The following is a 115343-nucleotide window of genomic DNA, read 5'->3' as shown; positions in this document are numbered from 1 at the left end:
GAACTGTTGGACTTGTAGCGGTCACACCAGCTGTGTCTGATTATATAATGCTCACCCCTCAGGTTACATACTACCGAGTTAATCCAGATGGCAGGTTACTTGCGAAATTTTTAGAGGTTTATTTCCGTAGTCGAAGCTTTCAAAGGGTATTGAAGTCGCTTTCCGCGCAATCCACTCGAGCGTATATAGGAATAACAGCTCAAAAGAAGCTACCCGTACCCCTACTAAGTGTAAGTAAACAAACAGAAATCATCGATATTTGGAGTCAATTTCAAAATCAAGTGACGCTTCTAAATGACGCAAAGTCAAAGTCAACTCGGCTGGCAACATGCATAATTAATGGGGCATAAGATGTTCAACGAACACACCGTCACGGAAAATGGAATTATTGACTGCTTAAAAGGTTTAAGCGGGGTAAATTGGACTTACTGCCATGGTGAAAACCTGCCAAAACAAACGCAGGATATCTTTGTTGAAGAGTGGCTAAAAGAAGCGCTTTGTTCGTTAAACCCTGATATTGCTAAACAACCGGACCTAGCGGACGAAGTTATTCACAAGCTACGCGGGGTTGTTTTTGAAGCTAAATTCACTGGCCTGGTAAAGGCTAACGAGAACTTTCAAGAATGGTTGCTGGCTGAAAAAAGTTTGCCTTTTGGCGAGAATGGCGACCATATCACCATCAATCTGATTGATTTTGATAACCTCGAAAATAACCACTTTGTGGTGTCGCAGCAGGTCCACTACATCGCTGCAACCGAAGTGTATTTTGATATTGTGCTGTACGTAAACGGCATTCCTTTGGTCGTTGGCGAAGTGAAAACTGCCACTCGCCCAAGCGTAAGCTGGCAAGACGGCGCAGCCGATTTTATCGGCGGTAAAAAGCATTATTGGCAGAATGTTGCGCCGTTTTTTGTGCCTAATCTTTTGTGCTTTGCCAGTGAAGGCAAAACCTTTGCGTATGGCGCAATCAATGCAGGCCCGAAAGATTGGGGCCCTTGGCACAATACAGAACTTCGCGAGGAGATATTACCGGGGTTACAGTCGGTGCTAAATAGTGCAGAAGGCCTGCTGAATCCGGTTACCTTGTTACAGCTGCTTGAATCCTTTGCCCTTTTCTCAACCGTGAAAACCGGCAAAAACACCCCACCGAAGCGCATCAAAATTTTGCCTCGTTACCCGCAGTTTGAAGCGGCTAAACAAATCGTTGAACGGGTGCGTCGTGGTTACCCCAAAAAAGGCCTGATTTGGCACTTCCAAGGCTCCGGTAAATCGTTGTTGATGCTTTACGCGGCCAAGATGCTGCGTGCTGATAATGAGCTGAAGAACCCAACTGTGTTAGTCGTGGTTGATAGGCGCGACTTGGATAGTCAAATCAGTGAAACTTTCGGTGGCGCTGATGTGAAGAACCTGATTAAAGTGCAAAGCTGCAAAAAGCTTGGTCAGTATATAGAGCAAGATAGCCGTGGCATTCTGATAACCACGATCTTCAAATTCAAAGATGTCGAAATCGATGACACCAATAAAGACGGCTTAAATAACCGCAGCAACATTATTGTGCTGGTCGATGAAGCCCATCGCACCCAAGAAGGTGGCCTCGGTGACAAAATGCGTTGGGCGCTGCCAAATGCACATTTCTATGGCTTAACTGGTACACCTATTTCAGGCATAGACCGCAATACTTTTAAGTTGTTTGGCGCTGAAGACGACCCAGGTCGTTACATGAACCGCTACAGCTATAAGCAATCTATTCGCGACGGCGCAACAAACCCTGTCAAGTTCGAACCCAGGCTGGCGGAGTTGCGAGTAGACCGCGCTGCGATTGACGAAGAGTTTAACGAGCTTGTTAAAGCCAACAACTTAGATGATGAGGAAAAAGCCGAGCTATCTAAGCGGGCAGGCAAACTGGCCATTATGCTAAAAGCGCCAAAGCGCATGGCTGCCGTGAGCGAAGATATTGCCAACCATTTTACTAGCCACGTAAAGCCAAAAAAGATGAAAGGCATGGTGGTTGTCTATGACCGTGATGCCTGTGTGCAGATGTATTACTTGCTGGGTGAACAACTAGGTTTTGATGCCGTTGAAGTGGTGATGAATATCGACCAAGCGCCTATCCGCGCTGAAGACGGTGATAAAAAAGGCAAGATCAACAAAGACTGGCGCAAATGGCATGATGACCTTGAACTTCCAGTCAAAGACGCGGATTTCGAGCGCTGGCAAGTAGTTGATAGCGACGAGCAGAAACAAAAAGATCTGATTGAAACATACAAAGATCCTAAACAACCTCTGCAATTGTTGATTGTAACGGCAAAGCTATTGACGGGTTTCGATGCCCCGATTTGTTATTGCATGTATCTGGATAAGCCACTTCGCGACCATACGTTATTGCAGGCGATGTGCCGCACTAACCGCTTATATCAAACAGACGAAACCCGCAAAGACATGGGCTTGATCATTGATTACCTTGGCGTATTCGAAAACCTGCGCACAGCCTTAGCTTACAACCCGGACGAAATCGAAGGGGTGATTGAAGGGATAGAAGCCTTCAAAGCATTACTGCCCATTCAACTGGAAAAGTGTTTAGCATTCTTCCCGAATGTCGATCGCAGCCTAGAAGGGTTCGAAGGCATCATGGCAGCCCAAGAATGTTTGCCAACCAATGCGAAACGCGATGAATTTGCCGCTGCTTTTGGCGTGCTGGCAAAGCTTTGGTCCGCAATTAATCCGGACCCGTTCCTACACACATATCGCAAAGATTACAAATGGCTGGCCCAGATCTACGAATCGGTGAAGCCTGTTGGCCAAACGGGTGCTTTAGTTTGGGCCGCATTGGGTGCCGAAACCATTCAGCTAATTCATCAACACACCGACATTAATCGTATTCGTGATGATATCGACGAACTCATCATGGATGAGCATGCGATTTTCACACTGACCGACAAAGAACAAGAGCAACGCGCCCGCAAGATTGAAATTGACCTGATGGGCCGTTTGCGTGGCCATGATGACCCTAAGTTTGTGGCCCTAGGTGAGCGTTTAGAGAAGCTACGGCAAGACTACGAAGCTGGTGTTATCAAAGCCATAGACTGGCTGAAAGGCCTGTTAGACGCAGCGAAAGACACTGTGCAGGCCGAGCGGGAAAGTGGGGATAAAGTGGTTACTCAGGCTGATAATAGACAAGCCCTGACCAAACTCTTCTTAGAAACCCGCCCAGAGACCACACCCAAGCTTATTGGTGATGTCGTTGAACAAATCGACAAAATAGTTAAAGCCACCCGCTTCGACGGCTGGCAAAACTCCAACAGCGGCCCACGCGAAATCCAAAAAGCGCTGTTATTAACACTGGCACAGTTTGGCCTAGGCAAAGACAAAGAGTTGTTTGCCAAGGCTTATGCTTATATTGAAGAGCATTATTGATGCAGTATGTTGGTGATGAGCTGGAGCGGTTGGCTCTTGGTCAAGGTGACGAAACGAATTCAGATTTGTTAGGCCGGAGCGCATTCAATCGTTACTACTATGCGTCATTTCTGATTACGCGTGAGACCATTAAAAGCATGCAGATCAGTCCAAAATTCGTAAAGCATGCTGAGATCCCAATCATCCTCCAAGAAGGTTTGAAAAAAAAAGCCAAACCTAGGTTGGATAAGTTAGTAAGAGAAGGATTGATGGACAAGGGAACATATAGTCGACTATTGACTGACCTTAACGTTGTTGGGAATGAGCTAGCTGAGCTTCTTCAACATGCGAACGATGCTAGGGTTCTTGCAGACTATGAACCTGAAATAAAAACCGAACGCGATGGAAGCGTAATCAAACTAAAAGATTACAAATTGACTACTGCGAAAGTGTGGCCTTCAAAAGCACGTCAATTATGTGGAAGGCTGTTAAGAATTTGGAGGGACATCGGCCTTGCATGAACTAAAAGATATCGCTGAGCTAGAAGAGCTAAAAAGAGACTATTTCATTTCAGAACTTAGTGTAAGAGCTTCTGACGGAACGATTGTGCTTTATATTCCTGTTGAGCACGTTAGCGAAATTGCTAAAACAGGGTATGTTTCTAGGCGACAACTAGATAATTTGTCTTGCAAGCTAGCAGAGAAATACGGAGTACCAATTGCTGTTCTAGTTACATTCTCTCCTAAATTTGAAAAAATAGCCCAAGCAGCTGAGTTATTACTTAAAGCAAAGTTTAGTGACATTCTCGAAGAAGCTAATTTTTCATTTTTATCATCTGAGAAAGTTAACGCTTGGATTAAACTTAACCAACTAACAGACGACAATACTTTTCAAATTGAATCATACTTGCAATCAATTTTGATTGAATCGGGAGTTAATTTCTTATCTTGCCAGTGGGTTGACGAAAATGCCCCTCTTCCAACGCCAATTAATGTTTTAATAGCATTAAAACGTCTTCAACCAGTCAACATTGAGCGTCTTATTGGATACTTTATCACCGACTACAGAGATGTTAATGGAAAGTGGCTAAATCGCCAACTGGACAAAATGATAAAAAAGCAGCTGATTATCCGAGATAAAATTTCTGGAAATTATGCACTTACGGGAAACGGGCTAGGTCTGATTCCAGCGATTCGAAGTAAAAACAATACAGATATACTAAGAGCACTTGAATTAGGGAAAAGAAAGTGGTGATATACACAACGGGAGCGGCGATGAATTATCGCGAGGGTATGCATCATGCCCGTTTGCGAAGGCTAGACACAGAATCACCGATGGACAAGCGTCCATTAGTGCATTCGCCCGAATGGACGCTTGTCCATCGTCGAAACAAATTTATGAGAATTGTGTCATGAATGCCGCGCCGCTCCTAGTTTCCTTCGATTCTATTGAAAAATATATTGAAGCACTTCCAGAAAAACAAAAGACCGAATATTCCGATATAATTTCTAAATTGCATAGTGAAGGATTGCCTCCAGTAGTCTCAGAGTATTGTTTGGCAGTTTTGTTCGGTTATTCTATGGATTTCATTTTCGCGTTATCCAAACACCCCCACAAATTTTATCGAACTTTTGATATTCGTAATGGTAGCAAGACCCGAAAAATCAACGCGCCAAGAGTTGCCTTAAAGGTCATTCAAAAATGGCTGGGATTCCATTTAGCTAATGCTTCACTGTTCCCGCCACATGTCTTTGGATTTATTAAAGGCAAATCTTTTGTTGATGCGGCTAAGGCCCATATCGATGCTGATTGGGTATATTCTGTTGATATCGAAAACTTCTTCCCGTCGATAACTCACGAACGTGTCGCTACGTCGCTAATTACTAAAGGATATAGTGAGCATGGTGCGAGCCTTATTGCCGATCTTTGTTGCTTAAATGGTGCTCTGGCGCAAGGTTCTCCCACAAGCCCTGTATTGTCCAATCTGGTTATGCAAGAAGCTGATAGCAAGCTTATTGAAATTGCTGACCGTTACAATTTAAACGTTACTCGTTATGCTGATGACATTACTTTCTCGGGAAAAGGAGCGAAAAATCCGGAGTTCGAGCAGGAATTGAATACTTTGTTTCATGAACAAGGGCTAGTACTCAACGACCAAAAGCGCTTTTATGCTGAAAAATCCAAGGGGCAAAGGCTCAAAGTACATGGTTTGTTGGTCAAAGAAGATACTGTTAAGTTAACCAAAGGCTATCGTAATAAAATTAGAGCCTTTAAGCACTTGTTGAATAATGGGAAAGTCCTTGAGGACGATATCGCAAGACTGACAGGTCATGTAAAGTTTTCAGAATTTGTTAATGATGCTGGTAAAGATTAAATGCACGTTCAATAACCTAATTCAATGTCAGAAAATGAGTGATGTCTATGTCACCTACTTTACTTTTCACCAGCCAGAAACCATAGGAAATAATTAACTATGCGTTTGTCCAAATCATTGTGCGCAGTTGTAGGTGAAGTTTTGTCAGGTTCACACAACGCACTGGAAGCGTTATTCATATCTTCTGGAGCTCCGGGTGATCCTCCTCCCCTCGCACACCACACCAAATGGAAAGAATGGCTGTTTCGGGCAGGAACTGATCCCAGTACTGATAGTTTGGCCGTATTGGGAGGTGTTCTCGAAGAGTTCATGGATCTCCCTCCACAGCAAGGAAGTTCAGAGTTTGATACTTGGAAAGAGCGAAAAGCACGAGTAGAAAGTGTTTTAGAAGAGAATGGACTTCGATATTATCGATTTGGTCGTGTACTACCCCAAGGCGAAAATCCTCAGACAGCAACCACTGCAGGGGGTCAAGATTACACGTCAGCCCCATCTAAACCAGCAAGGGTTGAGGAGTTACTCGAAATAGTCTTGCGAGGTCTGCGACGGTCTATGCACCCGCTAACGCATCGTAGAAAAGGGGCCCAATCACTTTCGTTCACTAGTGAATACGATGTACAAGATCTTCTTCATGCGCTGTTAAGACCTTGGATAAGTGATATTCGTCCAGAAGAGTTCACTCCAAGTTATGCTGGTTCCAGTACAAGAATGGATTTTCTACTTCCTGCACATTCTTTGGTTATCGAGACCAAGCTAGTTCGCGATAGAGTCCATGCAAAAAAAGTTGGCGATGAACTAATAATCGATATTGAACACTACCGGAAACATCCAGAGTGTAAATCGCTCTGGTGCGTGATTTATGATCCTGAATGCCTGATAACGAACGCTTCTGGTGTGAAGTCTGATTTAGAGGGTATTAGGAAGTCGAAAGATGGCGAGGTTATGGTTCGCGTATTTATTTTGTGACTTCGAACGAAGTGAAAATTGAAGCGGACTTTACTGTTCAAATAACAACCATGTGTATTTTATGTGTAGCCAAAAACGCTGTTTTGCGCATTTACGGCCCAAAATGACAAATTAATCGCCCTAGCCGCTAGGGCGAAAAAAAGTCGAAAATGTAAACGCCAAAGAGCGATTAACTGATTCAAAATCCGCCGTTGGAAACAACGTGTCGGTTCGAGTCCGACCCTAGGCACCAAATTTAAAGAAACCGCCTTTATCGGCGGTTTTTTGTTTTAAGCGCTTCGCTTTAAATCTTTTTTACAGAAAGCAAAAAGCCCCGATAAATCAGGGCTTTTTCTATTATTAAGTTAGCTTAAGCCACGTTTTGGGCTTTCAATAGCTCATTTTGCAGTTGGCTACTGCTATTGCCGATACTGATTTTACGCGGCTTTAACGCTTCGGGTACTTCGCGTACTAGCTCGATATGCAGCAGGCCATGTGCCATGTGGGCGCCGGTTACCTTAATGTAATCGGATAATTGAAATTTACGCTCAAAGTTACGCTCGGCGATGCCTTGATGCACAAAGCGACGGCCCTCTTCTTTACCGGCTTTTTGCCCTTTAACCAGTAACGTATTATGTTCGGTTTCAATACTCATTTCTTGCTCGTCGAAGCCTGCTACTGCCATCGTGATGCGGTACTGATCTTCGCCGGTAATTTCAATATTGTAAGGTGGGTAGGCAGGCTGCTTTTCATTGCGCGCTGCGGCATCCATTAAATTCGCTAAGTGATCAAAGCCAATAAATGAACGGTAAAATGGTGCTAAGTCGATGTTTGTCATAACCAATTCCTCTTCAGCAAACAGGTAGTTTTTTTGCCCTTCAATTGAACGGGCGTTAGGGTTAACAGCACAGCGGCTGTCGGTTTCATTCAAGGTGCCGTATCCGGCCACCCTGCAAAATAAATATGGTCACGGCTGGTTTTTTCAAGCTTATAGTTAAACATTTTTTGTTGGCGGTGCTTATGACAGCGGTTTCGTAACGTGCTGCTGTAGTATTAAAACCGGATGATTAAGTCGCAGGGTAAAATGTCGTTTAAAGTTATTTCTTAGCTAGGGGTTTAGTGAAACTGCTGCTAGCCTTAACCAAGCTGCTTAACCTTGAGGATCAACCATGCTGCTTCGAATGCTACTTTTAGCCTTGTTAACGCCGGCGGTTTTGGCACAAACGACACCACTGCCCCAAAGGCCTGTGTTGATGCTACAACCACAATTGGCTGAGATTATTGCTGAAGATGCCACTTTAGAAATATTGGCCGAAGGCTTTAGCTGGTCAGAAGGGCCGATTGCCGAGCCGGGTAGTGGCGATATTGTGTTTTCTGATGTGCCTGAAAATAAAGTGTACCGTTGGAATGAACACGCCGGCTTAACATTGTTTTTGCAGCCATCGGGTTATACCGGGTTGCATCCAGAGAATAACCGGCAGCAGGGGGCTAATGGTCTGATTTTTAATGCTGATAAGCAGCTTGTTATCGCGCAGCATGGTGATCGCCGTATAGCGCTCTTTACTGGGATGCAAGAGGGCGTGCCGCAATATCAAACACTGGCGATGCGTTACAACGATAAGTTATTTAGCAGCCCGAATGATGTCGTACAACACAGAAGCGGAGCCTACTATTTTACTGACCCGCCATACGGTTTAGCCGGTGGTGACGCTTCGCCAGACAAACAGCAACCTGTAAATGGTGTTTATCGGTTGGCACCCGATGGCACAGTGACGTTATTGGTTACGCAATTAACTCGGCCGAATGGCTTAGCGTTTTCCGCAGATGGTAAATGGTTGTACGTAGCCAACTCTGATCGCGCCGCCGCACAGTGGTGGCGTTATCCGTTACAAGTCGATGGCAGTGTGGCTGAAGGTGAGCTATTCCTGGATGCCACCGCACAGGCACAGCAACAGCGCGGCTTACCCGATGGTTTGAAAGTATTACCATCAGGTGTGCTCTTGGCCACGGGGCCGGGGGGTGTTTGGGTGATTTCACCTGATGGCGCACATTTAGGTACTATTCAAACCGGTGTCGCCTCTGCCAATGTGGCATTAAGTGCCGATAACCGCTGGTTATACATTACTGCCACCCATTATTTACTGCGTATAGCGCTAAAACCGCAGTAGCTAAACACAGAAATTGATTTTGGTTAAGGTTACTCCCCCACAAACATTGATTGTTAGCTAAACTGAATAACGTAGTGAGGCTCTGGAGTTCAACATGACATTTATCAACGACTTGTTTAACGGTAGCTTTATGCCGCACGGTCATTGTTTGCTATGGCGTACAGATTTATTGATTTTGCATGTCGGCGGCGATGTGATGACCTTTGTAGCCTATATGCTGATCCCTTTGGCATTGCTTCGGTTGGTTAAAATGCGTGATGACTTAAATTTTAGTTGGATCGTGTTGATGTTTTCTTGTTTTATATTTTTTTGCGGTGCGACTCATTTTTTGGGCGTCGTTAATGTTTGGCATGGTTACTACTATATTCACGGCATTATGAAAACATTAACGGGCATGATCTCAATTGCAACGGCCATTATGCTGTGGCATTTATTGCCTTATGCGATAGCGATGCCGAGTAAGCGCAATCTCGAAGAAAAAATTATTGCTTTAACCCTTGCCGAAAAAAAATTAGCACAGGCCAATCAGCATTTAGAGTCAGAGGTAGCTAAGCGTACCGCACAATTAGAAAAGCTGGCTACCACGGATGAGCTAACCGAGTTAGCGAATCGTCGAGAAATCATGCGTATCCTTGATGTTGAGTTATTACGTTGTCGGCGGCAAAAGTCATCGCTATGTGTCATGATGCTCGATCTTGATCATTTTAAAGCTATAAATGATGAGCATGGCCATCAAACGGGTGATCAAACACTGAAATTCGCGGCTGAATGCTTTAAACAGCAGATCAGAAAAATAGATTTTATTGGCCGAATTGGTGGTGAGGAGTTTTTGATTATTCTGCCCGACACGGCCATTGAACCTGCGGTTGAACTGGCTGAACGGATCCGGTTGGCACTTAATCAGCAATCGACAAAACAGGCTTTGCCTAATTGTACTGTTAGCATTGGTGTCACTGACTGCCAAATCACGGATACGCCGCAAAGTTTATTACAACGTGCTGACGACATGATGTATCAAGCTAAAACAAATGGTCGTGATCAAGTTTGTTTTAGTTAAGCAGCCTTGGGGTTAGCATCGCATAAAGTGTTATGTCGCGATGATTGTTTTAAGGCCATTGTTTCAGCAGTTGTTGATACTTGTCCGACGCCATCAATTTGGCAAGTTCTAGATCAAATTGCAGCTGTAACTGTTTGTCTTTAATAATCGCACCATACGATTTTGCTGCAAAGATAGGATGGATCGAGAATTGCTCTTGCGGGTAATATTGCTTGAAGATGTGTGTTAATAAACGGCGCTCGCCAATCACTACATCTGTGCGGTTATTTACCAGTAATCTTAATTGTAATTCCCGATCAGCGACCTCTAAATAATTGATGTCTTGAATAACATGACTTAATTGATCCGCCAGCACCGCATGAGCAAACTGGTAAGTAACGATTCTTTTTCCTTTTAAATCATTAATGGCGTTAATGTTGTGCTGCTCAGTTTTCCGTGATATGGCGACATCTTGATAAGGTAAATAAGGTTTTGTCAAAAAACCATGCTGAGATTCAAAAGCAGCTGGGCTGGCCACATCAAATTTACCTTCATTAAAGTCTTTAATCAGCCTGCTGTAGCCTAATAAGTGAAATTCTGTGGCGTAGCCCATTTGCTGGAATACTTGCCGTAAGATCTCAACATCAATGCCGGTGACTTCTTGCCCTGCAGGCTGAAAGGCCCATGGTGGGCCAATATTGATGGCCACTTTCAGTGTTTTCTGAGCCGAAAAGCAAGGCCAAGCTAACAGTAAAAAGCAGATCAAGACGATGCGCATATTGTGTACCGGTAAGTTACTGATGGTCATTTACACCATCTTATTGTTTTTTTGCATTGGAGTGTAGTTGATAAATGCTGTTATACCAGCAGGGAGCGTTATAAAACGGTGCTCCTTGGTGCGTAGAATAGGGCGAAAATTGCATAACTTCAGTCAGTCATATCATCAATTATGTTTCTGATTTTCCTTTTTAATCATATACAAGACGGCGTAAAAACCTTTATGGTAGAGGCTTGAATGATTGAAAGGATGGCGTTGATGGAAAAGTTTTTTGCAGCTTGTGGGCTGGTCTTTTTATTATTGCTCAGTGGTTGTCAGCCAGCCACTGAGCAGCAGAGTTTAGCCGATTATAGTCAGCGGCTTGATGCTGAACCGGGTTTGTTTACGCTTTATCGTGATAATGAGGCGGGTAAGGTTTATTTGCAGGTGCCGGCGAGTGATCAGCAATATCTTTATTATTCCAGCTTGCCACAGGGATTAGGTTCAAATGATATCGGTTTAGATCGCGGGCAATTGATGGAGTTAGGCGCACGCTTGGTCAGTTTTGAAGATGCTGGCGACAAAATGTTATTACGCCAGCACAATACGCAATTTCGTGCCGAATCGAACAATCCTTTAGAGCAACGTTCAGTCGATGAGGCTTTTGCCAGTGCCATTATTGGCAGTTTTAGCGTAGTGGCGCGTGATGCTACAAGCGTATTGATTGATGCGACTGATTTTGTGGTCAGTGATAGCCATGGCGTAGCACGTATTTTGAAAGCGCGCGGGCAAGGCGATTTTACGTTAACGCCGAGCCATTCGGCGTTGTATTGGCCAAGGACGAAAAGCTTTGAAAGAAATACTGAGCTTGAAGCCACCTTAACCTTTACCAGCGATAATCCGGGTAATTTTGTGCGCCAAGTGGCGCCTGATCCTTACCAAATTAGTGTGCGCGTACATCACAGTTTTGTTGCGCTGCCTGAACCTGGTTTTGTCCCTCGTACCTTTCATCCACAAAGCGGCTTTTGGTCTTTTGACTATGAAGATTACGCTGCCCCTATTGATCAACCTATTACCCAGCGTGTGATCCCACGCCACCGTTTAGCGAAAAAAGATCCCACGGCTGCGCTTAGCGAAGCTGTGGAGCCGATTGTGTATTATCTGGATGCAGGTACACCAGAGCCGATTCGTTCGGCGCTATTAGATGGTGCGCGTTGGTGGAATGATGCCTTTACCGCGGCCGGATATAAAGATGCGTTTGTGGTAAAAATGATGCCTGAAGGCGCTGATGCCATGGATGTGCGTTATAACATGATCCAATGGGTGCATCGGGCGACGCGTGGTTGGTCTTATGGTAGCAGTGTGATTGATCCACGTACCGGCGAGATTATTAAAGGGCATGTCACTTTAGGTTCGCTGCGGGTACGGCAAGATTATTTGTTGGCGCAAGGTATGACGTCACCTTTTACGGAGCCCGACATCATGGCGTCTGAACTCACCGAGATGGCGTTAGCGCGTATTCGGCAATTATCGGCACACGAAATTGGTCACACGCTAGGTATTGCGCATAACTTTGCTGCCAGTAATCAAGACCGTGCCTCGGTGATGGATTACCCGCATCCGAAATTTACTTTAACGCCTGAGCAAAGCATCAGTTTAAACGATGCTTATGCCACGGGTATTGGGGCTTGGGATAAACGGGTTGTGCAATACGGTTATGGTGATTTTGCGGATGACGCAGCTCGCTTAGCCTTTATTGCAGAGTCTAATAATGCCGGTTTTGTGTTTATGTCTGATGCCGACAGTAATGGCATTAGCAAAGCACATGCATTTTCGAGTTTATGGGACGGTGGCGCCGATGCGGTTACCGAGTTAGAGCGTATTTTAGCGGTACGCCAGCAAGGTTTGGCAAATTTTAGCCCCGCGACCCTAGCGTTTGAGCGCCCCTATTCTGATTTAGCGGAAATTCTAGTACCGCTGTATTTTTCGCATCGCTACCAAACTGAAGCCGTCGGGAAATGGCTCGGCGGTTATCAATATAGCTATCAGGTTAAAACGGCGAATGTGGCGCCAGATTATCAACCGTTGTCGGGTGCTGAACAGCAACGCGCGTTAGCGGCATTATTGAAAACCTTAGAGCCAGCACAATTGGCGTTAAGTGCGCAGATCCAGGCATTAATTCCCCCTAAAGCCTATGGTTATCGCAGTAGTCGCGAGAGCCCACAAGGTTATACGGGGTTGATTTTTGATCCCCTATCTTTAGCCGAAGCGGCCGCCAATCAAAGCTTCGCCATTTTATTGGATGAGCAGCGTTTAGCAAGGCTGCAGTGGCAACATCAGTTTGATAACAAGGTGCCCAGTGTCAGTGCTGTTTTAGCGGCTACCTGGCAACAAATTCAGCAGCCGGTTGCAACCCAACCTTTGCTCAGTCGACGCATGCAAATCAGTTACTTGCAGCAGTTACTAGCGCTGGCTAAGTCAGCAGAATTAGCCCCCGAGTTGCGCGCAGAGTTATTGTTTCATCTGCAAGGGCTCAGCGAAAAGTTCGCTTTGGGTAATGATGCGCACCATTTGTTATTATTGAAAATGGCGGGACAAGTGAGTAATGCGGCAGCGGATCTCAATAAGGTTAAAACCTTACAAGCGCCGCCAGGCTCGCCAATTTAACGGTTATAACAGCAAGCCGGCAATCGTCAGATTGTCGGCGGTTAGGTTAACTGCTGGCTTTTTGGTGGGCATATTTATTAATGTTAGCGAACGCCATCAAGATATCTTTGGCGTAACTGATCCGCGGATGTTTTAGTGCGCCCTTGCGCCAAACTAAATAGATAAAATTCTCAGGCCCCTCTGGTCCTAGCTGCATCAACTCCCCTGCTGTTATCGCCTCTTTACACAAATAATCGGGTAAAACGCTATAACCAATACCGGCTTTTATAATGCCAGCTATGGCACGAATATCGGGGCAAATAGCGGCGATCGGTGACAAACAGCTGTCATTAAACACGGTTTTAAAATACGGCCGGATCAATGGCAGTGTCTCGTCGTAACTGACCACGGGATACAGTCTTAGCTGTTCGCTACTTAAGGTTTGCTGGGCTAATTGTTGGCCATTAAAGCGGTTGGTCACTAAAATTAAACGCTCGCTATCAATAATTTGATAATCATACAAGGCAGGATCGGGAGTAGAAGCGGTGATCGCCAATTCCGCGGTACCTTCAGCTAATAACTGATAAATACGATCTTTATTACCCACATGTACCACTAAATTCACTTCACCCGCTTGCAGTAAATTAGCAAACTGTGCACCAGCAATATAGCTAATATATTCAGCCGGCCCGGCAATATTCAAGGTGCCATAAACGGCACTATTACGATTACGCACTGACGCTAGCTTTTGCTCGACGGCATCAAAGTGTCGTGCCACTTGCAGTGCTAAATCATGGGCCGCTACCGTGGGTTCGACACCGCGAGCTTTACGCTCAAACAACGCAAAGCCCACCCAAGATTCGATACTTTGAATATGCGCAGTGGCTGCCGGTTGTGATAAGCCTAAATTGGCGGCGGCCTTGGTAATGGTGCCGCAGCGATACACTTCAACAAAGGTGCGTAACTGCACAAAATACGACATATGCTATTAGCCATCAGAAATATGATGGCTGATAGTAAAAGAGCTGAGTTCTAACCACAAGTAAAACCCTTTAAGCTTTACTCACTAAAAACACAGCCGCGGTCACGTCGGCCTGTTAAACCAAAGGAGTCACTATGTTCAAGCAAAGCTTAATTGCCGTAGCACTCGTTAGCGTATTTAGCCAAGGCGTTATGGCATCAGACAGTAAAGGTCAGATCTTGGTGTTGTTATCAAGCGAAAGCGAAATGCAGCTGCAAGAGGGTAAAACCATTAGCACCGGTTATTACTTAAATGAGTTTGGCGTACCGGCTGATGCTTTTATTCAAGCCGGCTATGAGTTGGTGCTAGCTACGCCAAAAGGTAATGCACCGGTGGTCGATCAAAAATCAGTCACCACTGACTATTTTGGTGGCAGTGCTGCTGAAATGCAGCGTATCAAAGAGGTTATTGCTGCGATCCCTGGCATCGACGATACCTTGTCGTTGCGTGAAATTTTAGACGGTGGTTTAGCGCAGTACAAAGCGGTGTTTATTCCAGGTGGTCATGCGCCTTTAATTGATTTAGCTAACAATCCTGAAGTCGGCAAAATACTCACGCATTTTAATGCTAACGCTAAGCCTACTGCGGCCATTTGTCATGGGCCGATAGCGTTATTGTCACCCCAACAAAACCCAATGGCTTTTCAGCAAGGTTTAATTGAGCAAACTAACCCTAAAGCCAGTGACTGGATTTATGCCGGCTACAAAATGACCATTTTCTCGAACAGTGAAGAAGCGGTATTTGAAGGTTCACTTGACGGTAAAAAGCTGCAGTATTATCCAGGTCAGGCCATGCAGCAGGCTGGTGGCAATATGCGGTATGCCGCAGATTGGACCTCGAATGTGGTGGTAGACCGCGAGCTGATTACTGGGCAAAACCCTTTTTCAGATAAAGCCCTTGCAGCCGAAGTATTAAAGCAATTAGCCGCTAAGTAATGTTAAGTGCTGGCGAGTCAGCAGTATTCCCCTTATTTTGGAGTGATGATGTTAAATTTTAATTTTAAAAATCAAACAGAAATCTTATTTGGTAAAGGCCAAATTAAAGAAGCGAAAAGTCGTTTACCGCAAGATGCTAAGGTGCTGTTTTTATATGGCGGTGGCTCGATTAAACGCAACGGCGTTTATGATGACGTGATAGCGTTACTCGATGGCGTAAATTTTCACGAATTTGCAGGGGTTGAACCTAACCCGACCCTAGAAACCTTAATGCAGGCTGTCGAGTTAGTGCGAGCTAAAAACATTAACTTTATTTTAGCTGTGGGTGGCGGCAGTGTGATTGACGGTGCTAAATTTATTGCTGCAGCAGCCCATTTCAAGGGGGAGCCGTGGGATATTCTGGCCAAAGGCGCGGCCTTTGCACACGCCTTACCCATTGGTGCCGTATTAACCTTACCCGCAACGGGCTCTGAGAGTAACGGTAACTCGGTTGTGACCAACAAAGCCACTGCGCAAAAACGTGCCTTTGCCTCTGATCTCGTGCAGCCAACCTTTGCGGTGTTAGATCCGGTGTATACGCTGTCGCTACCGGTTAAGCAGGTGAGTAATGGCGTGGTGGATGCCTTTGTGCATGTGATTGAACAGTATCTTACTTATCCAGTAAATGCGCCGCTGCAAGATCGTTTCGCCGAGGGTATTTTACAAACCTTAATTAGCGAAGGGCCAAAAGCCTTAGCCACACCCGATGACTACGATGTGCGTGCTAACGTGATGTGGTCGGCGACTATGGCGTTAAACGGTTTAATTGGTAAAGGCGTGCCGCAAGATTGGGCAACGCATATGATTGGTCACGAATTAACGGCGTTATTCGGGCTGGATCATGCACAAACCTTGGCGGTAGTGTTGCCGACACTGATGTATGTGCAGCGCGAAAAGAAACGCCAAAAGCTGCTGCAGTTTGGTCGGCGCGTATTTAACATCAACACTAGCTCAGAAGATGAAGTGATTGATTTAACCATCAAAGCGACGCAAGACTTCTTTGAAAACATGGGGGTTAAAACACGTTTAAGCGATTACAACTTAGCCGAAGCGGATATTGATAAATTAGTTGCTAACCTCGAGCGTAATGGCATGACGGCGTTAGGCGAGCATGGCGATATCGATTTAGCTAAAGCACGGCAGATCCTTACGCTGGCGCTTTGATACGGCTAAGTTAACTTACCCAATAAAAACAGCGGTTTAAGCCGCTGTTTTTTTATTTATAAGTATCTTGCTTACCTCACGAAAGGTAAATTTTCAACGGTTTGCGGGCGGCTTTTTTTCTGATAAGTGCTAAGGCTGTTGAAATCGCGCTAAGCGCGAGTGGACATAAGAGCGACATAACGCCGCTTCTGCATAATCCACAGGGATCGTTGCCGCTTCTTGTTCGCGATGATATTCAACAAAGCCTGCTCGCTGATAAGTCGCTAAGGCTGCAGGATGATCGTCCGAGCAGGTATGCACCCAGATATTCGGCGTTTCTGTATTTTGCTGCGCTTGTAACCACTGCTGCGCTAAGGCAATAGCGGCTTGGCTTAATTTAGGGCCTAAGCCTTGGCCGGTGAATGCGGGTAATAAACCAAAAAACTTTAATTCGACACTGCATTGCTTGGCCTCTGTTGAGCCAGCCACCGCACTGGGTGTACTTGGGTGTAAGTTCAGCTCGACAAAACCTGCAATACTGCCATTTTGATACAGCACCCAGGTGCGAACATGTTCATTTGCAACATGATCCAGCCATTGCTGATAATCCCAGCTTAAGCGGCTAAACCAGTGCCAAGGCGTACCTACGGCGTGAAATAAAAATTGGCTGAGCTCTGGGCTCGGTCGACGGGCTTCCATCAGCAAACAGTCGGTTGGCCAGTCGGGTAGTGACAGGGTAGGGCCTTGATACTGTAAATACCAAGTGGTGATAAGTTTGCTAGCCATAAGACCATTATTTCAGTGAATAAAGTGTGCCTTATGCTAGCAAAGCTAACTGAGCAGGTAAATGTGGCAATGCCTTAATACGAGGTGTGGCAGTATTAATGCCGCGAAAGTTAAGGTAATTGCAAATGACGGCCGCCATCCAGTGCTAAGCAACGCCCCGTAATGTAACGGCTATTCAGCAGGTAAAGCACGCTTTGTAATACTTCATCTGGGCCAGGGGCAATGCCCATTAAGGATTTTTTCAGTGCTTTTTCGCGATAAGCCGCATCATCGTGCTCGTTAAACATCAATAGCGCTGGGGCAATCGAATTCACTTTCACCTTCGGCGCTAACTTACGTGATAGTGATAGCGTTAAGTTTTCCAATGCAGCCTTAGAGGCAGCATAGGCTTGATGTTTGCTGCTACCAACACTGGCAACAAAGTCGGTTAAATGAATAATATCGGCAGTCTCTGTACTGGCGAGTAATTGGGGCAACAAGGCTCGATTTAACAAATAAGCGGCACGCGCATGAATATGCTGCATCGCATCAAAAACCTCTGCATCCTGCTGTAACTGGCTCAGTATATCTTGCGGCTGAGCTGTTGCGGCTTGCGGGCGATCTGCTTGCCAGCTCGAAGCATTATGAATCAGCGCTCGGATCGCAGGATAGGGCGCCAGTGCTGCAATAAGCGCGGCCATACTGGTTAAGTCATTTAAATCGGTAGCAATACACTGCGCGCCCGCTTGTTGCATTTCACGGATGCCCGTTGTCATTTTGCGGTAAGTCACCACCAGTTGATAGCCATGTTCAAGCAATGCCTTGGCACAATATAACCCGACACGTTGGCCGGCACCGGTAATAACAATGATGCCTTTATCTGAGGAAGCCTGAGAAACGGTGCTGCTTTGCATATAAAAAAACCTATGAAAACGCTAAAAAAGCCTTATACGCGATAAAGTGTTGTTGGGTTTTACTGTTAAGACAACCGCGAAGTTGACGAAGTGCGAAGAAGTGAGCTGCATAACCGTAGCAGAGAAGCGCCTGCTACGGTTTCATCAATCTAAGCCGCCTAAAAAATACCTTGTGCTGCACGGCTGAGTTGATGGTGAATCATTAACGATAGAAGGCTTCAACTGTGCCTTTTAGGGTCATTAATAGGGGTTGGCCACGACGGTCTAATGCCTTGCCTGCCGCCACTTTTACCCAACCTTCGCTGATACAATATTCTTCTACATCAAAGCGCTCTTTACCATTTAATCGAATACCGATGTCGTGTTCAAAAATAGCTTCAACATAGAAACGGCTGCGAGGATTAACAGAAAGGTGGTCCGGTAAGTCTGGGCGTGCGGTCGTATCGTTCATAGCAGTGCTCTGTCTGAAATTAGTTGGGCGCCATTGTATGCAAAGCGGCGATCTCGCTCAAGTGTGTTGGTAAGAAACACGTTACACATTACCAAAAGTGGGGAATAAAAAAAGAGGACGCAAAGTCTGTGTTATGGTTGTGATAACGGATGTTAAATGATTGACTTCACTACTGATGCTTCCAAGAACATCCTTTTTCGTATGACAGTCGATTAAATGAAAGAATCTGTCATAGTGATGTAAACAAAGGCCTGATGGTGGATGATAAGTATGCGGCTTTTAATGAGGTTAGTGGGGGCTTTGTGTCTGATACTGGTTATCGGCATCGTGATATACATGGCATTACATCGTGAACCTGATCGTTCCGTCGAACAACTTCGAGTGCGCTGGGCGCCAGCACCTTCTCAATTTGTTGATGTGGCTGGCATGCAGCTGCATCTGCGGGATGAGGGCCCTCGCGGCGATCCTACCCCTATTGTACTGATACATGGAACCAGTTCTTCGCTGCACACTTGGGATGGCTGGGTGAATGCGTTAAAAGACGAGCGTCGTGTCATTCGATTTGATTTACCTGGTTTTGGTTTAACTGGCCCTTCAGCTGATAACAACTATAGTATTGAAAACTATGCACGAATTGTTATAGCCCTACTCGATGAGTTGCAACTAGAGCAAGTGGTGATCGCGGGCAACTCTTTAGGGGGTAATGTGGCCTGGGCGACGGCGGTGCTGTATCCACAACGTATAAAAAAACTGGTGCTGGTTGATGCCAGTGGTTATCCAAATCAAGCGCAATCTGTACCTATTGACTTTACGATTGCCCGTATTCCTCTATTAAACAAACTGATGGAGCAGGTTTTACCGCGTAGCGTTATAGAAAGTAGCGTGAAGAATGTTTATGGTGATCCTGCTTTAGTCACGGCTGAACTGATTGATCGTTATTTCGAGCTTACTACCCGAGCGGGTAATCGTCAGGCTTTAAGTCAGCGTTTGCGGCAAACTCAAACCGAGTCGTTAGTGAACCGAATTAAGGATCTGAAATTGCCAACACTGATTATTTGGGGAGACCGTGATCGTCTTATTCCACCTGCTATGGCTGTTCGCTTTCATCAGGATATTGTTGGGAGTCAATTGGTGCGTTTTAATAGGTTGGGTCATGTGCCACAGGAAGAAGATCCCAGCAGTACGGTGACTGTTTTTAAGCAGTTTTTGGCCGATGCAAACCAGACCGAAACACGACAATCTGCTAAGATCGACTGAGCATTTTTGATAGTTAATTAAAGCCGCAGCAAATTAAGCCAGATGATATGCAAAAGGAGCGCTACTTTTGAACGGTAAACATTGTCCCATTTGCAATAAGGATATTGGCGTTTTAGCCATTATGAAAGCGGCACTCCCTACACGGATAGCCTGTCCGCACTGTAAAAGTGGCTTAGTTTATAAGCCTTTTCCGTGGTTGTTGGCCAGCATGTGTCTCGTTATTTACTTGGCGTTATTGCTCTTGATTATCTTGCTGTATCAACCAGTCTTTTTTATTGATCATCCTTTAGCATTATTGATTCAAATAGGCTTTGCTTTGCTGCTATGGATACCGTTTGAGCTGTTTTTAGCAAAAGTACTCAGAAGTCAATCTGCCTTATCGGCAAAATAAAAATACAACGTTGGCTGAAATAAGCCGGCTTTAAGGTGTGAATGATGAATCAAATTAATCCGAATAAATTGCTTAAGAGCAAATGGACAGCAATAAAACCGATAAACAAAGAAAAGCATTTTATGGTTAATGAAGTCGAGTTTGATGAAGAGGGGAATGTGCTTGCTTGCACGATAGAAGCGGTGATGTCGAAGCGTTCAATGCCTATTCAATGGCAGGAGTTAAAAGATATTCGGATTTGGCAACAAGGCTGGAAGTAGCCGCTTTCATTTGCTGACGATGCTGGTAATTAAGCCAACCTTTGCCATACTTGTTTAATTAATAAGCGACCATGAGTTGTCGTTTATTTAGTTAACAGTGATGGTAGTGGATAATCAGGATAAATTATTAATAACAACTAACCCGCCCGATGTCGAGCTTACCGCTCAGACGTTACAGGCGGGTTTTTGTTTAAGTGATATCACCGTTCTGCCCGAGAAAGGGTTTGTGGTGGTCAATGGCGAGTACCGACATTTATCCGCTAAAGCATTTGAAGTGTTGTTACAGTTAGCGCTGCATGCTGAAGAAATCGTACCGCAACAACAGATATTGTTGGCAGTTTGGGCTGATGCCGATGCACCTAAGGCAAATTTAACCCATGCGATTAGTGAGATCCGGCATGTATTAGGGGATCATAAAGAATGCCCGGTGTTTATTCAAACCTTACCTCGGCGTGGGTATCGCTTGCTTACGCCACTGCAATCTCAACCTACTCCCAGCGCAGCCAATGCGCCACCACTGATAGAGCGGCGAAGCCAAACCGTCGTGGTGAATCGGCATTGGTCGTGGTTGATGTCGCTATTTCGCGGCAGTCGGCTGTTTAGTGTAAGCGTGGCGTTTCTAGTCAGTGTTTGGTTATTTATTCAGGTTATGGCCATCACCTTTCCGCTAATGAATATCTCGGCGACAGGCATGAAGCTGACTTTACTGGTCTTGCTGGTGGGTTTTCCGGTGGTGTTGTTGATTACCTGGGTGGGTGACTTACGCGAGCGCAAAAGACGGATGGCTTTGTCAAATAATCCAAAGCAACGGCAGTTTTGGCGGCGGCAATTAGCCGTCGATTTAGGTTTTTTATTGTTGTCGTTTACGGCAGTGTGGTTGTTAGGTCGCTCAATAAAGCTGGCCATTGATGATGATGTGCAGCAAGCCCCGGCTATTGTGCAGCAAACCGTTGCTTTGGGGCCTATCGCAAACTCCTTAGCTATTTTGCCGTTTCAGCTGCAGCATGGCAGCAAATTAGCCGATTATCTGCTGTCGGGGATCCGTGATGAGTTAGTGTATTCCTTAACGCAATTAAATCAATTTCCGGTGCTGGCCGATCGAGCAATGCAAAATATCAGTACGGATCTGAGCTATCAACAATTAGCGGATCAATTGCGGGTGGAGTATGTGCTAGAGGGGCGTATGCAGATTGTGGATGAACAGTTTCAGCTGGTGATTTCATTGGTTGAAACCGCCACTGGCATGCAGCGCTGGTCGACACGTTTAGCTCAGCCAGAGCAAGCCTTACCGACATTACAACGCGATTTACATCGACAGGTGCAAAATGCATTGGTGCTAGTGATGCCGCAAGTGTCCGTTAGTTTAACCGGGCGTGATTATCAAATAACCAATAACTTCAAAGCGTTTGATGCCTACATGCAAGCCCAGCAACAGCTAAAAAAATATGATGATTTGGCCAGTTTAGATACGGCTGAACAGCTGTTATTACAGGCCTTAAAGGAAGATGCTGATTTTGCATTGGCTTCAGCTAGCTTGTGTAAGGTGCATTTAGATAAATATGCCCTGACTCGACATATCGAAGAGTTCGATTTAGCCAATACCGCTTGCCAACATGCCGCGGGTTTAGCGGTTAACCAAGCAGAAGTGTATTCTGCTTTAGGCGAGCTGTACCGGTTGCGTGGTCAATACCCAGAAGCTATCGCGCAATATGAGCAAGCGCTTGCCGTTAATAGCCGCTGGGTTGATGCTATTACCGGTAAGGCCAGAGTGTTAAGTGCTAAAGAGCAGTCACAAGAAGCGGAGTTGCTGTTTAATCAAGCCATCGAATTAGAGCCAGGATATTGGCAAAACTATATGCATTACGGCCGGTTTTTATATGACAATGCCAATTTTGCTGCCGCTGCGCGTCGTTTTGAGCAAGCGTCGCGCTTAAAACCAGGCAGTACCGATGTGCTAAATAGCCTTGCGGCGGCATGGTTTTTGAGCGGGCAATTTCAGCAGGCGATAACAGTTTGGCAGCAAGTGGTGGAGTTATCGCCCGTCTCGTTATCGTTTTCTAACCTTGGCACGGCGTTATATTTTGCGGGCGATTATTTGCAAGCCGAGCAGTTCTATCGACAAGCGTTAGCCGTGAGCCCAGCGGATTACACCATTTGGACTAATCTAGCCGATGTGCTTGATGTGCAGGCGGATAGGCAACAAGAAGCGTTGGGTCTGTATCAGCGGGCGCTTAGCTTAGCGCAGGGTAATTTGGTGATTAATGCTCAAGCTCAGCCGCTATTATCGCAAATTAGCCGATTACAGGCAGAGCTACAGCAATGCGAGCAAGCTTTTGATACTGAACAGCAATTATTAGTGAGTAACCTGACTGACTTTTACGTTTTTTATGATTTAGCCATCGCCAACTTTACCTGCCAGCGTGCTTTACAGGGCATAACGTATTTACAGCAAGCGATCGACTTCGGTTATCCGGCCTCTTTGGTGGCGGCTGATCCAAAAATTCCCCATGAGATCTCCTCTCGCCGTTCTGGAAATGCAGTATCGATTAATCAACATGAAGGAATATATAGATGAAAACCTTACTGATGTTCATGATTTTAACCGGCAGCTACTCGTTGTTTGCGGCGGATAAAGATCAGGTGTTACAAATTGAAGCGACGCCAGTTGCAGGCAGTTACTGTATTGTCGGCATTGAACCTGTCGGTGAAGATAATTGTAAAGAAAATAATGGTCAGCGCGGTCAATGTGAAGGTATCGCCAACTGTGTTTGCATAAAACCTGATAAGCATATTGAATGGCAAAGTGCCGACATAAAAGACTATCAAATTTATTTTTATGGAGATTCCCCCTTTAAACCAAATTGTAATTTAGAGTCGAATACTCAGGGTAAATTAAAATGTCGCATCAAAAATGACGCTGTGCAGCATTACGATTACGGTGTCAAAGTCGCAGGCTGTGAAGACTTTGACCCTAGGATCATTATTAAGTAAGCTGTTTTGGCATCATTATAATGCTTTATGCTGCAGCCCAGTTGCTGCAGCAAATTGTATTATGGCCTAATGTCTTATTCTGGGAGGCGATATTGAACAATGCACTTGAAGGATTGTTATTAGCGCTGTCGATGGATCCGCTGTTAGATAGCGATCATCGCTCGCAAGCCGAAAGCGTGTTGTTGCAAACGTGTTTACAGGGTATCAAGGTGTCGCGGGCCAGTATTTGGCTTTATAGCGATGAGAACAGTGCTATAGCGTGTAAGTTGTTGTGCACTCAACACGGCATAAGCACACACGATCTGCCCACATTAAACCGGACAGACTATCCCAGTTATTTTGCTGCACTTGATAAAAAGCGCGTGATCACCGCGCCAGATGCGCGCAGCGATCCGGCTACCTGTGAATTCAACTTGGTTTATCTTGAGCCTTGCAACATCTATTCGCTGTTAGATGTGCCGCTACGCTACAAAGGCGAGGTCATTGGCATTATCTGTTGTGAACAAACACAGCAGCCACGTTTGTGGTCGGATAGCGATGCGGCTTTTGTGGGGGCCTTATCAGACTTGTATGGCCGTATTGTCGCCGCGGCCCAGCGTCATCGTTATCAGGTTCAGCTGGAGACAGCGAATGCCCGTTTAGAAAGCCAAGTGCAAGAGCGTACACAGCACTTACAGGCGGCATTAGATCAGTTAAAACAAACTCAGCATCATCTTATTGAATCAGAGAAAATGGCATCATTAGGTAGTTTAGTGGTGGGCGTAGCGCACGAAATTAATACACCGATTGGCGTTGGGCTTACGGCGAATAGCCATAGCCAATATGTGTTGGAAAAAGTACAGCGTACCGTTGAAACCGGTGGCATCACCAAGCAATCTTTGAAAAGTGCTGTCACCGATTTATTGCAATCGTGCAATATCGTAGAGCGCAACTTAGAGCGTGCAGCTGGGCTGATCCAACAATTTAAACAAACGGCCTTAGATCAAGCGCATTTTGAATTGCACGCGATCGACATTGACGATTATATCTCAGCGCTGAGTAGTACCTTGCAACCATTTTGTCGGCAACATCAGGTTGAGTTACAGTTACAGCTGAGTAGCGGCTTGTCTTTAAACACTTTTCCGGGAGCCTTAGCGCAAGTCATCACCAATTTAGTCACGAATGCTTGCTTACATGCGTTCGAGCAAGCGACGCAGCCCGCGTTAGTTAACATTACTACTCGGGTATCTGCCGATCAACAGCTGTGCATTGTGGTCAGTGATAATGGTTGCGGCATTCCGCGCAGCCATCAACAAAAAATCTTTGACCCTTTTTTTACCACTAAGCGTGGGCGAGGTGGCACGGGCTTAGGTTTATCGATTGTCTACAATATTGTTAAACAGCACTTAAAAGGTGAGCTAAGCCTGCACTCTGAGCCTGCTCAAGGCTGTCGTTTTAGCCTAACCATTCCTAATTTGCATTAAAGTGCGATTGGCCATCCCACGGCGCAATGTTCTTGCTAAAGAGCTGTGAAAGCGGCTTGCAGTTGTGTTTAAGGCAAAGTCCACAATAAGCGCGCGCCTGCCAAGAATAGCAAGCTGTAGATCAGCGGAATAATAATGCGTTCAGGCAGGCGTTTTTTTAAATAGACGCCCAATTTAATCGCGATAAAGCTCAAAGGTAACAGCGGTAACACTTGATAGAGGTGTTGCAGGGTTAATTGTCCTTGCCAAATATACGCCGGTACTTTTAGCCAATTGGTTAAGGCAAAAAATACCGCTGCCGTGCCCAGGTATGTTGTGTAAGGCAGCTGTCGCGCCAGTAAGTAAATTTTTATTGGCGGTCCACCGGCATGCAATAACGTTGAGCTCAGTCCGGCGACAAAGCCTAAAATACCTCCTCCTAAGCTATTAGCTAACCAGGTTGCCGCTTTACCCCGTTGTAAAAAGTAATTTAGCGCAAATAGCACACTGGCGGCCCCCACTAAGCCTTGTAGAAAAGCCGTATTTAATTTGCCAAGTAACAAGGCGCCAACCAAGATACCGCCTAGCGCAGCCGGTAATAGCCGTTTTAAGTCAACCATACTCCATTGCCGCCAGTATTGATGCAAGGTTAAGGCATCAGCGGCAATTAACAGCGGTAAGAGTAGAGAGAGTGCTGTTGGGGCTTCAAAGCTCAGTAATAGCAGCGGTAAAGCCAGTAAGCCAAGGCTACCTGCAAAGGCGGCTTTGGAGATGCCAATCAGTAACACAGCAATGATCAGTACTGCCCATTGTTCGATTAGCATAGCGTAGCAATACCGAGCTTAAGCCGGTAAATCAAACCAAATGGCATTGACAGGTCCTTGTAACACGTTGCCTTGAAGTGACGCGATCGCGGCAAGCTTGATACCATCACCGGGAGCAAGCGTTTGCTCTGCCAGCGACACTGTGCCACTGATCAGATGCAGATAATACGCTCTGCCAGCAACAACTGGCAACTCAAATGCGTCACCTTCGGTTAAACGAAGCTGTGCCACCTGGGCGTCTTGTCGTATCTGCAAAGTGCCATTGCGGCCATCTGGCGTAATCACCCATGTTAAGCCAAGTGCTTGGCCAAAGTCTTTTTGTTGATAGCGTGGTTCACCCTCTTGTTGATTGGGTTCAATCCAAATCTGCAAAAACGTTAATGGCGCGGTTTTACTGGCATTATATTCGCTGTGTTGAATGCCTTTTCCCGCACTCATCAGTTGGAACTCGCCGGCTGGTAAAATTTTTTCATTACCCGCAGAATCTTTATGCGCGATATGACCGTCGAGTACATAGCTGATAATTTCCATATTGCGATGACCATGCGTACTAAAGCCTGCCCCTGCGATCACCCTGTCATCGTTGATCACGCGTAAGGCTGAAAACCCCATTTGTTTAGGGTTATAGTAATGGCCAAATGAAAAGCTATGTTTGCTGGTTAGCCAGCCAAATTGTGCTTGTCCGCGGTCTGCTGAACGAATAATCTCTAACATGTTAATCTCCGCTAATCAGTTTGCAGGGCCCTATGGTTTACGTTGGCCTTGCATCGTATGTTGCTAGTTTAAGCGGCGGCCTTAAACAAATAAATTGTAATAAATATGATGAATCTTACGGTTAATTAGATGGTAACAGCGAATATGCTTACTTTGCGGGTGTTGTGGTTAACAGTTTTAGCGTTGCTGGCTTTTGCGGGAAATAGTTTATTGAATCGAGCTGCATTTAATCATACTAGTATTGATGCGACGAGTTTTACCTTAGTGCGGATCATATCTGCGGCACTACTGTTATACGTGTTGTTAAGAGTGCGTCGACCGCGGCGGCAGCCTGCGGGCAGTTGGCTCGGTGCGAGCTACTTATTTGCCTATGCGGCGTTATTTTCTTTTGCTTATGTACAGTTGGATACCGCCACCGGAGCGTTATTGTTATTTGGCGCTGTGCAATTAACCATGCTAGCGTTGGGGGTAAAACAGTTAACTCAGGTTAGCGGTTGGCAATGGGCTGGCGCAGGCTTGGCATTAGCAGGGATTGGCTGGCTATTGTTGCCAGGCGCCAGTGCGCCAGAACCCCTGTCAGCCTTCTTCATGTTATGTGCCGGTGCCGCATGGGGATTATATTCCTTACTGGGCCAACGCGCGGGTGATGCTGCGGCAAACACTGCAGGCAATTTTTTAAGAGCGAGCCCACTGGCATTGGTGCTATGTGTAATATTTTGGCCAAACCTGCAATGGGATCCCTATGGTGTGCTGCTGGCGCTGATCAGTGGTGCCATCACTTCTGGTTTAGGTTACTACATTTGGTATCGGGTATTGCCAGCCTTGTCAGCGTTACAAGCTGCATCGGTACAATTGGCAGTCCCTGTTTTGGCTGCCATACTGGGTATAGTGTTGTTAAATGAGCCATTAACGCTACGTTTAGTGACCGCTGCGGCTGTCGTACTTTGTGGTTTAGGCTTGGTCTTATTGAGTAAAAATCGCGCTTAATCCGCTGAAGTATCCGCCTTTTGCGGCACGTTCGCGTGTAAAGCTTGCTCGGGCAAACTGGTGAGCTTGCTGGATTTACGGTATGCTGTAACAGGGTATTGGCCAAGCTAAGTAGTTGCCATGCCAGCAAAAAAGGAATCGATATGCGATCTGTAAATTGGCAAAATGGTTGGCGGCAAACGATAGATTTTGTTCGAGCCTATGCCCAGCGTTGTAAGCAAGATCAGTTGTCTGTGATGGGCGGCTATTTGGCTTATATCTCATTACTGTCTTTGGTGCCTATGGTCACCGTGATGTTTTCTATGCTCAGCGCCTTTCCGATGTTCGCGCAGTTTCGCACGAACTTAGAGCAGTTTATTTATGCGAATGTGATCCCTTCTCGCGGCGAAGAAATTCAAACCTATCTCACGAAATTTATTGGCAATACCGGCAGTATGACCGCTATCGGTATTTTGGCCTTAGTCTGTGTGGCGTTATTGTTGATCCACAATATCGATAAAACCTTGAATAAAATTTGGCGCGTGACGAAACGGCCACGATTAATCATTTCGTTTTCTATTTATTGGATGATTTTAACGCTAGGCCCCATTTTAGTCGGCTTGTCGATCGGGATGACCTCCTACGTGGTCCGACTGAGCAGTTTTGCCGATGATTACACGCCTGGTTTTTCGAGCATCGTCCTTGGATTAGTGCCTTACGCCATGTCGTTAATCGCCTTTTTTATCTTGTATTTGGTAGTGCCGAATATCAAAGTGCGGCTTAAACATGCCTTGCTCGGGGCGTTATTGGCCACTGTACTATTTGAATTATCGAAGCGCGGCTTTGCTATTTATGTGACACACTTTCCAACCTATCAAACGATTTATGGTGCTTTAGCCTTATTACCTATTTTGTTCGTTTGGGTGCATTTATCGTGGATGGTGGTATTGCTTGGTGCAGAATTAACGGCGTTATTGCAACAGCGTGAAGAGGGTGTATGTGAAGAAGGCGATGATTGTGCGGTACCCGATCAGGATGAAGCGCCTCCTAACACTATTGATACCGAGCGCTTAACATGAAAGCATTAATTCAACGCGTGAGTTCGGCTAAAGTTGAGATTGAACACACAACAGTGGGTGCTATTGAGCAAGGTTTACTGGTGCTGCTTGGCGTAGAGGCGACAGATAATGCTGCTGATGTGCAAAAGTTGGCTGAAAAAGTCTGTCGTTATCGAGTGTTTAGCGATGAACAAGGCAAAATGAATTTGAACGTGCAACAGGCCGGCGGAGCCTTGCTGGTTGTTTCGCAATTTACCTTAGCGGCGGATACACGTTCGGGTTTAAGACCGAGTTTTACCCCAGCAGGCAGCCCGCAACTGGCAGAGCAGCATTATCAGGCTTTTTGCCAGGCTTGCCAAACGCTTGGCCTTAAGGTGGCGACAGGGCGTTTTGGCGCGAATATGCAGGTGAGCTTGGTCAATGATGGGCCGGTAACTTTTTTATTGGAGAGTCGTTAAATCGATGAACGCGAACTTACTGAATCAGCGCTGGCAATTGCGCAGCCCAGAGAGCGCCGCCGACTGGCAAGCCTATTATCAATTACGTTGGCAAATTTTACGGGCGCCATGGTTACAAGCTTTAGGTAGTGAGCGCGACGAATTAGAGCAAGACGCTTACCATCTGATGCTCACTAACGCAGCCGGCGAGTTAATTGCGGTGGGGCGGTTACATCAAGTCGATGCCGAAACGGCACAAGTGCGTTATATGGCGGTGGCCTCTGAATGGCAAGGCCAGGGCGCAGGTGCCGCAGTGTTACAAGGCTTGGAGCATTATGCGATAAGCCAAGGGTATAAAAAGCTGCTGCTAAACGCTCGCGATAGCGCCTTACCTTTTTACTTACGTCAGCAATATCATGTGTTGGGCTCGGCTCCCAGCATGTTTGGTATTGTGCATCAACGCATGAGTAAAACGCTTACGCTAGCCGGCACTGACAGCGAGTTCCGCCAGTGGTGTGCAGATTTGCAACAGACATGGCACAGCACTATTCCGTTAAGCCAGTTTATGCAATTGCAGATCACCTCTTTTGATGGTTTTAGTTTGCAATGTCAGGCGCCATTGGCACCGAATATTAATCTGCATCAGACCATGTTTGCTGGCAGTATTTATACCTTAGCAACCTTAACCGGCTGGGGCATGTTGTATCTTCAGTTGCAAAGTTTAGGCCTAGCAGGCGCGCAGGTGTTAGCGGAAGGCAATATTCGTTATTTACAACCGGTGCGTTCAACACCCACTGCGCGTTGTCATTTAGCCGATGTGCGGGGCGATCTTAGTACCTTAGCCAGTGGTCGCAGAGTACGCCAGCAGATCACTGTAGATATTTTCGTCGATGAACAGCATTGTGCGCAGTTTGTGGGTTTATATGCCGTATTACCTGAGCAAAGCGATGACTAACAAGGTCGTCATTATTGGATGTGGTTGGCTAGGGCAGCAATTGGCGAAGCCTTTAGTGCATGCCGGTTATCAAGTATTCGGTAGCCGACAATCGAGTGCCAGTGCGGCAGCATTACCTGAACCTATCCAGGGTTTTACGCTGGCTTTAAATCAACCACTACTTGAGAGCGACAAGTTATTGGCTATGTTGGCGGATGCGTGGGTGATTTGCAGTATTGCACCGGGTCGATCCTCCCCTACGGGGTATGTCAGTGCGCTTCAGCAGTTAGCTAAGCTTTGCCAACAAGCCGGTTTTAGAGGGGGCATCCACTTTAGTTCAACAGGTGTGTATCAGGGAGTCGATGGCCAACTGAATGAACAGACCGCGCTATCTGAAACTCAGCCTCGAGCGGTGTTGCTGGCCGAGGGGGAGCAGGCTTTACAACAGCAAGGTAACTGGCTGACGTTGCGTTTAGGCGGCCTAATGGGGCCAGGGCGTCATCCGGCACGTTTTACCCTAGGTAAACGGCTTGCAGATGCGCAGCAACCGGTGAATATGCTGCACAGTGCTGAGGTGGTGCAGGCTGTTTTAGCCCTGCTACCCGTTTGGCCTTTAAGCCAACCTTGTTATAACTTAAGCTCGCCTGCTCTGGTGAGCAAGCAAGCATTTTATCATGCGGCAACAGCTGCTCTTGGGCTGCCAGACAGTGCTTTTGATACTGAAACGGCAGCACCCTGGCGCAAAGTTGAGAGCCTAGCAATAGAGCGAGATACGCCTTTTCGCTATCGCTATCGTGATGCGCGTAATGCGCTGGCCGATTGTTTGTAAACCCGTCTCAAATTTTAAACTTAGCGGCAGCAAGCTGTAACTGTTCGGCCAACGCTGCCACTTCGGCACTGTGGTTAAGGGTTTCTTCAGCTTGAGCGGCACTGGTTTGCGCCAGCCCGACCATTTCATGCATATTATCGTTAATCGACTGCCCTAAGGCTAATTGACTGGCACTGGCGCTTGTAACTGCTTCGCTTATTTTCAAGGTTTCATGGATCGCTGCCGCCACTTGCTGCAAGGCGTTGACTAATTCAGCCATGGTTTGCACGCAGTTTTCCGCATCGGTTTTTCCTGCAGTGACAGCCGTTACGGCTTGTTTAGTTTGTTGCTGTAAATGTTCAATCATCTGGCGTATTTCACTGGTCGCCTGCTGCGTCCGGCTTGCTAAAGAGCGTACTTCATCGGCCACTACGGCAAAGCCACGGCCTTGATCGCCGGCTCTGGCCGCTTCGATGGCGGCGTTTAACGCTAATAAGTTGGTCTGTTCGGCAATGCTGCTGATGGTTGTTAAGATGCCGCCAATGTTAGTCGACTCCGAACTGACTTTGTTAATTAAGCTGCTGGTATTCACCAATTGCCCAGCCAACTTGCTGATACGTTTGCTGTTTTCATCTGCCAGCGTATTAATTTGTTGGCTTTGTTGCAGCGCCAATTGCATGGCTTGGCCAGTTTCTGCCGCATGCTCTGCGACCGCTTGCGTATTATCGGCTAATTGTTCGGTAATACTGTTAACCGCGCCAATTTGCTGCTGTTGTTGCTGTAACGATTGATTGATATCACTGACGGCATGGGTAGAGCGACTGGCAGTGTTGTTCAGCGCACGGGCATTGTGCTGGATATTATTAATTAAGCCGCTAAGGGCACTGATGAGGCTGTTAACCTTTGCAGAGAGGCTGCCAAATTCATCTTGTTGTTTAATCATCAGTTGCCGAGTGAGATCGCCTTGTGCGATATAGCCTAGTATATGGTTGATACCTTTAAGCGGTTTGATCATGGCATTAATAGTGAAATAGGCGATAGTAAAAGCTAGTACGACTAAAATGACCAAAATAATAGTGGTGCGTTGGCTGCCAGAGTTTAATTCGCTGGAAACTTGCTGTTGTAGCTGCGAAAATTGCTGATCTGCGGCTTGTACCACTTGATCTAAGCTATTAAGCGCTTGCTCAATTTGTTCCTCTGCTTGATTAAGTTGTAAACGTGCCTGCTGTAAGGCCGTGACATGCTGTTTTTTCAGTTGGCTTAAATTCGTTTCTTTGTCGAAAGCCGCATTTAAGTTCTGCCAATTTTCAGCAAACTGCTGCCATAAACCTTGGCTGTTGATGTCCTGCACTAATTGCGCTAAATAATCGACATTGACCTGCATATCACTGACGGCAAATTCGATATTTTGCTCGTTCGGTGCAAATTGTGCGTAGTCACTGTAACCCGCTGTTTCGCGTAGCGTGTTAATTAACCCTACCAGTTGCCCGTCTAAACGCGCAGCCGTGCCGGCAATAATTGCAGCCAGTTGTTTATCGCGTGGCAGTTCTAATTCAGACAATTCAATTAAGCTAGCGCCGGCTTCATCTAACAGGATTTCTAACTCAGCTAATTCACTGTTGAGTTGCTGCTGGTAACTCAGGCTACTTAAACGCGCTTGAAACATTTTTGCGGCGGCATCCGTGTAACCTCTGGCAAACTCAGTCGCTTGTTGCAGGTTTTGTTGCAGCGCACTGTCTACATTAAGCTGGGTAAAGCCCTCTGTTAGCTCAGCAAAAGCACGTTGTGCTTGAAGGAACTGTTGCTGTTGGCGTTCAATGGCATTTTGTTGTTCAGCATTAAACCCTGCAGAGGATAAGCGTGCCAGTTTTAATAATTGAATTTGCGCTAAATTGCTTTGTTGTTGTGCGGGCAGCGCTTGTTCATTGACCTGAGTATTGGCACGGGTGATGCTGCGAAATATACCCAGTGCTGAGATGCTGGCAAACAGTAATAATAAGGTGATAAAGGCAAAACCAATACTCACTTTATGTGCAACTTTTAATTTCATGCTGAGTTACCCTGCTTGAAGAAACTTTTTATCTTTATTATCGTTTCAACTTAGCAGTTTTTAGCACACTGGTCTAGCCAGCAGTGCAGTCTGGCTAGACATAAAATTGTGCAAAAGGTGAACACAGTGCACGAAAATGCACTGGTTAGTGTGAGTTTAAAAGCTACATAACAACCCGCTGGGTAACATGGGGTTAAATACACCCGAACGCACCAAGGCGGCACTTTTTTCTATATCGGGACCAAAGTAACGATCTTGCTGATAAAAGCTGACTTCGTCGCGCAAAGCGGCTTTTGCTTGCTCTAACACCGGGGTGCTTTTCAGTGGCGCCCGAAAATCCAAGCCTTGTGCCGCAGCAAGATATTCCACCGCCAACACGCCGGTAGTGTTCTCGGCCATATCTGCCAAGCGCCGAGCGGCAAAGGTCGCCATGGAAACATGATCTTCCTGATTGGCTGAAGTCGGTAAACTGTCGACCGAAGCAGGATGTGCTAACGATTTATTTTCTGAGGCCAGCGCAGCAGCCGTTACCTGAGCAATCATAAAGCCGCTATTGACCCCACCGTTAGGGACTAAGAATGCGGGTAATTTACTGAGACTGGCATCAATCAGCAACGCCATCCGTCGTTCAGACAGCGCACCGATTTCGGCTATGGCTAAGGCCAAGTTATCGGCGGCCATAGCAACCGGTTCGGCATGGAAGTTACCACCGGATAAAATATCGCCATCCTCTGCAAATACTAAGGGGTTATCTGTAACGCCATTGGCTTCAATTTGTAGCACCTCTGCCGCATGACGGATTTGCGTTAAACAGGCACCCATCACCTGAGGTTGGCAGCGTAACGAGTAGGGATCTTGTACTTTTTCACAGTTTTCATGGGAATGGCCCACTTCAGAGCCGGTTTGCAGCAAGTGCCGATAAATGCTGGCGGTATCAATTTGGCCTTTTTGGCCACGCGCTTGATGGATGCGGGGATCAAAAGGCGCGCGACTGCCAAGTGCCGCTTCCACGCTCATTGCGCCAATAACGCAACCTGCAGCGTACAAATCTTCGGCATGAAACAAGCCTTGTAAGGCCAGGGCGGTAGAGGCTTGTGTGCCATTCAGTAAGGCCAGACCTTCTTTCGCGGCAAGGGTAATCGGCGCTAAACCGACTAATTCGAGTGCTTCTTTAGCATCATAAATTTGCCCTTTGTAGCAAATCTCACCTTCACCGATTAACGGTAATACCATATGAGCAAGTGGCGCGAGATCGCCAGAGGCGCCAACCGAGCCTTTTTCTGGAATACACGGGTATAACTCGGCATTAACCATGGCAATTAGCATGTCAATCACGCTTAAGCGAATACCCGAAAAGCCACGGCTGAGCGAATTGATTTTTAGCACCATCATTAAGCGTACGGTGCTATCTGCCATAAACTGGCCAAAGCCCGCGGCATGCGATAACACGATAGACCGTTGTAACAATTCTAATTCATCGTTTTTAATCCGTGTGCTAGCCAGTAAGCCAAAGCCGGTATTGATGCCATACACCACTTTATTTTGTTTAATAATATCGGCGACACAAGCGGCTGATTTAGCAATAGCAGGGAGCGCACTGGCATCTAGGCTGAGCGTTACTGCGCCTTGTTGCACAGCACGTAATTGTGCCAAACTAAGCTGGCCAGGGATCAAGTTTAAGGCGAAGGTCATGGTTGTTCTCCCGTCATCATTGGTAGATCTAGGCCCTGTTCATGGGCACATTTTTTGGCAATGTCGTAACCTGCATCGGCATGACGCATTACCCCTGTACCCGGATCATTCCACAGCACTCGACCTAAACGGGCTGCCGCTTGCTCCGTGCCATCTGCGACAATCACCACGCCACTGTGTTGGCTGTAACCCATACCCACGCCACCGCCATGATGTAACGACACCCACGTAGCACCGCCAGCGGTATTTAATAAGGCGTTCAGTAATGGCCAATCGGAAACGGCATCTGAGCCGTCTAGCATGGCTTCAGTTTCACGATTAGGGCTGGCAACCGAGCCAGAATCAAGATGATCACGACCAATAACAACAGGGGCATTGAGTTCGCCATTTTTTACCATCTCATTAAATGCTAAAGCGATACGGGCGCGATCTTTTAAGCCAATCCAGCAGATACGAGCGGGTAAACCTTGAAACTGAATGCGCTCGCGTGCCATATCCAACCAATGATGCAAATGGGTATCATCCGGGATCAGCTCTTTGACTTTCGCGTCGGTTTTGTAAATGTCTTCGGGATCGCCAGACAGGGCCACCCACCGAAATGGCCCAATGCCTTGGCAAAACAGAGGCCGAATATAGGCAGGAACAAACCCCGGGAAATCAAAAGCATTGTCTATGCCTTCGTCTTTGGCCATTTGCCGAATATTATTGCCATAGTCGGTAGCGACTGCGCCGCGTTGCTGCAAAGTTAAAATCGCTTGCACTTGAACGGCCATAGAATGTTTCGCGGCTTTAACCACTTTGGCCTCGTCTTGCTGGCGCATTTCTGCTGCAATTTGCAGGGTCCAGTTTTGGGGTAAATAGCCGTTTAAAGGATCATGTGCGGAGGTTTGATCGGTCACCACATCGGGCGTAATGTTTCGCTTAACTAATTCACTGAACACATCGGCGGCATTCGCCAATAAACCAATCGAGGTGGGTTTGCCTGACGCTTTCGCTTGCTCAAGTAATTGCAACGCTTCATCTAAAGCATAGGCTTTTTGGTCGATATAGCCGGTTTTTAGCCGAAAATCGATGCGACTTTCATCCACTTCACAGGCGATCATATGAAAGCCGGCCATGGTTGCGGCCAATGGCTGTGCACCGCCCATGCCACCGAGACCACCGGTTAAGATCCATTTATTGGCGGCGTTACCGTCAAAATGCTGCTTAGCAATCGCCACAAAGGTTTCATAGGTGCCTTGTACGATGCCTTGCGTGCCGATATAGATCCATGAGCCAGCGGTCATTTGGCCGTACATCATTAACCCTTGTCGATCTAATTCATTAAAATGTTGCCAGTTCGCCCACGCCGGTACTAAATTAGAGTTGGCGATTAACACCCGCGGTGCATCAGGGTGGGTTGGAAAAACACCAACGGGTTTACCGCTTTGCACTAACAGTGTTTGGTTATCCTCTAACCGGTCTAACACCTCGACAATCTTATCAAAACAAGCCCAGTTACGAGCCGCGCGGCCAATACCACCATACACCACCAGGGCTTGCGGATGCTCAGCCACCTCAGGATCCAGGTTGTTCATTAGCATGCGCTTAGCGGCTTCAGTTTGCCAACTTTTGGCGGTGATCTGCTTGCCGCGCGCGGCGCGGATCACTCTGCTGTTATCAATACGGTTCGTGTTCATAGCAACCTCTGTTAACGGGGTAATGCAAAATTAAGGTGTCCGCCTAGCCGATAGCGGCTACCAGGCGAGGTGAGATAAGCCAGGCTAACGGCACCATCACGGCTAAAGGTGCGACGGGTCAAGCGCAGGCAGGGTTCAGGTTTTTTCAGTTGTAGATGCTGGCAAGTAAAGTTATCTGGCCAGATCGCTTCAACGATATGTTCAGCTTCGGTAAGTGGCGCAATCATACTCAGATAGTGATGCGGTGTTTGCTCTTGAAAATCTTGCTGGATATACAGTGGCACTTGCAGCGGATTGACATAGCGCGCTTCGAGTTGCAATGGTTGCCCGGCAGACAGGTGCACAATCAGTGAGAAAAACACAGGATCATTGCGTTTTAACCCCAGTGCTGTTGCCACAATGGTCGGGCAAGGTAATTCGGTTAGCTGTACTAAGGTTGCGCTATAGGTATGGCCACGGCCGGCAATTTCATCAGCAATATTATGTATTTGCAATAAAGATGACTGGGATTTAAGTGCCGCAACAAAGCTGCCAACACCTTGCGTTCGATACAAAATGCCTTGCTCGGTTAGCTCTTGCAAAGCGCGCCGGGCGGTCATGCGGCTAACGGAGAATTGCTCGGCCAATTCATTTTCGGATGGCACACGGCTGTGCTCAGGCCAGGCACCGCTTTCAATTTGCCGTAGCATAAACTCTTTTATTTCTGCAAATTTTGCCATGTTATTCTCGTGTTAGTCAGACAGCGGGTCAGAACGGATCCGCTAATTAGCTGCAAATAAAAATAGCGGATCTTGGTTGTATATACAAGTTTTTCGTATAGACTATTTTTAATAGTTTGGGCTTTAGCCCTAGAGGTCGTTGCGCGATTAAGTGTTAGCAGAATTGTGCTCAGGAGGAACAGTGACAGAATTTGATGCCGTGTGGGTGAATGCTCAGATCGCCAGCATGACGGAAAACGGCCAGCCTTATGGTGCTATCGCGCACGGCGCATTGGCCATCAAAGACGGTTTGATTGCTTATGTTGGGCCACAAGCCGATTTGCCGCAATTTGATGCATTAAGTACGCCGCTGTACGATGCAAAAGGCCAATGGATCCTGCCCGGTTTAATTGATTGTCATAACCATTTGCTGTTTGCTGGTAGTCGCGCCAATGAATTTGAGCTACGCCAACAAGGGGCTAGTTATCAAGCCATCGCGGCAGCCGGTGGCGGTATTGCCAGTACCGTAAAAGCCACTCGGGCAGCCAGCCATGAACAATTGTTTGTATTAGGTAAAGATCGCCTCAATAGCTTACTGCACGAAGGCGTGACGACTGTAGAAATTAAATCAGGCTATGGTCTCGACTTAGCCAATGAGCAAAAGCTGCTTGAAGTCGCCGCGTTGTTAGCTGAGCATCATCCGCTGAATATTGTAAAAACCTTTTTAGGTGCGCATGCACTGCCAGCAGAATTTAAAGAGGATGCGGCGGGTTATATCAACGAAGTGTGTCGTATGTTACCGCTGCTTGCTGAGCAACAGTTGGTGGACGCGGTTGATGTGTTTTGTGAAGGTATTGGCTTTAGTGTTGAGCAGTGTCGGCAAGTATTTAACACGGCCAAGGTATTAGGCTTACCGGTTAAAGCGCATGCTGAACAATTATCTAATTTAGGCGGCAGCGCCTTAGTGGCTGAGTTTTCGGGGTTATCCGCGGATCATCTGGAATATTTGGATGAGGCAGCGATTGCCCGTATGGCAAACGCCGGTACCGTTGCGGTGTTATTACCGGGGGCTTATTACTTTTTACGGGAAACCCAATTACCACCGATAGCGCTTTTACGTCGCTACCAGGTGCCAATGGCGATTGCCACCGATCTTAATCCGGGGACCTCGCCATTTTGTTCATTATTGTTAATGTTGAATATGGCCTGCACCTTGTTTCGTTTAACGCCAGAAGAAGCGTTATTAGGCGTGACGCGTCATGCTGCCAAGGCGCTGGGATTGACTGACCGGGGAAGTTTGGCTGTGGGAATGCGTGCCGATTTTGCCTGTTATGCGATTAGCCAACCGGCAGAATTATGTTATCAATTTGGCGTCAGTGCGCTTAAACAAGTGGTCATTGGTGGCACCTTGTGCCGCTTAGCCAAAAATGTGTAGCTGATCACCCTTTAGTCAATGCTTGGCGGCTGTTGTTGCTTTCCCGCTAAAAAGGCTTGTACCAGTTGGCTTAACACTTGGCCGCATTGATTCATCCCTGCAACTTCACCACTTGGATGTTGCGCAGGCGCGGCTTCGGCTAAGTGTAAATAAGCGGTTTGCGGTAATTTGGCGAAGTGAAACACGGCTTGCTCTGCTTCAGCTACGCTAATACCACTGTAGTTAAGCGCGCTGGCCGGCATGCTGGTAATGCAGTCGGTATCCACTTCAAGTGCTAACTTGGTGTTAGCGGATAACACTCTTTGCAAACTCAGTTCGATGGCCTGGCTCCAGTTGTACTGGCCTTCTACAAAGATCTGTTGATAGCTGAGATATTCAAAATTCGCTTGCTGTAAGGCCGTCAAACTGGCGGCATTATTTTTTTGCACATGCAGCCCCAGCACAAAATAATGCTGTAATAACGCTTCAGCTTGCGCATAACTAAACGCATTGCCGCTATGTCGGCCTTCTAAGGCACGAAAATCGGCATGCGGATCCAAATTAATACAATTAACCTGTTGCTGCTGACAATCACTTAACGCCCGCAACAGTGGTAAGGCATTGTTATGACCACCGCCAATCACTATCGGGGTTAAGCCCTGCGCAAAAATAGGTTGAACGGCACTGAATACTCGTTCGTCAAGTTGCGCACAAAGGGCGCGTAATTGGCTTAAATGCTCGGGTTGTTGATGATCTAATGCTGTACTTTGTGCTTGTAAATCGGCACAAGCTACCTCACCGAGGATCAAAATAGATTCACCGGCGAGTAATGCATTAGCTTGCAGATTAAGGAATTTGTTTAAAAACGCTTGAAAGCCTAATTGTGCACCAGCAAAGCCACCGTTCGCTCTAGGGCCCAGATCTTCTGGGATCCCCAGTATGACAAACTTGCCACCGTGAGCGGCATGTAAGGCAAGGTTCTCTGCTAACGATAAAGTAGCTTCAGGAAAGCGTAACTGGGCAGATAATCGTTGCTCGCCGCTGCGCTGCTGACAGCAACGCGCAAGTTGCGCTTGAGTCAAATAGTGCAGGGCGTTCATGCGTTACTCGATGTCGAGTGCATCCGGCGATAAAATGATGCCGGTACTGTCAGCATACAGATGATCACCAGGTAGGAAGGTTACGCCGGCAAAATTAACGGGCACTTCGGTTTCACCAAAGCCTGCATCGTCAGCGCCAATCGGGATCGCATTAACGGCTTGAATACCGATATCGAAATCTTCTAATGCATCAAGATCGCGCACGCTACCGTAGCAGACAATGCCTTCCCAACCGTTGCTTGCCGCTAAAGAGGCCAGATCCGCATCAACTAAAGCACGACGAGCTGAGCCACCACCGTCAATCAGTAACACCTTACCAATGCCGTTGTCAGTCAGCATTTGACGCACCAAACCGTTGTCTTCAAAACATTTTACGGTGTGGATTTTTCCGCCAAAAGAACGGCGACCACCATAGTTAGCAAAAATCGGCTCAACGACATCAACTTGATCCGCGTACAGATCGCAAAGCTCTGAGGTGTTATATTCCATAAGGTGGCTCCAAACTGCAAGAAAAGTATGCAGACAGTATAACCTGCTACCACCTAAGCTCAAGCACAACTTCGAGCACCATTAGGCAAAGTCACTTACGCAATGCGGTTTTCTACTTGAGAGGGAAGTGGTAACCGGCGGATGCTTAACGGCAGTGCACTGGCCCTTACAGCGTTTTAATACTGATCAGCGGTTCACGGCTGGCATTAGCCTGTTTTAACTTGGCCAAATAGTCTTGCCACAAGGTTGTTTCATTTTCAGCCAACTGGCAAAGATAAGCAAAACTGTAAAAGCCGGTAGCATGGCCATCATCAAAAACCAGTTTCACTGCGTAATGACCCACCGTTTGGATCTGCTTGATGGCAACGTCACGTTTATGGCTGACCATCTTAGGTTGGCCATGACCACGCACCTCAGCAGAGGGGGAGTGCACGCGTAAAAACTCGGCACTCAAACTGCTGAGGCTGCCGTCGCTAAACTGTAAGTCGAGCAAACGGCGACGTTGATGGTAATGAAGTCCAACCAACTTTTTGGTCATTACAAAATAAACCGACTGAGATCTTCGTTTTGTACTAAGTTGCCCAGATGTTTTTCAACATACTCAGCATCGATACTGATTTGTTGCCCCGCATGATCGGCGGCATCATAAGAGATTTCCTCTAATAAACGCTCCATCACCGTGTACAAACGACGAGCACCGATGTTTTCTGTGGTTTCATTGACTTGAAAGGCCGCGGCCGCGATATGCTTAATGCCGTCAGCGGTAAAGCTGATGTTCACCCCTTCAGTGGCGAGCATCGCTTGCGCTTGTTCGGTCAGTGACGCTTTAGGTTCGGTTAAGATGCGTTCAAAATCAGCGGCGGTTAACGCTTCCAGTTCAACCCGGATCGGCAAGCGACCTTGTAATTCAGGCACAAGATCGGAGGGTTTACTCATTTGAAAGGCGCCAGACGCAATAAACAGAATATGGTCGGTTTTTACCATACCGTGCTTGGTGTTCACGGTGCAGCCTTCAATCAGCGGCAGTAAGTCACGTTGCACGCCTTCGCGTGAAACATCGGGGCCGCTGGTTTCGCCGCGTTTACAAATTTTATCGATTTCATCTAAAAATACGATACCATTTTGTTCAACCGCTTCTAAGGCTTCTAGCTTAAGCTCTTCAGGATTAACCAAACGTGCCGCTTCTTCTTCAATTAGTTGCTTAAAAGCGTCTTTGATTTTCAGCTTACGTTTTTTCTTTTTGTCATTGCCTAAGCTTTGAAACATGCTTTGCAATTGCGACGTCATTTCTTCCATGCCCGGTGGCGCCATGATTTCGACGCCAATGGGGCCTTGTGACAATTCCAATTCGATTTCTTTATCGTCTAATTGGCCTTCACGCAGCTTTTTACGGAAAATTTGCCGCGTATTCGATTCGCTACTTTTTTCTGTTTCACCCCAGGCGTCTTTGGCGGGTGGCAGTAAAGCATCGAGGATCCGCTCTTCTGCGGCTTCTTCTACTCTAAAACGATTTTTGGCAATCGCTTGTTCACGTAACATTTTAACGGCACTGTCTGCCAGATCACGGATGATGCTTTCTACTTCTTTACCGACATAACCCACTTCGGTGAATTTGGTGGCTTCAACTTTAATAAAGGGCGCGTTAGCCAATTTGGCTAAGCGACGAGCAATTTCAGTTTTACCTACACCCGTTGGGCCAATCATCAGAATATTTTTGGGGGTGACTTCTTGGCGCAAGCTTTCATCAAGCTGCATACGGCGCCAACGGTTACGTAAGGCAATAGCAACGGCACGTTTGGCTTTATTTTGACCGATAATGTGTCGATCCAACTCGTGGACGATTTCTCTAGGCGTCATGTCAGACATAATTGTTCCGCTTATAATTCTTCAATGGTGTGATGGTGATTGGTATAGACACAAATATCACCGGCAATTTTTAGGCTTTTTTCAACGATGTCACGCGCGCCTAGATCAGAATTTTGTAGCAGGGCTGTCGCCGCCGCTTGCGCAAAAGGGCCGCCACTGCCAATGGCGATGAGATCGTGCTCTGGCTGGATCACGTCGCCGTTACCCGTAATGATCAAAGAGGTGTTGGCATCGGCTACGGCCAGTAACGCTTCGAGTTTGCGCAGCATGCGATCGGTACGCCAATCTTTTGCTAACTCAACGGCCGCGCGCATTAAATGGCCTTGGTGCATGTCAAGTTTGGCTTCAAAGCGTTCAAATAAGGTGAAGGCGTCAGCGGTACCGCCGGCAAAACCTGCCAAGACTTTATTATGGTAAAGACGGCGAACTTTACGGGCGTTACCTTTCATTACGGTGTTGCCCAGTGACACCTGGCCATCACCGCCGATGGCGACGTGACCATTGCGTCGAACAGATACGATAGTTGTCATGAATATGCCCTATGGCGAATTAACTTAGGGCATAGATAGGGTTTAGGCGTTAGCTTTTCAAGCCCAGTTACGCACCTGACAGGTATTAATACCCATTTGCCGTAACCGATTCATATCAACGGTGGCAGCACGACGAGACTCATAAGGGCCCAGCACTACCCGAAACCACACGCCATTAGTACCTTCTGTGCGGCGCACATCGGCGGTAATGCCCGCAAAGGCGATTTGCGCTTTCATGGCTTCGGCTTGGGTTTGCTGTCTAAATGAGCCGCATTGCAGTTGCGCCGGACCACTGCGACGCTGCTCTGTCACTTCGACGGTCACTTCTTTATTTTTAAGCTCTTCAATATATTGATAAGGCTCAGCTACGGGCTTGGGAGGCAATTCATCTTTTTTCACGGTAACAGCCGGAGCGGGTGCTTCAGGCGGCGTTACCACCGGAGCTTGTTGGCGTAAAAACCACAAACCGTAAACAAAAGCCAATAAGACACAGAGCACCAAGCCGATTAATATCCAAGGTTTTTGTGAGGCAGCTTGCGCTTTGGCACCGCGTGCTGGGCGGGCTTTGCCTTTGGTCTTGCTGGCCGGTTTCGGGCGACTGGCGCGCACATAATCTTTTTGTGGCATAGTGACTGTTTGATTACCTACTCATTACAACAGCGGCTATTCTACCTTGAATAGTAAAAAATGAAATAGAGCTATCACTCTGGCTTTACGTTTAGCTCAGATCCAGAGCATCCACATCGAGCTGCCATTTTACTTTACGGCTCAGCGGCCAACGTGTGATTTCTGGCAAGATGTGCCCTAAGGCATGATGCAATAGCGGTCTATTTTGGCTGTACAAATGCAACTGCCAGCGATACTTACCCGCTTTGCGCTCTAAAGGCGATAATAACGGCCCTAGCCGCTGTAAACCGTTATAGGCTTGGCAAAGCTCTGCGACCTGTTGTAACCACTGCTGGCATAAGTCACTTTGCAGGGCTTCGGCACGAAATAATGCCAAGTGCTGATAGGGCGGTAAGGTGGTTTGTTGGCGTTCGAGCAGGGCACTGCGTGCAAAAGCCGCATAACCGTTTTGAATAATATCTTGCAGCAGGGCATGTTCAGGATGCTGTGTTTGCAGTAATACCTTACCTTTGTCATTGCCTCGACCTGCGCGGCCAGCGACCTGTGTCAGCAGTTGAGCTAATTGTTCTGGCGCACGAAAGTCTGCGCTGTATAAGGCGCCATCTACATCAACAATTACCACCAAAGTCACAAAAGGAAAGTGGTGGCCTTTCGCCAGCATTTGCGTACCTAAAATTAGGCGTGGCCCAGCTTGATTAATATCCTTGAGCAACTCCCCTAAAGCACCTTTCCGCCTTGTACTATCGCGGTCTAAGCGGGTTACGGGTGTATCTGCAAACAACTGCTGCAAATGTTCTTCTAACTGTTCAGTGCCTTGGCCAACTGGCGCTAATCGAGCACTGCCACAAGAGCCGCATTGTCTAGGAATAGGGCGGCTGGCGCCGCAATGGTGACATAATAATTGGCGACTATGTTTATGATAAGTGGTAAAGGTGCTGCAACGTTTACATTCGGTCAGCCAGCCGCAATCTTGACAGCTAAGCGCGGGGGCAAAACCGCGGCGATTCAAAAATAACATCACTTGCTTACCACGAGCTAACTGGCCGCGGATTTGTTTAATACTGCTATCGGCTAAGCCGAACTGCAATTGTTGCTGTTTTAAATCAATTAACTCAAATGGCGGTAAGCTTTGCCCTGTAGCGCGATGTTGCAGTTCTAAATGCACATAGCGTTTTTGTTGGCAATTATATAAAGATTCTAAACTGGGGGTGGCAGAGCCAAGCAACACAGGGCAGCCTTCTAATGAGCCGCGTTTAATCGCCAGATCACGCGCATGATAGCGAAAGCCATCTTGCTGCTTTAAAGATAAATCATGCTCTTCATCAATAATAATTAAACTGAGTTGTCGAAACGGTAAAAACAGCGCCGAGCGCGTGCCAATGACAATCGCAGCACTGCCACTTGCCGCTTGTAGCCAGCATGACAAACGTTCGCCATCGCTGAGGTTAGAGTGCCAAGCTAAAACGGGCACATTAAAACGCTGTACAAAACGTTGAAGTGTTTGCGGCGTTAAACCAATTTCAGGTAGCAACAATAAGACTTGTTTGCCACGGGCTAATAGAGGCGCAATGCATTGCAAATACACTTCGGTTTTACCCGAGCCGGTGACACCTTCTAACAAGAACGGCTGAAACTTTCCGTAAGCTTGCTGCACCGCACTCACAGCAATAGCCTGGTCAACTGTCAGTTGTAAGGGTGTTTGTGCTAAACCTTGATAGGCGTAAGGTTGACGCTCTAGTGTTTCAGCAACAACCATGCCTTTATCTATCAGTTGTTTCAGTGTGCTGCGATGATGCTGTTGCAGTAGTGTATCTTCAGCTAAAGGGCTGGTTTGCAGCGTTTGCCACAAGGCAAGTTGCTTCGCCGAACGCTTAAAATCACTACTTTGTGCTGCTTCGCCTGCCGCCGTTAATCGATAGCCGGTTAAGGCATAATCGCGCAGTTGTCGGCCTTCACGCAATAACGCAGGAAGGGCTGCGGTCAGCACTTCACCTAACGGATGGTGATAGTATTCCGCTGCAAAGCTTAATAAAAGGCGTAGGGTGCCGGAGATCACCGGAGCGTCTTCTAAAATGTGACTTACTGCTTTGAGTTGGCTGTGTTCAAAAGGACTATCCGGATCAATTTGCCAAACAATCCCAATTAACTGACGTTGACCAAATGGCACTTGTACCCGACACCCCACTGTTACACTGCTGTTTTCAGGCAACAGATAATCAAAATGTTGGCGTAACGGGACGGGCAGAGCCACTCGAATAACGGTCACTATGGTTTCCACAACAAAGCAAAGGGATTGTTAGTTTAAGGATCGATATCCGGCTTGCCAAGTAAAACAAAAATAGTGTTTTTTTGCCGCGGGCAGGTTGCAACTTGTTTGCCTATCAATTAAGCTACGCGCCCTAAATTAACTGTAATTGCGTATGGTGTCTGGCGCCAAAAATTGTGACCAGATAGCGATACGGCCTAACGAGGTAACCCATGAAACCAGGTATCCATCCAGAATACAAAGAAATTACTGCTACTTGTACTTGCGGTAATGCATTCAAAACTCGCTCTGCACTTTGCAAAGACATCCACTTGGACGTATGTTCAGCATGTCACCCGTTTTATACTGGTAAGCAAAAAGTGTTAGACGTAGGTGGTCGTGTAGATCGCTTCAAAAAACGTTTCTCTGTTTTGGGCAATCGTTAATCGATTACCGAACGAAAAAAAACCGGAGCTTAGGCTCCGGTTTTTTTTGCTTCAAAATACCCTGCATGTGCACATTAGCATTAATCTGTTCTGCGCATAGCGGTAGGGTTTTCATGGCGATGGTTGTAGCACAATAAAACAACGCCATGCTCAGCATGCTAGCTAAGGCATAGCGTTAAGTGAGTACAACCTATGGCTAAAGCGATGGTACAGCAAATTCAAACAACCGGTTATTGACCACCTGATAGCACTTGGTTGATTGAAGAGGAAGAGCTGTCTGGTTTAATACTGGCGCAATTGCTGCCGCTTTGCTCACAACTGACTCCGCGAATACGACTACCGACAGAGCGGCTATCATAAAGCCCTGAAGAATTTAACCGTTTGACTAAACCGGCAAGCATGTTGTTCATTTGAATTTGCTGCCCCGTCACGCGGATGACCTCAATGTTTTCAACTTGCTGTAAATCTTTTACTAATTCTGCATGTTCATTGCTTGCTGCTAGTTCAGCGCTGACTTCCGCTAAATAAGGTTTGGCTTGGGTTTGCCCAGTTAACACTAAGCGTTTAAACAACTCCGCCGCAGCAACAAGATCTTTTTCAGTGCCAACACCATGTTGTTTAAGTTGGCCCAGTAACAGCATTGACGTTGCTAACTTTTGTTCTGACGCTTGCTCGAGTAATACCACAGCTTGCTCGATTTGCGTTGGATCTTCAGTTTGCAACAATGTTACTGCTTTTGCATATTGGGCTGGAGCATAATTTAAAGAGATGGCTTGTTCTAATAACCGGTCTGCTTCTGCGATATCTTGCTCAATAACAAAGCCATTTCGTAACCAATCTGACATCAAGTAAACTGACATGGGGTTGCGCTGGCGTACACCTTGGCGAAGATAGCGTAATGCTTGACTGGTATTCTGTTCTAAACCATCGCCTGTCGCATAAGACATGGCAACGATCGCCGCGGCATCGCCGCTACCTGCTCGAGCCAGTCGCATCAATTTACGCAGCTCTTTTGTGCAGTCAGTTTCAGTGCATATTTGCTCATTGTTTCCGGCATTTTGTGCAGTGGCGGGCAGGCTAATACTGATGCTACTTACGAGAATAAGTGCAGAGATCGATAAAAGGCGCATGGCATAACCTCATTAACTAAATATTTACCAGATATTGTAGTGATATTTTAATGACGGTCAAGGGATGTCGCTAAAATTAATAGTGATTTGTTTTATTTATGTTAAATTTTGGTGGTGACTAGTTCAACATATAAATACTCAGCAAGAGATTGGGTTTTAAGTGTATAGGCTTCTTTATGGCTAGCGCATTTCTTGCTATAAGAAGAGAAGAAAATATCAACAAGAAGGTGGTCATACTTGCTTAGGCTGGTAGGTCCAGCAACAAATTGGTGTTTTTCTATTAAAGAGCTCATTAAAATGAGCCTTCATCTGGCTTGCTGTAAAACAATAATAAGCATAATTGCAGCCTGTCGCCGCTTACCTTACTCCAGGACAATTAGAATGACAGATTTCAGAGAACAGGCACTTCGCTACCATGCCGAACCCCGCCCAGGAAAAATTAGTATTGAAATTAGCAAACCGGCTGAAACCGTCCGCGATCTTGCGCTAGCTTACAGCCCAGGTGTGGCGGAGCCCGTTCGTGAAATTGCTGCTGATCCAGACAATGTGTATAAATATACCGCTAAAGGTAACTTAGTCGCTGTGATTTCTAACGGTACTGCGATTTTAGGTTTGGGCAATCTCGGGCATTTAGCATCAAAACCGGTGATGGAAGGTAAAGCCTTGTTGTTTAAACGCTTTGCCAACTTAGATTCGATTGACATTGAAGTGTCACATCGCACGACGGAAGAGTTTATAACGACGGTTGCCAATATTGCCGATACCTTTGGTGGTATTAATTTAGAAGATATTAAAGCGCCAGAATGTTTTGAAATAGAGAAAGAGTTAATCAAACGCTGCAACATCCCGGTGTTTCATGATGATCAGCATGGTACTGCAATAGTCACTGCTGCCGGTATGCTTAATGCGTTAGAAATCCAAGGTAAGGATATTAAACACGCCATTATCGTTTGTATGGGTGCGGGTGCTGCGGCTATTGCTTGCATGGAGTTATTAATTAAATGCGGTGCCATGCGTGAGCATATCTATATGTTGGATACCAAAGGGGTGATCCATGCTCGGCGCGAAGATTTAAACCAATATAAATCGTTATTTGCCAATAATACAGATAAACGGACTTTAGAAGATGCTTTACAAGGGGCGGATGTTTTTGTTGGTGTATCGGGCCCCGATGTGTTGCCAGCAGAAGCTTTAATGTTAATGGCAGATAAGCCTGTTATTTTTGCTTGTTCAAACCCTGATCCGGAAATTAAGCCTGAGCTCGCGCACGCGGCTCGAAAAGATCTGATCATGGCAACAGGTCGCTCTGATTACCCTAATCAAGTGAATAATGTTTTGTGCTTCCCGTTTATTTTCCGTGGTGCTTTAGATGTACGTGCCAGTGAAATCAATGACGCAATGAAACTTGCAGCAGTAGAAGCGATCCGCTCAATTGCTAAAGAGCCGGTGCCAGCCGAAGTTTTGGCGGCGGCTGATGTATCAGCTTTAGAGTTTGGTAAATCTTACATTATTCCAAAACCGATGGATCCGAGATTGTTACCTCGAGTGGCACGTGCTGTGGCGGAAGCCGCGGTAAACTCTGGCGTTGCTCGTTTACCACTGCCTGATAATTACTATAAGTAAGCTGAGCCGCTTATAAAAAAACCGCCTATTGGCGGTTTTTTTATTCTTCGTCGTTTTCTGCTTCAATGATGACTGGGATGGGTTTACCCATGCTGGTCAAAATCTGCCGAACTTCAGCAGGAATTTGATGCGGATTATCTTTACGTAGATCGTCATCAGCCGGTAATGGCTGGCCAGTAAAGGCGTGCAAAAAGGCTTCGCACAATAACTCACTATTTGTCGCATGCCGTAAGTTGTTCACTTGGCGGCGAGTGCGTTCGTCAGTTAGCACTTTTAAAACATTCAGCGGGATCGATACGGTAATCTTTTTAACTTGTTCTGATTTTTTACCGTGTTCCGCGTAAGGGTGAGCATACTCACCATTCCACTTAGCCATAAGGGTCCCTTGTTATTGGTCGAGAGAAATTGCTCGCGCAAGTGCGAAATTCTACTGTTTTCTCTGTTACAGTCAAACACTGTGCAACAAATAAACATTATAGACGGCTAAATGGTTTGACTTCCAGTGTTAACGCATTATACTTTTTAGACATCTAAACATCCAAAAGGGCGTATTATGACCAAGCGTCATCCAGCGACTATCGTTGCTCGAGCGGGTATTGCGGAAGATACCGCCTTTGGTGCAGTGACACCACCGATTTACCTCACTTCAACTTATCAACTTCCGGCATTAGGGCAGCCAGGTCCTTATGATTATTCACGTTCAAATAACCCTACCCGCGATGTATTAGGGGAGGCGTTAGCCGAACTCGAAGGCGGTGCTAAAGCGATTATCACCAATACTGGTATGTCAGCTTGTTTGTTAGCACTGCAATTACTGACACCCTCTGACACCTTAGTGATCCCGCATGATTGTTATGGTGGTAGTTATCGATTATTTACCAATTTGGCGCAAAAGAAGCAGGCTTTTAAATTACACATTATCAATTTTCAAGATGCCGATTGGGCCGAGCAATTACGGTTAAGCCAAGCCAGCATGATTTGGTTAGAAACACCGAGTAACCCATTACTGCAAATTACTGATGTGCGAGCGGTTTGTCAGTTAGCGGCCAGCCTCAAAGCCAAAGTGGTGGTGGATAACACCTTTTTATCGCCAGTATTACAGCAGCCCCTCTCCTTAGGTGCAGATTTAGTCATACACTCGACGACGAAATTTATTAATGGCCACTCTGACATTATCGGCGGTGCCGTGATTGCTAAGGATCTGGCGGTTGGCGAAGAATTAAAATGGTGGGGAAACTGTTTAGGCTTAACCGGTGGAGCATTTGATGCCTATCTTACCTTGCGAGGCTTAAGAACGTTAAACTTGCGCTTAAAGCTGCAACAAGAAAATACGGCTGCAGTGGTCGATTTTTTAGCGGCGCATCCTTTAGTTGCTAAAGTGTATTATCCCGGGCTGACAAGTCATCCTGGGCATCAGATTGCTAAAGAACAGCAATTGGGTTTTGGGGCGATGTGTAGTTTTGAGTTGAACGCTCCTGCGGCATTGTTAAAAGATTTTTTCAATGCTCTAGAGTATTTTACTTTGGCACAGTCACTGGGAGGCACTGAAAGTTTAATCTGTCATCCTGCTTCAATGACGCATGCTTCGATGGATGCGGCGGCGCAGCAACGAGCGGGTATTGCTGCCACCTTAGTGCGTTTATCAATAGGCATTGAAAATGTGGCAGATTTACGTGCTGATTTGCAACAAGCGCTAAACGTGGTAGCTCAGCGTTTAGCTGACTAAAACAACTCCTCTAGCTTAGGCAACAGATGATTTAATGCCTGTTGCCTATTTTTTTTAATATTATGTGAGCTCTCGCTAATATCTGAAATTCATTAACTTAATGATTTCTTTATTTTAGTTCGTGTTTGTTGGTTTCTTTATACCGTAAAATCAAGTTCCGTAAGCAGGTAACACGCTTGGCATTGTTAATTAAATTCGGTTAATCTAAAGTACATTAGTAGCTAAGCGCTAACGCTACAGCCAAGGAATTGGATTTCTGCATGCTTTTATCGGGCCTGTGTCGGCATCGGCGACATGTTTATCATTTTTTCTGCTTTTTGTTGTGTACTGTATTTTTTAATACGGCAGCGGCTTCTGCTGCAAAGCATATTCCTAGCTTAGATAATTATTTTAAAGAAACGCTCAACACTCGATCCGGCTTACCGCACAACACTATTAATGCTATTACTCAAACGCCGGATGGCTATATGTGGTTTGGCACTTGGGAAGGCGTTGCACGGTATAACGGTCGCGAATTTCGCATTTTTGATCGTAACCCCCAAACCGGTTTGCCAGATGTCGGCGTGCGTACTTTTCATTTGGATAAACATAATGTTTTGTGGATAGGTGGTGCACGGGGCGGCTTGGTTAAAGTACAAGATGGGCAATGGCAAGCTTTTCCCCCTTTTGGTGAATTGATTAATCGTTTGTTTATGGATAATCAAGATCGATTATGGGTTGCTACCGAGGGGCAGGGGCTTTACATGCAAGATGCCACCGGTAAACGCACACATTTTACGCTTGACGATGGATTACCCTCTCTCCAAATTCACAGCTTGCAACAAGATGCCAACGGCTTACTGTGGGTTGGCACCGCGAATGGATTGGTTTACTTAGATGCACAATTGCAAATTCAACCGGTTGCTGCAGACGAATTTAATGGCGTACCGATATTTGCTTTGGAATTAAATCATCAAGCAGCGTTACTAGTGGGCACAGAACGTGGCCTTTATCTGGCACAGCCAAGTCAATCTAAGCCATTAACTTTATTAGATAATGTTCCGGTGTCGGCCATATTGCAGGAGAACTCAGACATTTTATGGATTGGCACTATAGATAGAGGCTTATTACGCTTACATAACGGTATTACTGAATCTTTAGATATGCGGCAGGGCTTACCCAATAATCGTATTTTAGCTTTGTTAAAAGACAAAGAAGGTAATTTGTGGGTTGGAACAAATGGCGGCATTTTTCGTTTAAGAGATGCACCTTTTAATACCATGACTACCGAAGTCGGATTAGCCGGAAATTATACCCGTGCTCTGTTATCGCATTCTAATGGCTGTATGTATGTTGGTAGCAGCCGCGGTTTAACTCGTATTTGTAATGGTGCGTTCAGTATTATTGATTTAACGGCAGTCAGTGTCGGGCAGTCGGTGTTAAGTCTAGCGGAAGGACCCGATCAAACGGTGTTAGTGGGCACCTATGCCGATGGTTTAATTGAACTGCAACATGATCAGATCCGACGTCATTATGATACCGGGAACGGTTTACCAGCCAATGAAGTTCGCGCCATCCTGCCTCTGGGCAACGGTCAAATGTGGGTAGGCACGTCTAATGGTGTTAGTCTTATAAAGGATGATGGTATTTTAAGTTTAGGCGTTGCGGATGGTTTACCCAGTTCTTTTGTTGTCTCGCTGTTTCAAACACCCGATCAGCGAATTTTTATTGGCACTGGCAATGGTGTGGCCGTTTATGAAAACGAGCAACTGAGAACACTAAATATAGCGGCATACGATGATGCACACTATGCCTTTGGAATGACCTATGATGCCCCGGTAAACATTTTATGGATAACCACGGATCGAGGCCTGATGGCCTATCATCTAGCCAGCAATGACATACAGATTATTGGCCGAGCGCAAGGCATGCCGTTTGATAAAATATTTGAGTTAGTTCAAGACCAGCAAGGTTCTTTTTGGATCAGCAGTAATAGGGGCATTTTAAGGTTAAATCGCAGCCATGCCCTGGCGCTTTTAGCCGGTAAGCGTAGTTCATTAAGTGTCGAACTTTATGGCGAAAGCGATGGCATGATCAGTTCGCAAGCCAATGGCGGCTCGGCTAAAGCGGGTGCACTTCACCATGATGGCTCGGTGTGGTTTGCCACATCGATGGGAGTCACCCGGGTTCAGCCTGAGCGTTTACAGCAATTTGCTGAAATTGCTCCGCCAGTAGTTATTGAAAAAGTACATGTTGATGGCCAAGCTTTACCCTTAGGTTCTCCAGTTAATCTTGTAGCAGGCAGCAATCGATTGGAAATTAGTTACGCAGGCTTGGGTTTTGTGATGTCAGGGCGAATTCAGTATCGTACTAAATTAGAAGGTTTTGATCGTGATTGGGTGACGCGTGGCACTGCCAATACTGCCGAGTACACTAACTTACCACCAGGCGAATATCGCTTTTTAGTGAGTGCTAGTTATCCCGACGGTGAGTGGAGCAAGCAAGAAGCTGTCTATACCTTTACGCTACTACCTCATCTCTGGCAGCGTTGGTGGTTTAAATTCGCCATTATCTTGTTACTCACCACACTCAGTATTATTGCGGTGCGTTGGCGTATGTCGAGTTTAAGACACACTGAGCAACGTTTGCGTAAATTAGTCGCAGAGCAAACAACCGAATTGCAATTGCTCGCAAGACAAGATGCCTTAACCGGTTTGGCTAATCGCCGAGCTTTTGATGAAGAATTGCAGCATGAGTATCAACGCGCGCAGCGGAATAACACCACTTTATGTCTGGCATTAATAGATGTTGATCATTTTAAGCGGGTTAATGATCAACTGTCGCATGCGGTAGGTGATGAAGTACTGAAACGTTTGGCTGAAGTGTTAAAACAGCAATGCCGGACGGTTGATCTGCTTGCACGTTGGGGCGGCGAGGAGTTTGTGGTGTTGTTACCTGATACCTCATTACAGGATGCTTCAGAGGTGTGTGAACGCCTTCGTCATAAAGTAGAAAAACTTAACTTCACTGATCTAGCTGCTGATTTGCATATCACAATAAGTATTGGTTTAACCACGAATAATAAGTTGGAATTACCCCAGCTATTAGTCAGTGCCGATAAAGCCTTGTATAACGCGAAAAAATTAGGGCGTAATCGCTTAGCCTTAGCGGACAATACGCGTTAAATATTGGGTATTAATTCAAAAAAACAGCATAATAATTCTTGATTGTGCATATCCTTCGTTCTACACTAGGCGCCATATTGTGCTATAACTTGTAGCCTAGTTTTTCTTTTTAAGAGTTTTCCATGTCCGTTGAACAACAAAACATTAAAATTCGCAGTGCCGTACTCGGTGCGGCGGGATACAGTGGTGCTGAGCTATGTGCTTTGCTATGCGCTAACCCCTATTTTGAACTGAGCTATGCTTTTGCATCGGCCGGTCGCAGTAGTGAACCTTTCGCCCAGTTATATCCTCGTTTTCAGCAACAAGTCGATATTTTGGTTGAGCCTTGGACCGATGAGCGCGTAGAGGCGTTAGATGTGCAGGTAGCGTTTTTGGCGTTGCCACATGAAGCCAGTGAAGCTATTGCCCCGCTGTTGTTAGCAAAAGGCATTGCGGTAGTCGATTTATCGGGTGCCTTTCGTTTAAAGCAAGCTGACTTATACCCGAAATACTATGGTTACGCTCATCAACATCCTGAGTTATTGGCCCAAGCGGTGTATTCATTAATGGAATGGCAAACGACTCCATTGGGTGATCTAGTCTCTGTTCCTGGCTGTTATCCTACCGCTTGTACGTTGGCGTTATTACCGCTGCTAAAAGCGGATTTAGTAACTAAAGACTGCATTCCGGTGATCAGTGCCACAAGTGGTGTCTCGGGTGCTGGCCGCAAAGCCAGCTTAAGTACTTCATTTTGTGAAGTCGGTTTAAATGCTTATGGTTTCTTTAAACACCGGCATCGCCCAGAGATTGAACAAAATCTGGGGCGCAAAGTGGTGTTTACCCCTCATCTGGGTAATTTTAAGCGCGGCATTTTAGCAACCTGCGTTGTCACGTTAAAAGCCGGCGTGAGCGCTGAGCAAGTTGCGGCAGCTTTTCAGCATGCTTATGCCAGTAAGCCGTTAATCCGTTTTACTAAGAACTCTCCTAATGTTGCCGATGTGGCGGGTACACCGTTTTGTGATTTGTATTGGCAGCAAGATGGCGAGCAATTAGTCATTATGTCAGCCATTGATAACTTATTAAAAGGCGCTGCCGCGCAAGCGATGCAGGCGGCGAATGTTCGTTTTGGTAAACCTGAGACAGCGGGTTTATTAGCAGGAGCCAGCCTATGAAACCGCTAGTATTAAAAATGGGTGGCCGCTTACTGCAAGACAGGCAAGCGTTAGATGCCTTATTAGCGGTATGTGCCAACATTAAGCAGCAACGGCCGGTCATTTTAGTACACGGTGGTGGCGATCAGGTTGATCAATGGCTGAGCAAGTTTGGTTTTGTCACAGAAAAAATTGATGGGCAACGGGTATCACCAGCAGAACAAATGCCTGTGATAACTGGTGCTTTAGATGGCGCGGTAAATGCTGAAATGGTCAGCCGTGCCATGTTGCAAGGTTTGTTGCCTGTTGGCTTAAATTTATCCGCGGGTAATGCCTGTCAATTCACCGTGAATACGCGCCTTGGTGCGGTAGGTATTGTTAAACCCGCTGATGCGACTTTAATTGAGTTGTTATTAACCCAAGGCTATACCCCCGTATTTAGCTCGATTGGCATTGCCGCCGATGGTCAGTTGTTAAATGTGAATGCCGATTTAGCCGCAGCGGCGATTTGCCAGCTAGTGAAAGGCCAATTGGTGTTATTGACTGACGTTCCGGGAATTCTCGATGCCAATATGCAGTTAATTAACGAACTTTCTGCCGAACAAGCCAGTAACTTAGTGCTTGAGGGTGTGATTAAAGGCGGCATGAAAGTGAAGCTAGATGCTGCTTTAGAAACAGCGGCTGCGTTGCAAAGCAATATTGTGGTCGCGGGCTGGCAAAATCCAGCCGATTTGATGAATTTGATGCAGGATAAGCCTGTCGGCACCTGTATTTTGTATTAATTAGCGGCGCCATTGCTTGGCGCCATTGAGTAAGGATACCGCTTAGCGGATAACGCGTGTGCTATGAGTAAATTAACCCAGCTGCTATGTTTAGCTGAACTGGATCAACAACAATTGTCTGCTCTGCTTGATCTCGCCTTAGATATCAAACAATCACCTAACAATTACCGACATGCTTTGCAGGGGCGCAGTATTGCTTTGCTGTTTGAAAAGCCCTCGTTACGCACCCGCGTAAGCTTTGATGTGGGTATTCACAAATTAGGTGGCCATAGTGTCTATCTTGATTTGCAAAATGGCGCTATGGGTGAGCGTGAATCGGTTGAAGACTTCGGTAGTAACTTAGCATGCTGGACCGATGCTATTGTGGCGCGTGTTTACTCACAGAAAACCTTAGTGCGTTTAGCCTTAAGCAGTAAAAAACCGGTTATCAATGCTCTAAGTGATATTTATCACCCTTGCCAAGCCTTAGCCGATTTATTGACATTAAAAGAGCAATACGGCGATTTATCTCAAGTACACTTAGCCTATGTGGGCGATGGTAATAATGTTTGCCAATCTTTAATGTTAGGTGCTGCGATCATGGGGATGGACTTAACGGTGGTCACACCACAAGGTTTTGGCCCTGATGCGCATGTATTATTAAAAGCGCAAGAAATCGCGCAGCGCAGTGGCGCCAAGTTAACATTGAGCCAGCATGTATCTTCTGCGGCCGGTGCTGATGCGATCTATACCGATACTTGGTTATCAATGGGTACCCGTTCTGATCCTGCGTTAATTACTGAAATTTTTTCACCCTATCAGATCAATACTGCAGTGATGCAGCGTTTAGCGGTAAAACATTTTATGCACTGTTTACCTGCACATCGTGGCCACGAAGTGACCAGTGAAGTGTTAGACAGTGAACATTCTTTGGCATTGCAGCAAGCGGAAAACCGCATGCATGCACAAAATGCCGTTTTAGTCAGTTTATTTAGTTGAGGTTGATGATGAGCGTTGAAAACGTTAAAAAGGTAGTTTTAGCCTATTCAGGTGGTTTAGATACATCGGCTATCGTGCCGTGGTTAAAGGATAATTATAACTGCGAGGTGATTGCCTTTGTTGCTAACGTCGGTCAAGGCGACGAAGAGCTTGCCGGTGTAGAAGAAAAAGCCATTAAATCAGGTGCTAGCAGCTGCTACATCGTTGACTTACGTGAAGAGCTAGTCAATGAAGTGATTTTCCCGACGTTAAAAACCGGTGCGGTGTATGAAGGCCAATATTTATTGGGAACCTCTATGGCACGCCCTGTGATTGCGCGTGCCCAAGTTAATTTAGCCTTAGAATTAGGTGCTGATGCGTTATGTCACGGCTGTACTGGTAAAGGTAATGACCAAGTACGTTTTGAAGGGGCCTTTGCCGCGTTAGCGCCACAATTAAAAGTGATCGCGCCATGGCGTGAATGGGAATTTAACTCTCGTCAGTCACTGCTTAATTACTTGGCTGAGAAAAATATTCCGACTACCGCTTCTGCGACCAAGATTTATAGCCGTGATGCTAACTTATGGCATATTTCACACGAAGGCGGTGAAATTGAGAATCCGTGGAACGAGCCTTCAGATCAAATCTGGATGTGGACGAAATCACCTGAACAAGCTCCTGATCAAGCAGCTTACGTTGAGTTAAGTTTCGAAGCCGGTGAATTAACCACCATCAATGGTCAAGCGATGGGGGGTGTTGCTGCCATTGAGTTACTGAATGATATCGGCTCTGAGCATGGTGTTGGCCGTATCGATATTGTTGAAAACCGTTTGGTTGGCATGAAATCTCGGGGTTGTTATGAAACACCCGGCGGTACAATTTTATTAGCCGCATTAAAAGGTTTAGAAGCCTTAGTGTATGACCGTACTTCACTGAAATACCGTGAAGAAGTGGGTTTAGAGTTTGCGCAGCTGGTTTATGATGGACGTTGGTTCACGCCATTAAAAGACGCCTTACTTGCCGCAGCAACCTCTTTAGCATCACAGCTAACCGGTGATGTTGTGATCAAACTATACAAAGGTAATGTCACGGTAGCGAAGCGTCGCTCACCAAACAGCTTGTACTCAGAAGCATTCGCCACCTTCGAAGGTGATGAAGTGTATAACCAAAAAGACGCTGAAGGCTTCATCAGATTATATAGTCTGGCTAGCCGGATCAGAGCCTTACACGCAAACAAGGGTTAAGTATTATGGCTATGTGGGGAGGGCGCTTTACTGAGGCCACACTGGCAGAATTTCGTGAGTTCAACGATTCCTTGAGCTTTGATTATCAACTTGCATTGCAAGATATTACCGCATCCCGTGCTTGGGCTGCGGGCTTGCTGCAAGCCGGTATTATTAATCAGCAAGAAGCGCAGCAGTTAGATGCCGGCCTGGCCGACTTAGCTGTAGCGATTGAAGCTGATCCTAAGTTACCGTTGCAAACGCAAGAAGAAGATATTCATAGTTGGGTCGAAGCCCAACTAACGGCCAAGCTAGGTAATGTTGCGAAGAAATTACACACGGGGCGCAGCCGTAATGACTTGGTTGCAACTGACTTGCGGCTCTGGACTCGTTTAAATGCGGGTCATGTGCGTCAATCACTACTGGCGGCATTAAAAGCCTTGTTGGTGTTTGCTGAGCGCGCCGAAACCGCAGTGATGCCGGGTTTTACACACTTACAGCGGGCACAGCCGGTATTAGTGGCGCACTGGGCCTTGGCCTATGTAGAAATGTTTAAACGTGACCTGGGCCGATTGGATGATGCTGTCGCACGTTTAGACAGTTGTCCGCTAGGTTGTGGCGCACTTGCCGGAACGGGCGTAGCAATGGATCGGCATACACTGGCACAACGCCTAGATTTTGCCGAACCTGCAGCTAACAGCTTAGATGCGGTTTCCGATCGTGACTATGTGGTTGAGTTATCCGCTGCCGCAACTTTATGCATGACGCATTTATCACGTTTGTCAGAAGATGTTATTTTCTTTTGCTCAGGCGAAGCGGGCTTCTTTAAATTAGGTGACGCGATCAGTAGCGGCTCCTCTTTAATGCCGCAAAAGAAAAACCCCGATGTATTTGAGTTATTGCGTGGTAAAACCGGTCGTGTCTTGGGCCATTTAGTGGCCATTTTGCATGTCATTAAAGGTTTACCTCTGGCATACAACAAAGACATGCAAGAAGATAAGCAAGGCTTTTTCGACTTGATGAGTACTTGGCAGCAATCGTTGTTAGTACTGGCAACCGTATTGCCGCATTTGTCGGTAAACGAAGCGCAATGTCGTTTAGCAGCAGAGCTCGGCTATAGCAATGCCACTGACTTAGCCGATTATCTGGTGGCGAAGGGTATTCCGTTTCGTGATGCGCATGAGTTATCCGGAGAGTTGGTGTTAAAGGCATCAGCGGCGAAGGTTGCGTTAGAAGCACTGCCACTAGCAGAGATGCAGCAGGTATGTGAACTGATCAGTGATGATGTGTTTGCTGCTTTGACCATCGAAGCCGGCTTAGCCAAGCGCAATGCTTATGGTGGCACTTCACCACAACGCGTATTGGCTGCGTTAAAAGCGCGCCAAGCTTGGTTGGATAGTATTTTGGCCTAAGGCCATTTGAAAAAAAACCGGCTTTCGCCTAATACCGATCAGTTTAACGTATAGCATGACGCAGTTTGCTCACATCAACACGCCATGAATCATCCCTGAGGCTCGATTCCGGCCATCCATGGCCTTCAACGGTTGATTTAGAGCAAACAAGTCATGCTTAACTGACTTGCATTGGGCTTTCGCCGGTTTTTTTAGAACAATTCTTCGACTTCTTCAGTTTTTTCAACCGGCTCTTCGCCAAATTGAATTTGCGGTACACTTCCTGAAACGTATTGCGTCGGCTCCGTGCCCAACTTGAAGTATTCAAAGGTACTGCTGTCATCGGTACGACGGCTTAACAGCCCAGTGGCCTGATCAATACGTACTGAAGAAATACCTACGGGAGTTGGTAAAGACTTTTCAGCATAAGCGGGTAATACGACTCGCATGTAGTTTAGCCAAGCTGGCAGAGCAGTACGAGCACCAGACTCTGTGCCTGCACTTTGATTTCTGTCTAAATTGGCATTCCACAAGGCACGGCCTAAGCTACGGTTAGCATCATCAAAACCAACCCAACTTGTTACAACAAGTTGCGGGGTAAAGCCTGAAAACCAAGTATCTTTAGAGTCGTTGGTGGTACCGGTTTTACCCGCAATATCTCGACGTTTTAGGCTTTGTAATTGCCATGCCGTACCATTCCAGCCTGTGCCTTGTCGCCAATCGCCACCGCCCCAAACGCTGCTTTTTAAGGCATCGGCGATTAAGAACGCATTTTGGGCTGAAATAACTTGTGGCGCATATTGTTCTGTTGCCATGGCGTTAAGGTCAGTTAATTCATCTACTGTCGCGTCGGTCAGCTCGGCAGAACTGTCTGGATTTTGCTGTTCGCCACAGGCTTGGCAAGCCAACAACGGTTGATGTTGATAAACCACTTTACCTTCGGCATTGATAACTTTATCAACAACATAAGGCTGAACCAAATGGCCACCATTAGCAAAAACGGCATAGCCAGTAACCACTTCTAATGGGGTTAATGAGGCTGAACCCAGCGCAAGCGTTTCGTTACGTGGCAGGTCGCTTTGTGCAAAGCCAAATTTTTGCAAATGGGCAATACTGGCATCAACCCCGATACCGCGCAATAAGCGGATCGACACGACGTTTTTGGATTTAGCTAAAGCTTCACGGATGCGAATTGGTCCATCATAAACGGCGGGTGAATTCTTCGGCCGCCATGCAATACCCGCGTTATTATCCCATTGATGGATGGGAGCATCATTCATGATGCTGGCTAAAGTATAGTTTTGCTCTAAAGCCGCAGAATAGATAAAAGGTTTTACGTTTGAGCCGACTTGACGCTTGGCTTGTGTTACGCGATTAAATTGGCTTTGTGAGAAGCTGTAGCCACCAACTAATGAGCGGATCGCACCGTTTTGCGGGTCTAATGCCACCAAAGCACTACTGACTAAAGGCACTTGGCTTAAACGCCAGGCATTATCTTGCTGACGTACTAAAATACTCATGCCGGGTGCTAAGATGCTGGCAGCAGATTTTGGTGCTGTACCTTGACGATCATCAGCAATAAAGTTACGCGCCCATTTTAAGCCATCCCATTCCAAAGTGAGAGCTTGGCCGCCTTTTAAAATCACTTCCGCACTTTGTTGCGCCACGCTCAATACTACCGCTGGCACTAAATCTTCGATTCCCTGTTGTTGGTCAAGAAACTGGGTAAGTGCCACGTCATCTAAACGCCCGCTTTCGTTAAACACAGGAGACTCATCATCGTTACTGACAAATTCGGCCTGCCACGCTCTGGCAACAGGGCCGCGATAACCATGGCGTTCATCGTAATCGTAGATATTTTGTTGTAACGCTTGTTTGGCAGCGGCTTGTTGTTGACTATTGATAGTTGTAAAGACTTTAAAGCCATCAGCATAGGCGACTTCTTCACCGAACAAGTCAACCATTTGTTGCCGAACCATTTCAGCAATGTAGGGTGCTGATGCGGTAATTTGTGCACCATGCAAGCGGCTGGTCACAGGTGCAGCAATGGCGTTTTCATAAGTTGCTTGATCGATAGCGCCGGTATCGAGCATCCGACCTAACACCACGTTACGTCTAGCGCGAGCGTTACTGGCAGAACGAACGGGGTTAAGGATGGATGGCGCTTTAGGTAAACCCGCGATAATGGCAATTTCGTCAACCGTAAGTTCAGTGACAGACTTGCCAAAGTACACTTGTGCAGCAGCACCGACACCAAAAGCACGTTGACCTAGTTCAATTTTATTTAAATAAAGCTCTAAAATTTCTTGTTTAGTCAGTAGCTGTTCAATGTGGATCGCTAAAAAGATCTCTTTTACTTTACGAATGATTTTTTTCTCACGCGATAAAAAGAAATTTCGAGCTAATTGTTGGGTGATGGTACTGGCACCTTGGCTTAATTCACCCGACGTCGCTACTACACTGGCGGCACGAATAATACCAATAATATCAATACCAGGATGTTCATAAAAACGAGTATCTTCGGTTGCTAGGAAAGCTTCGAGCAATAAGGGGGGCATTTGCTCTAAGGTTAAAGGTATGCGGCGTTGCTCGCCAAACTGGGAGATCAGTTCGCCATCAGCGGTGAATACTTGCATGGGGGTTTGCAGCCGCACATCTTTTAAAGTGGCAACATCAGGTAGGTCATCTTTTAGAACAACATAGGTAATACCGATAGTGGCGACACCTAAAAATGTCATTAAGACGAACAAAATAAAAAGCTTTTTAACCCACGACACCGTTGGCCCCCAATTTTTAACTCCCAATTTGACAATAACGCTGCTAGTATATATTTATTAGGTTGAGATTAAACGCTTTTTCTTGCCAAAAACCTGTGACTGGACTAAGAATACCTAAACAAAAATCGATAAATAATAATACGGCTGCAAGGCGCTATGATTAAAAGCCTGTTTAGTAAACAATCACCCATAATGGTGGGCATTGACATCGGTTCTCACACCGTGAAAGCAGTGCTATTAAGTATGCACAGTGGCTACTACAGGGTAGAAGCCTTTGCAGTTGAGCCCATGATAAAAGGCGCAATGGCAGATCGTGAGATCCAAGACATTGAAGCTGTTGGTAATGTGCTGGCGAAAATTCGTAAAAAAATTCCACGTAATGTTAAGTTCGCCGCTGCAGCTATTTCTGGTTCTACCGTTATCAGCAAAGTCATTTTCATGGATGTGTCATTAACTGACGCTGAACTTGAAAGCCAAATTGAAGTTGAAGCGGATACTTTAATTCCTTATCCGTTAAATGAAGTTAGTCTTGATTTTGAAAAACTTGATGTTAATGAAGCCGATCCTTCTAAAGTTAACGTGCTTTTAAGTGCTGCTCGAACTGAAAGTTTAGAAGCGCGAGTTGCTGCATTAGCCGATGGCGGTTTTACAGCAAAGGTTGTCGATGTTGAAAGCTATGCGTTAAGTCGTTCAGCAGAGTTATGTTTAAGTCAGTTACCTGCGGATGCCGCCAATAAAGTGGTTGCTATGATAGATATTGGTGCAACCATGACATTACTAAGCATTGTTGAAGGTGGCAAAACACTCTATACCCGTGACCAAGTATTTGGTGGCGAACAATATACTCGCAGTATTTTGTCTTACTACAATAAAAGCTACGATGAAGCTGAAACTGCCAAAGTTTCTGGTGATTTACCCCCTAATTATACTTTCGAAGTGTTAGCACCTTTTCAAACTATGTTACTGCAACAGATCCGGCGCGGTATTCAAATGTACTTAACCAGCAGTGGTAAAGAAACACTGGATTACATCGTAGTGTCGGGTGGTTCAGGTATGATTGAAGGTATCGATAAGTTATTAATTGACGAGTTAGGCATTCATACTGTGATAGCTGATCCCTTTAACAGTATGGAAGTGGCGTCATCAATTGACCGCGATCTTTTAGATAAGCATGCTCCACAATTAATGGTAGCCAGTGGGTTAGCCTTAAGGAGTTTTTCACCATGGCACATATAAACCTACTGCCGTGGCGTGATGCGGCTCGAAAGGAACGTCAAAAAAACTATGTGATGGTATTGGCTTTTACCGCATTAATGAGTTTTTTGGTGTTTTTTTTAATTAATATGATTTACAACGCACGTTTAGAAGGCCAAGCGAAGCGTAATCAGTATCTGCAAAGTGAAATTAGCATCTTAGATCAACGAATTGCCGAGATTAGCCGTTTAAATGAAACCAAACGCAGCTTGCAACAACGTTTAACATTAATTGAGCAACTGCAAAGCAGCCGAAATTTAGGTACGCAAGTGATGTCTGAAATTGCGACCATCATTCCAAACGGTGTTTATTTGACACAATTAGAGAAAAAAGGCTCGATGTTACTGTTAGTGGGGAAAAGTGAGTCAAATAACCGACTGTCTAATATGCTGCGTGAAGCGGAGCAGTCAGAGTTATTAGCAGAGCCTTACCTCGAGTTTATTCAAGCTGCCAAAGAGCGCTCAAGTTTATTAAGTGATTTTCAAATGCACTTGAAAATTGTCGGCTTTGAAGCCCTAGACAACAGCAACGCAGAGACTAAAAACAATGCACAGGGAGGCCGGAAATGAGCCTCAACATGAAGTTATCTGATATTGATGTTAATGATTTAGACTTAGACAATATGGGCTCTTGGCCTGTATTGGTGAAAGTGATTTTTGCTGCTATTTTAGCGGCCTTGGTGTCAGTAATCAGTTATTACTTATTAATCGACAGTAAAATTGACGAGTTGGCGAGCGCGAAACAAAAAGAAACCGAACTGATGCAATTGTATCAAACCCGCTATGCGGTTGCGGTGAACCTAGAAGCGTATCGCGAACAAATGAAAGAAATGCAAGATTCATTAGCTTTCTTATTAAAACAGCTACCGACCACGTCTGAAACGCCTGGTTTGTTGGATGACATTACCTATGTTGGCACAACAAGCGGTTTAGTTTTTTCCAAAATTAACTGGGAACCGGAAGTTGAAAAAGAATTCTACACCGAGCTGCCAATTAAGATTGATGTGACCGGCGATTACCATCAATTTGGTAACTTTGTCAGCGAAGTGGCTAAATTACCGCGTATTGTCAGTTTGCATGACTTTAATATTCAAGCTGAAAAAGACGGTAAACTAAGGTTTAATGTGGTCGCAAAAACCTATCGCTACAAGGAGAACAGCCAATGAGAGCCTTACTGCTAGCCGGTACCTCAGTGCTGCTACTCAGCGGTTGTTTTGACAGCGTCGACCATATTCAAGCTCATATGGATAATGTAAAAGCCAATACACGGCAACGTATTGAACCGTTACCGCAAGTAAAAGAGTTTTCTCATATCAGTTATGCGGCTGCAAATGAACGTAGTCCTTTTGCAGAACCTACGCCAGAAGCAATTCAGGAACGACTCTTGCAACAACAAGATTGTTTGTATCCGGATCCTAATCGGCGCAAAGAACTGCTGGAAAGATTTGCGTTGGAAAACCTGACAATGCGCGGTACTTTAGGTGATGGCGATAAACTCTGGGGCTTGATCGAATCTGCTGACAAGTCTTTATACAGAGTAACAATTGATAATTATTTGGGCTTATTCAGTGGCAAAGTAATCAATGTAGAGCCAACTTATATCGATTTACTGGAATTAATTCCTGATGGTTCTGGCTGCTGGGTGGAACGTGAAACACGGATCCAGATGTACGATGCTGCGACTGCAGGTAACTAGGTGTGCGAGTGAATCATGGATAAATTAATAAAAATTAAAAATGTAGGACGCAAAGTTAGCAGACTTGGTTTGTTATCGTGGTTATTGCTTGCTTTACCTGCTAGTGCAGCGCCCTTGCTCTACGAGGTTCGTTTCAATCCATTACTTAATGGTGAAACCGAGATCGAATTCGTGTTCGATGAACCCTTACTGCAAGAGCCGGACATCAGCCTGTTAAATGAGCCATCACGTTTAAACGTGCGCTTTGCTGAAGCTGAGCTGGAACAGCGTATTGCGGATGTGGCCATTAATAATGCCGGCGTTAGCCGAGTGAAGTCTACCTTGTCTGAAGGTGGCATTAATTCTGTTATCAGCATGGATTCCTTAAAAGTCTATCGCACCAGACTTGATGGTAATGTCTATGCTGTGCATCTCGCAAATTCACCGCAAATTGTCAAAGCAGGTTCGACATCTGAGCTTAATCCAAGCTTTATTAATAAGTTGCAGGCAATTGATTTTCGTCGTGGTGATAAAGGCGAAGGCCGAATTTTAGTATTTTTAAAAGAAAATGCAGCGGCAGTTGATGTGCAAGAGCGTCTTGGCAAATTAGAAATTGAATTCTATAACACCGATATTCCCGATGAGTTACTTTATCAGCTTGATGTCGGCGATTTTGCGACAGTAGTGAAAGGTATTGAAACTTTTAAAACTAAAACCTCTACGCGTTTAGTGATTGATGCCACAGATCAGTTCACTTTTAACTATCAGCAAATCGACAATATTTTTACGGTTACTATGCAACGTGATTTGACCAGCCGGAGTATTTTAGGCGGTGGTCGTGATTATAAAGGCCGTGCTATTTCTTTGAACTTCCAAGATATTCCGGTAAGAACCGTACTACAAATTATCGCCGATTATAACGGCTTTAACTTAGTCACCAGTGATTCTGTTGTTGGTAATATTACTTTGCGCTTAGATGGTACTCCGTGGGATCAGGCCTTAGATATCGTGATGCGTGTTAAAGGTTTAGATAAGCGTATGGAAGGTAACATTCTGTTGGTGGCGCCAACTGAAGAGTTAGCCGCGCGAGAAGCGAAAGAATTAGAAGTATTACAGCGGGTTGAAGAGTTAGAGCCTTTGTATTCAGATTTCTTACAAATTAATTATGCAAAAGCCGTTGATTTAGCGCTGTTGCTGTCCAATAAAGATGCAACATTACTTTCTCCTCGCGGCAGTGTTGTCGTGGATGAACGCACCAATACCATCTTAATCAAAGATACAGCTCGTAACATTGAAAATGTCCGCAGATTAATTGAACGTTTAGATATTCCTGTACGCCAAGTTTTAATCGAATCGCGTATTGTCACGGTAAATGACAGCGTAACGGATGAGCTTGGTATTCGTTGGGGTTTTAGTGATCAACAAAGTACCAGTGGCGGTGATCGCGGTGTCTCAGGTAATGCCACCGGCGCTAATGGTATTTCAACGGGCGGTTTCCCAGCGTTAGATGATCGTTGGAATGTAAATCTGCCCGTTTCTAGTCCTGCTGGCAGTATTGCTTTTCACGTTGCGCGGTTAGCTGACGGGACTTTGTTAGATCTTGAATTATCGGCGTTAGAGCAAGAGAACAAAGGTGAAGTGATTGCCAGTCCACGCATCACAACTTCTAACCAAAAAGAAGCGAGTATTGAGCAGGGTGTTGAAATCCCTTACGTGCAAGCAGCTTCCAGTGGTGCGACAACGGTAGAATTCAAGAAAGCCGTGTTGAGCTTAACGGTGACACCGCAAATCACCCCAGACAACAAGATTATTTTAGACTTAGTCATTACCCAAAATACCCGTGGTGAGACAGTACAAACGCCTACAGGCCCAGCTACAGCTATTGATACACAGCAAATTAAAACGCAAGTGTTAGCCGACAACGGCGAAACTATTGTGTTAGGCGGTATCTACCAGCAGCAAGTGGTATCAACGGTTACTAAAGTACCGTTACTGGGTGATCTGCCTTACATGGGTGTGTTATTCCGCAACAAAAGCGAATTAAACGAGAAAAGCGAGCTGTTAATTTTCGTTACACCACGTATTTTGACTGAAGGCCAGCCTTAATTCAGGCACAAGCGATGGTCGCTGACCATCGCTTGTGCGGATGACGCTGTCAGAATTAACTTGCCAATCAAAGGGCATTCCTGACATAATTCAGCGCTTCAAATTTTCGTGGGAGCCTAGTGGTCCTTGAATTCAACTTTTCTTTGAGTTAGCTGATTTAGCAATACGACATATGGCAGAAAAACGTAATATCTTCCTTGTGGGGCCAATGGGTGCAGGTAAAAGCACAATCGGCCGCCATTTAGCAGACATGCTGCATCTTGATTTTTATGATTCTGATCAGGAAATTGAACGACGCACTGGTGCCGATATCGCCTGGGTTTTTGACCTTGAAGGCGAGGAGGGTTTTCGGGTGCGTGAGGAAAATGTCATTCAGGATCTAACTGAATTACAAGGAATAGTATTAGCGACCGGTGGTGGCTCAGTTATCAGTAAAGAAACGCGCAATAGGTTATCTGCCCGCGGTATCGTGGTCTATTTAGAAACGCCTATTGAAAAGCAAGTGGCCAGAACACAACGTGATAAAAAGCGGCCATTATTGCAAACAGAAGAAGAGCCAAAAGAAGTTTTAGAACGTCTAGCAGCTGAACGCAACCCGCTATATACGGAGATTGCTGACTTTACTGTTCGTACCGATGAACAAAGCGCCCGCAATGTAGCTAACCAGATTATTGAGCAACTGGGTTTTTAATCGTTAAAGGAGAACTGCATATGCAAGAAGTTGCTGTACAACTTGGCGAGCGCAGTTATCCCATCATCATCTCCGATACGTTTCCTGCATTACTCCCTGAGCTAGCGAAAGCGGCTCAGGTAGTGATTGTTTCAAATCCTACTGTTGCTGAACCATATCTGGCCGCTGTCAGGGCGTTATTCCAGCAACCGGTAAAACATTTCCTTTTACCAGATGGCGAAGCCCATAAAACGCTGGCATCGTTTGAGCAAGTGCTATCCTTTTTGTTAGAGCAAAAAGTGTCACGGGATGCGGTGCTTGTCGCATTAGGTGGCGGCGTAATTGGTGATATGACCGGTTTTGTTGCAGCGTGTTTCCAACGTGGTGTGCGCTTTGTACAAATTCCGACCACCTTATTGGCGCAAGTTGATTCATCCGTCGGTGGTAAAACCGCAGTTAATCATCCGTTGGGTAAGAATATGATCGGTGCGTTTAAACAGCCCGAGCAAGTGTTAATCAATACCAGTGTGCTAAGCACCTTACCTGATCGCGAATTTGCTGCAGGCATGGCAGAGGTGGTGAAATACGGTTTATTAGGCGATGCAGCTTTTATTCAGTGGTTGTTAGCTAATGCGCCGGCTATTCAACGTAAAGAGCCGCTAGTATTAGCGCAAATGATTAAACATTGCTGCAAAATGAAAGCCGATATTGTTAGTCGTGACGAAACCGAGCAAGGCGACCGTGCCTTATTAAACCTTGGTCATACTTTTGGTCACGCTATTGAAGCCTTTTTGGGCTACGGCGAATGGCTGCATGGTGAAGCGGTTGCCGTTGGTATGGTGATGGCTGCTAAACTTGCGCAGAGTCGAGGTTGGTTAAGCGATAACGACCTCACTCAAACCATCGCATTATTACAGGCTTTTAACTTACCTATTGTTGCACCTGCTCAGATGAGCATTGCAGACTTTCTGCCGTATATGAAAACAGATAAAAAAGTGAAAGAGGGCAAGATGCGTTTTATTCTGCCAACGGCGTTAGGTGCCAGTAAAGTGGTTGCGGATGTAACCGAGCACGAACTTAGCCAAGTTTTTGCCTGATGAAAGTACGCGGCCTCCAACAACAGCTGGCCAATTCTGGATATTTGCTGCCCTCGCAACGTGATGTGTTATCGCGCTTATTATTTCAATTAGCCTTTAATGATTTTTCCCGCCTCGCTATTATTGGTGCTTCAGGCAGTGGTAAATCGACATTGGCTCTCGCCTTAGCTGAATTATTTTCTGAAGCTGAAGAAATCTCGGTCAATGTTGCAATGCTTCAAGCACCGATCGCTGAGGCATTATTAGCATCGCAGCTTGGCAAACAATGGTTCGCGACCAGTGATTTAACCGAGCAAAATCTATTGCAGCGTTTGCAAAACGTTGACGCCGATACCCGTTATATTTTAATTACCGATAATCCCGAGCTATTAAGTGCTGAGCAATATGCTTGGATCTTAAGTTTACCGGTGACATTATTTGTCTTCACGACGCAAGCGGATAGTCAGATGCAGCTTAATTTGACGATCCCTGGGCTTACCTTGGCGGATTGCGAGCAGTTGTTACAGGCAGAACAATTAGAACCCTTAGCGTTAGCGGAACGCTTTGCCAACTGTCAGAATAACCTGCATAAATTAATTAGCCCAGCGCCTGCACGAACGGCTCGGGCGGCACGTAAGCCCGTGGTTAGAAGACCCAAAGCCCCCTTAATTGCAGCATGCGTAGGCGCGGCACTGATCTTATTGTTTATTCTCACTAGCTGGTTAAATTCAACACCTTCTGCAGATCAGGCAAAGCCTGCTGAAGAGATGGCCATTGTCCCCATACCGCAAGTACAATCAGCAACAACAAGCCCTGAAACGATTGCAGCAGCGAGTGATTCGGCGCTGATGGATTTACCTAATGACGCTAGGATGCCAGAGTTAGCTGAAGCTGAAGTAGAAGCCGAGCCCGAGCCCGCTATAGTCGCTATGCCCAGCAACGCTGAGAACATTAAGGCTGCAATTATTGACGAGGCCAAAACGGTCGTTGCAGAACCGACAGTAGCAACAACATTAAATAATGTGCAGCCATTACCTGCTAAGTTATTACAAGAATCAGTGCTTACCCCTGAGCCTGAAGTGAAACGCGAACAAGACACGCCGAAGGTGCATCAGCACGGCGCATTACTTGCCACGCCTGCTCAACACTTTGTTGTGCAAATCGCGGTATTATCGAGTGAAAACGCGTTAAGCCGATTTAAGCGTAACTATCCAAAATTATCGATACAAGTGTATCAACGCAGTTGGCAGGGGCGAGGTCAATGGGTCATCGTCAGCCAAAGTTTCGCCAGCAATACCGCCGCTAAACAGTATGTGCAACAATTACCCAGCGCGCTGAGCTCAGCTGGGCCTTTTATTAAAAGTGTGGGTGCTGTCCAGCAAGAGATCAAAGCTTGGCAACGATTGCAACTGGCCCAAAGTAGTCAGGATAATTAAGTGGTACAGAAAAGAAGTCGTGCCTTTTTAAAGTGGGCGGGTGGTAAATATAATTTAGTCGAGCAGTTGCAGCGGCATTTGCCCGCAGCTGATTGTTTGGTTGAGCCTTTTGTCGGTGCGGGCTCCGTTTTTTTGAACACGCATTATCCGTCTTACAAGCTAAACGATATTAATGCTGATCTGATTGAATTATATAAAATTGTTCAGCAGCAGCCAGAGCGTTATATTGCTGACGCCCGTCAACTTTTTGTGCCCAGTGCCAACGAGCGCACAAGCTATATCCGCTTTCGGCAGCAGTTTAATGAGCAACAAGATACCTATCAACGTGCTTTGTTATTTTTGTATTTGAATCGCCATGGTTACAACGGTTTATGTCGTTACAACCTGTCTGGCAATTTCAACGTGCCTTTTGGTAGTTATAAAAAGCCTTATTTCCCAGAGGCCGAGCTGTATTTCTTTGCGGAAAAAGCGCAACTCGCCGAGTTTACCTGTAGCAGTTATCAAGATGTCTTTCAGCAGTTAACTGCTGGCGCCTCTGTGTATTGTGATCCTCCTTATGTCCCTTTAAGTAAAACGGCCAGTTTCACTAGCTATGCGCGGCAAGGTTTTACTTTAGATGATCAGGCGCAGTTAGCGATTTTAGCCGAGCAAGCGCAGGCCAATGGGCATAGCGTATTGATCAGTAATCACGATACGACTTGGACTCGGAAGATTTATCAGCAAGCAGAGTTGCACACCATAAACGTTAGTCGTTCAATCAGTCAAAAGGGCAGTGCCCGGGGTAAGGTTGCAGAATTATTTGCGTTATATCTGGCCGAGCAAAAAAAGCAGTTAAGGGACGACGAAGCTAACGATCAATAATAAGACACTCACAAATAGCGCTGCCATCAGAATGCCTGTGACAATGTAAGGTACAGCGCTGTCGCTTTGAAAATCTTGTAAGCGTTGTTTTTCAGACTGCACGCCAATAAAAGCGCCGAGCACGGCTTTGATAATTTGCCAAGTACTTGCTTTGGTGTGGCTCATACTAAGAAACTAAGAAGGGTTATTGTTGCTAGGAGACATACGACTTAAAAGTTCTAGAAAATCAACAAAATGGAACTGTACAGAGCGACTATCGCCAGACAACCAACTCACCCAATTACGTTGGGTCTCTTTACAGCCAACAAGGTTGTCAGAGCATTGCGACAAACTATCTAGTTGCCAAAGTGCAAAAGCAAAAAACACACCACTGATGGCAAGCATTGATTTGCTGGTTTTAGTTAGTTTCATGTTAAATCCTGTTAACGACGCATAACTTCCTTATATTAGTGGATTACACCACCAGATACAAGCTGATTATTTATTAAGCACTGTATCGGTGGCATAGGTTAGTGATGGAAACGGGATTTAGAAACTTTTTGATACGCCAAACACGACACGGCTATCAGCTAAATATAAATCTTTAACATCGGTATCGATATAGGCTAATGATAAACCAAGACCCAATACTTCAGTGCTGACCGTGACACCGTAGTCTAGATAGCTTAATGAGCTATCGTCTGAATATTCGTTTTGACCAACATGAAAATCAACTGCCAGATTATCGGTTAACGCTAAGCTGTAACCGGCATAGACATAGTAGTAGTTACCGCTGTTGCCGTAGTAATCATCGCTGTAAGCCAAACCTAAGCTGAAGTCTTTGTAAGCAACAGAGCCGTATAATTCCCAGAAGTTAGAGCCTTCGAACTCGGTGTTTGGGTAGCCATAACGCATAATACCTACGTCTGCAGACCAACCTTCAGCAATATCACCGCTCCAACCTAACATCACGTCTAGCTCTAAAGTGCCAGTACCACCGAAATCAACGCTTGAGCCCCATACTGACAAATAGATGCCTGACTCATCACTTAAGGTTAACCCACCTTGTAAGGCTGCCGCTTCGTCCGTTTGTGAAATACCACGGAAGGCATAGTCAGAAACAAAGGTGACATCGCCACTCACTTCTACCGCGTGGCTCTGCATGCTGGCCGCGCTCATGGCTACAAATAAGGTGCTATAAGTTGCTACAGATAGTTTTTTTAATAATGTCATTGTTGTTTCCCCTCATATTGGATTCATCTAATTGTTTCCAAGATATATGCCATGTGGAAATTATCGTTAATAAACAGCATCTTAGTTTTTTTAATCGACTTGGTTTACTAAGATTTGCGACATCTTGGTGCAGCTATGCTTGTATTTTGTGCAGCACGGCTTAAGCCGTTGATGCATTCTGTTGAATAATTCAGTAAAGTCGGTGTTTTTCCAAGGAGAACACTGATGCAACCATTTTTAATCGCGCCGTCTATTCTGTCTGCTGACTTTGCTCGCCTAGGCGACGATGTAGCCAAGGTGCTCTCTGCTGGAGCGGATGTGGTGCATTTTGATGTGATGGATAACCATTATGTCCCTAACCTCACTATGGGGCCGATGGTTTGCCAAGCGTTGCGAGATTACGGTGTGACGGCCCCCATTGATGTGCATTTGATGGTTGAGCCTGTCGATAGCATGGTGCCGCAGTTTGCTAAAGCCGGCGCCAGTATTATTACTTTTCATCCCGAAGCCTCTCGGCATATCGACCGTACCTTACAGCTGATCAAAGAACACGGTTGCCAAGCTGGCTTGGTGTTTAATCCTGCAACACCGCTCAGTTATCTGGATTACGTTATGGATAAAATTGATGTGGTGTTATTGATGTCGGTTAATCCCGGTTTTGGTGGCCAGAAGTTTATTCCTGCCACGCTCGATAAGTTACAAGAAGCACGGCAACGTATTACGCAAAGTGGTCGGCCAATCCGTTTAGAGGTTGATGGTGGCGTTAATTTAGATAATATCGCTGACATTGCTCGTGCGGGTGCTGATATGTTTGTCGCTGGCTCGGCTATTTTTAACACGCCCGATTACGCGGCAACGATACAAGCGATGCGAGCCGAATTAGCAAAAGTCTGCTGTTAATGGCTTTTTTGCTGCGAGCTTAGCCGACAACAGCGTATAATAACGCGCTTACATGGTTTTAAAACAGGATATTGCAAAGAATGAGTCGTAAACCGATAGTGCTAAGTGGCGCACAACCTTCAGGACAATTGACGATTGGTAATTACCTTGGGGCATTGCGTCAATGGGATGAAATGCAAAATGATTACAATTGCTTGTATTGTATTGTCGATTTGCATGCCATTACAGTGCGTCAAGATCCTACGGCGCTGCGTAGTGCTTCCTTGGATAGTTTGGCACTTTACTTAGCTTGTGGGATCGATCCGGCTCGTTCTGCGGTCTTTATGCAGTCACATGTGCCTGAACATAGCCAATTAGCTTGGGTATTAAATTGTTATACCCAGTTTGGTGAATTAAGCCGTATGACACAGTTTAAAGATAAATCAGAGCGGCATAACAATAACGTTAATGCCGGTTTGTTTACTTACCCGGTGTTAATGGCGGCCGATATTCTGCTGTATCAAGCGAATCAAGTACCTGTAGGTCAAGATCAAAAGCAACATTTAGAATTAGCTCGTGATGTTGCCAGCCGCTTTAATGCCTTGCATGGTGATATTTTTACGGTGCCTGAGCCCTTTATCCCAGCGGTAGCCGCGCGGGTTATGAGCCTACAAGAGCCGCAAAAGAAAATGTCAAAGTCAGATGAAAACCCTTGGAATTTCGTTGGCTTATTAGAAGATCCCAAAGTGATCAGTAAAAAGTTTAAAAAAGCGATGACGGACTCTGAAGATCCACCACGCGTTTACTTTGATCAAGAGAATAAACCTGGTGTAGCAAACTTATTGAATATTCTCAGTGGTGTAACCGGTAAAACGGTAACAACCTTAACCAATGAATACGAAGGTAAGATGTACGGCCATTTAAAAACAGATGTGGCCGATGCCGTGATTGGTTTATTAGAACCGGTACAGCAGCGCTTTAAAGAAATCAGAGCGGATCAAACCTATATGCAGCAAGTTATGCGAGCTGGTGCCGCTAGTGCTCGTGAGCATGCCTGCAAAACGTTAGAGCAGGTGAATGCCGCTGTTGGTTTTGTCACGCCTTAAGTTGGTTTGGGTCTGGAGTTAATACCCTATGCTGCTGATGATCGACAACTATGATTCTTTTACTTGGAATCTGGTGCAATATTTTGCTGCCTTAGGGCAGCAAGTTGTGGTGCGCCGCAATGATGACATCAATGTCGAACAGATCCGCAGCATGGCTCCGCGTTATCTGGTGATTTCACCGGGGCCGGGTAATCCTAGTCAAGCGGGCATCAGTTTAGCCGCAATTGAGGCTTTTGCCGGTCAGATCCCTATTTTGGGGGTTTGCTTAGGACATCAGGCGATAGCACAAGTATTTGGGGCTAAAGTGGTGCGGGCGCCCCGCGTGATGCACGGTAAAAACTCGATTATTCAACATCAGCACCAGTCGGTGTTTCAGCAGTTACCCTCACCACTGAGTGTGACGCGTTATCATTCGTTGTTGGTAGAGGCCGCAAGCTTACCGGCAAATCTGCAAGTCAGTGCCACAACTATTCCGCTTAATGAAAACGAGCCGCCTGAAATTATGGGTCTGTATGACCCAGCTTTAGCACTACATAGTGTGCAATTTCATCCGGAAGCGATTCTCAGTGAGCAGGGACAGCGGATGCTGGCAAATTTTTTAGCAGTGACTATTTAAGCTTTTCATAAAAATAACGCGGTTTACCGCTAAGGCATAGGCTGCTGCATCTCGCCGAGCATTTCGCTTTCATTGAATATTCTTAAGAAGCGCTTGAATATTCATTTCCACTGCAAATCTATCTGTATCCCTTGTTTTTTCAGGTGTTGCTACAGATGTAGATGCAAGACAACGCCAGTATAATCTGTAATAATGGCGCTATCACGATGTCAATAATGACACCTATACGTGCAAGCTATTCCCTACAAATAAGCGAAAGAGGAACACGAATATGACCGCAGAGATCCAAGTAACCCGAGCTTTGTTCGATGACGTAATGGTACCCAATTATGCTCCAGCAAAATTGATACCGGTAAAAGGGCAAGGCGCTCGCGTTTGGGATCAAGAAGGTCGGGAATATATCGACTTTGCAGGTGGTATTGCGGTCAGTAGCTTAGGTCATTGTCATCCTGCGTTAGTCAATGCGTTAAAAACGCAGGCTGAAAAACTGTGGCATTTAAGTAATGTACTCACTAACGAGCCTGCGCTGCGTTTAGCGAAAAAGTTAGTCGACGCGACCTTCGCCGAAAAAGTGTATTTTTGTAACTCGGGTGCTGAAGCTAACGAAGCGGCCTTTAAATTAGTGCGTCGTTGGGCTTTAGATAATTTTGACGAGAGCAAGCAAGAAATTATCTCGTTTGGTAAGAGTTTCCATGGCCGGACATTTTTTACCGTTACGGTCGGCGGCCAAGCGTCTTACTCTGACGGTTTTGGTCCAAAACCCGGTGCCATTGTGCATGCTGAATTTAATAACTTAGACAGCGTGAAAGCGCTGATCTCGGATAAAACCTGCGCCATCGTTGTTGAGCCCATTCAAGGTGAAGGCGGCATTATTCCCGGCGATGCAGCGTTTTTAAAAGGGTTACGTGAGCTGTGTGATCAGCACAATGCCTTATTAGTTTTTGATGAAGTACAAACAGGCGTTGGTCGCACAGGCCAGTTATATGCGTACATGAACTACGGTGTCACACCCGATATCTTGACCACGGCAAAATCGCTTGGTGGCGGTTTCCCGGTGGGCGCTATGTTAACCACCACGGCGATTGCACAACATTTAAAAGTGGGTACCCATGGTAGTACTTATGGCGGTAACCCCTTAGCTTGTGCCGTTGCTGAAGCCGCAATCGACACCATCAATACCCCTGAAGTATTAGAAGGGGTATTGAAAAACGAAGCTATTTTCCGCGAGTGTTTAGCCACGATTAATGCCGAGCACAAGGTGTTTGCCGAAGTGCGTGGTAAAGGCATGTTGTTAGGTGCGGTATTAAACGAGCAATACAAAGGCCGTTCACGTGAGTTTTTCTTAGCGGCAGCTGAGCATGGTTTATTTGCTTTAGTTGCTGGCACCGATGTTGTGCGCTTTGCACCCTCTCTGGTTATTACCGAAGCTGAAATTCGTGAAGGTATGAAGCGTTTTGCATCTGCCGTGGCGCAAGTTGTCAAAGGCTAAGCGGTTTACGCGTTTTTGCTTGTCGATAATCGTTAATTCAACTGCATGCTCAGTCAAACTTGGGGCTTTTAGCCCTGAGTTGCGACCGCAGCCTGTATCAGAATGGAGTAAGCTAGCATGATGGTGATTCGCCCGATCCGAGCGAATGATTACCCCGCACTGTATCAAATGGCGGTAGAGTCAGGACATGGCTTTACCTCGTTGCCGGTTAATGAAGAGCTGCTGATGCGTAAAATCAGTCGTTCGATGGCGTCTTTTAATAAGACCGTCAGTTCGCCCGGAGACGAAGGTTATTTGTTTGTGCTGGAGGATACGTCGAGTGGCCAGGTGTGTGGTACCAGTGCGTTAGAGGCCGCCGTAGGGCTAGAAGATGCGTTCTATCATTATCATCTTGGTAAGGTCGTGCATAGCTCGAAAACCTTAGGCGTGTACAAAACGGTCGATATCTTGACGTTATGTAATGACTACACGGGCGTGAGCGAATTATGTACTTTGTTTTTGCGACCGCCGTTTCGCCAGAAGTTTAATGGCCGCTTGTTGTCTAAAATGCGCTTTTTATTTTTAGCTGAGTTTGCTGAACGTTTCTCAGATAAAATTATTGCCGAGTTACGTGGCGTATCTGATGCCCAAGGTAACTCACCATTTTGGCAATGGTTACAAGCCCACTTCTTTTCAGTTGATTTTCCAACGGCAGATTACTTAACAGGCATTGGTCAAAAAGAGTTTATTGCCGAACTGATGCCAAAATATCCAATTTATGTCAGTTTGCTGAGCAAAGCCGCACAGCAAGTGATTGGTCAGGTGCACGAACAAACCCGCCCGGCGCTCGCTTTGTTAGAGTCTGAAGGTTTTTCTTGTCGTGGTTACGTCGATATTTTTGATGCAGGCCCAACGGTAGAAGCGCGCATTTCACAGATCAGAGCCATCCGAGACAGCCAGCGTTTACAAGTGCGCATTGCTGAGGCAACGGGAAGTGGTGAGGCCTATATGATTTGTAATACGACCCTAAGCGATTTTCGAGCTTGTTGGGCAGAGTTACAACCGCAGGCCAATAGTACAGAAATTAGCATTCCCGCCGAACTCGCTAAGGCCTTGCAGGTCAATGCTGGTGAGTGGGTGCGGATCAGCAAACTATAATAATAGGAGAGACAGATGAGCCAAGCAGTGCAGTTTATTAACGGTCAATGGCAGGCAGGTGAAGGTCAAGCTTTTCACTCTATCGATCCCGCAAAAAATAAGGTTATTTGGCAAGGCCAAGCGGCCAGTGCAACGCAAGTTAAGCAAGCGATCCTTGCAGCGCGTCAAGCACAAATTGCTTGGGGAGATTTGGGTTTTGCAGAGCGTGTGGTGTTTGTTAAACAGTTCGCCGCCCAACTAAGCAGCCATAAAGAAAAATTGGCGGCCTGTATTGCTGAAGATACCGGAAAAGCGTTATGGGAAAGCCTAACCGAAGTGGGCGCCATGATCGGTAAAATAGACATTTCAGTGCGCGCCTATGAAGAACGTACCGGCACCAAAGAAAACCCGATGCCACAAGGGCGAGCGTTTTTACGTCATAAACCACATGGTGTTGTGGCGGTGTTTGGCCCGTATAACTTTCCTGGCCACTTGCCTAATGGCCACATTGTACCCGCACTTCTCGCAGGTAATACCGTGGTGTTTAAACCGTCGGAATTAACGCCAAAAGTAGCAGAATTAACCGTTAAGTTATGGCAACAAGCCGAACTTCCCGCCGGTGTGTTAAACCTAGTGCAAGGTGAAGTTGATACAGGTAAAGCCTTGGCCAGTGATGATGGCATTGATGGTTTGTTTTTTACCGGGAGTTCTCGCACCGGCCATTATTTACATCAACAGTTTGCCGGCCGACCAGAAAAAATTCTGGCACTGGAAATGGGCGGAAATAACCCCTTAATCGTGCAAGATGTGGCAAATATTGATGCTGCGGTGCACGATATTGTGCAATCGGCCTTTATTACCTCAGGCCAGCGCTGTACTTGTGCTCGTAAGTTATTTTTACCTGTAGGCGCTAATGGTGATGCGATTTTACAGCGCTTGTTAGAGGTTAGCCGCAACATTCAAGTGGGTGAATACGATGCCCAGCCGCAGCCATTTATGGGGGCCATGATCTCCGTCCAAGCAGCGAAAGGGATGTTAGCCGCGCAGCAGCAGCTGGTGGCGTTAGGCGGAGAGATCTTACTGCCGTTAAGCCAACCTTATGCCGATAAAGCCTTGGTCACGCCAGGTATTATTGAGTGTACGCACATTACTGATTTTCCAGATGAAGAGCACTTTGGCCCCTTATTAAAAGTGTTCCGCTTTAGTGATTTTGATGCCGCCATTGCTGCAGCGAATAACACTAGCTTTGGTTTGTCAGCGGGCTTGTTAAGCGACAGCCATGAACTGTATCAACACTTCTACAAGCATATTCGTGCGGGTATTGTAAACTGGAATCGGCCTATCACAGGTGCCAGTTCAGCGGCGCCATTTGGAGGTATAGGTAAAAGTGGTAATCATCGTGCTAGCGCTTATTATGCCGCCGATTATTGCGCTTATCCCGTGGCGTCGGTAGAGTTAGAACAAGTGGTGTTACCCGAACAATTGTCACCCGGCTTACAATTTTAAGTGCGTCAGTTTATCGGCGCTTCGGCGCCGATTTGTTTTTCATGACATTGTTTGCTTAAATAAAGAGAGTTGATAACACAACATTTTGGCTGTTTATCAGCAAAACTCGCCGCACTATGACGATATAGGTACAGTATGGTTATTGATAAAGTCGGTTATGAGCATCTTATTCAGTTTTTAACTGAACATTTAGATTTATTTACAACTCAAGGCTCCGCAGATGTATCGGGTAAATCGATAGGCGCTTTATTAGAAGAGCATATTGCAGAGCAAATTATCACCTTGTGCACGCAACATCAAGAACTCGAAATGAATCATCGCGCACTGATTATCCGTGAGATTGACGGTATCATGTATGATTTTCAAGAAATCCTTGCCTCGGTATTAGACAATACCGCCACGCCACAACAAGTCGAATTAATTAACGAGATCGCGCTGTTAATTAAAAATTTATTTGATAACGCCATTGCCGAATTATTTGATTAACAATTACTGATGTTACCCGTATAAACGTTATGGCTGCTCGGCAGTTCATGTGCGATTTAACTGGCGGCACACTAATCTTTTACGTAGAATATTCACCCTTGTTTTAAAGCTGAGATACGAAGATGAAAGCCAAGGTCAGTTGGGTCAATGGGTTAACCTTTTTAGGTCAATCTGAGAGTGGTCATGCCGTAGTATTCGATGCCGATCGTGACAGTAATACCGCACCGACGCCAATGGAAATGCTATTGATGTCAGCCGGCGCATGTTCATCGGTTGATGTGGTCAGTATTTTAGAAAAAGCACGTCAGCAAGTGTCTGCTTGCCGGGTTGAATTATCCGGTGTGCGCGCTGAGACCGTGCCTAAAGTCTTTACTGAGCTGCATTTACATTTTGTTGTTAGCGGTAAAGCCTTAAGCGAAAAGCACGTAGAGCGAGCCGTAAGCTTGTCTGCTGAGAAGTATTGCTCAGTGTCTATTATGTTATCGCAAAGCGTAAAAGTAACTCACTCATTTAGTGTTGAAGACGCTGAGTGAATCAATTGTCTGCACGGTCGGGCTGAAAGTTAACTACGGCGTATTTGGGCGTCGTTAGCGGAGAGCAAAGAATTGGTTAAGCCTTTTGAAAAACTGAAACTACACGGATTTAATAACCTGACTAAAAGTTTAAGTTTTAGCATTTATGATATTTGTTATGCAAAAACAGAACAGCATCGTCAAGAATATATTGAGTATATCGATGAGCAATACAACGCTGATCGCTTAACCGATATTTTGACCGAGGTGGTGGATATTATTGGCGCCAATGTTTTGAATATTGCCCGGCAAGATTATGATCCTCAAGGTGCCAGCGTAACCATTTTGGTCAGTGAAGAGCCGGTACTGGTTGATCCGGACAATACTGAAAACCCTGGGCCATTACCTGAAGCGGTGGTTGCGCATTTGGATAAGAGCCATATTTGTGTGCATACTTATCCTGAAGTACACCCGCATGGCGGTATTTGTACGTTTCGAGCTGATATTGAAGTATCAACCTGTGGCATTATCTCACCGTTAAAAGCGTTGAATTATCTGATCCACAGTTTTGAATCGGATGTGGTGACCATCGATTATCGCGTACGGGGTTTTACGCGTGATATTAGTGGCACTAAACACTACATCGACCATCCGATCACGTCGATCCAAAACTTTATGGATTACGATACCAAGAAAGCCTTCCAAATGATTGACGTTAACGTTTATCAGGAAAATCTATTCCACACCAAGATGATGCTAAAAGAAGGTGATTTAAACAATTACTTATTTGGGATGGGCACGGATTCGATGACCGCCGATGAACAAAAAGACATCAGTAGTAAGGTGTTTCGCGAAATCCGTGAAATTTTCTACGGTCGCAATTTGCCAGAAGTAAAATAACGGCAATGTCAGTCAGTACGGGCAACAGCAGAGGGGGCGCTGTTACCCGTACCGCTGAGTTACTTGGCTTTCGGTCTTACCGCAATCACTTCAATTTCCACTAACATACCTGGTTGCACTAAGCTGGCAATTTGTAACGTTGAGCGCGCAGGTAAATTAGGTTGTTTCGCGGCCTCACCAAACTAAAAAAACAAACAACAAGGGCACTGGCAGGGCAACTTGCTATGCTAAAGCCGCATTAAGCGTCAAGTTTTAGTACAAAAACTGTGAATTACGGCGCTTCTGCATCAACGCTTCAATCAGCGGCGTTAATATTAATTCCATCGCTAAGCCCATCTTGCCGCCTGGCACCACTAAGGTGTTAACCCGAGACATAAAAGAGCCATCAATCATTTTTAAATAATAGGGAAAGTCGACATGTTTGATCCCGCGAAAGCGGATGACCACGAAGCTTTCATCTAATGATGGGATATCTTTGGCGCTAAAGGGGTTAGACGTATCAACCGTAGGCACGCGTTGAAAGTTAATATGGGTGCGAGAAAACTGCGGAGTAATGTGGTTAAAATAATCTTCCATACTCCGGACAATACTGGCTTGCACCGCTTCGCGGCTGTGCCCACGTTCGGATGTATCGCGAATAATTTTCTGGATCCACTCTAAATTGACAATCGGTACCATGCCGATGAGTAAATCGACATGCTGGGCGACATTCTGTTGTTCGGTGACTGCACCACCATGCAGCCCTTCGTAAAATAACAGATCGGTATTCGCGCGTAACTCTTGCCACGGTGTAAAAGTGCCTGGCAGTTGGTTATAGGGCACCGCTTCATCGAAGGTATGTAAATAGTGGCGAATTCGTCCGGTACCGGTTTCAGCATAGCTAGCAAAGAAGCTCTCTAAAGCCGCAAAATCGTTGGCTTCTGGGCCAAAATAGCTAATATGTCGGCCTTCTTCACGTGCTTTACGTACCGCTAAATCCATTTCAGGTCGGCTAAAACGATGAAAGCAATCACCTTCAACAAAGGCTGCATCGATACCCAGTGTCCGGAAAATATGTTTAAAGGCATTGGTCGTAGTCGACGTGCCTGCACCCGATGAACCGGTAACCGCAATAATAGGATTTTTGTGCGACATAGTGTCACCCTGTAACTTAAATTAGCTTCACCTTATCGGATTTGGGCCTAGCGACGCAACTATTATCCATTCAGGTTTGTGTCGCATGACCGATTAAACGTTTGGGGTTTGTTGCGATTTAGCTAGGTAAAGGCAGCGTATGGTTCGAGTAAGCTACTGGGTTATGCTAACCGCCACAAATAACAACTGGCGCGAGATTTTACTGATCCGAAATGAGCTAAACGAGTACAAAGCCACAGTAGGTTTAATACGATATTTTTGGAGAATGCCATGGCAGATATGCTGCTAACCTTATTAATTGTTGCGGTGATGCCTTATTTAGCCAAGGCGCCTTTGGTGTGGGCAATGCAACAGGCAGGGGGCTATGACAATCATTATCCTCGGCGGCAACAAGCATTATTAAAAGACTTTGGGGAACGTTGTACTGCGGCGCATTACAACAGTTTTGAAGCCTTAGGGTTATATATTGCGGCGATAGTATTTGTGGTTGCAGCGGAGAATGTCACAAGCTCAATGCTCATCGCTGCCTGGTTGTTTGTAGTTTGTCGACTGGGCTATTTATTATGCTACTGGTTAAATTGGGCGGCCGCGCGCAGTTTAATTTGGCTTGGCTCGGTAGCGGCAGCCATCAGCTTAATGCTGATGGCGTTAGCCGAATTACCTTAAAAGCGGAAGGTAGCAATAATCGGATCGTGGTCAGAAGAGCGATAGGGTGTTGGCGCATATAATTGTTGCTGCTGCACCGCTGATTTAAAGCGTAAGCTGTAATCCAGTAACACCGGTTCATCCGCATTAATGGGCCAATGCTGAAAATGGCTCAGCTGTTGTGCCAAGGCTGGGCTAGCTAACATGTGATCTAAAGATCCGGCTCGGCCTCTGAATACAAATGAGTATGAGGCGTGCTTGTTCTCATCTAAATATTGCCAGCCTTGCTGTTCTAAATAGGTAATCGGATCTTCAAAACGATAGGCATTTAAATCACCTAGCACCACTTGGTAGGATGTGGCAATGCCAGTGGGCGTGGTCGTTAACCATTGCTGTAACGCAGTCACGGCTTCTACTCGAGCTGCATTCCAACACGCTTGACCATCAGCTTGATCTTTTTGCAGTGCATAATCACTGGCATTGGCGCGAGGGCAACTGCCTTTAGATTTTAAGTGACCAAGTGCCAAGGTGAGTTGTTGGTTTGAGGCAAGATGCCGAAAACTTTGCGCCAGCGGTGGCCGATGCAAACGGGTAAATGGCGCTGCGGTATTAACTGCGGTTTGCCCAATGGCTTCAATACGCTCTGAGCGATAAAACATACCGACTTTTATAGCATCTGAACCTGGTGCCACCGCGGTTGTAATCATGCTATACGGTGAAGCACTGCGCTCATTAACAGCGGCTAATAACGTCGCAATAGCGCTGCCCTCATCGTAGCCATTATTTTCTAGTTCTAGCAAACCAATAATATCAGCGTCTAAGGCGACGAGTGCTTCAACTAATTTGGCTTGTTGTCTGGCTAATTCAGCGGGTGAACGAGCTCCTCGGCGTGTTGGGAAAGGCTTATCTTGGCCATTGCCGGTAAAGAAATTCAGCACATTATAACTGGCAATTCGCAGTTCGTTCTGTTGCACCGGTGTCGGTACCGCAGGCCGTGGATTAGCACTGACAAACTTAGCGGGTGACGTGGGCAAAATGCGATAGCCGCGCTCGTCTTGATGTACTATACCGGCAACATCTAATACCTGATCGCCAATCCGTAAAGTGCTGCTGGCGCTTAAGCCGTTATTAGGATATGGCAGAGGGTCGGGGTTTTGTTGCCAATGGCCATCATCTAACCAGATTTCTTGGCGGTTTTGTTGCTCTGCCAGTTTTGCAGCAGCTTCGCCCGGACTGACGACTTGCGTAGGCACCATTAAACGTTCATTTGCCAGTAAAATCTCGCCATAACGACCTAAAGGATAGGTATCGGCGACTAACAGCGGTTGGCTAAATGCCACCCACATCCCTTCATAAGCTTCCCAACTTTGCTCTGCTGCCAGCGGTAAGCTCAAGGCTATAGGTTGTGTGCTGCTCTGGCCGCAGGTGTTAAGCACGGTAGCATCCACTAGGCTGGTCTGCTGTTCAATTTCAGCAACGGTGCCTTGTACCGTTAAGATCTGCCCGACTTGATAATTTGCCGCATCCTCGAGACTGAGTAAAATCCCTTCAGCGGTTTGAGGATCGTTATCAGGTTCGACACTTTGTAACATGAGCCCTGGCATAGGCCCATCGAGGTAGACGGGGGCTAATACCACACCTTGCAGCGTAACGCGCTGTCCAAGCAGTGGGCTGATTTCTGCCGTGCCTTGAACTTGTGCAATGCTATGAGTGGTTTCGCCACAAGCGGAGGGCGGTTGCTGACATGCTGCCAGACATAAACTGATAAAACCGAGTGCAATAATTCGCATAATCTATCCTATGAAAGCCGATAAAAAAGGTGCCGAAGCACCTTTTAACACCCTTTAATTAGGGCAAATCTAATTAGCCTAATGGCCAATAAAAACGTTAAGCTTGTTGCTCACGCGCAATAGCGCGATAGCCAATATCATGGCGATAATACACATTATCCCAATGAATTTTTGTCACAAGCTGATAGGCCGCTTGTTGTGCTTCGGTAACGCTGTTACCCAATGCGGTGGCACATAACACGCGGCCACCATTCGTCACGACATCGTTGCCAACCAGTTCGGTACCTGCATGAAACACTTTACCCGCAAGGGCTGCGGCATCGTCTAAACCATGGATCACTGTGCCTTTAGCATAAGCATCAGGGTAACCCCCAGCAGCCATCACCACACCTACTGCCGCTTTAGGGCTAAATTGAATGTCGGTTTGTGCTAATTGACCTTGCACCGCACTTTGACATAAAGCGACGAGATCTGACTCTAAGCGCAGCATAATCGGTTGTGTTTCCGGATCGCCAAAGCGACAGTTAAACTCTAACACTTTAGCCGAGCCATCTGCGGCAATCATTAAACCTGCATATAAAAAGCCGGTAAATACATTACCTTCAGCGGCCATACCTTCAACGGTAGGCATGATCACCTGCTGCATAACCCAATCATGCACCGCAGGGGTGACTACGGGGGCAGGAGAATAAGCACCCATTCCACCTGTATTTGGGCCTTTATCGCCGTTATCACGCGCTTTATGATCTTGCGAAGAGGCAAAGGCCAGAGCATGGCTGCCATCCACCATCACAATAAACGAGGCTTCTTCACCGGTCAGGAATTCTTCAATGACCACGCGACTGCCAGCATCACCAAATTTATTACCCGCTAGCATATCATCGATAGCGGCAAAAGCCTCAGCCTCGGTTTGCGCGATAATGACACCTTTACCTGCGGCTAAGCCGTCGGCTTTGATCACTATCGGCGTGCCGAGGCTTTTTACATAGGCTTTTGCCGGAGCAATTTCAGTAAAGTTTTGGTAAGCGGCTGTAGGAATGTTGTGCCGTGCCAAAAAGTCTTTGGCAAACGCTTTTGAGCTCTCTAATTGTGCCGCAGCTTGGGTTGGACCAAAAATGGCTAAACCAGCTGTACGAAAGCGATCGACAACACCTTTAGCTAAAGGCGCTTCAGGGCCAACAATCGTCAGATCAATCTGTTCTTGTTGGGCAAAAGCCAGTAGACCTGCCACATCATCGGCAGCAATAGCGACATTTTGCAACGCCGCTTCGCGAGCGGTGCCCGCATTGCCTGGTGCGACAAATACTTCGGTTGCCAGTGGAGATTGTGCTGCTTTCCACGCTAGGGCGTGTTCACGACCACCGCCGCCAATTACCAATACTTTCATCAGTTTGTCCGTTTGCTCAGTTAGTTAAGGGGTTTGCGGAATTTTAACGTCATGCGATCGCTTTCGCCGATAGCTTGATATTTTGCTCTATCTTGTTCACCTAAACGTAAAGTAGGTGGCAAAGTCCACACACCTGAAGGGTGGTTGGCAGTATCTTTGGCGTTGGCATTGATTTCGCTGCTGCCTTCAAATACAAACCCCGCTTGCTCTGCTAAACGCACCGCCATGCTTTGTGGCATGTAACCGCTGCGTGTCCATTCGGTGTTTAATTGGCTTTCAGGTAAGCGGTGTTCAACCACACCTAATACGCCACCCGGTTTTAATGCGGTAAAAAACTGCTTATAGGCTGCAACCAGCGCGTCTTCACCACCGCCAATATACCAATTGTGTAAATTACGGAAGGTTAATACCACATCGGCTGAGTTAGCAGGAGCAATAGTGACACCGCCAGCAGCCGAAAACTCGGTGACCTGAACTTTACTGTATTGTGGTTGGCTCGCCATTTTTTCGATAAAGGCTTTGCGGCTACGCTGACCATACTCTGACGAGTTGGCAGGAAAATGTGCCGCATAGTACATGCCTTTTTCAGCAACGAGTGGCGCGATAATTTCCGTGTACCAACCGCCGCCGGGAGAGATTTCAACAACGGTGCTTTGTGGCGTAACGTCAAAAAAGGCCAAGGTAGCGACCGGATTGCGGTATTGATCACGCTGTAAATATTCAGGCGTACGTAGCGGATTTTTTACAGCGGTTTCTAAAGCTTCATTTGCGGCAAGTGGCAAGCTGCATAATAAAGCAGTCAGGCTTAATATTTTGCTGAAACGTAACATAATGGTGAGCTCCTTTTAGGGGTGGCTGTAGTTTAGCAAAGCAACTGCAGAATTGCAGCGTCTTTCGTTGCCCAATAAATAGGCACTTTTGTTTTTTTAGGTGGCTAGACTGCTAATTTTCAAGCTACAATCTGCCGTGGCTATGCTAGAATAGCCCCCTTTTTTAGTGTGAGTTGCATTATGTTAGATCAGATTAAAGTGGTATTGGTGGGCACGACACATACGGGTAACATGGGTTCGGTTGCTCGAGCTATGAAAACGATGGGTTTGTCACAGCTTTGTCTGGTTGCACCGAAAACCGCCCCTGACGGCCAAGCCTATGCCTTAGCAGCGGGTGCCAGTGAAATTTTAGCTAACGCGCAAACGTTCGAATCTTTAGCCGAAGCCGTGGCCGATTGCAGTTTAGTGGTCGGCAGTAGTGCGCGTTCTCGCACCTTAAGTTGGCCCATGTTATCACCGCGTGAATGTGGCTTAAAAGCGGTAGCAGAAGCTACGGCAGCACCGGTGGCGTTAGTGTTTGGCCGAGAAAGCAGCGGCTTAAGTAATGAAGAGCTGCAACTGTGTCAGTACCATGTGTGTATTGATGCCAATCCAGAGTACAGCTCGCTTAACTTGGCGATGGCCGTACAAATTATTTGTTACGAAGTGCGAATGGCGCATTTAGCGGCCAAGCCGTTACCTGAGGTCGCGGATGATGAAAAATACCCAAGCTCAGCGCAGATGGAAAACTTTTATCAACACCTAGAAACCGCCTTGCAGCACACGGGCTTTATTATTAAGCAGCATCCGGGTGTGGTGATGACAAAACTGAAGCGCTTGTTTACCCGCGCTCGACCTGAAGAGGCGGAATACAACATTTTACGCGGCATTTTAACCTCGATGCAGCGTCTTGAAAAAATTGATCAGACGAGTCACAAGGAATAATAGGCATGTTCTCCGGCATCAAAGAAGATATCCGAAGTGTATTTGAGCGCGATCCGGCAGCACGCAGTGCCTTTGAAGTTCTCACAACTTACCCTGGCCTACATGCCATTTGGTTACATCGCTTAAGTCATCGTTTATGGCGTGCTCAGTGGCGTTGGTTAGCGCGTTGGCTCAGTACCCTTGGGCGCTGGCTAACGGGCGTGGAAATTCATCCTGGCGCTAAAATTGGTAGACGTTTTTTTATCGATCATGGTATGGGTGTGGTCATAGGTGAAACGGCTGAAATTGGCGATGATTGTACGCTGTACCATGGCGTTACCTTGGGCGGTACGAGCTGGAATCCGGGTAAACGGCATCCTACTTTAGGAAATGGCGTGGTCATTGGTGCCGGTGCCAAAGTACTCGGGCCGTTAATGGTGGGCGACAATGCCCGTATCGGTTCCAACGCGGTCGTGGTTAAAGATGTGCCAAAGGCAGCAACGGTTATCGGTATTCCAGGACGCGTTGTATCTAAGCCCGATGCCGATGTGTCTAAACAGCGACAACATTTAGCCAAGAAATATGGCTTTGATGCCTACGCGGTAGCGGCAGATAACCCGGATCCGGTTGCCAATGCGATTGGCAGTTTATTGGATCATATCCAAGTGCTCGACAATAAGGTTGCTGAACTTTGTCACAGTGTTAATGCGCTGGGGGGCAATGTGTGTGAAGAAGTGCCCACGGTCAATATTGAGGAAAGTGATTTTAGGGAAGCGGAGCAACGCGCTGCCGAGCAGCGCTGTAAAGATGAAGAAGTGTTTGATCCGCGGGTCTAATGGTTAATCGCGAATACCGATAAGTTTAGGCTTTAGCATGACGCTGTTTGCTCAGCTTAATAAACCTTGAATCATCCCTGAGGCGCGATGATTATCTGCATTGCTGCAGTTCACCCTTGGCCTGTAAAGGTTGATTTAGAGCAAACAAGCCATACTGAACAGGCGGGTATTCGGTTAATACCTGACTAAAACACTAGGGTTAATACTTGACTAAAATAGTCAGGAATGTAAAATGGACCCCATTCTGAAATGGGAGCCAATTATGCGATTAACTTCAAAAGGCCGTTATGCCGTGACTGCAATGTTAGACGTTGCTTTACACGCAGTACAGGGACCTGTACCTCTCGCAGATATATCAGAGCGACAAGGGATCTCACTTTCTTATCTTGAACAATTATTCGCTCGTTTACGCAAGCACGGGCTGGTAAGCAGTGTACGTGGCCCCGGCGGCGGTTACCAACTAGGTATGGCATCAGCGGCAATCTCTATCTCTGCCGTGATCGCTGCGGTAGATGAGTCCGTAGATGCCACACGCTGCCAAGGCAAATCCGATTGCCATGGTGGTACTCGCTGCTTAACCCATACGCTGTGGAGTAATTTAAGCCACCGTATAGAAGACTTTCTGACCAATATTTCGTTAGAAGAACTGGTCAATCAACAAGAAGTGCGGCAAACCGCTCAGCAACAAAGCCGTAAGTTAAAGAATCCTGCCACTGATATCGACGTCAGTTGTCAGCTGTAAGCGCAACGGAGCAAACCATGAAGCTACCAATATATTTAGACTATGCTGCAACAACCCCGGTTGACCCGCGGGTTGCAGAAAAGATGATGCAATTTTTGACTATGGATGGCCAGTTTGGTAACCCAGCGTCACGCTCGCATCGTTTTGGCTGGCAAGCTGAAGAGGCGGTAGAAATTGCACGCAGTCAGATCGCCGACTTAGTCAATGCTGATCCACGTGAGATCGTGTTTACCTCTGGTGCCACTGAATCAAATAATTTAGCCATTAAAGGTGCGGCCGAGTTTTACCATAAAAAAGGTAAACACCTGATCACGGTCAAAACAGAACACAAAGCGGTATTAGATACTATGCGCCAATTGGAGCGCGATGGCTTTGAAGTGACCTATCTAGATGTTGAAGCTAACGGTTTAGTCGATTTAGCGAAGCTAGAACAAGCCATCCGCCCTGACACCACGCTCATCAGCATTATGTTTGTAAACAACGAAATTGGTGTGGTGCAAGATATTGCGGCTATCGGTGAATTATGTCGCAGTAAAGGGATTATTTTCCATGTTGACGCGGCGCAAGCAACCGGCAAAGTAGCGATCGATTTACAAACATTAAAAGTCGATTTAATGGCCTTCTCTGGTCATAAAACTTACGGCCCTAAAGGAATTGGTGCTTTGTATGTGCGGCGCAAACCACGCATTCGTTTAGAAGCACAAACGCACGGTGGTGGTCATGAGCGTGGTATGCGTTCTGGTACTTTAGCAACGCACCAAATCGTCGCGATGGGCGAGTCTTTCCGCATTGCTAAAGAAGAAATGGCTTCTGAAAATATTCGGATCACCGCGTTACGTGATCGCTTATGGAATGGCATTAAAGATATTGAACAAGTTTTCTTAAACGGCGATGCCGAACATCGTGTGCCAGGGATCACTAACATCAGCTTTAACTATGTTGAAGGTGAGTCTTTAATCATGGCATTAAAAGATATTGCGGTATCGTCAGGCTCTGCCTGTACCTCTGCCAGTTTAGAGCCATCTTATGTACTGCGTGCATTGGGTTTAACTGACGAACTGGCGCACAGTTCCATTCGTTTTAGTATTGGCCGTTTCACTACGGAAGAGCAAGTTGACCACACTATTAAGATCGTGCATGCCGCCATCGATAAATTACGTGAAATGTCGCCGTTATGGGATATGTATAAAGACGGTATCGATTTAAACACTGTGGCCTGGGTGGCGCACTAAACACTAGGCGCTATCGCCACAACAGAGGGTATTAACATGGCTTACAGCAATAAAGTTATTGATCACTACGAAAATCCACGCAACGTTGGCGCTTTTGCTAAAGATGATCCAACCGTTGCCACCGGCATGGTGGGTGCGCCGGCTTGTGGTGATGTAATGAAACTACAAATCAAAGTCAATGAGCAAGGCATTATCGAAGATGCGAAGTTCAAAACGTACGGTTGTGGTAGTGCTATCGCTTCAAGCTCACTGGTTACTGAGTGGGTAAAAGGTAAAACCTTAGACGAAGCACAGCTAATTAAAAACACCGACATTGCGCAGGAACTCGCTTTACCACCGGTGAAAATTCACTGCTCAATTTTAGCTGAAGATGCTATTAAAGCTGCTATCGCAGATTATAAACAAAAGCACGGAGGCTAATGCCCGATGGCGATTTCAATGACAGCAGCGGCGGCCGAGCGGGTCAGTAGTTATCTGCATAATCGCGGTAAAGGTGTTGGCCTGCGTGTAGGGGTAAAAACCACTGGCTGTTCTGGATTGGCATATGTACTGGAATTTGTTGATGAGTTGAACGACGATGATCAAGTGTTCGAAGATCATGGTTTAAAACTTATTGTTGATGGCAAAAGCTTGGTATATATCGACGGCACGCAGCTTGATTTTGTTAAAGAAGGCTTAAATGAAGGTTTTCAGTTTAACAATCCGAACGTCAACGGCGAATGCGGTTGTGGCGAAAGCTTTACAGTGTAATGCAGACCCTGAGGTAGCATGAATTACTTTCGGTTGTTTGATTTACCTGAGACATTTGAACTGGATCTAACCGAATTAGGTTCGCGTTATTTGTCGTTGCAAAAGCGTTTTCACCCCGATAATTTTGCGGCCGCCTCTGAGCGTGATCGCTTGATGTCGGTGCAGCAAACGGCCAACATTAACGATGCTTATCACAGCCTAAAGCAGCCTTTGCTGCGGGCTGAGCATATGTTAGCGTTACGTGGTTTAAAAATTAGCAATGAACAGCGAAGTTTTACCGACCCGCTGTTTTTAATGCAGCAAATGGAATTGCGCGAGCAACTAGCAGAATTACAAGACGAGGCCGATCCAGAAGCGGCCTTGTTTGCTATTGAGCAACAGATCCAGCAGCAACGCAAACAGCTATTAAAGGCGTTAAGCGAAGCCCTGGTTGAGCAGAGCGCTGAACAAGATCAGCTCGCCGCCGAGTTGGTGCGTAAATTAAAATTCTTTTATAAACTACAGCAAGAGCTGGAGTTAATCGAACAGCAACTACAAGACTAATTTCACTATGGCTTTACTACAAATTGCAGAGCCGGGCCAAAGTGCGGCCCCGCATAAACATCGGTTGGCCGCAGGCATTGATCTGGGCACCACTAATTCCTTAGTTGCAACGGTACGCAGTGGTGAGGCAAAAACTTTGCTGAACCAAGCAGGCGAAGCGATGGTTCCTTCCGTTGTTCGTTATACTAAAGACGGTGTGCAAGTCGGTAGTGCTGCCGAAGCAGCTGCCGTTAGCGATGCTGAAAATACGATTGTTTCGGTTAAGCGTTTAATGGGCAAGGGCTATCAAGAAACGCTGGCTTTAGCCAATGCGCTACCTTACCGCTTAGTGGAGCAAACCGGCTTAGTCGCTATCGAAACGGTACAAGGTATCAAAAACCCGGTAGAGATCTCTGCTGAAATTCTGGCTACTTTAGCGAATACCGCCAGTGAAACACTCGGTGGCGAACTGAATGGCGTAGTCATTACCGTACCGGCTTATTTTGATGATGCGCAGCGCCAAGCAACCAAAGATGCAGCGAAGTTAGCCGGTTTAACCGTACTGCGCTTATTAAATGAGCCAACAGCGGCAGCCTTGGCTTATGGCCTCGACAGTGGCCAAGAGGGCGTCATTGCCGTTTACGATTTAGGCGGCGGTACCTTTGATATCTCCATCTTACGTTTGCGTCGCGGGGTGTTTGAAGTACTGGCAACCGGGGGTGATTCAGCACTTGGTGGTGATGATTTTGATCAAGCCATTGTTAGCGAATTGAAAGAACGTAGCGGCCAAACTGATTTATCCTTTAGTGCTCAGCGCCAATATCAGCAGCAAGCTCGGGCCTTGAAAGAAGCGTTAACCGATAAGGCCAGTTGCGATTATCATTTTACTGCCGATCAACAAGAGGTGAAGGGAACTTTAACCCGTACTGAGTTAGATCAGTTAATCCTGACGTTGGTGAAAAAAACCATCCGGGCTTGCCGTCAAACCCTTCGCGATGCTGACTTGACCACTGATGAAGTGTTAAAAGTGGTCATGGTCGGTGGTTCAACCCGAGTCCCCCTTGTCAGGCAGCAAGTGGCAGAGTTTTTTAATACCGAGCCATTAACCAGTATTGACCCTGATAAAGTGGTGGCCTTAGGCGCGGCTATTCAAGCCAATGTGCTAGTGGGTAATAAAGCAGACAATGAAACCTTGTTGCTCGATGTGATCCCATTGTCGTTAGGCATTGAGACCATGGGCGGGTTAACCGAAAAAATTATTCCACGCAATACCGTGATCCCGGTGTCGCGCGCCCAAGAGTTTACCACCTTCAAAGATGGTCAAACGGCGATGGCGATTCATGTCGTGCAAGGTGAGCGCGAATTAGTCGAAGACTGCCGTTCTTTAGCACGCTTTGAATTACGCGGTATTCCTCCGATGCCTGCTGGTGGTGCTCATATTCGCGTAACCTTTCAGGTTGATGCCGATGGTTTACTCAATGTCAGTGCCGAAGAAAAATCGACCGGTGTGCAAGCCAGTATTCAAGTGAAGCCGTCTTATGGTTTAAGTGATGATCAAATTGCTAGTATGATCAGTGGCTCGATGCAGCACGCTAGACAAGATATGCAGCAGCGCTTGTTGCGTGAGCAGCAAGTTGAAGCAGAACGAGTCATTGAAGCCGTTAGTGTGGCGTTAGCCTCTGATGCGGCGTTACTTGATGAGCAGAAGCAAGCCGACATTAAGCAGGCGTTAGCCACTTTAAGTGAGTTACGTCAGCAACAAGATACCGCGGCCATTAAAGCTGCCATAGAACATACCAACCAGTTAACAGATGAATTTGCAGCTCTTCGCATGGATAAATCTATTCGTTTAGCGCTGCAAGGTCATAAGGTAGATGAGGTCTAAGTTATGCCACAAATCGTATTTTTACCCCATGCCGAATTATGCCCTGAAGGCGCGGCTCTCGACGCTAAAAGTGGCGAAACGGTATTAGATGTTGCATTGCGCAACGGTATTGCCATTGAACATGCTTGTGAAAAGTCTTGTGCCTGTACTACCTGCCATATTGTGGTACGTGAAGGTTTTTACTCGTTAAACGAAAGTGACGAGTTAGAAGAAGACATGCTGGACAAGGCTTGGGGTTTAGAGCCGGAATCTCGCTTAGGTTGTCAGGCACGAATTGCCAATGACGACTTAGTGGTTGAGATCCCGAAATATACCCTGAATATGGTCAGCGAAGGGCATTAAGCCCCGCTAGCGCTCTGCGCTGTCTAGTCGCAGCACAGAGCGCAGTAAGTGTGTTACCTCCCTAGGCAATCTTTTCTTCAAGCTAGGTTTTTTATAACTTTTAGCGTATAATTTGCCGCCCAAATTTTTTAACCCTTTATTAGATTAATAGGAGCCAGACATGGCCTTAGAACGTACTTTCTCTATCGTAAAACCTGATGCCGTAGCCAAGAACCACATCGGTGCTATCTACAGCCGTTTCGAATCTGCAGGTTTACGCATTGTTGCTGCCAAGATGTTACACTTAAGCCAAGAACAGGCTGAAGGTTTCTACGCTGAGCACAAAGAGCGTCCATTCTTCAATGCATTAGTTTCTTTTATGACATCTGGCCCAGTAATGGTTCAAGTGTTAGAAGGTGAAGATGCCGTTCGTAAAAACCGTGAAATCATGGGTGCGACTAACCCGAAAGATGCTTTCGCGGGTACTTTACGTGCAGATTTCGCTGCTAGCATCGACGAGAACGCGGTACACGGTTCTGACGCTGCTGCTTCTGCTGCACGTGAAATCGCTTACTTTTTCACTGAAGCTGAGCTGTGCAGCCGCACACGTTAATTTTCAGCGTGTAGTGAACAAACAAAGGGGGCGCGAGCCCCTTTTGTGCATTAATGCCCTCACTGCGGTGAGCATGACGACAATAGCGTAAGTTATTGTTCTGAAAAGATAGTTATATTGGTTAGCAGGAGTATCCTGGAATGAGTAGCTCATCCACTTTAGTTAATTTGTTAGATCTTACCCGATCGCAGATGCAGGAATTTTTTGTCACGCTTGGCGAAAAACCGTTTCGTGCCGATCAGGTAATGAAGTGGATATACCATTACTGTGTCGATGATTTCGACAAGATGACCAATATTAACAAAAAGCTGCGCGATGTTTTAAAAACGCGCTGCGAAATTAAAGCCCCGGTAGTAGCGACGCGGCAAGATAGCGCCGATGGCACCATCAAGTTTGTAATGGCCTTAGCGGGTGGTCAAGAAGTTGAAACCGTTTGGATCCCTGAAAAAGATCGCCGTACACTTTGTGTTTCTTCACAGGTGGGTTGTGCGCTAGATTGTTCATTTTGCTCTACTGCGCAGCAAGGGTTTAACCGTAATTTATCTGTCTCAGAAATCATCGGTCAGGTTTGGCGTGTTTGCCAAATTATCGGCAGCTATGGCGATACCGGTGTAAAACCCGTTACCAATGTGGTGATGATGGGCATGGGCGAGCCACTATTAAATTTGAATAACGTTGTGCCTGCGATGGAACTGATGATGGAAGATTTCGGTTTTGGTTTATCTAAACGTCGTGTCACTTTAAGCACTTCGGGTGTTGTGCCCGCGTTAGATTTATTGCGTGAGCGTATTGATGTCGCTTTGGCTATTTCGTTACACGCCCCCAATAATGCTTTACGGGATCAGTTGGTGCCGGTAAATAAAAAGTACCCCATGGAAGAGTTTTTAGCGGCTTCGCGGCGTTATGTTGCGCAATCAAAAGCCAACGATAAAGTCACCGTAGAGTACGTTATGCTCGATGGCATCAACGACAGCATGGAGCAAGCGCATGAACTGGCTAATGCTTTAAAAGAAACGCCTGCTAAGATTAACTTAATTCCATTTAATCCATACCCTGGATCGCCTTATAAGCGTTCGAGCAATTCTAGGATTGATCGTTTTAACAAGGTCTTACAAGAACATGGTTTTACTGTTATGGTACGTAAAACCCGAGGCGATGATATTGATGCGGCATGCGGGCAGCTGGTTGGTGATGTTATCGACCGAACTAAACGTTTAATGAAAAAGCAGCAAAAAGGTGAGTCAATCACAATAAAAGAGCTGCAATAACAAAAGGGAACGCCAGTGGTAATGCAGAGATTTCCTGTTGTCACCGCGCTTACGGCATTGTTAATACTCTCAGGATGTGTTTCTGAGAGCACTTATGTTGCGAATGAGCGCCAGGTTAGCCAGCGCAGTGTGGATAACACCGAAGCGGCTAGAACCCGAATTTCGCTAGGTTTAAACTATTTGCGTCGTGGCGATACAACGCAAGCGCTTTATAATCTTGAGCGTGCCAAAACGATGGCACCTAATTTGCCAGAAGTGTTTAACGCCCTGGCTTATTATTACCAATCGGTGGGTGAACATACTCAGGCTGAAAACGCCTACAAGCAAGCCATTGCTAAAGATTCAAACAATGCGGATGCTTACAATAACTATGGTGCATTTTTATGCCAAATAGGAAAGTACGCTGAGGCTGAACAGCTGTTGTTATCGGCCATTTCCAAACCCGGTTATATCCGCGTAGCGGAAAGTTACGAAAATTTAGCCCTGTGTCAGTTAGAACAAAACGGTTTTGAACAAGCCATAATCTATTTAGGGTCTTCTATCTCACATAATGGCACGCGCATAAGTGCGTTAATCAACAGTGCTTCGGTTAATTATGCCATGGGTAACTTAATTGATGCCAAAGCCGATTTGCAGCGTATTCAACGTTTAGGCCGTGTTTCTTCGCGCAGCACCTTATTAAATTATTTGGTGTCTGAAAAGCAGGGTGATATGGCAACCATGCGCCATGCCGAGCAGCTATTGCTAACACTGTATATTGATACGGCTGAAGCCAAATTGCTGTTACAGCAACGTACATTGGATAGCGAGTTTGAGCAGTTGCGAGAACGCTACAAGCAAAAACTTCTGGCTAGCATTCAACCTGTGGTTACTGATACACCTGCCGCCAAACAACAGCGGCAACCGGTGGCTAACCCGCAGTTGCGGATACGACGCAAATCGACCGAAGCCGAGCCAGTTAACGATACGCCTGTAGCGAATACGCCTGCTGCTGCGCTAAGCCATAACCCTACACCGCCCACTGCGGCGGTAACGCGTCAGCCAGAGCCGACGCATTCGGTGGCGGATATTGCTAACAGCTTTAGTGCGCAACAAACCAAGCCGGCTGAACTTCCACCGGCTTTACCGGTTGAGCATGTGCTGTTAAATGACGAAACCGTGAATGCTGCCCACAATACATCGGCTGCTACAGCTGAAGAACTCAGTGCTCAAGCTGCGCTCATCACGCAAAACGAGCCCAGCAACAAGACCACAACACCGCGCAGCGATGCGGCGCTGCAAGCAACAAAACTGGAAAGCGCCGTTACTGCGCAACCAAGGTTAAACCCTGCTACAGCCAACAGCGCTGCTCCTGAAGCGCAGCTTACTGCTGTGTCTAATACTCCCACGGCAAGCACCAAACTAACGGCGCAAGAGCCGTCAGCGGTTACGCCTGAGCTTGAGACCAAGAAGGCATTAGAAACATTAACAACAGCAGCTGTGAATAGCGCTGCGCCAAGCATGATGTCAACTGAAACAGCCGCCGCGCTGAGCGTTCAGCCTGATCTTTTAACGAAACAAACCGTGGTGGATACTGCAGAGCCCGCTGTTACAGCGAATATACCTGCCGCTGATCCTGTCGCGTCAGTGCAACCTATCTCTTCTGCACAGCCCACCATAACGATGCCACAAAGCAATAACGAGCTTATTGCTGATATCAGTGATGTGCCTTTTCATAAAGTCGCCGAGGGCGAATCACTTCACAGCATCTCGATAAATTACAATATTTTATTAACCCGCCTGCAAGAGTGGAACGCCTTAACGCCAACCTCTAAATTGCGGGTAGGACAAAAAATCTGGTTAGCTCCGAGTGATGCCCCGCCAGATTCGGGTGCACCGCCAGTGCGATTGGCCAATGCGCAGCCAGTCGATGAATATTTTCATCTGGTTGCTGAAGGTGACACTATGTTTGCTATTTCGTACCGCTATAATATTCGTTTAGAGCGGTTCATGGCTTGGAATGCGTTAACGGAACAAAGCCGTTTAACCATCGGGCAAAAACTTTACATTGTGGATCCGGCATCAATTAATCATGACTAATGACGAACAACTTGAAGCGAGCTCAGCACCTGAATTGACGGTCGGTCAGATCTTACGGCAAACACGTGAGAAGCGCGGCTTATCTCTAAAGGATGTAGCACAACAACTAAATTTAAAAGCCGAAGTGTTGCAATGCATAGAAGCCGATGAACCTGATAAAAACATCCTGCCGACCTTTATGCGTGGTTATGTTCGTGCCTATGCGCGGTATTTAAAATTACCTGAGTTGCCGCTACTAAAACAGTTTGAACAGGCGCACCATGTCAATAGTGCACCGGTGAAAACCATGAAAACCTTTTCTAATCGGCAGGCCAAGCAGCAAACTGAAGCTCGCTTTATGTGGCTGACTTATTTGATTGCCGCTATTTTACTGGCCTCGTTAGCCATTTGGTTTTGGCAGGGCTCGCGTGATTTTGTCACAAGCGATAGCCTACCGACCAGCAGCACAACGCCTGCACTGACAGAATCGAGCGGGACTATTCCACTTACGCAAACCGCATCACAGCCTAGCAGCTGGGAGTCACCACCAGCGGCCAATAACGTAGAAGATAACAGCAATGAGCCAGAAAGCTTAGTAAGCGAGTCGGTAACGCAAAGCGATTCGCCTGCATTACCCAGCAGTGTGCCCATGGTTGAGCTGGCAGCGCCCATTACCGACACGCTGCTTGCCCCGGAAAATAACGAACTGGCCACAGAATCTTTTGGTGACAGTAACGACAGTGATTTAGATCGGTTAAAAATGACGTTTGCCGAAAACTGCTGGATTGATGTTGTGGATGCCAGTGGCGAGCGAGTTGCTTATGGTACCAAGCAAGCTGGCTACATTATGGAACTGAATGCCAAGGCACCGTTTGTGATTACCTTAGGCAATCCCAGCGTGGTCGCCATCGAATTAAACCAACAGCCTTATGATATGTCGAAATATCCTGGAGGCCGTGTTGCCAAATTTACTTTGTCAGGACAGAACGAATAATGTTTGCAGAAAATCCGATTAAACGTCGGCAATCTACTCAAATTAAAGTAGGAAATGTATTAATTGGCGGTGATGCGCCAATCGCCGTACAATCAATGACCAATACTCGCACTACGGATGTTGAAGCGACCGTGGCACAAATTCGCGCCATTGCAGCTGCTGGTGCTGATTTAGTGCGTGTTTCAGTGCCAACCATGGAAGCTGCCGAAGCCTTTAAGCTGATTAAACAGCAATCGCCAGTACCTTTAGTTGCCGATATACATTTTGATTATCGAATCGCTTTAAAAGTGGCTGAGTATGGTGTTGATTGTTTGCGCATTAATCCGGGTAACATTGGCAAAGAAGATCGTATTCGCGCGGTGGTCGATGCCGCTAAAGATTACAATATTCCCATCCGTATTGGTGTGAATGGCGGTTCCTTAGAAGCGGATATTCAAGAGAAATACCGTGAGCCGACGCCCGAAGCGCTAGTAGAATCAGCTATGCGGCATGTCGATATTCTGGATCGCTTTAACTTCGACAATTTTAAAGTCAGCGTAAAAGCCTCCGACGTGTTCTTAGCCGTCGGCGCTTATCGTTTACTGGCAAAGCAAATTAAACAACCACTGCATTTAGGCATTACCGAAGCAGGTGGCGCAAGAGCCGGCGCAGTTAAATCGGCCATTGGTTTAGGAATGCTATTGGCAGAAGGCATCGGCGATACACTGCGAATTTCATTAGCGGCCGATCCGGTTGAAGAAGTTAAAGTGGCGTTTGATATTTTGAAATCACTGCGAATCCGCTCGCGTGGTGTTAATTTTATTGCCTGCCCTAGTTGTTCACGCCAAGAATTCGACGTGATTAAAACCATGAACGAGTTAGAGCAACGTTTAGAAGATATTGTTGATCCTTTAACGGTGTCCGTGATTGGTTGTGTCGTCAATGGCCCGGGTGAAGCGTTAATTTCAGATCTGGGTGTGGCCGGCGCCAATCGTAAAAGTGGCTTTTATATCAACGGCGAGCGGCAAAAGCTGCGGTTGGATAACGGGCAAATTGCTGAACAACTCGAGTTTCAAGTACGGCAGTATTTGCAACAACGTATCGCAGTAAAACAACTCTAAGAGTAGGATGCTTGGTGTTTTGCGGCGCAGGCTCTATAATCCCTGCTTTTGCAGACACCTTAGCGGTGCTCTTTGCGTAATAGTTAAACGGAAGCATTATTTTGGCTAAGCAAATTCAGGCAATTCGTGGCATGAACGATTGCCTGCCGCAGGATTCTGGTCTGTGGCAATATGTAGAACAAGTCCTTCGCGACACCGCGGCTAACTATGGTTACAGTGAAATTCGCTTTCCCATTGTGGAGATGACCGAGCTGTTTAAACGCTCTATTGGCGAAGTCACCGATATCGTTGAAAAAGAAATGTACAGTTTCAACGATCGCAATGGCGACAGCTTAACCTTACGACCAGAAGGCACTGCCTGCTGTGTGCGTGCGGGTAATGAGCACGGCTTACTGTATAACCAAGAACAACGCCTGTGGTACACCGGCCCGATGTTTCGTCATGAACGGCCGCAAAAAGGCCGTTATCGCCAATTTCACCAATTTGGCTTAGAAGCTTTTGGTATTGGCAGTGCTGATATTGATGCAGAAGTGATCATATTAAGTGCGCGTTTATGGCAAAAGCTGGGTTTAACCCCTTATGTGAGCTTAGAGCTGAACTCATTAGGCTCGAATGAAGCGCGCGCGGCCTATCGTGATACCTTGGTAGCCTATTTAGAGCAGCATAAAGATCTGCTGGACGAAGACAGCTTGCGTCGTTTGTACAGCAACCCTTTACGGGTGCTGGACAGCAAAAACCCGGCCATGGCCGAGATGCTGGCCGCCGCACCAAAGCTAGCCGATCATTTAGATGCAGAGTCAACAGCGCATTTTAATCAATTACAAGCACGCTTAACTGCGGCGGGCATTAGTTTTACCATTAATCCTCGCCTTGTGCGCGGCTTAGACTATTACAATCGTACCGTGTTTGAGTGGGTAACCACAGAGCTGGGTTCGCAAGGTACCGTGTGTGCCGGTGGTCGTTACGATGGTTTGGTCGAACAGCTTGGCGGCAAACCTACGCCGGCCGTTGGTTTTGCTTTAGGTTTAGAGCGCTTGATTTTATTACTGCAAACATTAGAGTTAGCGCCAGTATTAGCCCCAACCGCAGATATTTATCTGATGGCAATGGGTGAGTCTGCGGAACTTGCAGCGGTTAGCGTTGCCGAAAGGCTGCGTAGCGATTTGCCGACCAAACGTGTTATCTTGCACTGCGGTGGCGGCAATCTAAAAAAACAATTTAAAAGGGCTGATAAATCAGGTGCCGAATTAGCACTGATTTTAGGCGATGAAGAACTGGCCCGTGGCGAAATCACCTTAAAATGGTTACGTCAGGATCAGCCACAACAAACCTTGAAACTGAGCGAATTGGCTCAGCATCTGGCCTGAGAGCATAACGGAGTAGTTAGGTGGAAATTTACACAGACGAAGAACAACAGGTTGAAGCCCTCAAACGGTTTTGGAATGAATATGGCAAAGCTATTTTTGGTGGTGTAATTATTGGTGTAGCTGCCTTATATGGCTGGCGCTTTTATCAGGCTGAACAGCGAGCTAGCGCCGAAGCCTTATCTAACAGTTATGCTCAACTGGTGCAAAAGCAAGCCAGTGAGGATGATTTCTTAGCAGAAGCGCAAACTTTTATTAGCGAGCAAGGTAATAATAATTATGCCGTGTTCGCGGCGTTATTAGCGGCGAAAGATGCGGTGACCGCTGAGAATTTTGCCGAAGCGATTAAGCAGTTAAGCTGGGTACAGCAAAACAGCAAAGACGCTAGCGTTAAGGCGATTGCTCAGTTACGGTTAGCTCGTGTACAACGTCAAACAGGTGACTATACCGGCGCTTTAGCAACCTTAGAGCAAGCTGTACCATCCAGTTTTGTTGGGCAACAAGCAGAGCTGAAAGGCGATGTGTTACAAGCAACGGGTGATTTAGTCGCGGCGAAAGCAGCTTATCAAGTCGCCTTTAGCAATGCCGGCCAAAATACGCAATTATTGCAGATTAAACTTGATGAGCTGGCGCACATCACCGCTGCGAACTAAGGGGCCGATATGAAATTTGCCTTAAAACATGCGGCGTTGGCGTTGATTTCGATAACGTTGATTGCTTGTTCTAGCAAAGATAAATTAGTACTGCCCGATATCGAAAATCGCATTAGCCCCAAGAAAGTGTGGTCGATGCAAGTCGGTGACGGCGTTGGCCATTACGAATCAGGCTTAAAGCCACTGATTTTAGATGACAAAGTGTTTATGGCCAGCCGTGAAGGCATCGTGGTGGCAGCAGATCTGGCCACAGGTAAACGCTTATGGACCTTTGATTTACGCCAAGACGTGCAAGTGTCTGCTTGGCAAAAATTAAATTTAAGCTGGTCTGAAGGTAATGCCCGCATTGCTGGTGGTATTAGCCAAGGTTACGGCAAGCTTTTTTTAGGTACTGAAAATGGCGAAGTGGTTGCGCTTGATGCGGTTACGGGCAGTTTAGTTTGGCGTGCGCAAGTGCCGGGTGAAGTGTTAGTGAGCCCTGCGGTTGGCGATGGCTTTGTGGTAGTTAAATTAGGTACCGGTACGCTTTTGGCATTAAACCCAGATGATGGCGAGCAGCGTTGGGTGTTTGAAAACGAACAGCCTCCTTTAACGATCCGCGGTGTCAGCGAGCCGGTTATTGAAAGCGGCGGCGTTATTTACGGTAATGCGAATGGTCGTATCGGCGTATTGTTAGTGGATCGTGGTTTCCAAGCTTGGGAAGAAACGGTTGCGACACCAAAAGGCAGTACCGACTTATCACGTTTGGTCGATGTCGATGCTAAGCCGTTAGTCGTTGGGGGGACAGTTTACACTATCGCCTTTAACGGTGAGTTATTTGCATTAGATCTTCGTTCGGGTCAACAATCTTGGAAGCGCGATTACGCCAGTTTCCGCAATATGGCGATCAGCGGCTCAGTGATTTATCTGGTCGATTCTGAAGGTCGTATTTATGCGGTCGATCGTCGTAACGGGTCGGAGATCTGGAGTCAAACCGGTTTACATAACCACTTTTTAACTGGCCCTACCGTGTATAAAGACTACCTGGTTATCGGTGATAACAAAGGTCATTTGCATTGGTTTGATCGCAACACGGGTGACTTTGTTGCTAGACAAAGCTTTGATGATTCAGGCTTTTATCGTGAAGCTGTTGCCAATAATGACTATATAGTCGTCACAACTCGTGATGGTGAGCTAGTATTATTACAAACGCCTTAAACTGCGTATTAATCTACTTAACAGAAAACAGGCCTAAACTGAGGCCTGTTTTCTTATTTTTGAGGTTGACTAAATGTTACCTGTAGTTGCCCTGGTTGGGCGCGCCAATGTTGGCAAATCAACACTGTTTAACCGTTTAACCCGCACCCGCGATGCGCTTGTTGCCGACTTTCCGGGATTAACACGTGATCGCAAATATGGCTCGGTCAACTTTGAAGGCATGGAGTTTATTGTGGTGGATACCGGTGGTATCGACGGCAATGAGCACGGTATTGAAGTCGAAATGGCCGATCAATCGTTAAAAGCCATTGCTGAAGCCGATGTTGTGCTGTTCCTTGTCGACGCACGTGCCGGCTCAACGGTGGGCGATCAAGCAATAGCGGCTCATATTCGTCGGGTGGAAAAGCCCGTCTTTTTGGTTGCCAATAAAACCGATGGTCTAGACGCAGATACCGCCGTTGCCGACTTTTACAGTTTGGGCATAGGCGAAGTTTACCCCATAGCTGCTGCACATGGCCGGGGGGTATCTTCCTTGTTGCAACATGCCTTATTGCCGTTCTTGCAACAACAAAAAGACGAAACGGCTATCGAAGATTCTGTAATCAGTGATTACACGGATGTCTCTGAAGAGGACGCTGCCGCAGAAGCGGCCAGACTTCGTTCTGAACATATCAAGTTAGCCATTGTTGGCCGGCCTAATGTGGGTAAATCGACACTGACTAACCGTATTCTGGGTGAAGAGCGGGTAGTGGTGTTCGATATGCCTGGTACCACCCGTGACTCAGTGTATATTCCGATGCAGCGTAATGAGCGTGATTACACCTTGATTGACACTGCGGGTGTGCGTCGTCGTGGCAAGATTGATGACATGGTCGAGAAGTTCTCTGTTGTTAAAACATTGCAAGCGATTGAAGATGCTAACGTGGTTATTTTGGTATTGGATGCTCGTTTAGGCATTTCAGATCAAGATTTGAGTATCTTGGGCTTCGTATTGAATGCCGGTCGTTCCTTAGTGTTAGCGGTTAACAAATGGGATGGCTTAAACGACGGTGTAAAAGACGAAATTAAACGCGAGTTAGATCGTCGCCTTGGTTTTATCGACTTTGCCCGCTTACATTTTATTTCTGCTCTGCATGGTTCTGGCGTGGGTAATCTATTCGACTCGGTTGAAGAAGCCTTTGATTCTGCCACCAAGCGCGTTAGTACCTCGTTATTAACCCGCATCATGAAAATGGCGCAAGAAGATCACCAGCCACCCATGGTGCATGGTCGTCGCGTTAAATTGAAATATGCGCATGCCGGTGGTTATAACCCACCGATTATCGTCATTCACGGTAACCAAGTGAAAGATTTACCGGACTCGTATAAGCGTTATTTGATGAACTACTACCGAAAAGCGCTGCAAATGATGGGTACGCCTGTGCGTATTGAATTCCGTGAGGGTGAGAACCCCTATACGCCCACCAAGAAAAATACAGAGACTGCGCTGCAAAAGTACAAGCGTGAGCGCTTAATGAAAGCCCGTCAAAAAGTGGCTAAAAAAGATTAACAGCAAGGACTAACAGATGAAATTCCGTTTTCCGGTTATTGTAATAGACGAAGATTTCCGCTCAGAAAATATTTCAGGTTCGGGTATTCGTGATCTCGCCCAAGCGATTGGTGGCCATGGTTTTGAAGTCGTGGGTTACACCAGCTATGTCGATTTAACCGCTTTTGCCCAACAAGCGAGCCGCGCATCTTGTTTTATTTTGTCGATTGATGACGAAGAGTTTGGCAGTGGCAGCAACGATGATGTGAATAAAGCGCTGATTGAGCTGCGTGCTTTTGTTAAAGAAGTGCGTAAGCGCAATGCCGATATTCCGATTTTTTTGTATGGTGAAACCCGTACCAGTCGGCATATACCGAATGATATTTTGCGCGAGCTACATGGTTTTATTCATATGTTCGAAGATACGCCTGAGTTCGTCGCCCGGCATATTATACGTGAAGCTCGTAAATATTTAGACGCCTTAGCGCCACCATTTTTTAATGCGCTGATGGATTATGCCCAAGACAGTTCATACTCATGGCACTGCCCAGGTCATTCTGGTGGCGTGGCATTCTTAAAAAGCCCGGTTGGCCAAATGTTCCACCAATTCTTTGGTGAAAACATGCTTCGGGCTGATGTGTGTAACTCGGTAGATGAATTAGGGCAACTGCTTGATCACACTGGGCCTGTGGCCGAAAGTGAAGCGAATGCGGCGCGTATCTTTAATGCCGATCATTTGTTCTTTGTCACAAACGGGACCTCCACCTCGAATAAGATGGTGTGGCACTCTGTGGTGGCACCCGGTGATATCGTGGTGGTTGACCGTAACTGCCATAAATCGATTTTACACTCGATCATTATGACCGGTGCTATTCCGGTGTTTTTAATGCCCACCCGTAACCATTACGGCATTATTGGGCCTATTCCGAAAAGTGAGTTTTCGCCCGAAGCCATTGCCAAAAAGATTGAAGCTAATCCGTTCGCTCGCAATGCCAAGAACAAAAAACCGCGTATTTTAACCATTACTCAAAGTACCTATGACGGTATTTTGTATAACGTGGAAGAAATTAAGCAAGAGCTGGGCTCAACAATCGATACCTTGCACTTTGATGAGGCGTGGTTACCACACGCCAGCTTCCACGAGTTTTATCATGAAATGCATGCTATTGGTAAAGATAGACCGCGCTCGGAAGAAACGCTGGTATTTGCTACGCAATCTACCCATAAATTGTTAGCCGGTTTATCTCAAGCTTCGCAAATTTTGGTACAAAATGCCGAAAAGCGTAATTTAGATACCCACCGCTTTAATGAATCTTATTTGATGCACAGCTCGACCAGCCCGCAATATGCTATTATTGCTAGCTGTGACGTGGCTGCGGCGATGATGGAAGCACCCGGCGGCACGGCGCTGGTGGAGGAGTCGTTGTTGGAAGCCATCGATTTTCGTCGGGCGATGCGCAAAGTCGATGACGAATTTGGCGATGATGATTGGTGGTTTAAAGTATGGGGCCCCGATATTCTGCCAGACGAAGGTATTGGCCATCGCGAAAAGTGGGTGTTACATGCCACCGATAGCTGGCACGGTTTTGGTGATATCGAGTCAGGCTTTAATATGCTGGACCCGATCAAAGCCACTATCATCACCCCAGGTATGAACTTGCATGGGCAGTTTGATGAAACCGGTATTCCTGCAGCAATTGTCAGTAAATACTTGTCTGAGCACGGTATTATTATCGAGAAAACCGGCCTGTATTCATTCTTTATTATGTTTACCATTGGTATTACCAAAGGTCGTTGGAACTCTATGGTGACCGAGTTACAGCAGTTTAAAGACGATTACGACCAGAACTTGCCGTTATGGCGCGTCATGCCAGAGTTTGCGGGTAAGAACAAGCGTTATGAAAAAGTCGGTTTACGCGATCTGTGTCAGCGCATTCATAATATGTATCGCAAGTATGACGTGGCCAAAGTGACTACTGAAATGTACTTGTCACAAATTGATACTGCCATGACACCCGCCGATGCTTGGGCGAAAATGGCGCACCGTGAAATTGAGCGGGTATCGATTGATGAAATCGAAGGGCGGGTAACGGCCATGTTAGTGACACCCTATCCACCAGGTATTCCACTGATGGTGCCAGGCGAGCGTTTCAATAAAACCATTATCAACTACCTGAAGTTTACCCGTGCGTTCAATGGCGAGTTCCCCGGTTTTGAAACCGACGTGCACGGTTTAGTGCGTGAGTTGGTCGACGGTGAAGTGAAGTACTTTATTGATGTGGTAAAAGAAGCTTAAGCAAAACTGCTATTGCGTTATTTAAATCAAAGGTCGCCTTGTGCGCAATGCAAGTCAGTTAAGCATGACCTGTTTGCTCTAAATCAACCGTTGAAGGCCATGGATGGCCGGAATCGAGCCTCAGGGATGATTCATGGCGTGTTGATGTGAGCAAACTGCGTCATGCTATACGTTAAACTGATCGGTATTAGCCTAATGCGACCTTTTTTTATGCGTTTGATTTAAACTCGCAGGCTTATGTTAATACATGGTATCTCACGCTAGCAGGTTTAACAGTTCTCGCTCTATCGCAAATACATGCTCATCATGTTCACCCAACTCACGTAGCGAAGCGGCCAGTTGCAGTAAATACTCGCTATTCGGGCCACTTGGGCCAGCACTTACCGCAATATGTGCCGCAATGGCCGCATCACTGTCTGGCCCTAAATAAGCTTCATTATCGGCGCTGGCTAAATAGACCAAGCCTGTTGTTTGGCCGGGCTCATCTTGCCAATGCAATTCAGTAAAAAACCGCAGATAACCATTTTTCTCGCGATGGTCTAAGTGAGCAAAGATTTGAGGTGTTACCTGATAGGCCACACCGGCACAGCGTTCGCCTGCTGCTTCTATCAGGGTTAAGACACGACCGGGTGCTTCTGGTGTACCACGATGATCATGCGATCCCTGCCAAAAACGGCGCTGCCAGCCATAAATACAAGCAGGCTTGCGCTGTAGATAAGGAAAATCCGCCTTATAAATCAACGAGCCATAGCCAAACAGCCACACCGAGTCGAGGTGATCAAGCGGTTGGCGTTGCTGATTTAATGCGATGGTATTGTGTGACATAGCACTCCGTACAGCTGAAATTAAAAAATGCTCTTGATTATTAAGCGTAACAATACGCCGCTCATAAAACGATAATGAGTATTTGAGAATATCACAAAACCGCTTGCTGCGAGTTTTTGCCAGAAAGTCGTTTTGGGATTTCACCCTGAAATAAAATGGATTCTTAGTGAAAAATAAGTAAATTTGTTTAATTATTTTGTTTTTTAAGGTTGCCATTTTGAGTTTTGAGGCCTAATGTTTAATCAGGTTTTTTATTGATAAGGATTGAAGATGAAGAATTTTAATAAGCATTTATTCTTAACCGGCTTAGTGGTTTTGCCTTTTTTGTTTCCCTTACAAGTACATTCAAATGCTCAGGTCTCCACTCACTTACTGTGTAGCGATGATCAGTGTGAAAGTGAAATTGTTAAACTACATAAAATGGCGCGTCACAATAACTACCCTGCAATGACCTTACTCAGTATGATCTACGCGACAGGCGACGGCCGTGAGGTTGATCACAAAAAAGCCTTAAGCTACTTAGAGCGTGCAGCGGGGAGTCAACACCCGATGGCTGTGTTTACCTTATCGGAATGGTATCGAGAAGGGTTTGTTGTAGAACAAAATTTAGCACAAGCTGATGCATTATTAGCGCAAGCGGTATCACTTGGCCACGTGTCTGCACAGTATAAAAAGACTTTATTGTTATTACAGCAGGCTGATGCTGCTAATGCCGATGAAGCCAACGTTTTTGCAAACGAAGCTATCACATTATTGCAACAGGCCAGTGACCAGCGTTCTGTTGAAGCGATGTTTTTGCTAGCGAAATTGAAACAGCAAGGTCTCTTTACCCAGCTTGATTTAGAAGGCGCTGCTGAGCTTTTTAAACGCTTAATGCTATCGGGCCATGAAGCATCCAGACCTTTTTTACAAGAAACGATTGCCATGCTGGCAACTAAACCCGATACCGCAGAGTTAGTGGCTGATTTACAGCAAGCTTATGCAGTAGAGGTGATTAAGGTGTCAACCAAAGACCACAATCCCGATTCCATATTATCCGATGTAATTGCACAACTTCAGCGTAAGGGTGTTTATTCTAAAGGTAGTGCATCAATGGTGACTACCGCTTGTGGTGTGAGTTTTAGCTGTAATGCTTTTGCCGCAGAAATGGGGCCCAAGTTAACTAATCAAGTTATAACCGGTGAACCGAAGCGTTAACGTTTTCGCCGTTGGCGAGGTACTTTCTTTTGCGTCGCCAAAAGAAAGTACCTAAAGAAAATGCGATCACTTCCGCTCGAAAGCCCGGCTGCTCCTGCTATAGCCCAAGGCGAAAACGTTACTCGTGCGGCGCATCAGCGCCGCACTAAAACATCCGTTAAGACCTTTACCAACGATGTACAGTTGGCTCGCTGCAGAGAGGGGAAACCTTTGAGGTCAGATACAAATCTTTTCGCAAGGTTGCCCGACTTGTAAACTAATGGGATTAACAGTAATAAACTGTCATGGCTTTTGAAAAACATTTGGGTGGAACTGAACGAGTTAACAGCGAAGTCAACGTTGGCTGGGAACGTCTTTTTCAGGGATGAAAAAGAGGAGCGTACAGGGACGTATTTACCGCGTGCTCCAGCCGACGATTTACGCAGCGTTTAACGTTTTGTAAGCTTCAAACTTTAAGTCAGATACCGAAATACTTCGTTTTCGCCATTGGCGAGGCACTTTCTTTTGCTGTTCTATATGAATATTCCTTTAAAACAAAGAGCATGACTGAAACTTCTTAATAATTTGGTCAATCTAATAACTAATTATCTTTTCAATATGTTGATTTTCGGTAAACTCCTAAGTATAAATTTATTTAGCCTTTTGGATGCTGCTAAGAGGTCTACTTAATAGCTGTTAGGCATTTAAAAGGAATTTAAAAAAATGAGATGTTTATTAATAATTTTTTCGTTAGCCATATTCACAGGGTGTGCAACAACACCAATCTTAACCACAGCCGACACGATGCAAATAATAAAAGCCGCTGCAGACTCTGCCCCAGCTGGCGTTTATGGAAAGTACACCTTATTAATTCAATCTACTGGCTCGCAAATTGGCGATGATCGAATCTTTCTAAACACAGAATTAGATTACAGAGACCAAAGAAATATCACTATTGCTCTGTCTCATGATGCTGTAAAAGAATTAAATGACCATACTGGGCAAGCTGCTATTGAGTTTTTTAAAGGAAAACAGATTCAGGTTATTGGTGATGCGAACCGGGTTAGAATTGACTTTACGACAAGGGGGCAACCTACTGGTAAATACTATTACCAGACACATATTCGTGTCACTCAAGTGTCTCAAATTAAAGTGTTATAAAGCCATGCCTAACACGGCGCTGTTGTCGCTGCTACCATGGTTTGGACGGCTTATGCTGCGTTCTAGCAGCCCCAAAGTTTTGCTTAAGGCAGACAAACAAGGAAGGTCAAAATGAAATCGGAAATCATAACAATCAACGTAGCTCAAACAGCAAAAACAATGTCGTTCCTCGCTGCACTCATCAGTTCGCTAATAGCCGTTATAGGTATAGTGTCATTAGCCGCCGGCGTCGAAACTACAATCGCATTCAGCTACATAATTTCGATAACGGTTAACAGTAACGGGGGCAAGCTTTTCTTATTTTTATGCTTACCCGTGTTAACTTTTGCAGCTACTTATATATCAGTCGCTATTTTTTGTATCGCATACAACTTCGTGGCAAAAAAAACCGGCGGAATAGCCTTTCAAACTAAGCTTCAATAAAGGTATGCCTGACAATACGCCGAGCAATATCATGCCTCATTTGGCCAGTGAGCGTGATGTTCAAACGCATTGTTTACAATACCATCAAGCATATCTGTTGATAAAAAAGACTCATTTAAATAGGTTGTTGAAGATGGCTTATCTTCCCCTTATTTATGAATCACTTCTGTCACCGTTGCCATAAAACTGCCCTCTGCTAAACGCGTACTGATATTATCGCCTAATTTTAGCTGTGAGCTGCTGGTAATGGCTTGCTCTGCGGCATTAAAGCTAATGCTGTATCCGCGGGCTAGGGTGGCGAGTGGGCTAACCGTGTGCAATTGGGCACTGAGTTTCGCCAGTTTTTGTTGTTGCTGTTTTACCTGTTGCTGTTGCGCATGCTGCAAGCGGCGTTGAAGTTGTTGCAACAGGTTATGTTGTTGCTTCAAGGTTTTAGCGGGCGAGAGGTGCAACAAACTTTGTTGTAAATAGCTGTGTTGGCGTTTAGCTTGTTGTAACTGAAGCTGCATCAGCCGTTGTAAGCGCAGTTGTAACTCATCGAGGCGCTGTTGCTGTTGTTCTAAACGGCGTTGAGGGTGCAGTTGTTGTAAGCGTAGCTGTAGCTGACTGAGCTTGGGCGTTAGCCTTTGCAAAAACAAGCGCTGGGCTCGAACCAATCGGCTCGACAATTGCTGCAGCTGCAACACAAAATGGCTTTGATCGGGTGACACCAGTTCAGCCGCCGCGGAAGGGGTTGCCGCTCGAACATCAGCTACAAAATCGGTGAGTGCAAAATCAATTTCATGCCCCACGGCACTGACAATTGGAATAGGGCACTGCGCCACGGCTCTGGCCAAGGCTTCGTCGTTAAAACACCACAAGTCTTCTAATGAACCACCACCACGGCCAATAATTAATACGTCAACTTCATCACGCTGAATGGCAGTACTGAGCATTTGCCGTAGCTGCCCAGCAGCGCTGTCACCTTGCACTTGGCATGGGTAAACGATCACCTTAATACCGGGGGCACGGCGTTGCAGCACAGTAATAATATCGCGCACGGCGGCACCGGTGGGTGAGGTGATCACGCCGACGGTGCGCGGATTAGCCGGTAACGCCTTTTTACGCTCGGCTGCAAATAAACCCTCGGCAGCCAGTTTATTTTTTAACTGTTCAAATTGTTGTTTTAATAAACCATCGCCGGCGGGCTCAATAAAGTCGGCTAATAATTGATACTCGCCGCGCGGTTCATAGACACTAATCCGGGCGCGTAATAAAACCTGCTGGCCATTTTGCGGCCGGATCAGTGCATTGCGATTGGCTTGCTTAAACATCGCCACTTTTACCTGCGCTGCCTGATCTTTTAAACTGAAATACCAATGCCCCGACGCGGCCGCCACAAAATTTGACACTTCACCGCTTAACCACAATTGCTGAAACTGTAATTCGAGGGTCAGGCGTACTTCGCTGTTTAAACGGGAAACGGTATAAATCTCAGACTGCTGCATGATTAACTCAACGACTTGTTCATGCCCTTAGTGTACGTTATCAAACCTTATCCTGACAAAAAGAAAAAAGCGTTTGTTCTGTTGCAGTATTTCCGCTAAAATTGCACCGCAACATTCCCTATCTTTTCATCCACACAGCGAGATTGTTGCAATGCTCAGGATCATTAAAGAAGCTTTAACCTTTGACGACGTGTTATTGGTTCCGGCGCACTCAAATGTGCTACCCCACACCGCTGATTTACGCACTCAGTTAACCAAAACAATCACGCTTAGCATTCCTATGGTTTCCGCTTCAATGGACACTGTAACGGAAGCACGCCTTGCTATTGCCTTAGCGCAAGAAGGCGGCCTTGGTTTTATTCATAAGAATATGACCATCGAAGAGCAAGCAGCCAATGTACGCAAAGTAAAAAAATACGAGAGTGGCGTAGTATCCGATCCGGTTACCGCACTAGCGGATATGACGGTGCGTGATGTTCAAGCCTTAGCCGAACAACATGGCTTTTCAGGTTTCCCCGTTTTAGACAAACAAGGCGAGTTAGTCGGTATTGTTACCGGTCGCGACATGAGCTTTGAAGCAAATTTGCAAGCCAAAGTAACTGCGGTGATGACGCCACGGGAAAAACTGGTCACGGTAAATGAAAACGCGCCACGAGAAGATGCTTTAAAACTGATGCACCAACATCGGATTGAAAAGGTGTTGGTGGTCGATGATCATTTCAAATTAAAAGGCTTAATTACGGTTCGTGATTATTACAAAGCCGCCAGTAAGCCCAATGCCTGTAAAGACGAATTAGGTCGTTTACGCGTGGGTGCTGCGGTCGGTGTAGGCCCAGGTACAGACGAGCGCATCGCGGCGTTAGTTGAAGCCGGTGTGGATATTCTGTTAATTGATACCTCGCACGGTCACTCTGAAGGTGTGTTAGAGCGTGTAAGACAAACGCGTGCTCAGTATCCCGATCTTCAAATCGTGGCAGGTAATGTCGCAACAGCCGAAGGCGCTAAAGCGTTAGCTGAAGCGGGTGCCAATGCTGTTAAAGTAGGTATCGGTCCAGGCTCAATTTGTACTACGCGTATTGTTACTGGCTGTGGTGTACCACAAATTACCGCTATCTCTGATGCCGTTGAAGGTGTGCAAGGTTTAGATGTGTGCATTATTGCCGATGGCGGTATTCGCTTCTCTGGTGATATCGCAAAAGCCTTAGTGGCTGGTGCAAACTGCGTGATGGTGGGCTCTATGTTTGCCGGTACGGAAGAAGCACCAGGCGAAGTTGAGCTATATCAAGGGCGTTATTACAAATCTTACCGTGGTATGGGCTCATTAGGTGCCATGGCACAGCGCAATGGTTCATCAGACCGTTATTTCCAAGGCAGCAATAATGCCGAAAAACTGGTACCTGAGGGTATTGAAGGTCGAGTGGCTTACAAAGGCCCAATCGAAACCATCATTCACCAGCAAATGGGCGGTTTACGCTCTGCTATGGGCTTAACTGGAAGCCCAGATATCAACACGCTACGCACCAAGCCACAGTTCGTTAAAGTAACGTCTGCAGGGATGGGTGAATCGCACGTGCATGATGTGCAAATCACAAAAGAAGCACCAAACTACCGTTTAGGGTAACTGTTTTTTGCTATCAGGGCTGACTTAGGTCAGCCCCTGTACTTTTTAAAAGGTTAGTATGAACAAGAATATTCATCATCATCGCATTCTGATCCTCGACTTCGGTTCTCAATATACCCAGCTGATTGCCCGCCGCGTGCGTGAAATTGGTGTTTATTGTGAGTTGTGGGCGTGGGATGTTACTGAAGCACAAATTCGTGAGTTTAATCCAACCGGTATTATTCTATCGGGTGGTCCAGAAAGCGTGACTGAGCAAAACTCGCCACGTGCCCCGCAATATGTGTTTGAAGCTGGTGTGCCCGTGTTGGGCATCTGTTACGGCATGCAAACCATGGCTGAGCAGTTAGGCGGCAAGGTGCAAGGCTCTGATCTGCGTGAATTTGGTTATGCTCAGGTTGAAGTGGTTGCTCCGAATGATTTATTCGCCAAGATTGAAGATCACATTGGCGCTAACGGTAATGCCTTATTAGATGTTTGGATGAGCCACGGTGATAAAGTGGTTGCAATCCCAGCCGGTTTTGAAACCTGTGCCAGCACAGCCACTTGCCCACATGCCGGTATGGTGGATGAAGCGCGTCAGTTTTACGGTGTGCAGTTCCACCCAGAAGTCACGCATACCCGCCAAGGCCTGCGGATGCTTCAGCACTTTGTGGTAGACATTTGTGGTTGTGATCGCCTTTGGACACCCGCGACCATCATAGAAGATGCGGTGATCCGTTTAAAGCAGCAAATTGGTGATGACCAAGTTATTTTAGGTTTATCCGGTGGTGTCGACAGTTCTGTTGTGGCTATGTTGCTGCACCGCGCTATTGGTAAAAATTTGACCTGTGTCTTCGTTGATAACGGCTTGTTGCGTTTAAACGAAGGCAAGCAAGTGATGGATATGTTTGGTGATCACTTTGGCTTAAATATCATTAAAGTAGACGCCGAAGATCGTTTCCTAGACGCCTTAGCAGGTGAAAACGAGCCAGAAGCTAAACGTAAAATTATCGGCCGTGTGTTTGTTGAAGTGTTCGATGAACAATCGCAAAAACTGGAAAACGCCAAGTGGCTAGCGCAAGGCACTATTTACCCTGACGTCATTGAATCAGCCGGCTCTGCCACAGGTAAAGCCCATGTGATTAAATCGCACCATAACGTCGGTGGCTTACCGGCGCATATGAAGTTGGGCTTAGTTGAGCCGTTGCGTGAATTATTCAAAGATGAAGTGCGTAAAGTCGGTTTAGAGCTGGGTTTACCTTATGACATGTTGTATCGCCATCCGTTCCCAGGCCCAGGTTTAGGGGTTCGGGTATTGGGCGAAGTGAAAAAAGAATACTGCGACCTACTGCGCCGTGCTGATGCGATCTTTATTGAAGAGCTGCATAAAGCCGACTTATACAACAAAGTCAGCCAAGCCTTTACGGTTTTCTTGCCGGTAAAATCGGTGGGTGTGATGGGTGATGCGCGTAAGTACGATTGGGTGGTATCACTGCGTGCGGTTGAAACCATCGACTTTATGACTGCGCATTGGGCGCATTTACCTTATGATTTACTGGGTAAAGTGTCTAACCGTATTATCAATGAAATCAACGGCATTTCTCGTGTGGTGTATGATATCAGCGGTAAGCCACCCGCGACGATTGAGTGGGAATAAGTTTTATCGTTTAAACTGTTCAGTTTAAATGGTTTAAATGGTTTAAAAGGCGCTGCGGCGCCTTTTTTGTTGGGACTTTATTCGAGGGCAGATAGCAAGACTCTATTACGAAACGATTAACGTTTTCGCCGTGGGCGAGGTACTTTCTTTTGTTTCGCCAAAAGAAAGTACCCAAAGAAAATGCGACCCCACTTTCGCTCGAAAGCCCGACTGTTCATACGCTGCCCAAGGCGAAAACGTAACTCGCGCGGCGCTAGCGTCGCCGCACTCAAACACCCGTTTTCTTAAAATCTTGGTCAGCGATGATCAGTCGGCTCGCTGCAAAGGGGGGAGTTAAGATCTAGGCTCGGAGTAGAGCGAGTTAACAGCGAAGTAAGCTTTGGCTGGAGACGTCTTTTTCAGGGATGAAAAAGAGGAGCGTACAGGGACGTATTTATAGCGTGCTCCAGCCGACGCTTTACGCAGCGTTTAACGTTTTGCCAGCTTTTATGTCAAGCTTCGGGAGCAGATACCAAGATCCTCGATACCCATTCTGCTTGAATTTAAATCCTACTGTACTGATAAACTTCACATTTTCGCCGTTGGCGAGATACTTTCTTTTGTGTCGCCAAAAGAAAGTATCCAAAGAAAATGCGACCCCAATTTCGCTCGAAAGCCCG

106 protein-coding genes and 1 tRNA gene (1 of these 107 cut by a window edge) are annotated in these 115343 nt (G+C 46.3%); 75 read left to right on the top strand and 32 right to left on the bottom strand.

Annotated elements, in window-relative coordinates; translation table 11 throughout:
* The 7 genes from ORJ01_RS09150 to ORJ01_RS09120 all read left to right on the top strand — a co-directional run.
* Positions 1-350, top strand: partial view of a restriction endonuclease subunit S gene (locus tag ORJ01_RS09150; protein ID WP_306177758.1) — the end only. The gene continues 823 nt to the left of window position 1, outside the view; the window shows 350 of its 1173 coding nt (coding positions 824-1173); the start codon falls outside the window, past its left edge; the stop codon is at positions 348-350.
* A gap of 1 nt (position 351) precedes the next feature.
* The gene (locus ORJ01_RS09145; RefSeq protein ID WP_306177757.1) at positions 352-3414 is read left to right on the top strand and encodes a type I restriction endonuclease subunit R; all 3063 of its coding nucleotides are present in this window, start codon (positions 352-354) and stop codon (positions 3412-3414) included.
* Positions 3414-3914: a hypothetical protein gene (locus ORJ01_RS09140; RefSeq protein WP_306177756.1), complete on the top strand. Its 501-nt coding sequence runs from the start codon at positions 3414-3416 to the stop codon at positions 3912-3914. Before ORJ01_RS09145 ends, ORJ01_RS09140 begins: the two co-directional genes overlap by 1 nt.
* Positions 3907-4647 (top strand): hypothetical protein, encoded by a 741-nt coding sequence (locus ORJ01_RS09135; RefSeq protein ID WP_306177755.1) that lies wholly within the window; start codon positions 3907-3909, stop codon positions 4645-4647. The genes ORJ01_RS09140 and ORJ01_RS09135 overlap by 8 nt, the downstream gene beginning before the upstream one ends.
* Positions 4648-4804: 157 nt before the next feature.
* Positions 4805-5767: a reverse transcriptase family protein gene (locus tag ORJ01_RS09130; RefSeq protein ID WP_306177754.1), complete on the top strand. Its 963-nt coding sequence runs from the start codon at positions 4805-4807 to the stop codon at positions 5765-5767.
* 99 nt (positions 5768-5866) lie between these two features.
* Complete coding sequence (locus ORJ01_RS09125) at positions 5867-6733, top strand: hypothetical protein (protein WP_306177753.1); 867 nt, start codon at positions 5867-5869, stop codon at positions 6731-6733.
* Positions 6734-6856: 123 nt separating this feature from the next.
* Positions 6857-6965: transfer RNA gene (locus tag ORJ01_RS09120), tRNA-Leu, on the top strand.
* A 117-nt stretch (positions 6966-7082) separates the two neighbouring features.
* Here ORJ01_RS09120 and ORJ01_RS09115 read toward each other — a convergent pair.
* The gene (locus ORJ01_RS09115; protein WP_306177957.1) at positions 7083-7550 is read right to left on the bottom strand and encodes an Hsp20 family protein; all 468 of its coding nucleotides are present in this window, start codon (positions 7548-7550) and stop codon (positions 7083-7085) included.
* A gap of 331 nt (positions 7551-7881) precedes the next feature.
* Between ORJ01_RS09115 and ORJ01_RS09110 the strand changes: the two genes are divergently transcribed.
* Both ORJ01_RS09110 and ORJ01_RS09105 read left to right on the top strand, forming a co-directional pair.
* Positions 7882-8880 (top strand): SMP-30/gluconolactonase/LRE family protein, encoded by a 999-nt coding sequence (locus ORJ01_RS09110; protein WP_306177752.1) that lies wholly within the window; start codon positions 7882-7884, stop codon positions 8878-8880.
* 94 nt (positions 8881-8974) lie between these two features.
* Complete coding sequence (locus ORJ01_RS09105) at positions 8975-9937, top strand: GGDEF domain-containing protein (protein ID WP_306177751.1); 963 nt, start codon at positions 8975-8977, stop codon at positions 9935-9937.
* A 49-nt stretch (positions 9938-9986) separates the two neighbouring features.
* Here the strand turns inward: ORJ01_RS09105 and ORJ01_RS09100 are convergent, their stop codons facing one another.
* Positions 9987-10724, bottom strand: a complete 738-nt coding sequence (locus ORJ01_RS09100) for an ABC transporter substrate-binding protein (protein WP_306177750.1) — start codon at positions 10722-10724, stop codon at positions 9987-9989.
* Positions 10725-10952: 228 nt separating this feature from the next.
* Between ORJ01_RS09100 and ORJ01_RS09095 the strand changes: the two genes are divergently transcribed.
* Positions 10953-13340 carry a zinc-dependent metalloprotease gene (locus tag ORJ01_RS09095; RefSeq protein ID WP_306177749.1) on the top strand — a complete coding sequence of 796 codons (2388 nt, stop codon included), beginning with the start codon at positions 10953-10955 and terminating at the stop codon, positions 13338-13340.
* Between the two features lie 46 nt (positions 13341-13386).
* On the opposite strand, the gene ORJ01_RS09090 is transcribed toward ORJ01_RS09095, so the two are convergent.
* Entirely contained in the window at positions 13387-14301 is a 915-nt protein-coding gene (locus ORJ01_RS09090; protein ID WP_306177748.1) for a LysR family transcriptional regulator, read from the bottom strand.
* A gap of 134 nt (positions 14302-14435) precedes the next feature.
* Between ORJ01_RS09090 and ORJ01_RS09085 the strand changes: the two genes are divergently transcribed.
* Together ORJ01_RS09085 and ORJ01_RS09080 are read left to right on the top strand one after the other, a co-directional pair.
* Complete coding sequence (locus ORJ01_RS09085) at positions 14436-15275, top strand: type 1 glutamine amidotransferase domain-containing protein (protein WP_306177747.1); 840 nt, start codon at positions 14436-14438, stop codon at positions 15273-15275.
* 48 nt (positions 15276-15323) lie between these two features.
* Entirely contained in the window at positions 15324-16478 is a 1155-nt protein-coding gene (locus ORJ01_RS09080; RefSeq protein WP_229587400.1) for an iron-containing alcohol dehydrogenase, read from the top strand.
* Positions 16479-16607: 129 nt separating this feature from the next.
* Here ORJ01_RS09080 and ORJ01_RS09075 read toward each other — a convergent pair whose 3' ends face one another.
* The 3 genes from ORJ01_RS09075 to ORJ01_RS09065 form a co-directional block, all read right to left on the bottom strand.
* On the bottom strand, positions 16608-17243 hold the full coding sequence (locus ORJ01_RS09075) for a GNAT family N-acetyltransferase (RefSeq protein WP_306177746.1): 636 nt from the start codon (positions 17241-17243) through the stop codon (positions 16608-16610).
* A gap of 110 nt (positions 17244-17353) precedes the next feature.
* On the bottom strand, positions 17354-18136 hold the full coding sequence (gene folM / locus ORJ01_RS09070) for a dihydromonapterin reductase (RefSeq protein ID WP_306177745.1): 783 nt from the start codon (positions 18134-18136) through the stop codon (positions 17354-17356).
* A gap of 202 nt (positions 18137-18338) precedes the next feature.
* On the bottom strand, positions 18339-18587 hold the full coding sequence (locus tag ORJ01_RS09065) for a DUF3297 family protein (protein ID WP_226751022.1): 249 nt from the start codon (positions 18585-18587) through the stop codon (positions 18339-18341).
* Between the two features lie 336 nt (positions 18588-18923).
* Between ORJ01_RS09065 and ORJ01_RS09060 the strand changes: the two genes are divergently transcribed.
* The 5 genes from ORJ01_RS09060 to ORJ01_RS09040 all read left to right on the top strand — a co-directional run bounded on the left by ORJ01_RS09060 (position 18924) and on the right by ORJ01_RS09040 (position 24949).
* A complete protein-coding gene (locus tag ORJ01_RS09060) occupies positions 18924-19844 on the top strand; it encodes an alpha/beta fold hydrolase (protein ID WP_306177744.1) in 921 nt (306 codons plus the stop codon).
* A gap of 435 nt (positions 19845-20279) precedes the next feature.
* Positions 20280-20495, top strand: coding sequence for a TIGR02450 family Trp-rich protein (locus ORJ01_RS09055; protein WP_226751025.1), 216 nt, complete (start codon positions 20280-20282; stop codon positions 20493-20495).
* Between the two features lie 106 nt (positions 20496-20601).
* Positions 20602-23070 (top strand): tetratricopeptide repeat protein, encoded by a 2469-nt coding sequence (locus ORJ01_RS09050; RefSeq protein WP_306177743.1) that lies wholly within the window; start codon positions 20602-20604, stop codon positions 23068-23070.
* Positions 23067-23486 carry a hypothetical protein gene (locus ORJ01_RS09045; RefSeq protein WP_306177742.1) on the top strand — a complete coding sequence of 140 codons (420 nt, stop codon included), beginning with the start codon at positions 23067-23069 and terminating at the stop codon, positions 23484-23486. The genes ORJ01_RS09050 and ORJ01_RS09045 overlap by 4 nt, the downstream gene beginning before the upstream one ends.
* Before the next feature lie 92 nt (positions 23487-23578).
* Positions 23579-24949 (top strand): GAF domain-containing sensor histidine kinase, encoded by a 1371-nt coding sequence (locus ORJ01_RS09040; RefSeq protein ID WP_306177740.1) that lies wholly within the window; start codon positions 23579-23581, stop codon positions 24947-24949.
* A gap of 68 nt (positions 24950-25017) precedes the next feature.
* On the opposite strand, the gene ORJ01_RS09035 is transcribed toward ORJ01_RS09040, so the two are convergent.
* Together ORJ01_RS09035 and ORJ01_RS09030 are read right to left on the bottom strand one after the other, a co-directional pair.
* Complete coding sequence (locus ORJ01_RS09035; RefSeq protein ID WP_226751029.1) at positions 25018-25752, bottom strand: sulfite exporter TauE/SafE family protein; 735 nt, start codon at positions 25750-25752, stop codon at positions 25018-25020.
* 18 nt (positions 25753-25770) lie between these two features.
* Complete coding sequence (locus tag ORJ01_RS09030; RefSeq protein ID WP_306177739.1) at positions 25771-26466, bottom strand: pirin family protein; 696 nt, start codon at positions 26464-26466, stop codon at positions 25771-25773.
* A 129-nt stretch (positions 26467-26595) separates the two neighbouring features.
* Here ORJ01_RS09030 and ORJ01_RS09025 point away from each other — a divergent pair, with 129 nt between their 5' ends.
* From ORJ01_RS09025 to ORJ01_RS09005, 5 genes are all read left to right on the top strand, one after another.
* Positions 26596-27453, top strand: coding sequence for a DMT family transporter (locus ORJ01_RS09025; RefSeq protein ID WP_306177738.1), 858 nt, complete (start codon positions 26596-26598; stop codon positions 27451-27453).
* A 143-nt stretch (positions 27454-27596) separates the two neighbouring features.
* The gene (locus ORJ01_RS09020) at positions 27597-28511 is read left to right on the top strand and encodes a virulence factor BrkB family protein (RefSeq protein ID WP_306177737.1); all 915 of its coding nucleotides are present in this window, start codon (positions 27597-27599) and stop codon (positions 28509-28511) included.
* A complete protein-coding gene (dtd, locus tag ORJ01_RS09015; RefSeq protein ID WP_306177736.1) occupies positions 28508-28948 on the top strand; it encodes a D-aminoacyl-tRNA deacylase in 441 nt (146 codons plus the stop codon). Before ORJ01_RS09020 ends, dtd begins: the two co-directional genes overlap by 4 nt.
* A gap of 4 nt (positions 28949-28952) precedes the next feature.
* The gene (locus ORJ01_RS09010) at positions 28953-29882 is read left to right on the top strand and encodes a bifunctional GNAT family N-acetyltransferase/thioesterase (protein ID WP_306177735.1); all 930 of its coding nucleotides are present in this window, start codon (positions 28953-28955) and stop codon (positions 29880-29882) included.
* A complete protein-coding gene (locus ORJ01_RS09005) occupies positions 29875-30690 on the top strand; it encodes an epimerase (RefSeq protein WP_306177734.1) in 816 nt (271 codons plus the stop codon). The genes ORJ01_RS09010 and ORJ01_RS09005 overlap by 8 nt, the downstream gene beginning before the upstream one ends.
* 7 nt (positions 30691-30697) lie before the next feature.
* Here the strand turns inward: ORJ01_RS09005 and ORJ01_RS09000 are convergent, their stop codons facing one another.
* The 4 genes from ORJ01_RS09000 to hutC form a co-directional block, all read right to left on the bottom strand.
* Complete coding sequence (locus ORJ01_RS09000; RefSeq protein WP_306177733.1) at positions 30698-32719, bottom strand: methyl-accepting chemotaxis protein; 2022 nt, start codon at positions 32717-32719, stop codon at positions 30698-30700.
* Positions 32720-32875: 156 nt separating this feature from the next.
* Positions 32876-34411: a histidine ammonia-lyase gene (gene hutH / locus ORJ01_RS08995; RefSeq protein ID WP_306177731.1), complete on the bottom strand. Its 1536-nt coding sequence runs from the start codon at positions 34409-34411 to the stop codon at positions 32876-32878.
* Entirely contained in the window at positions 34408-36090 is a 1683-nt protein-coding gene (hutU, locus tag ORJ01_RS08990; RefSeq protein WP_306177730.1) for a urocanate hydratase, read from the bottom strand. The genes hutH and hutU overlap by 4 nt, the downstream gene beginning before the upstream one ends.
* Positions 36091-36101: 11 nt before the next feature.
* Entirely contained in the window at positions 36102-36809 is a 708-nt protein-coding gene (gene hutC, locus ORJ01_RS08985) for a histidine utilization repressor (RefSeq protein WP_226751039.1), read from the bottom strand.
* Between the two features lie 181 nt (positions 36810-36990).
* Here hutC and hutI point away from each other — a divergent pair, with 181 nt between their 5' ends.
* Positions 36991-38223 carry an imidazolonepropionase gene (gene hutI, locus ORJ01_RS08980; protein WP_306177729.1) on the top strand — a complete coding sequence of 411 codons (1233 nt, stop codon included), beginning with the start codon at positions 36991-36993 and terminating at the stop codon, positions 38221-38223.
* A gap of 11 nt (positions 38224-38234) precedes the next feature.
* Here hutI and ORJ01_RS08975 read toward each other — a convergent pair whose 3' ends face one another.
* From ORJ01_RS08975 to priA, 7 genes are all read right to left on the bottom strand, one after another.
* Positions 38235-39302 (bottom strand): formimidoylglutamase, encoded by a 1068-nt coding sequence (locus tag ORJ01_RS08975; RefSeq protein ID WP_306177728.1) that lies wholly within the window; start codon positions 39300-39302, stop codon positions 38235-38237.
* A 3-nt stretch (positions 39303-39305) separates the two neighbouring features.
* Entirely contained in the window at positions 39306-39791 is a 486-nt protein-coding gene (gene rraA / locus ORJ01_RS08970; RefSeq protein WP_226751041.1) for a ribonuclease E activity regulator RraA, read from the bottom strand.
* 166 nt (positions 39792-39957) lie between these two features.
* Positions 39958-40329, bottom strand: a complete 372-nt coding sequence (locus ORJ01_RS08965) for a DUF971 domain-containing protein (RefSeq protein WP_306177727.1) — start codon at positions 40327-40329, stop codon at positions 39958-39960.
* Complete coding sequence (gene hslU / locus ORJ01_RS08960; RefSeq protein ID WP_306177726.1) at positions 40329-41657, bottom strand: HslU--HslV peptidase ATPase subunit; 1329 nt, start codon at positions 41655-41657, stop codon at positions 40329-40331. Before hslU ends, ORJ01_RS08965 begins: the two co-directional genes overlap by 1 nt.
* An 11-nt stretch (positions 41658-41668) precedes the next feature.
* Positions 41669-42187, bottom strand: coding sequence for an ATP-dependent protease subunit HslV (gene hslV / locus ORJ01_RS08955; RefSeq protein WP_226751044.1), 519 nt, complete (start codon positions 42185-42187; stop codon positions 41669-41671).
* Between the two features lie 57 nt (positions 42188-42244).
* On the bottom strand, positions 42245-42814 hold the full coding sequence (locus tag ORJ01_RS08950) for an SPOR domain-containing protein (protein WP_226751045.1): 570 nt from the start codon (positions 42812-42814) through the stop codon (positions 42245-42247).
* Between the two features lie 91 nt (positions 42815-42905).
* Positions 42906-45080 (bottom strand): primosomal protein N', encoded by a 2175-nt coding sequence (gene priA, locus ORJ01_RS08945; RefSeq protein WP_306177725.1) that lies wholly within the window; start codon positions 45078-45080, stop codon positions 42906-42908.
* A 212-nt stretch (positions 45081-45292) separates the two neighbouring features.
* Between priA and rpmE the strand changes: the two genes are divergently transcribed.
* The gene (gene rpmE / locus ORJ01_RS08940) at positions 45293-45505 is read left to right on the top strand and encodes a 50S ribosomal protein L31 (protein ID WP_226751047.1); all 213 of its coding nucleotides are present in this window, start codon (positions 45293-45295) and stop codon (positions 45503-45505) included.
* 230 nt (positions 45506-45735) lie between these two features.
* On the opposite strand, the gene ORJ01_RS08935 is transcribed toward rpmE, so the two are convergent.
* Entirely contained in the window at positions 45736-46635 is a 900-nt protein-coding gene (locus tag ORJ01_RS08935) for a tetratricopeptide repeat protein (RefSeq protein ID WP_306177724.1), read from the bottom strand.
* 101 nt (positions 46636-46736) lie between these two features.
* Entirely contained in the window at positions 46737-46928 is a 192-nt protein-coding gene (locus tag ORJ01_RS08930; protein ID WP_226751049.1) for a hypothetical protein, read from the bottom strand.
* Between the two features lie 88 nt (positions 46929-47016).
* On the opposite strand from ORJ01_RS08930, the gene ORJ01_RS08925 reads away from it, so the two are divergent.
* Positions 47017-48258: a malic enzyme-like NAD(P)-binding protein gene (locus ORJ01_RS08925; protein ID WP_306177722.1), complete on the top strand. Its 1242-nt coding sequence runs from the start codon at positions 47017-47019 to the stop codon at positions 48256-48258.
* 40 nt (positions 48259-48298) lie between these two features.
* Here the strand turns inward: ORJ01_RS08925 and metJ are convergent, their stop codons facing one another.
* On the bottom strand, positions 48299-48634 hold the full coding sequence (gene metJ, locus ORJ01_RS08920) for a met regulon transcriptional regulator MetJ (RefSeq protein ID WP_226751051.1): 336 nt from the start codon (positions 48632-48634) through the stop codon (positions 48299-48301).
* Between the two features lie 177 nt (positions 48635-48811).
* Here metJ and metB point away from each other — a divergent pair, with 177 nt between their 5' ends.
* The 7 genes from metB (at position 48812) to argH (ending at position 58652) form a co-directional block, all read left to right on the top strand.
* Complete coding sequence (metB, locus tag ORJ01_RS08915) at positions 48812-49984, top strand: cystathionine gamma-synthase (RefSeq protein WP_306177721.1); 1173 nt, start codon at positions 48812-48814, stop codon at positions 49982-49984.
* Positions 49985-50244: 260 nt separating this feature from the next.
* On the top strand, positions 50245-53148 hold the full coding sequence (locus ORJ01_RS08910; protein WP_306177719.1) for a diguanylate cyclase: 2904 nt from the start codon (positions 50245-50247) through the stop codon (positions 53146-53148).
* A gap of 122 nt (positions 53149-53270) precedes the next feature.
* Complete coding sequence (gene argC, locus ORJ01_RS08905; RefSeq protein ID WP_306177717.1) at positions 53271-54299, top strand: N-acetyl-gamma-glutamyl-phosphate reductase; 1029 nt, start codon at positions 53271-53273, stop codon at positions 54297-54299.
* Positions 54296-55060 (top strand): acetylglutamate kinase, encoded by a 765-nt coding sequence (argB, locus tag ORJ01_RS08900; protein ID WP_226751055.1) that lies wholly within the window; start codon positions 54296-54298, stop codon positions 55058-55060. The genes argC and argB overlap by 4 nt, the downstream gene beginning before the upstream one ends.
* A 63-nt stretch (positions 55061-55123) precedes the next feature.
* Positions 55124-56038: an ornithine carbamoyltransferase gene (locus ORJ01_RS08895; RefSeq protein WP_226751056.1), complete on the top strand. Its 915-nt coding sequence runs from the start codon at positions 55124-55126 to the stop codon at positions 56036-56038.
* Between the two features lie 8 nt (positions 56039-56046).
* Positions 56047-57261, top strand: a complete 1215-nt coding sequence (locus ORJ01_RS08890; protein ID WP_226751057.1) for an argininosuccinate synthase — start codon at positions 56047-56049, stop codon at positions 57259-57261.
* A gap of 5 nt (positions 57262-57266) precedes the next feature.
* Complete coding sequence (gene argH, locus ORJ01_RS08885; RefSeq protein ID WP_226751058.1) at positions 57267-58652, top strand: argininosuccinate lyase; 1386 nt, start codon at positions 57267-57269, stop codon at positions 58650-58652.
* A 191-nt stretch (positions 58653-58843) separates the two neighbouring features.
* Here argH and ORJ01_RS08880 read toward each other — a convergent pair whose 3' ends face one another.
* Positions 58844-61408, bottom strand: a complete 2565-nt coding sequence (locus tag ORJ01_RS08880) for a penicillin-binding protein 1A (RefSeq protein ID WP_371930721.1) — start codon at positions 61406-61408, stop codon at positions 58844-58846.
* A 156-nt stretch (positions 61409-61564) separates the two neighbouring features.
* Between ORJ01_RS08880 and ORJ01_RS08875 the strand changes: the two genes are divergently transcribed.
* From ORJ01_RS08875 to ORJ01_RS08835, 9 genes are all read left to right on the top strand, one after another.
* Positions 61565-62644, top strand: coding sequence for a pilus assembly protein PilM (locus tag ORJ01_RS08875; RefSeq protein ID WP_306177715.1), 1080 nt, complete (start codon positions 61565-61567; stop codon positions 62642-62644).
* Positions 62632-63231 (top strand): PilN domain-containing protein, encoded by a 600-nt coding sequence (locus ORJ01_RS08870; RefSeq protein ID WP_306177714.1) that lies wholly within the window; start codon positions 62632-62634, stop codon positions 63229-63231. The genes ORJ01_RS08875 and ORJ01_RS08870 overlap by 13 nt, the downstream gene beginning before the upstream one ends.
* On the top strand, positions 63228-63827 hold the full coding sequence (locus ORJ01_RS08865; protein ID WP_226751062.1) for a type 4a pilus biogenesis protein PilO: 600 nt from the start codon (positions 63228-63230) through the stop codon (positions 63825-63827). The genes ORJ01_RS08870 and ORJ01_RS08865 overlap by 4 nt, the downstream gene beginning before the upstream one ends.
* Entirely contained in the window at positions 63824-64357 is a 534-nt protein-coding gene (locus tag ORJ01_RS08860) for a pilus assembly protein PilP (protein ID WP_226751063.1), read from the top strand. Before ORJ01_RS08865 ends, ORJ01_RS08860 begins: the two co-directional genes overlap by 4 nt.
* Before the next feature lie 15 nt (positions 64358-64372).
* Complete coding sequence (locus tag ORJ01_RS08855) at positions 64373-66442, top strand: type IV pilus secretin PilQ (protein ID WP_226751064.1); 2070 nt, start codon at positions 64373-64375, stop codon at positions 66440-66442.
* Between the two features lie 172 nt (positions 66443-66614).
* Complete coding sequence (gene aroK / locus ORJ01_RS08850; RefSeq protein WP_226751065.1) at positions 66615-67133, top strand: shikimate kinase AroK; 519 nt, start codon at positions 66615-66617, stop codon at positions 67131-67133.
* 20 nt (positions 67134-67153) lie between these two features.
* The gene (aroB, locus tag ORJ01_RS08845; RefSeq protein WP_306177713.1) at positions 67154-68209 is read left to right on the top strand and encodes a 3-dehydroquinate synthase; all 1056 of its coding nucleotides are present in this window, start codon (positions 67154-67156) and stop codon (positions 68207-68209) included.
* The gene (locus ORJ01_RS08840; RefSeq protein WP_306177711.1) at positions 68209-69624 is read left to right on the top strand and encodes an SPOR domain-containing protein; all 1416 of its coding nucleotides are present in this window, start codon (positions 68209-68211) and stop codon (positions 69622-69624) included. Before aroB ends, ORJ01_RS08840 begins: the two co-directional genes overlap by 1 nt.
* Positions 69625-70485 (top strand): Dam family site-specific DNA-(adenine-N6)-methyltransferase, encoded by an 861-nt coding sequence (locus ORJ01_RS08835; RefSeq protein WP_306177710.1) that lies wholly within the window; start codon positions 69625-69627, stop codon positions 70483-70485.
* Here the strand turns inward: ORJ01_RS08835 and ORJ01_RS08830 are convergent.
* From ORJ01_RS08830 to ORJ01_RS08820, 3 genes are all read right to left on the bottom strand, one after another.
* Positions 70456-70650 (bottom strand): DUF2970 domain-containing protein, encoded by a 195-nt coding sequence (locus ORJ01_RS08830; RefSeq protein WP_306177709.1) that lies wholly within the window; start codon positions 70648-70650, stop codon positions 70456-70458. The genes ORJ01_RS08835 and ORJ01_RS08830 overlap by 30 nt on opposite strands.
* A 9-nt stretch (positions 70651-70659) precedes the next feature.
* Positions 70660-70896 carry a hypothetical protein gene (locus ORJ01_RS08825; protein ID WP_306177708.1) on the bottom strand — a complete coding sequence of 79 codons (237 nt, stop codon included), beginning with the start codon at positions 70894-70896 and terminating at the stop codon, positions 70660-70662.
* A gap of 117 nt (positions 70897-71013) precedes the next feature.
* Positions 71014-71697, bottom strand: a complete 684-nt coding sequence (locus ORJ01_RS08820) for a TorF family putative porin (protein ID WP_306177707.1) — start codon at positions 71695-71697, stop codon at positions 71014-71016.
* A gap of 225 nt (positions 71698-71922) precedes the next feature.
* Here ORJ01_RS08820 and rpe point away from each other — a divergent pair, with 225 nt between their 5' ends.
* The 9 genes from rpe (at position 71923) to speD (ending at position 80307) form a co-directional block, all read left to right on the top strand.
* Positions 71923-72597 (top strand): ribulose-phosphate 3-epimerase, encoded by a 675-nt coding sequence (rpe, locus tag ORJ01_RS08815; RefSeq protein ID WP_267867517.1) that lies wholly within the window; start codon positions 71923-71925, stop codon positions 72595-72597.
* Positions 72598-72677: 80 nt separating this feature from the next.
* Complete coding sequence (gene trpS, locus ORJ01_RS08810; protein WP_229586502.1) at positions 72678-73682, top strand: tryptophan--tRNA ligase; 1005 nt, start codon at positions 72678-72680, stop codon at positions 73680-73682.
* A 28-nt stretch (positions 73683-73710) separates the two neighbouring features.
* Complete coding sequence (locus tag ORJ01_RS08805; RefSeq protein ID WP_226751073.1) at positions 73711-74298, top strand: aminodeoxychorismate/anthranilate synthase component II; 588 nt, start codon at positions 73711-73713, stop codon at positions 74296-74298.
* A gap of 271 nt (positions 74299-74569) precedes the next feature.
* Positions 74570-75787, top strand: a complete 1218-nt coding sequence (locus tag ORJ01_RS08800; protein ID WP_306177706.1) for an aspartate aminotransferase family protein — start codon at positions 74570-74572, stop codon at positions 75785-75787.
* A 117-nt stretch (positions 75788-75904) separates the two neighbouring features.
* Entirely contained in the window at positions 75905-76924 is a 1020-nt protein-coding gene (gene astA / locus ORJ01_RS08795; protein WP_226751075.1) for an arginine N-succinyltransferase, read from the top strand.
* Between the two features lie 15 nt (positions 76925-76939).
* Entirely contained in the window at positions 76940-78409 is a 1470-nt protein-coding gene (astD, locus tag ORJ01_RS08790) for a succinylglutamate-semialdehyde dehydrogenase (RefSeq protein ID WP_306177705.1), read from the top strand.
* Positions 78410-78544: 135 nt separating this feature from the next.
* Positions 78545-78895 (top strand): DUF3802 family protein, encoded by a 351-nt coding sequence (locus tag ORJ01_RS08785; RefSeq protein WP_306177704.1) that lies wholly within the window; start codon positions 78545-78547, stop codon positions 78893-78895.
* Positions 78896-79017: 122 nt separating this feature from the next.
* Positions 79018-79428 carry an OsmC family protein gene (locus tag ORJ01_RS08780; RefSeq protein ID WP_226751078.1) on the top strand — a complete coding sequence of 137 codons (411 nt, stop codon included), beginning with the start codon at positions 79018-79020 and terminating at the stop codon, positions 79426-79428.
* A gap of 72 nt (positions 79429-79500) precedes the next feature.
* A complete protein-coding gene (gene speD, locus ORJ01_RS08775) occupies positions 79501-80307 on the top strand; it encodes an adenosylmethionine decarboxylase (RefSeq protein ID WP_306177703.1) in 807 nt (268 codons plus the stop codon).
* A 252-nt stretch (positions 80308-80559) separates the two neighbouring features.
* Here speD and ORJ01_RS08770 read toward each other — a convergent pair whose 3' ends face one another.
* Positions 80560-81441 carry a phosphoribulokinase gene (locus ORJ01_RS08770; protein ID WP_226751080.1) on the bottom strand — a complete coding sequence of 294 codons (882 nt, stop codon included), beginning with the start codon at positions 81439-81441 and terminating at the stop codon, positions 80560-80562.
* A gap of 270 nt (positions 81442-81711) precedes the next feature.
* Between ORJ01_RS08770 and ORJ01_RS08765 the strand changes: the two genes are divergently transcribed.
* Positions 81712-82107 (top strand): MAPEG family protein, encoded by a 396-nt coding sequence (locus tag ORJ01_RS08765; protein ID WP_306177702.1) that lies wholly within the window; start codon positions 81712-81714, stop codon positions 82105-82107.
* Here ORJ01_RS08765 and ORJ01_RS08760 read toward each other — a convergent pair.
* From ORJ01_RS08760 to ORJ01_RS08750, 3 genes are all read right to left on the bottom strand, one after another.
* Positions 82104-83876, bottom strand: coding sequence for an ExeM/NucH family extracellular endonuclease (locus ORJ01_RS08760; RefSeq protein WP_306177701.1), 1773 nt, complete (start codon positions 83874-83876; stop codon positions 82104-82106). The genes ORJ01_RS08765 and ORJ01_RS08760 overlap by 4 nt on opposite strands.
* A gap of 97 nt (positions 83877-83973) precedes the next feature.
* Positions 83974-85263 (bottom strand): phosphoribosylamine--glycine ligase, encoded by a 1290-nt coding sequence (purD, locus tag ORJ01_RS08755; protein ID WP_306177700.1) that lies wholly within the window; start codon positions 85261-85263, stop codon positions 83974-83976.
* Positions 85264-85283: 20 nt separating this feature from the next.
* Positions 85284-86093, bottom strand: a complete 810-nt coding sequence (locus tag ORJ01_RS08750) for a class I SAM-dependent methyltransferase (RefSeq protein WP_306177699.1) — start codon at positions 86091-86093, stop codon at positions 85284-85286.
* A gap of 180 nt (positions 86094-86273) precedes the next feature.
* Between ORJ01_RS08750 and trmJ the strand changes: the two genes are divergently transcribed.
* From trmJ to ORJ01_RS08655, 19 genes are all read left to right on the top strand, one after another.
* Positions 86274-87017: a tRNA (cytosine(32)/uridine(32)-2'-O)-methyltransferase TrmJ gene (trmJ, locus tag ORJ01_RS08745; protein WP_306177698.1), complete on the top strand. Its 744-nt coding sequence runs from the start codon at positions 86274-86276 to the stop codon at positions 87015-87017.
* A 5-nt stretch (positions 87018-87022) separates the two neighbouring features.
* Complete coding sequence (cysE, locus tag ORJ01_RS08740) at positions 87023-87832, top strand: serine O-acetyltransferase (RefSeq protein ID WP_229586535.1); 810 nt, start codon at positions 87023-87025, stop codon at positions 87830-87832.
* Between the two features lie 262 nt (positions 87833-88094).
* Positions 88095-88574: a Fe-S cluster assembly transcriptional regulator IscR gene (gene iscR, locus ORJ01_RS08735; protein WP_306177697.1), complete on the top strand. Its 480-nt coding sequence runs from the start codon at positions 88095-88097 to the stop codon at positions 88572-88574.
* Between the two features lie 17 nt (positions 88575-88591).
* On the top strand, positions 88592-89806 hold the full coding sequence (locus ORJ01_RS08730) for an IscS subfamily cysteine desulfurase (protein WP_229586537.1): 1215 nt from the start codon (positions 88592-88594) through the stop codon (positions 89804-89806).
* A gap of 36 nt (positions 89807-89842) precedes the next feature.
* On the top strand, positions 89843-90226 hold the full coding sequence (gene iscU, locus ORJ01_RS08725) for a Fe-S cluster assembly scaffold IscU (RefSeq protein ID WP_226751088.1): 384 nt from the start codon (positions 89843-89845) through the stop codon (positions 90224-90226).
* Between the two features lie 6 nt (positions 90227-90232).
* Positions 90233-90556 carry an iron-sulfur cluster assembly protein IscA gene (iscA, locus tag ORJ01_RS08720; protein WP_226751089.1) on the top strand — a complete coding sequence of 108 codons (324 nt, stop codon included), beginning with the start codon at positions 90233-90235 and terminating at the stop codon, positions 90554-90556.
* An 18-nt stretch (positions 90557-90574) separates the two neighbouring features.
* Complete coding sequence (gene hscB / locus ORJ01_RS08715) at positions 90575-91099, top strand: co-chaperone HscB (protein ID WP_306177696.1); 525 nt, start codon at positions 90575-90577, stop codon at positions 91097-91099.
* 7 nt (positions 91100-91106) lie between these two features.
* Positions 91107-92963 carry a Fe-S protein assembly chaperone HscA gene (gene hscA / locus ORJ01_RS08710; protein WP_306177695.1) on the top strand — a complete coding sequence of 619 codons (1857 nt, stop codon included), beginning with the start codon at positions 91107-91109 and terminating at the stop codon, positions 92961-92963.
* Positions 92964-92966: 3 nt separating this feature from the next.
* On the top strand, positions 92967-93305 hold the full coding sequence (gene fdx / locus ORJ01_RS08705; protein ID WP_226751092.1) for an ISC system 2Fe-2S type ferredoxin: 339 nt from the start codon (positions 92967-92969) through the stop codon (positions 93303-93305).
* A 160-nt stretch (positions 93306-93465) separates the two neighbouring features.
* Positions 93466-93897, top strand: a complete 432-nt coding sequence (gene ndk / locus ORJ01_RS08700; protein ID WP_226751093.1) for a nucleoside-diphosphate kinase — start codon at positions 93466-93468, stop codon at positions 93895-93897.
* A 140-nt stretch (positions 93898-94037) separates the two neighbouring features.
* Positions 94038-95165, top strand: coding sequence for a bifunctional tRNA (adenosine(37)-C2)-methyltransferase TrmG/ribosomal RNA large subunit methyltransferase RlmN (locus tag ORJ01_RS08695; protein ID WP_306177694.1), 1128 nt, complete (start codon positions 94038-94040; stop codon positions 95163-95165).
* A gap of 21 nt (positions 95166-95186) precedes the next feature.
* Positions 95187-97244 carry a type IV pilus biogenesis/stability protein PilW gene (gene pilW, locus ORJ01_RS08690; protein WP_306177693.1) on the top strand — a complete coding sequence of 686 codons (2058 nt, stop codon included), beginning with the start codon at positions 95187-95189 and terminating at the stop codon, positions 97242-97244.
* Positions 97237-98217, top strand: a complete 981-nt coding sequence (locus ORJ01_RS08685) for a RodZ domain-containing protein (protein ID WP_306177692.1) — start codon at positions 97237-97239, stop codon at positions 98215-98217. Before pilW ends, ORJ01_RS08685 begins: the two co-directional genes overlap by 8 nt.
* Complete coding sequence (gene ispG, locus ORJ01_RS08680; RefSeq protein ID WP_306177691.1) at positions 98217-99317, top strand: flavodoxin-dependent (E)-4-hydroxy-3-methylbut-2-enyl-diphosphate synthase; 1101 nt, start codon at positions 98217-98219, stop codon at positions 99315-99317. Before ORJ01_RS08685 ends, ispG begins: the two co-directional genes overlap by 1 nt.
* 101 nt (positions 99318-99418) lie before the next feature.
* Positions 99419-100684: a histidine--tRNA ligase gene (gene hisS / locus ORJ01_RS08675; RefSeq protein WP_306177690.1), complete on the top strand. Its 1266-nt coding sequence runs from the start codon at positions 99419-99421 to the stop codon at positions 100682-100684.
* Between the two features lie 20 nt (positions 100685-100704).
* Positions 100705-101334: a tetratricopeptide repeat protein gene (locus ORJ01_RS08670; RefSeq protein WP_226751099.1), complete on the top strand. Its 630-nt coding sequence runs from the start codon at positions 100705-100707 to the stop codon at positions 101332-101334.
* A gap of 9 nt (positions 101335-101343) precedes the next feature.
* Positions 101344-102531 carry an outer membrane protein assembly factor BamB gene (bamB, locus tag ORJ01_RS08665; protein ID WP_306177689.1) on the top strand — a complete coding sequence of 396 codons (1188 nt, stop codon included), beginning with the start codon at positions 101344-101346 and terminating at the stop codon, positions 102529-102531.
* A gap of 73 nt (positions 102532-102604) precedes the next feature.
* Positions 102605-104080 (top strand): ribosome biogenesis GTPase Der, encoded by a 1476-nt coding sequence (gene der, locus ORJ01_RS08660; RefSeq protein ID WP_306177688.1) that lies wholly within the window; start codon positions 102605-102607, stop codon positions 104078-104080.
* A gap of 16 nt (positions 104081-104096) precedes the next feature.
* The gene (locus ORJ01_RS08655; protein ID WP_226751102.1) at positions 104097-106355 is read left to right on the top strand and encodes an arginine/lysine/ornithine decarboxylase; all 2259 of its coding nucleotides are present in this window, start codon (positions 104097-104099) and stop codon (positions 106353-106355) included.
* A 255-nt stretch (positions 106356-106610) separates the two neighbouring features.
* Here the strand turns inward: ORJ01_RS08655 and ORJ01_RS08650 are convergent, their stop codons facing one another.
* Complete coding sequence (locus tag ORJ01_RS08650; RefSeq protein WP_306177687.1) at positions 106611-107180, bottom strand: gamma-glutamylcyclotransferase; 570 nt, start codon at positions 107178-107180, stop codon at positions 106611-106613.
* A gap of 270 nt (positions 107181-107450) precedes the next feature.
* Here ORJ01_RS08650 and ORJ01_RS08645 point away from each other — a divergent pair, with 270 nt between their 5' ends.
* The 3 genes from ORJ01_RS08645 (at position 107451) to ORJ01_RS08635 (ending at position 109940) form a co-directional block, all read left to right on the top strand.
* Positions 107451-108377: a tetratricopeptide repeat protein gene (locus ORJ01_RS08645; protein WP_306177686.1), complete on the top strand. Its 927-nt coding sequence runs from the start codon at positions 107451-107453 to the stop codon at positions 108375-108377.
* A 702-nt stretch (positions 108378-109079) separates the two neighbouring features.
* Positions 109080-109517: a hypothetical protein gene (locus ORJ01_RS08640; RefSeq protein ID WP_306177685.1), complete on the top strand. Its 438-nt coding sequence runs from the start codon at positions 109080-109082 to the stop codon at positions 109515-109517.
* Positions 109518-109628: 111 nt separating this feature from the next.
* Positions 109629-109940, top strand: coding sequence for a hypothetical protein (locus tag ORJ01_RS08635; RefSeq protein ID WP_306177684.1), 312 nt, complete (start codon positions 109629-109631; stop codon positions 109938-109940).
* 149 nt (positions 109941-110089) lie between these two features.
* Here the strand turns inward: ORJ01_RS08635 and xseA are convergent, their stop codons facing one another.
* On the bottom strand, positions 110090-111427 hold the full coding sequence (gene xseA / locus ORJ01_RS08630; RefSeq protein WP_306177683.1) for an exodeoxyribonuclease VII large subunit: 1338 nt from the start codon (positions 111425-111427) through the stop codon (positions 110090-110092).
* Between the two features lie 151 nt (positions 111428-111578).
* Between xseA and guaB the strand changes: the two genes are divergently transcribed.
* Complete coding sequence (gene guaB / locus ORJ01_RS08625) at positions 111579-113048, top strand: IMP dehydrogenase (protein WP_226751108.1); 1470 nt, start codon at positions 111579-111581, stop codon at positions 113046-113048.
* 58 nt (positions 113049-113106) lie between these two features.
* On the top strand, positions 113107-114684 hold the full coding sequence (gene guaA / locus ORJ01_RS08620; RefSeq protein ID WP_306177682.1) for a glutamine-hydrolyzing GMP synthase: 1578 nt from the start codon (positions 113107-113109) through the stop codon (positions 114682-114684).
* The last annotated feature ends 659 nt before the right edge of the window (positions 114685-115343 follow it).

It is taken from the genome of Alishewanella sp. SMS8 (assembly GCF_030737935.1).
GTDB classification, from domain to species: domain Bacteria; phylum Pseudomonadota; class Gammaproteobacteria; order Enterobacterales; family Alteromonadaceae; genus Alishewanella; species Alishewanella maricola.
The sequence above is the reverse complement of the archived record's forward strand: the minus strand, read 5'-3'. Positions and strand labels throughout refer to the sequence as shown.

What these genes read in the sequence shown, in the direction of transcription:
- ORJ01_RS09145 (WP_306177757.1), top strand. Translation starts at nt 352, where the DNA reads ATGTTCAACGAACACACCGTCACGGAAAATGGAATTATTGACTGCTTA.
- ORJ01_RS09140 (WP_306177756.1), top strand. Translation starts at nt 3,414, where the DNA reads ATGCAGTATGTTGGTGATGAGCTGGAGCGGTTGGCTCTTGGTCAAGGT.
- ORJ01_RS09130 (WP_306177754.1), top strand. Translation starts at nt 4,805, where the DNA reads ATGAATGCCGCGCCGCTCCTAGTTTCCTTCGATTCTATTGAAAAATAT.
- ORJ01_RS09125 (WP_306177753.1), top strand. Translation starts at nt 5,867, where the DNA reads ATGCGTTTGTCCAAATCATTGTGCGCAGTTGTAGGTGAAGTTTTGTCA.
- ORJ01_RS09115 (WP_306177957.1), bottom strand. Translation starts at nt 7,550, where the DNA reads ATGACAAACATCGACTTAGCACCATTTTACCGTTCATTTATTGGCTTT.
- ORJ01_RS09110 (WP_306177752.1), top strand. Translation starts at nt 7,882, where the DNA reads ATGCTGCTTCGAATGCTACTTTTAGCCTTGTTAACGCCGGCGGTTTTG.
- ORJ01_RS09105 (WP_306177751.1), top strand. Translation starts at nt 8,975, where the DNA reads ATGACATTTATCAACGACTTGTTTAACGGTAGCTTTATGCCGCACGGT.
- ORJ01_RS09100 (WP_306177750.1), bottom strand. Translation starts at nt 10,724, where the DNA reads ATGACCATCAGTAACTTACCGGTACACAATATGCGCATCGTCTTGATC.
- ORJ01_RS09095 (WP_306177749.1), top strand. Translation starts at nt 10,953, where the DNA reads ATGGAAAAGTTTTTTGCAGCTTGTGGGCTGGTCTTTTTATTATTGCTC.
- ORJ01_RS09090 (WP_306177748.1), bottom strand. Translation starts at nt 14,301, where the DNA reads ATGTCGTATTTTGTGCAGTTACGCACCTTTGTTGAAGTGTATCGCTGC.
- ORJ01_RS09085 (WP_306177747.1), top strand. Translation starts at nt 14,436, where the DNA reads ATGTTCAAGCAAAGCTTAATTGCCGTAGCACTCGTTAGCGTATTTAGC.
- ORJ01_RS09080 (WP_229587400.1), top strand. Translation starts at nt 15,324, where the DNA reads ATGTTAAATTTTAATTTTAAAAATCAAACAGAAATCTTATTTGGTAAA.
- ORJ01_RS09075 (WP_306177746.1), bottom strand. Translation starts at nt 17,243, where the DNA reads ATGGCTAGCAAACTTATCACCACTTGGTATTTACAGTATCAAGGCCCT.
- folM (WP_306177745.1), bottom strand. Translation starts at nt 18,136, where the DNA reads ATGCAAAGCAGCACCGTTTCTCAGGCTTCCTCAGATAAAGGCATCATT.
- ORJ01_RS09065 (WP_226751022.1), bottom strand. Translation starts at nt 18,587, where the DNA reads ATGAACGATACGACCGCACGCCCAGACTTACCGGACCACCTTTCTGTT.
- ORJ01_RS09060 (WP_306177744.1), top strand. Translation starts at nt 18,924, where the DNA reads ATGGCATTACATCGTGAACCTGATCGTTCCGTCGAACAACTTCGAGTG.
- ORJ01_RS09055 (WP_226751025.1), top strand. Translation starts at nt 20,280, where the DNA reads ATGAATCAAATTAATCCGAATAAATTGCTTAAGAGCAAATGGACAGCA.
- ORJ01_RS09045 (WP_306177742.1), top strand. Translation starts at nt 23,067, where the DNA reads ATGAAAACCTTACTGATGTTCATGATTTTAACCGGCAGCTACTCGTTG.
- ORJ01_RS09035 (WP_226751029.1), bottom strand. Translation starts at nt 25,752, where the DNA reads ATGCTAATCGAACAATGGGCAGTACTGATCATTGCTGTGTTACTGATT.
- ORJ01_RS09030 (WP_306177739.1), bottom strand. Translation starts at nt 26,466, where the DNA reads ATGTTAGAGATTATTCGTTCAGCAGACCGCGGACAAGCACAATTTGGC.
- ORJ01_RS09025 (WP_306177738.1), top strand. Translation starts at nt 26,596, where the DNA reads ATGGTAACAGCGAATATGCTTACTTTGCGGGTGTTGTGGTTAACAGTT.
- ORJ01_RS09020 (WP_306177737.1), top strand. Translation starts at nt 27,597, where the DNA reads ATGCGATCTGTAAATTGGCAAAATGGTTGGCGGCAAACGATAGATTTT.
- dtd (WP_306177736.1), top strand. Translation starts at nt 28,508, where the DNA reads ATGAAAGCATTAATTCAACGCGTGAGTTCGGCTAAAGTTGAGATTGAA.
- ORJ01_RS09010 (WP_306177735.1), top strand. Translation starts at nt 28,953, where the DNA reads ATGAACGCGAACTTACTGAATCAGCGCTGGCAATTGCGCAGCCCAGAG.
- ORJ01_RS09005 (WP_306177734.1), top strand. Translation starts at nt 29,875, where the DNA reads ATGACTAACAAGGTCGTCATTATTGGATGTGGTTGGCTAGGGCAGCAA.
- ORJ01_RS09000 (WP_306177733.1), bottom strand. Translation starts at nt 32,719, where the DNA reads ATGAAATTAAAAGTTGCACATAAAGTGAGTATTGGTTTTGCCTTTATC.
- hutH (WP_306177731.1), bottom strand. Translation starts at nt 34,411, where the DNA reads ATGACCTTCGCCTTAAACTTGATCCCTGGCCAGCTTAGTTTGGCACAA.
- hutU (WP_306177730.1), bottom strand. Translation starts at nt 36,090, where the DNA reads ATGAACACGAACCGTATTGATAACAGCAGAGTGATCCGCGCCGCGCGC.
- hutC (WP_226751039.1), bottom strand. Translation starts at nt 36,809, where the DNA reads ATGGCAAAATTTGCAGAAATAAAAGAGTTTATGCTACGGCAAATTGAA.
- ORJ01_RS08975 (WP_306177728.1), bottom strand. Translation starts at nt 39,302, where the DNA reads ATGAACGCCCTGCACTATTTGACTCAAGCGCAACTTGCGCGTTGCTGT.
- rraA (WP_226751041.1), bottom strand. Translation starts at nt 39,791, where the DNA reads ATGGAATATAACACCTCAGAGCTTTGCGATCTGTACGCGGATCAAGTT.
- ORJ01_RS08965 (WP_306177727.1), bottom strand. Translation starts at nt 40,329, where the DNA reads ATGACCAAAAAGTTGGTTGGACTTCATTACCATCAACGTCGCCGTTTG.
- hslU (WP_306177726.1), bottom strand. Translation starts at nt 41,657, where the DNA reads ATGTCTGACATGACGCCTAGAGAAATCGTCCACGAGTTGGATCGACAC.
- hslV (WP_226751044.1), bottom strand. Translation starts at nt 42,187, where the DNA reads ATGACAACTATCGTATCTGTTCGACGCAATGGTCACGTCGCCATCGGC.
- ORJ01_RS08950 (WP_226751045.1), bottom strand. Translation starts at nt 42,814, where the DNA reads ATGCCACAAAAAGATTATGTGCGCGCCAGTCGCCCGAAACCGGCCAGC.
- rpmE (WP_226751047.1), top strand. Translation starts at nt 45,293, where the DNA reads ATGAAACCAGGTATCCATCCAGAATACAAAGAAATTACTGCTACTTGT.
- ORJ01_RS08935 (WP_306177724.1), bottom strand. Translation starts at nt 46,635, where the DNA reads ATGCGCCTTTTATCGATCTCTGCACTTATTCTCGTAAGTAGCATCAGT.
- ORJ01_RS08930 (WP_226751049.1), bottom strand. Translation starts at nt 46,928, where the DNA reads ATGAGCTCTTTAATAGAAAAACACCAATTTGTTGCTGGACCTACCAGC.
- ORJ01_RS08925 (WP_306177722.1), top strand. Translation starts at nt 47,017, where the DNA reads ATGACAGATTTCAGAGAACAGGCACTTCGCTACCATGCCGAACCCCGC.
- metJ (WP_226751051.1), bottom strand. Translation starts at nt 48,634, where the DNA reads ATGGCTAAGTGGAATGGTGAGTATGCTCACCCTTACGCGGAACACGGT.
- metB (WP_306177721.1), top strand. Translation starts at nt 48,812, where the DNA reads ATGACCAAGCGTCATCCAGCGACTATCGTTGCTCGAGCGGGTATTGCG.
- ORJ01_RS08910 (WP_306177719.1), top strand. Translation starts at nt 50,245, where the DNA reads ATGCTTTTATCGGGCCTGTGTCGGCATCGGCGACATGTTTATCATTTT.
- argC (WP_306177717.1), top strand. Translation starts at nt 53,271, where the DNA reads ATGTCCGTTGAACAACAAAACATTAAAATTCGCAGTGCCGTACTCGGT.
- argB (WP_226751055.1), top strand. Translation starts at nt 54,296, where the DNA reads ATGAAACCGCTAGTATTAAAAATGGGTGGCCGCTTACTGCAAGACAGG.
- ORJ01_RS08895 (WP_226751056.1), top strand. Translation starts at nt 55,124, where the DNA reads ATGAGTAAATTAACCCAGCTGCTATGTTTAGCTGAACTGGATCAACAA.
- ORJ01_RS08890 (WP_226751057.1), top strand. Translation starts at nt 56,047, where the DNA reads ATGAGCGTTGAAAACGTTAAAAAGGTAGTTTTAGCCTATTCAGGTGGT.
- argH (WP_226751058.1), top strand. Translation starts at nt 57,267, where the DNA reads ATGGCTATGTGGGGAGGGCGCTTTACTGAGGCCACACTGGCAGAATTT.
- ORJ01_RS08875 (WP_306177715.1), top strand. Translation starts at nt 61,565, where the DNA reads ATGATTAAAAGCCTGTTTAGTAAACAATCACCCATAATGGTGGGCATT.
- ORJ01_RS08870 (WP_306177714.1), top strand. Translation starts at nt 62,632, where the DNA reads ATGGCACATATAAACCTACTGCCGTGGCGTGATGCGGCTCGAAAGGAA.
- ORJ01_RS08865 (WP_226751062.1), top strand. Translation starts at nt 63,228, where the DNA reads ATGAGCCTCAACATGAAGTTATCTGATATTGATGTTAATGATTTAGAC.
- ORJ01_RS08860 (WP_226751063.1), top strand. Translation starts at nt 63,824, where the DNA reads ATGAGAGCCTTACTGCTAGCCGGTACCTCAGTGCTGCTACTCAGCGGT.
- ORJ01_RS08855 (WP_226751064.1), top strand. Translation starts at nt 64,373, where the DNA reads ATGGATAAATTAATAAAAATTAAAAATGTAGGACGCAAAGTTAGCAGA.
- aroK (WP_226751065.1), top strand. Translation starts at nt 66,615, where the DNA reads ATGGCAGAAAAACGTAATATCTTCCTTGTGGGGCCAATGGGTGCAGGT.
- aroB (WP_306177713.1), top strand. Translation starts at nt 67,154, where the DNA reads ATGCAAGAAGTTGCTGTACAACTTGGCGAGCGCAGTTATCCCATCATC.
- ORJ01_RS08840 (WP_306177711.1), top strand. Translation starts at nt 68,209, where the DNA reads ATGAAAGTACGCGGCCTCCAACAACAGCTGGCCAATTCTGGATATTTG.
- ORJ01_RS08830 (WP_306177709.1), bottom strand. Translation starts at nt 70,650, where the DNA reads ATGAGCCACACCAAAGCAAGTACTTGGCAAATTATCAAAGCCGTGCTC.
- ORJ01_RS08825 (WP_306177708.1), bottom strand. Translation starts at nt 70,896, where the DNA reads ATGAAACTAACTAAAACCAGCAAATCAATGCTTGCCATCAGTGGTGTG.
- ORJ01_RS08820 (WP_306177707.1), bottom strand. Translation starts at nt 71,697, where the DNA reads ATGACATTATTAAAAAAACTATCTGTAGCAACTTATAGCACCTTATTT.
- rpe (WP_267867517.1), top strand. Translation starts at nt 71,923, where the DNA reads ATGCAACCATTTTTAATCGCGCCGTCTATTCTGTCTGCTGACTTTGCT.
- trpS (WP_229586502.1), top strand. Translation starts at nt 72,678, where the DNA reads ATGAGTCGTAAACCGATAGTGCTAAGTGGCGCACAACCTTCAGGACAA.
- ORJ01_RS08805 (WP_226751073.1), top strand. Translation starts at nt 73,711, where the DNA reads ATGCTGCTGATGATCGACAACTATGATTCTTTTACTTGGAATCTGGTG.
- ORJ01_RS08800 (WP_306177706.1), top strand. Translation starts at nt 74,570, where the DNA reads ATGACCGCAGAGATCCAAGTAACCCGAGCTTTGTTCGATGACGTAATG.
- astA (WP_226751075.1), top strand. Translation starts at nt 75,905, where the DNA reads ATGATGGTGATTCGCCCGATCCGAGCGAATGATTACCCCGCACTGTAT.
- astD (WP_306177705.1), top strand. Translation starts at nt 76,940, where the DNA reads ATGAGCCAAGCAGTGCAGTTTATTAACGGTCAATGGCAGGCAGGTGAA.
- ORJ01_RS08785 (WP_306177704.1), top strand. Translation starts at nt 78,545, where the DNA reads ATGGTTATTGATAAAGTCGGTTATGAGCATCTTATTCAGTTTTTAACT.
- ORJ01_RS08780 (WP_226751078.1), top strand. Translation starts at nt 79,018, where the DNA reads ATGAAAGCCAAGGTCAGTTGGGTCAATGGGTTAACCTTTTTAGGTCAA.
- ORJ01_RS08770 (WP_226751080.1), bottom strand. Translation starts at nt 81,441, where the DNA reads ATGTCGCACAAAAATCCTATTATTGCGGTTACCGGTTCATCGGGTGCA.
- ORJ01_RS08765 (WP_306177702.1), top strand. Translation starts at nt 81,712, where the DNA reads ATGGCAGATATGCTGCTAACCTTATTAATTGTTGCGGTGATGCCTTAT.
- ORJ01_RS08760 (WP_306177701.1), bottom strand. Translation starts at nt 83,876, where the DNA reads ATGCGAATTATTGCACTCGGTTTTATCAGTTTATGTCTGGCAGCATGT.
- purD (WP_306177700.1), bottom strand. Translation starts at nt 85,263, where the DNA reads ATGAAAGTATTGGTAATTGGCGGCGGTGGTCGTGAACACGCCCTAGCG.
- ORJ01_RS08750 (WP_306177699.1), bottom strand. Translation starts at nt 86,093, where the DNA reads ATGTTACGTTTCAGCAAAATATTAAGCCTGACTGCTTTATTATGCAGC.
- trmJ (WP_306177698.1), top strand. Translation starts at nt 86,274, where the DNA reads ATGTTAGATCAGATTAAAGTGGTATTGGTGGGCACGACACATACGGGT.
- cysE (WP_229586535.1), top strand. Translation starts at nt 87,023, where the DNA reads ATGTTCTCCGGCATCAAAGAAGATATCCGAAGTGTATTTGAGCGCGAT.
- iscR (WP_306177697.1), top strand. Translation starts at nt 88,095, where the DNA reads ATGCGATTAACTTCAAAAGGCCGTTATGCCGTGACTGCAATGTTAGAC.
- ORJ01_RS08730 (WP_229586537.1), top strand. Translation starts at nt 88,592, where the DNA reads ATGAAGCTACCAATATATTTAGACTATGCTGCAACAACCCCGGTTGAC.
- iscU (WP_226751088.1), top strand. Translation starts at nt 89,843, where the DNA reads ATGGCTTACAGCAATAAAGTTATTGATCACTACGAAAATCCACGCAAC.
- iscA (WP_226751089.1), top strand. Translation starts at nt 90,233, where the DNA reads ATGGCGATTTCAATGACAGCAGCGGCGGCCGAGCGGGTCAGTAGTTAT.
- hscB (WP_306177696.1), top strand. Translation starts at nt 90,575, where the DNA reads ATGAATTACTTTCGGTTGTTTGATTTACCTGAGACATTTGAACTGGAT.
- hscA (WP_306177695.1), top strand. Translation starts at nt 91,107, where the DNA reads ATGGCTTTACTACAAATTGCAGAGCCGGGCCAAAGTGCGGCCCCGCAT.
- fdx (WP_226751092.1), top strand. Translation starts at nt 92,967, where the DNA reads ATGCCACAAATCGTATTTTTACCCCATGCCGAATTATGCCCTGAAGGC.
- ndk (WP_226751093.1), top strand. Translation starts at nt 93,466, where the DNA reads ATGGCCTTAGAACGTACTTTCTCTATCGTAAAACCTGATGCCGTAGCC.
- ORJ01_RS08695 (WP_306177694.1), top strand. Translation starts at nt 94,038, where the DNA reads ATGAGTAGCTCATCCACTTTAGTTAATTTGTTAGATCTTACCCGATCG.
- pilW (WP_306177693.1), top strand. Translation starts at nt 95,187, where the DNA reads ATGCAGAGATTTCCTGTTGTCACCGCGCTTACGGCATTGTTAATACTC.
- ORJ01_RS08685 (WP_306177692.1), top strand. Translation starts at nt 97,237, where the DNA reads ATGACTAATGACGAACAACTTGAAGCGAGCTCAGCACCTGAATTGACG.
- ispG (WP_306177691.1), top strand. Translation starts at nt 98,217, where the DNA reads ATGTTTGCAGAAAATCCGATTAAACGTCGGCAATCTACTCAAATTAAA.
- bamB (WP_306177689.1), top strand. Translation starts at nt 101,344, where the DNA reads ATGAAATTTGCCTTAAAACATGCGGCGTTGGCGTTGATTTCGATAACG.
- der (WP_306177688.1), top strand. Translation starts at nt 102,605, where the DNA reads ATGTTACCTGTAGTTGCCCTGGTTGGGCGCGCCAATGTTGGCAAATCA.
- ORJ01_RS08655 (WP_226751102.1), top strand. Translation starts at nt 104,097, where the DNA reads ATGAAATTCCGTTTTCCGGTTATTGTAATAGACGAAGATTTCCGCTCA.
- ORJ01_RS08650 (WP_306177687.1), bottom strand. Translation starts at nt 107,180, where the DNA reads ATGTCACACAATACCATCGCATTAAATCAGCAACGCCAACCGCTTGAT.
- ORJ01_RS08645 (WP_306177686.1), top strand. Translation starts at nt 107,451, where the DNA reads ATGAAGAATTTTAATAAGCATTTATTCTTAACCGGCTTAGTGGTTTTG.
- ORJ01_RS08640 (WP_306177685.1), top strand. Translation starts at nt 109,080, where the DNA reads ATGAGATGTTTATTAATAATTTTTTCGTTAGCCATATTCACAGGGTGT.
- ORJ01_RS08635 (WP_306177684.1), top strand. Translation starts at nt 109,629, where the DNA reads ATGAAATCGGAAATCATAACAATCAACGTAGCTCAAACAGCAAAAACA.
- xseA (WP_306177683.1), bottom strand. Translation starts at nt 111,427, where the DNA reads ATGCAGCAGTCTGAGATTTATACCGTTTCCCGTTTAAACAGCGAAGTA.
- guaB (WP_226751108.1), top strand. Translation starts at nt 111,579, where the DNA reads ATGCTCAGGATCATTAAAGAAGCTTTAACCTTTGACGACGTGTTATTG.
- guaA (WP_306177682.1), top strand. Translation starts at nt 113,107, where the DNA reads ATGAACAAGAATATTCATCATCATCGCATTCTGATCCTCGACTTCGGT.